The sequence below is a fragment of the Oryzibacter oryziterrae genome (genome assembly GCF_021864535.1).
In the GTDB taxonomy this organism is placed as follows: Bacteria; Pseudomonadota; Alphaproteobacteria; order Rhizobiales; family Pleomorphomonadaceae; genus Pleomorphomonas; species Pleomorphomonas oryziterrae.
Genome location: NZ_JAKJIC010000010.1, coordinates 1 through 115,343, shown reverse-complemented (window position 1 = coordinate 115,343; position 115,343 = coordinate 1). Strand labels below are relative to the sequence as shown.

The window sequence follows — 115,343 nt, the reverse complement described above, 5'->3', positions numbered from 1 at the left end:
GCGGGCATGACGATGCGAAAGACGATCTCGATCTCGCTCATGCCGTCGAGCCGGGCCGCCAGCAGGATCTCGTCCGGGAAGGACTTGATGAACTGGTGAAACAGGAAGATCGCAAAGCCGGAGGTCAGATAGGGCACCATCATCGAGAAGTAGGTGTCCAGCAGCCCGACCTTGACCAGAACGATGAAGATGGGCAACGCCGTCGCCTGCGCCGGGACTGCCAGGCTCAGCAAGACGAGGGCAAACAGGATCTTTCGACCCCTGAAGTCATATTTGGCCAGAGCAAAGGCGCAGATCACCGTGGTCAGGATCTGGGCGATCAGAATGCCGCCCGTCATGATCAGGCCGTTCAGCATGAAGCGCAGAAGCGGCGTCTCGAACAGGGCGCGCCCGTAGTTCTCGGATATCGCTTCCCAGATGGGCGGCGGATTGGAGACGGCGCCGAAGATCTCGCCGGCACTTCGGGAGGACGCCCGCCACATCCAGATGAAGGGATAGGCCATCAGGAAGGCGCCCAGCATCAGGAAAGCATGGACGGCGGCGGTTCGGGCCAGGTGGAGCAAGCGGAGGACCATCAGAAATGCACCTTCCTGTTGCTTGCCAGAATCTGGAAGATGCTGAAAAGGCCGATCAAGCTCAGATAGATGACCGTGAGGGCACTGCCGTAGCCCGCCTTGAGGCCGATGAAGCTGTCCTGGTTGATCTTGTAGAGCAACATCTCGGTCGCCCCGTATGGTCCGCCGTTGGTCAACACGGCGACGGTGTCAAAGGCCTGAAAGGCCTGAATGCAGCTGATGGCGACCACGACGATGGTTGTCGGTGCGATCAGCGGCCAGATGACGTAGCGAAGGCGATCCCAGAAGCTGTCGATGCCATCCAGTTGCGCCGCGTCCATCAGCTCCTTCGGGATGGTGGTGAACCCGGCCAGAAAGAGGATGAGGTTGAACCCGAGCAGGTGCCAGATGCCGATGACGGCAAGGCCGATGAGGGCGAGATCGCCATCGGCGAGGAAGTCGAAGGGCTTCATGCCCAGCGACGTCATCAGTTTCGCCAACGGGCCGATGTTCCCGTTCAGCAGGTAGCTCCAGACGATCGACATGGCCGTCAGCGTGCTGGTGACCGGCAGGAAGTAGATGACTTCATAGAAGCGGCGCGAGCGGGTTCTGTTGATGAGCAGAGCCGCGATGATCAGCGCCAGGCCGACCGATATGGGGACGACGATCGACGTATAGATCGCGCTGTTCTTGAGCGCGTTCCAGAAATAGGGATCTTGCAGGAGCCTGGCGTAGTTCCCCAGTCCGATGAAGGACAATGAGGCGTGACCCAGCTTGTAGTTGGTCAGGCTGACAATGAGGACGACGAAGACCGGGGCGATGACGGTGGCAAAGAGCAACAGGAAGGCCGGCGCCGAGAAGGCGTAGGCATGGACCCTGTAGCTGCCGCCGTCGGTCTGGCTGACGGGTGCCACAGCAGGGAGGGATGCAGCGGGAACCGCCATGGTGTCGGTCATCGGCCTGCCTCCGCCACCTTGAGGGGCGCCGGCATCAGCTGGCCCGAACTCGAGAACAGAAGCGCGTTTTGAGCGAGGATGCGCAGGGCAACCCTGTCATCGATGCCGCCGTCGCTGCGCAGGCGGTCAAACCGCTCCGCGCGCATCTGTATCCGGATGCGGTCGATGCCCAGAGCGGCCCCATCGCAGCGCAGTGTGACCTCCGAGCCTGAAAACTCGACGTGCAGGAGCGGCAATGTAAAATCAGCATCCCCGCCCTGCGGAACGGCATCCAGAGATTCCGGCCTCAGGCCCAGCGTATAGGAGCCGTCCGGGGCTTCGGGTGCCCGCAGATTGAGGGCGCGTTGGGCCAGAAGCACCTGACCGTTCACGACCGTTACCGGCAGCTCGTTGATCGCCACGGAGCCGACGAAGCGGGCAACGGCGAGTTCGGAAGGGCGGTTGTAGATTTCCTGCGGCCTTGCACATTGGACGATGCGACCGGACTGCATCAACGCAACCCGACTGGACATGGCCATGGCTTCCGTCTGGTCGTGGGTGACGTAGAGGAAGGTGATGCCGCTGCGCCGGTGAAGATCCGAGATCTCTTCCCGCAGTTGGGTTCTCAGCTTGGCGTCGAGGTTCGAAAGCGGTTCATCCATGAGAAAGACGGAGGGCTGGCGCACGATGGCGCGCCCGACGGCCACCCGCTGTCTCTGACCGCCGGAGAGTTGCGCCGGCTTGCGATCAAGCAGGTGCTTGAGGTCGAGCTGATCGGCCACTTTGGCAACAGTCTGCTCGATCTCCCGATAGGTTTGGCGAACATGGCGCGACAGCAATCGGCTGCCGGGAAGGCGCTGCCGAAAGGAAAGGCGGCTCATTTCCAGGGGGATGCCGATGTTCCTGGCGACAGTCATGTGCGGATAGAGCGCGTAGGACTGGAAAACCATGGCGACGTCGCGCTTCTTCGGCGGCAACTGCGTGATGTCGCGTCCACCGATGTGGATTGAGCCGGAGCTCAACTGATCGAAACCTGCGATCATGCGAAGCAGGGTCGACTTTCCGCATCCGGACGGGCCAAGCAGCGTCAGGAACTCTCCCGGCTGAATGTCAAGGTCAACGCCTTGGAGGATTTCAGATCCTCCAAAGTGCTTCCTGACATTGGCTATCTTGATTCCGCGACCGTGCATCACGTCGCTCCAAATCGCTTGAAATGGTCTCACCCAGACAGTGCCGGGTCGCCTTTGGTGAGGCTTCTATAGGTCCGTAAATTGACAGACAGATGACAGAATGAGAATGTTTTGAAAAATTTTACGCTTTAGTTTCAGCTAGTTGAAGTTGACAAATAACCAGTTGGTCACATATACCGAGCATTGAGAGCCAGCGAAGAGCTGGCAAGGCGAAGGGTCTCTTGGGCTCTTTGACTGAAGGATCGAAGCTCTTGGCTTCCGAAGATGCAGGTGGCTCACCTGGGGCCTGGAGCACCGGAAACTGACCCTCGGCAGGTGATCGCTGCGGCTGCTCCGTTAGCGGGTGGGGCAAGCGGGGCCGATCGATCAGGCGGGGCTTGAAACGGCTGCGCAGCTGGATGGGCCCGCGTGTGTGGCCGATGGAAATGGGACACGATGAAGAACGGCTCCGATACCTCCGATACGCCCGAAAAGGCCAAATCGCCTGCACCGCGCCATCCGAGGCGCCCGGATCGGTCCCGCAGCCGCATTCTGGAAGCAGCGGTCCTCGAGTTCTCTGAAAAGGGCTTTTCGGGGGGGAGGGTGGATGACATCGCAGAGCGCGCGGAAATCGGAAAACGCATGCTCTATCATTACTTTGGCAACAAGGAGAAGCTCTTCCTGGCTGTCATCGAGAAGGCCTATCTGGACCTCTGGGAGGCAGAGGCTGCGCTGCAGCTTGATCTGTTGCCGCCGCGCGAAGCGCTCGCGGAACTCGTGACTTTCGTCTGGCGTTACTATCTCGACCACCCCGAGTTCATAACGCTGCTGAATGAGGAAAATCTGCTCAAGGCGCAGAACTTCCGTCATTCCAAGATCCTTCGCGAAGGCGCCGCGCGATCGCAAGATCTTGTGAAGGAAGTGCTCGCGCGCGGTGTGGCGGAAGGCGTGTTCCGATCAGGCATCGATCCCGTTCAGCTGAGTCTGACCATTACCTCCGTCTGCTACTACTACCTGACCAATCAGGCCACCAGCTCCATCGTCTACGGTCGCCGGTTGATGACCAGGAAGGCGCAGGCCGAGCGACTGGCCTTCAACATCGAGTCGATACTGACCATCGTGCAGGCCGCGCCTCTCTGAGGCGGCTTGCGTTTCTTGCCCGCGCTGAGCGCCCTTCAAGTGTGTGACTGCAGAATAGGATAGCGGTTCCATGAAAGTTGCTGTTTTGGCTGACGCGCATGTCGGCACCGAGAAGCCGGTCTTTGTTGCCAACTGGGAGAAGGTTGCCGCCCATGTGAACGATCGATCCGACATCGATCTGGTCGTGGCGCTTGGCGATCTCACGCTTGATGGCGCCAATCTTGAGGCCGACCTGGCCTTCGGCCGGGGCGCTATCGAGGCCCTGCGTGCGCCGGTGCTGGTTCTGCCGGGCAACCACGACGTCGGCGACATTGCGCGCGACACCAGCCAGCCCGCCAACGATCAGAGATTGGCCCGGTGGGAGCGGCATTTTGGACCTTCGTATTGGCAGTCCGACGCGATCGATGGCTGGCGACTGCTCGGTATCAACAGCCAGGTTCTGGCAACCGGGCTCCCGCAAGAAGATGCACAGTGGGCCTTTCTGGACCGGGCGGCTGCGCAGTCCGGCGAGCGCAAACTGGCGCTCTTCAGTCACATGCCGCTCTTTCTGCAGCACTGGGATGAGCCTGACCGTCCCGCTTGGGCCATTCCGTCGCCCGCCCGTCCGCGCCTGAAGAGCCTCATTGAAGCGCATGACGTCAGAGCCGTGACCGTGGGGCACATGCACAGGATTCTGGATTTGCGCGTCGAGGGCGAACCCGCCTTCATCTGGGCTGCCGCCTCCAGCTTCCTGAGCCACGACGAGTCAATGCCGCCGCAACCGGGAAAGGAGTGGCTCGGCTACACTGTCCTCGACTTTCAACGCGATGAGGTCGTGCCCGAGTTTGTTGCCGTCGAAGGCCTGATGAGAAGCTACATCGAAGACTACAAGGGATCGATCTATCGCTCGCCGGCAAAGGACGCATGATACCGAGTGTCATTGAAAATGACTCTCGGTATTCCTTTTTCGAATTTCTCATGCCCTTGATGCAGATGAGAAATTCTAAACATCTTCAATGAGCCGATGCGTCAGCATCTTGGGCAGAATTGGTATGACAAGGCTCGCACCTCAATTGAGCGGGCGCGCTGCGAGGGAAATGGACAATGGTCTGGTTCAGCTATCACGGTGGGCATTCGGGAGAGTTCTGCGATCATGCCGCCTCGTCCCTGCAGGAGGTTGTGGAAGCGGCAATCGACAGAGGCTTTACCCACTATGGCCTGAGCGAACATTGCCCTCGCTATCGAGAGCAGGATCTTTACCCGGGTGAGGAAAGACTGGGCACTGAAGGTCTGATCAGGGCCTTCGACGGGTATGTGACCCGTGCCTTCGCGTTGCGCGACGCCTATGCCGGGCAGATCGAACTGTTGATCGGTTTCGAGACAGAGAAGTTGCCGCCAGAGCGCTGGCTCGAAGCGATGCGGCTGCTGAAGAGCGCGCATGCCTTCGATTATGTGGTGGGCAGTGTCCACGACATCGACGGCCGGTGGATCGACTACTCGCCGCAGGACACGCGCCGTCTGGCCGAAGATCTGGGGGGCACGGAGGCGATGCAGCTGGCCTATTTCCGGTCCGTAACCGACATGGTCGAACAGTTGCGACCAGACGTCGTTGCCCATCTGGATCTGGTGCGCAAGTTCGAGCCAGCCGGCTTTGCCTTCTCGGCGCGGGTCGCCAAGGAAATCGAACGGCTGCTGGAAGCCATCAAGGCCCACGACGGCGTCATTGACGTGAACTGCGCGGCCGCCCGCAACGGCTATGGCCCCGTCTATCCTCTGCCACAGATCCTGTCCCGCGCCAGAGAAATGGACATTCCGGTCACCTTCGGAGACGACAGCCATGGTGTGAAGACCGTTGGCGTCGGACTTGATCTGTCGCGCCAGGCCGTTTGCGCGGCCGGCTACACGCAGGTTTCCTATCTCACCCGAGACAAGGGCTGGCAGCGCGCCGATATCGCTGACGTCCAGCCCGGGCGGGTTGGGTGAGGAAATGGAGCGGTCGGGCGCCTTCGTGGAGAGCAGGTGGCACTGGTGGTGATGGAACGTCCAAGGCCCGCTAGATCCGAGCGCTCCTTGCCCTGACGCCATTCATGGGGCGATTGTGCCGGTCATTTTCAGAATTTGCGAAACAATCGCATGTGACATTTGTTTGAAATACAATAATTGCCTCGCTTGTAAATTTGAAAACGATCACCATCTGCACAGGTGGCACATCAAAAAGTCATGAAGCGACTTGATGGGCGCTGTTTCTTTTCGGTGCTTCAACTGAATATCCGGTTCGCGCCGGGCAAGTTCGAACGCTGAACGCCGCCGATCAGACAAGCAAGGCTGCTTTCATTTCCGTTCCCGCCTTCGACGTTCGCGCTGCCCGATGATGACACGCAACCCGTGTCGAACAGTGGCAAACGGATGCACCTGGGTTCAAGACGCGCCGCCACAACCCATCCACCAGAACCGAGGGCACGACCATGGCAAAAGCACAGAAGCGCGGCAACAAAGAGAACCGCAAGCCCAAGGGCGAGAAGAAGGCGGCAAAGGTGGACTCCACGCTTTCCAGTACTTCGGCGCTGATGGCAAAGAGTGCTCCGCTCGGCGGCTTCGGCAAGAAGAAGGCGTGACGAGGCGCAGCCATGGCCAATCGCAGCACCGAGTCGACGGTCACATTCCGACACCCGTTCCTGCTCAAGCCGCTGGACGACGTGCAGCCTGCGGGCACCTACAAGGTCGTCACAGATCTTGAGGATATCCCGGGGCTGTCCTTCGTTGCGTCCCGAGCTACGGCGTTTTGGTTCCACATTCCGTCCCTCGCCGAATCCGCCATGGCCACATCGGTCTTTCCGATCCGCCAGGAGGATCTCGACGCGGCGCTCGCACTCGACCTGCGCGGGGGCATCCCCAAGGGCCAGGTGCAGAGCCGCCCAACCCTGTGATACCAATTCGCCAGAATGCTGACGCATTGGCTCATTGAGAATAATACGAATTTCTTATTTGCGTCAAAGGCATGAGAAATTCGAATACGGAACACCAAGAGTCATTTTCAATGACACTTGGTGTGAGCCTGCCACCTCAGGCGGGGTCAACCGGGTTGGCAAGGCGCCAAAGGGTGTGTCGACATAAGGTCGGTCAATTCAAAGTCCCGAGCGCGCAGATCCTGTTCAGTCAGGTCTGCGGTCTCGGGACTTTTTTGCGTGGCATAGAGCCTGGGCGGCAAACGCAAACGTGCCCAGCGGCGACAGGGCCGCTGGGCACGGACGGATGCGTCAGGACGGTTTCCTTGATCGACACTTCATCACGACTTCGATGAGCGGCATGCGATCGGGAACGCCTGGTGGGTTGATGTGGCGAATTTGAAGAGTGGCGGTGCATCCGTGTGGTGAAGGCCTTGGGGTTGGCCTATGCGGCCGGGTCGAGACGTGTGGCGTTCGATCCGGCTGCAGGTGCAGGGAGACCTGTTACGGCTTGGCCGGAGCGGCCGGAGCGGTCGGAGTCGCCGGTGTGGTCGTAGAGGTGCTCGGTGCCGTCGTACTCGGGGCTGGCGGCAAGGTCGGCGTAGCGGCTGTCGACGGCGTGGTCGTCGAAGGGGCTGTGGTTGAAGGCGTCGTGGTTGAAGGCGTCGTCGCCGTCGTACTCGTCGAGTTCGGTGCCGGAACCTTGGTTCCGGTGGAGATGTCAGCCTTGGGGGGCAGTACAGGTGCTTTCGAACTCGGCCCGAAATAGATCCAGGCGAAGGACGCCACAACGACGACAACCACGACAAGCCAAATCTTGTTGGTGAAGGACATTCCGGCTTGGCGCTGCGAGTTTCGGAAATCGGTAGGCATTGGTAGTCTCCATTGCTTGGCGACCTGAAGGGCAGGTCGAGCACCTGAATGGACGCAGAGGCGCCCGCAGGGCATTCTTCTTGACGTGGCCGAAGCCGCAGTTGGTTCGGGCCGATCATGATCCTGTTCAGGGAAGTGTCATGAGGAGCCCTGCGGGCTTGTGGCAGCGGGTCCCGTCCTGTGCTTGGACAACGACGGACCGACCGGAGCTTTCCTGAAGTCCGACGCAACGGGGTGGTCGCGCGGCTCGGCTCACCTAGAGGTGAAATATACCGCAGCGCTACACGCGTGCGAGGCTCGGAATCTACTCAGAAGAGGCCGCTCGACGTAAAGAGGGGCGGTCACGAAAGAGGTTGTAGGTATATTCCGGTGCTGCCACTGGTGTGTACTGGCAGCTAACCTTGATTTTGAAGGTAGCGCAGGCGTAGCCGCGCGCCGACCGGTCGCAATGGCCCCGGACTCGGGGACAAGGCGCCCCATTCAGACGGGCTTTGCCCACGGGCGACGACGCCCGAACCATCGCTTTGTCCAAGCGCGACCCTTTCAAGCAAAGGGTCAGATCATCAGGAAATCCAGATGCCAGAAGTTTTCGCCGTCGGCGACACAGTCGTCTACAATGATTCAGTCATTGGCAGACCAGTCAAGTGCCGCATCACCAAGGTCATGCCGAGGGAACACGGCGCCTCATTTTACCACATACGCGACGTGACCGAGCGCCATGAGCGCTCAGTGCCGGGCAATACGCTGGCAAGGCGAGTCCCCGACGCGGACAGCAACTCCGTGTTCGCCGCAAACTAGCCTTGGCGGTCTTCGCGTGCCGGCTCTTCAACGGCACGCCGCCGGCAAGGCCGGTGTCCGAAGATCCCTCGGCTGAACAGAAACGCAATCATCAATCACCCCCGTCGCAGGCGCCGCACTTCGGCGACCTGCGGCTTACCATGCGGGAGCAATCATATGACGATCACAGGAAAAGTAGCGCTCGTGACCGGCGCCGGACAAGGGATCGGCAGGGGCATTGCCTTGCGACTGGCGCGTGAGGGGGCGGACGTTGCGCTTGTCGACATCAAGGAGGACAAGCTCGTCGCCGTCGCGCGGGAAATCGCCACGATCGGGCGCAAAGCCACGGTCTTCATGGCCGACGTCAGTTTGCGCGACAGCGTCTTTGCTGCCGTCAATCATGCCGAACGGGCACTCGGCGGCTTCGACATCATGGTCAACAATGCCGGCATCGCGCAGGTCAAGCCGATCTCCGACGTGACGGCAGACGAGCTCGACCAGATCATGAGGATCAACGTCGGCGGTGTCCTCTGGGGCATTCAGGCTGCGGCGCGGAAGTTCCTTGAACGCAGGCAGCCCGGCAAGATCATCAACGCATCCTCGATCGCCGGCCACGACGGCTTCGCGCTTTTGGGCGTCTACTCGGCTACCAAGTTTGCCGTGCGGGCCTTGACCCAGGCCGCAGCTCGCGAATTTGCCGCCGACGGCATCACGGTCAATGCCTATTGCCCCGGGGTGGTCGGAACGGACATGTGGGTCGAGATCGACAAGCGCATGTCGCTGTTGACCGGAGCCGGCATCGGCGAAACCTACAAGAAATACGTTGGCGGCATCGCATTGGGGCGGGCGGAGACACCGGAGGACGTTGCCGGGCTCGTTGCCTTCCTGGCAGGGCCGGATGCCGACTACATGACGGGCCAGGCACCCCTTATCGATGGCGGTCTCGTCTATCGGTGAGCCTCAGCAATGTCTGTCGGGACCGGTCAAGCAACAGTGCAGGCCGTGCCCGGCTGGACATTTGAAGTTCTGCGAGCGCCAGTCAGTTGTCGTGCACTAAGTAATTTTGTCAAAGTCTGAATTTTTCCAGCGGGAAATTCAATTACAAATACGCGAAGACAACTATCTATATGCCGCAGAAATTGAGTAGTTGCCGAACCTGTCTTCGGGTCTCCTAATTTTGTATTAATAAAAGTGTTGAGAAACACAATAAAAAGCAAAACAAAAAGGAGAGTTTCGATGTCCTCATCAAATGGTCAGAGCCCAGATCTCGCAATGTTGCAGTCTGATCTTGCTGCACTCCGCGACGATGTCGCCGGTATCATGAGCCATCTGAAGACTGGTGTCTCCAACGGTGCCGAGGCCGCTTCCAACCAGATCGACGTAGCCGCCCGCAAAGTGGTTTCCACGGTCACCGAGGAAGGCAAGCAGTCGCTGAAATGGATCGGCGATGAGATCGAGGCGCGTCCGGTGCTGTCGCTGCTGATCGCACTTGGCTTGGGATATGTTGGGGGGCGCCTGCTGGCCTCGCCGTCCCAGAACGCGCGATGAATGCCGCCATTCGGCAAGCGGCAAACGCCGCTTGCGCGTCGCTCGGACATGACCTCAGGAGCGGCGCCCGCCATGCCGGCTGGAGTCTGGCAATCGCCACGACGGTACTGCTTTGCAGTATCGCGGCGGCGGGCTGCGCTCTCGTCGCACTATGGATCGCGATGCTGCCACTTGTCGGTCCCTGGATCGCTCCGCTGATCGTCTCCTCAGCGCTCCTGTTGATAGCAGCCGCAGGCTTGCTGGTGCTGACCAAACGGGCTCTCAAGGCACCGGCGCCTGTCGCCACCAAGCGGCCGAACGATGAACTCCTGTCTTCGTTCCAGGACAACAAGGTCTTGTTCCTGCTGGCTGCCCTCCTGGCTGGTTTCACCAGCGCTCAGCGACAGGATCACCGAAAAGGATAAAGTCATGCACTCGACGCACAACACACTTTCCGAAAACATTCGCACGAAGTCCGTCGAGGTGCTCAACAAGCATCTGGCCGCCGCCATCGACCTGCACGGTCAGGTCAAGCAGGCGCACTGGAACGTTCGCGGTCCGGGTTTCATCGGGATTCATCAACTGTTCGACCGCGTTGCCGGTGAGGTCGACACCTATGCCGATCAGCTGGCCGAACGGGCCGGCGGACTGGGCGGAACGGCCAAGGGAACGGTTCAGGTTGCGGCGCAAGCCTCGTTCCTGGTGCCTTACTCCCTCGGCGTCGCCGATCAGAACGAACATGTCTTCATGGTTGCCGCGACGCTCGCCGCCTTCGGTCAGTCGACACGCGAAGCCATTCTCGACACTTCGAGCATCGGTGACGCGGAAACCGCAGATCTCTTCACCGAGATTTCCCGCGGCGTCGACCAGCAGATCTGGCTGGTGGAGTCGCATCTGGTGCCGAGATGATCGCGTCCATGCGCAAGCCGCGCGCAAACGGTAACCGCAAGGCGCGCAGCAAGCCGCCCAACCGACTGTACACGCAGTCTCCGACTGCTGCGGCGCCCGACGTACCGAGCAACACCATAGTCGATCGGATCGACATCTGGGCGAACGAAGGCGGTGCCGGTGGCGACGTCAAGCGTCAAAAGCCGGAGGACAAGAGCTGATCCCTGCGAACAAGGCAGGCCCGGGGCGTGTGACGCTCGAAATCCCAAGGAGGCAGACATGGCCAACATGGAACCGCACTTTGAAACAATCTTCAAGGAGCAGGATTTCGAGATCCGTGACTATCACGCTTCGGTTGCCGCCGACGTCACGCTGGCCGGCAGGCGCGTGCAAACGGCAAGACGTGCCATGAGCTTGCTCAGGCACTACCTCGCCGGGGGAAATGAACTCAAACGCCGCCTGACTGTCATCCCGCCCGTGTTGCAAGTCCGCAGTCAGGGCATCACCAATGGCGCGATCGCGCCGGTGGTCCAGAGCGACGATTTCGGCTTGTGGACCTTGCGGTTGACACTGTCGAACGTTGGCCAGCTCGGGTCATTGCCGCTCCCCGATGACCGGCGCGTCTGTCTCAGTGCCCAACCACCCAGCCGCGTCGCCGCGCTGCGGTTCTCCGGGCTCGGACAGGTGCCTGACATCAAGGCCAAGACCAGCATCGTGACCTGGATGGCTCTGGCCTGCCGAGAACTGGCCATCGGCCCGATCTGGGTCGCCCGCTACAGCTCGGCCTGGACCCCGTGGTTCCTGCGCCGCAACGAGCTTCTGCTGCCCCTGCGTTCGGCGGCTCCCATGCAAACGGCAAGAATTTCAAACTCCTCTCCGGTCGCCGACTGGGTGCTTGTCCCTTGCCCAAGCGGCTTGCCGACCTACCAAGAAAGGCTGTCATCATGAAAACGCTAGCAACATTGATCGCGCTCGGTCTGGGGCTTTCAGCCTGCGTAAGCCCCTACGGCAGCCGCATGGCGCCTGTCGCCGGGATCGGCGTGGTGATCTCCGAACCTCGCATGCCGATACGCGGACACAACCGCTGCCAGACTGCCAAGTGGCAGCGTTACGCGGAGTGCCGCGACTACCGTCCGATGCCCGGACCTCACATGGGCTACTGACGGCCTCCTCCGGCCATGAAGGTCGGGGGGGGCTACTCCAACAATCAGTCTGTGGCTTGCACGGGCTGTGCAACAGAAAGACCAAGGCCATGAACAAGGACCAGATCATCGGCACTGCCAAGCAGGCCGCCGGAACCGTCACGGCCAAGGCCGGTGAAGTTCTTCAGCTCAAGGAGCTGGAGACGAAGGGCAAGGTCGTGCAGATCAAGGGCAAGTTTCAGAAGAACGTCGGCAACATCAGGGACGTCCTGAAGGATTGACGGCGGCGGACTTGCTTTCATTCACATCAGCTTCCTGCCCTCAAGGCTGAACAATCAGTCTGACCGCAGAATACATGAGGATTTCAAAATGACATTTGCAAACCGTCTGCTCGCCGGTGCCGTGATCGGCACTATGATGATCGCCTCCACCCCGCTCATGGCACAGGGCGCGGCCCAAACCGTTGCCCTGACCAAGATCGATCCCTCGACGCTGGCAACGGGCTACCGCGCCTCCAAGGTGGTCGGTGCCACGGTTGTCAACGAGACCAATGAAACCGTCGGTACGATCGACGACCTGATCATCACCACCGACGGCAACGTGCCCTATGCGGTGATCTCGGTCGGCGGCTTCCTCGGCATGGGGACCAAGTATGTGGTGGTGAGTTCGGCCTCACTCGTCGTGCAGGACAAGAACATGTTGCTGCGCGGCGCCACCAAGGAAACCATGCAGTCCTTGCCTGATTACAAATACGCCAAGTAATCGGTTCGACAAGTCGGGCCTCGAAAATGCGAGGCCCCCTCTGCGCCAGGTTCAACTCAACGGAGGATGCCATGAACATCGGTACCATTCTCTTCATCATACTGGTACTCTTCTTGATCGGTGCATTGCCGACCTGGCCCCACAGCGCCAACTGGGGCTACTATCCCAGCGGTTGTATCGGCCTCATCCTGATCATCATCGTGCTGTATCTGCTCCTCGGGCGTCATTGATGCCCGTCGAGGCCGGCCCATCCTCAAACACGGGCGTTCCAGCGACTCTGTCGGGCTGGACTAGAAGCGGTGAACATCGCGAAGACCGCAGCCGTGAGTAGATTCCGTGGCTGTCTGCGACGCTACGATCCGGACAAACTGAACTTCCCTCACAGAACGTGTTGAGTGGACCCTTCCATCGGCTTCCCGTGCCGGGGCGCATAGCGCCGCAAGGATCTCCTGTCCGCGGAACACGCGCCAAGGAGCACGATAGTGAAAAAGCTCATCGTATCCCTTCTGGCCTGCAGTGGCGTGCTCGCCATCATAACCGCCAATGAGATCGGGGCAGCGGTCGCAATGTCCGCTTGGGCAAGTGGAGCTGGCCGATGCGTTCCTGCCGAAACCTGCCTTGAAGGCTCAGGGTCCGGCACCATCGAGGGGACGACGGCTGCAAGTGGCGCGGTTGCAACTGCCTACGCTGATTTCAACGGGATTGCCTCCAGGGCAACGCCCCTCTTCGGCTCCAGTCAAAGGATACTCCCATGATGAAGAAAAACGCAGTCGTCGCCGTGTTTCCCGGGCATCAGTCCGCTGAAGTGGCAATTCGAGATCTGGCCCAGGCCGGCTTCGACATGAAGTCGCTCAGCATCGTTGGCAAGGGCTACCACAGCGAAGAGAAAGCCACCGGCTTCTACAACATTGGCGAACGCGTCATGTTCTGGGGCAAGCAAGGAGCTTTCTGGGGCGGCCTCTGGGGGCTGTTCGTCGGTGGCATCTTCATCTCGATGCCATTGGTTGGCAACGTGATCGTGCTCGGCTATCTCGCCGCCACGCTGGTCTCCATGCTCGAGGGCGCGGTGGTGGTCGGCGGGTTGAGCGCGCTCGGCGCCGGCCTCTACAGCCTCGGCATCCCCAAGGACAGCATCGTCCTCTACGAGGCGGCGGTGAAGGCCGACAGCTTCCTGGTCATGGTCTATGGCGATACCAGCGACATGGAACGGGCCCACAGCGTGCTGGAGCGGACAAGCCCAACCAGCTTGCACGTGCACGCGGGCATCGAAACACCCGCACCTGGCATGGCCCAGGCGGTACCGACCGCGGCCTGATGGCGCTTTGGCACAACACCCCGCCTCAATGCGGCTTCGGGTGCCTGAAACAGGGGGCAGGCTATGACTGCCCCCGTCCGGCAAGAACAGTTCTTAGCCGCTTGCATCATCCTGACCCCGCTCTCAGGCCTGCAGGCCCGAGAGCGGGGCGCAGTGGCTAGAGATCGACCACTGTCCAGCATTGTTCAGTGGCGACAGACCGAACGCTCTCGCAGTCCAGTCGTTTCGCTTTTCATCCCCCTCGCATGGAGGCCAAGCTCATGACCATCACCATCCCCCGGATCAGACGCGTCGCCTTCATCGGCAACTCCTTGCCCCGCCGCTGTGGCATCGCGACCTTCACATCCGAGTTGCAACGGGCCGTTGCCGGCATTGAGCCGGCGCTCGAAACCTCGATTGTCGCCATGAACGATCGCAGCCAGGGCTATGACTATCCGGAAGCCGTCCGCATCGAGATCGCCGAGGATAGTCCTGAGGACTATCTCGCCGCTGCAACCCTGCTCAACACCGGACAGGTCGACGTCGTGTCGCTTCAGCACGAGTTCGGCATCTTTGGCGGCAAGGCTGGCAGGAACATCCTGCCGTTGCTTGATCGCCTCACCGCGCCGGTGGTGACGACCTTTCACACGGTGCTGGCGCGCCCCAACCAGGCCCAGCGCGAGGTCATGGATCGTGTGATCAAGGCCTCATCCAAGGTGGTGGTGATGGCCGAAAAGGGACGGGCGCTATTGCAGGATGTCTATGGTGTGGCGCCGGAGAAGATCGTCGTCATCTCCCATGGCGTTCCCGACGTGCCCTACTGCAGCCCCGAGGCGATCAAGCGCAGCGAAGGCTACGACAAGCGGCGGGTCATTCTTACCTTCGGACTCCTGTCTCCCAACAAGGGCATCGAGGTGATGATCGACGCCATGCCGGCGATCCTGAAGGCCTGTCCCAGTGCCGTCTATGTGGTGCTGGGCGCCACCCATCCCAATCTGATCCGCAAGGAGGGCGAAGCCTATCGCGAGAGCCTGGTGGCACGCGTCGCCGCCCTCGGCATCGAAGACCATGTGGTCTTCCTCGACCAGTTCGTCGATCAGGCGACGTTGCTGCGCCATATCGGCATGTGCGACGTCTACGTCACGCCCTATCTCAACGAAGAGCAGATGACCTCCGGCACGCTGGCCTACAGCCACGGGCTCGGCCGGGCTGTGGTTTCCACGCCCTATTGGCATGCCCAGGAGCTTCTGGCCGGTGGCGCGGGCGTGCTGGTGCCGTTTGGTGACAGCCCTGCCATCGGGCGGGCCGTCGCTGACCTGCTCACCCATGACGATCGGCGCATGGCACTTGCCTATGGGGCCTATGAACGCAGCCGGTCCAAGACCTGGGCGCACGCGGCCCGACGCTATCTCAAGGTGTTCGAAGAAGTGGCCGCCGTGCGGACGCCGGTGTTCCTGGCGACCAAGAGCCCGACGATCCTGCTGCACCCGGTCGGCATTCCGCCGGAGATCAGCATCGATCACCTCATGGCCATGTCTGACGACACCGGCTTGTTCCAGCATGCGGTTCACGCCGTTCCCGACAGGGCGCATGGCTATTGCATCGACGACAACGCCCGCGCCCTGCTGCTGGCGGTGTTGATGGAGAACTCCAGTTCCCCGGATCTGCCAAGCCAACTGGCCGGGCGGTTTTCCTCCTTCGTGCAGCATGCCTGGAACCCCGATATCGGACGCTTTCGCAACTTCATGAGTTTCGATCGACGATGGCTCGAGGACATGGGGTCGGAAGATAGCCACGGTCGCACCCTTTGGGCTCTCGGGATCTGCGCCAAAAGCGACATGGACGCCGCGCGAAGGACCTGGGCCAGTGGCCTCTTCCTGAAAGCCCTGGTCGTGACCGAGCAGTTCCATTCGCCGCGCGCCATCGCCGCAACCCTCCTTGGCCTTGACGCCTATTGCAAGGCCGAGCCGGAGGTGGCGGAAGCCGATCGCATGCGCCTGCTGCTTGCCGAACGGCTGATGGGCAACATCGCGGCGGCGGAGACTCCGGAGTGGATCTGGTTCGAGGACGTGCTGTCCTATGACAACGCCCGTCTGTCGGAGGCCCTCATCCTCACGGGGATGTCGACCGGCGTCAGCCGTTACCTCAGGGCCGGTCTCAGGACGCTGGAATGGCTCATGACACAGCAGACCACCAGCTCTGGTGTCTTCCGGCCCGTCGGTTCCCACAGTTTCGGCGCTTTGCGGCAACCACCGCAACCCTTCGACCAGCAGCCGCTGGAGGCAACCGCCACCATTTCCGCCTGCGCGGCGGCCTGGCGGGCCACCAACAGCGCCAAATGGCGCAATGACGCCGAGCGCGCGTTCGCCTGGTTCCTTGGCGTCAATGACCTCAACGTCCCGCTGGCCGATGTTCGGACCGGACGGTGCCGCGATGGGCTGCATCCCGACCGGGCCAACGAGAACTGCGGGGCGGAGTCCGTCGTCTGCTACCTGCTGAGCCTGCTGGAGATCCGCCGGATGCTGCGCACACGCGAAAGCCGGCCTGAGAGCGCCATGCTGCAAACGCCGCTGCCACGCATTGCCGCCATTGGACGGATGGAAAACGGCGCCGGCAAGCCGCGTCCGCGCTGATCCGAACGACGACCTCGCCGATGCAAACCGGCATCGTCGCCGCAAGGCTAGTCCCCAGCAAAGGGATGAACCTGATCGGCGAGGGGACTGGTGCGAAGGAATGGCGGCGAACGTTCCTTCAAACACCAATTGGATTTTCGCCGACGCAGTGAGGCTCAGGTGTCCATCTTGGGAAAATTCCAGCGCTTGCCGATCCGGCTCTACCCAGATCCCGCTCGTGTCATCGTACGCCCCTTCCGTCCAGCGACAGAACCACGCAATCTCACATCCATCGACAAGTCGAGGGTGAACCGCATCGTCGACCGCGTTCTGGCGATGTCGGCAGAAATGGAGGCGCAGCAGCTGGCCCACATCGTGGCCAACTTCGAGGGGCGCCATCGCAACTTCCTGGCCATCTGCCGGGCGCAGTCATTGGATCTGGAAGGGGCCTTTGTCGATCCGCCATCGCTCAGCGACGATCAACGTCAGTTGGTCGGCGCCTATTTCCTGCATGAATATTCCTTCGAGGCCTCGGCGCTGTTCAACCCGTCCATCGTCCCGCATCCAGACCAGAGCGATCTCTCCGAGGGCGACCTGCGGTTTGTGCTCAGCCTGCGCGCCGTGGGCGAGGGGCACATTTCCTCGCTGACCTTCCAGTCCGGCGTCATTCGCAAAGATGGCAACATTCAGATGGACATGAAGGCGCGCTACGCGTCGCTCCCGCTCGTGACCGAGCGCACCAACAGTTCCAAGGGCGAAGTGGTCGATCTCACCTTTGATGCCGAACAGCAGCTCGGCGAGAGGGTCATCTTTCCCGTGACCGAGGCGCAGGCCAACGGCATCGAGGACGCACGCTTTGTGGCCTTCGACGATGAGGGCACGCGCAGCTATCATGCGACCGTCACCGCCTACAGCGGGCGCGCCATCAGCTCGCAGCTGGTCTCTACCTGCGACTTTGTGTCCTTCCGCCTGCAACCGCTCTTCGGCAATGCGACCGGCAACAAGGGCATGGCTCTGTTTCCGCGGAAGATCGATGGCCTGTTTGCCATGATCGGCCGCCAGGACAACGAGAACCTCTACTACATGACGTCGACCGATCTGCGTGTCTGGAATGACGGTGTGGCTATCCTCAAGCCGCTCTTCCCCTGGGAGTTCATCCAGCTCGGCAATTGCGGCTCGCCGATCGAACTCGACGAGGGCTGGCTTGTCTTCACCCATGGCGTCGGTCCGGTACGCAAATATGTCATCGGCGCGGTGCTGCTGGACAAGGCCGACCCGACCCGTGTGCTCGGACGCACCGCAGAACCGTTGATCAGTCCTGAACCGTCCGAAAGGGAAGGCTATGTGCCAAACGTGGTCTACACCTGCGGCGGCCTCCGGCACGGCGACCGGATCGTGCTGCCCTATGCCGTCTCGGACACCTACACGAACTTTGCCATGATCCCGATCGTCGACTTGCTCGCGCTCCTGCAGGCCTGAGCGCCCGCGAGCTGTATTGGCCATCCGTTGTGTCTTGCAAGAGTGGGCGCGCGGATGGCGCCTGCGTGAACTATTCCCACGAGGAAATGCTGGCCAGCTGCAGCCCAGATGTCCCGAACATCATCGTCTGATGTCGCCGCAACCGGGCACCAAATCGCGTCTGTCAGGTGCGCGGCTTGCCGCTGTCTCCTGATCTTTACGCAAACTATATGCGCCCCAGACACCTCTATATGCCCCGCATACGGGGAAAGGCTTAGCTGAGTTGGCAGCTTCCAAGGAGGTTGCAATGTCCGTTGTCTATCTTGTGGGCGGCCTGGCCGTCTTCGTCCTGTTCGGCTGGTTCCTGAGCTTTGTCGACCGTCTGATGCGGAGCGGATCATGATCGCGCTCTATGGGGTGGCTGGAGCCATCGTCGTGCTGCTGCTCGCCTATCTGGTGGTGGCGCTCATACGCCCCGAACTCTTTCCCTGATTTGCGGAGACTATCATGACCGCCTCCCTGTTCGGCTGGGGTGGACTGCAGATTGCGGTCTATCTCGTCGTTCTCCTCGCATGCGTCGTTCCGTTGGGCACCTTCATGGCCCGCGTGTTTCAGGGCGAACGCAACCTACTCACGCCGGTGATTTCGCCGCTGGAACGTCTCGTCTACGCGGCAATCGGCACGGATGCGGACAAGGACATGTCCTTCCGCGACTATGCCATGGCCGTGATCGTCTTTTCCGGCGCCAGTTTCGCACTGCTGTTCCTGATGCTGGTGGGGCAGGGCCTGTTGCCGTTCAATCCGCAGGGTCTCCCCGGTCTGACGCCCGATCTTGCCTTCAACACTGCCGTCAGCTTCGTCACCAACACCAACTGGCAGTCCTATGCGGGTGAATCGACACTCAGCTATTTCAGCCAGATGGCTGGACTGACGGTGCAGAACTTCCTGTCGGCCGGTGTCGGCATGGCCGTGCTGGTCGCCATGGTCCGGGGCATGACGCGCCGCAAGGCGACGGGCATCGGCAACTTCTGGGTCGACCTGACGCGGGCCGTCCTCTACGTGCTGCTGCCGCTGTCGCTGTTGTTTGCCTTCGTGCTGGGGCCTATGGGCGTGGTGCAGACCTTTGCCGCCTATGTGGACGCCCACACGCTTGAAGGCGCCAAGCAGACCATCGCGCTTGGACCCGTGGCCAGCCAGGAAGCCATCAAGATGCTCGGCACCAACGGTGGCGGCTTCTTCAATACCAACTCGGCCCACCCCTTCGAAAATCCCACCCCGTTCAGCAACTTCCTGGAATGCCTGGCCATCCTGCTGATACCGGCGGCGCTCTGCCACAGCTTCGGCGTGATGGTCAAGGATCGGCGGCAGGGGCTGGCGCTGATCGCCGCCATGACGGTGGTCTTCGTGCCGCTGGTGCTGTTTGCCGCCTCGGCCGAACAGGCGGGCAACCCGCATCTCAACGCCCTTGGCATCGATCAGGTGGCCTCGACCGTGCAGCCCGGCGGCAACATGGAAGGCAAGGAAGTCCGCTTCGGCATTGCCAACTCCGCCCTCTGGGCTGCGGCGACCACTGCTGCGTCCAACGGCTCGGTCAACTCCATGCACGACAGCTACACGCCGCTCGGCGGTTTCGTACCGATGCTGCTGATGAAATTCGGCGAGGTGATCTATGGCGGCGTCGGCTCCGGCCTCTACGGCATGCTGGTCTTCGTCATCGTCACGGTGTTCATCGCCGGCCTGATGGTGGGACGCACGCCGGAATATCTCGGCAAGAAGATCCAGAGCTTCGAGATGAAGATGGCGTCGATCGCCATTCTCGCCCCCTGCGCCGTCGTGCTGATCGGCACAGCGATCGCGGTGGCGACGGACTCCGGCCGGGCCGGCATCCTCAATCCGGGCGCACAGGGCTTCTCCGAAGTACTCTATGCCTTCACCTCGGCGGGCAACAACAATGGCTCGGCCTTCGCCGGTCTCTCCGCCAACACGCCCTTCTACAACGTGGCGCTCGGCCTGTGCATGCTGATTGGCCGCTACATGGTGCTGATCCCGGCGCTCGCCATCGGTGCGTCGCTCGCCGCCAAGAACACCACGCCGGCCAGTGCCGGCACGCTCCCCACCCATACCCCGCTCTTCGTCGCCGTGCTGATCGGCGTGATCATCCTGGTCGGCGTGCTGACCTATGCGCCCTCGCTGGCGCTTGGACCGGTGATCGAGCATTTCGTGATGATCGGAGGCTGAAGCCATGTCCGGTAAACCCAAGTCACACCATCGCGCCGTAGGCGCAGCCCCGGCGCTCAATCCCTTTCGCGGCGCCGATGTCGGGCCGGCGATCCGGCTGTCGATCACGCGCCTGACGCCGCTCTATCAGGCGCGCAACCCCGTGATGTTCGTGGTCTTCGTCGGCTCCATCGTCACAACGGCGATCTTCGCGCTGACCCTGATCTGGCCGAACAGTCCGCTCGCCGGCGGGCAGGGCGCGGGCTTCGTCGGCTGGATTACCTTCTGGCTGTGGTTCACGCTGATCTTCGCCAACTTTGCCGAAGCCATTGCCGAGGGCAAGGGACGCGCTCAGGCGGACTCGCTCAAGAAGGCCCGCCGCGACGTGTCGGCCAAGCAGCTCACACGGGCTGACGACCGCAAGTCCTTCAAGACCGTTGCCGCCAACAGCCTGCGCAAGGGCGATCTGGTGCTGATCGAAGCCGGCGACTTCGTGCCGTCCGACGGCCAGGTGATCGAGGGCATCGCCTCAATCGACGAAAGCGCCGTGACGGGCGAGTCCGCGCCGGTGATCCGGGAGTCCGGCGGCGATCGTGACGCGGTGACCGGCGGTACGCGGGTGCTCAGCGACTGGGTGGTGGTGCGCGTCACCTCCGATCCCGGCGAGAGCTTCCTCGACCGCATGATTGGTCTCGTGGAGAGCGCCAAGCGGCAGAAGACACCCAACGAGATCGCCCTGTCGATCCTGCTGGCCGCCATGACCATCATCTTCCTGCTGGTGTCGGCGACGCTGCTGCCCTTTTCGGCCTTTTCGGTGACCCGCGCCGGTTCGGGAACGGTGATCACGGTGACCGTGCTGATCGCGCTCCTGGTCTGCCTGATCCCCACAACCATCGGCGGGCTTCTCTCCGCCATCGGTATCTCCGGCATGCAGCGGCTGATCGGCGCCAATGTCATTGCCACCTCGGGCCGCGCCGTCGAGGCGGCCGGCGACGTCAACGTGCTGCTGCTGGACAAGACCGGCACCATCACCTTCGGCAACCGTCAGGCCGTCGAGTTCTTCGCCGCGCCCGGTGTGACGCGCCAGCAACTGGCGGAAGCCGCCGAGCTGGCCTCGCTTGCCGACGAGACGCCGGAAGGACGCTCCATCGTCGTGCTAGCCCGGCGCCTGTTCGGACTGCCCGAACGCACGGCAAAGGATGTGGAAGCCAACTTCATCCCCTTCAGTGCAGAGCAGCGCATCAGCGGCGTGGTGATCCGCGAACGCCACATCATGAAGGGGGCCAGCGACGCCATCGCGCGCCTGGTCGCCATGAAGGGCGGCGCCTTCCCGCCAGATACGGCGCGCGAGATCGACGACATCGCCCGCAAGGGCGGCACGCCGCTGGTGGTGGCCGAGGGGCCGCAGGTGCTCGGCGTCGTCTATCTCAAGGATATCGTCAAGCCGGACATCAAGGCGCGCCTCGCCGACCTCAGGAAGATGGGCATCAAGTCGGTGATGATCACCGGCGACAACCCGCTCACCGCTGCGGCCATCGCCTCGGAAGCCGGCGTCGACGACTTCATCGCGGAAGCGACGCCGGAGACCAAGCTCAAGTATATCCGCCGCATGCAGGAAGGCGGCGAGCTGGTGGCCATGGTCGGCGACGGCACCAATGACGCGCCGGCGCTTGCCCAGTCGGACGTGGCGGTGGCCATGAACTCCGGCACCCAGGCCGCCAAGGAAGCCGGCAACATGGTCGACCTCGACAGCGATCCCACCAAGCTGATCGAGATCGTCGAGATCGGCAAACAGTTGCTGATGACGCGCGGTGCGCTGACGACCTTCTCGATCGCCAACGATCTGGCGAAGTATTTCGCCATCATCCCCGCCGCCTTCGCCGGCACCTATCCGGCCCTTGGTGCGCTCAATCTCATGGGGCTCGCCAGCCCGGAAAGCGCCATCCTGTCGGCGGTGATCTTCAACGCACTGGTCATCATCGCCTTGGTGCCGCTGGCGCTCAGGGGCGTGAAATACCGCGCCGAATCCGCCGAACGGCTGCTGACGCGCAATGTTCTCATCTATGGGCTGGGAGGTGTCGTCACGCCGTTCATCGGCATCAAGCTGATCGATCTCGCCCTGTCGGCCACGGGCCTCGCCTGAAAGGAATAGTCATGACACTGACATCCCAACTTCGCGCGAGCGCTGCGGCGCTCACCCTGTTCACGCTGCTTCTTGGTGGAGCCTATCCGGCGATAACCACCATCGGACTGCAGACCCTGTCCCCCGCAGCAGCCGGTGGAAACCTCGTCACCGGTGGCAACGGCGAAATCGTCGGCTCCCGTCTCCTTGGGCAGACCTTCACGGCGCCGCGCTATCTCTGGGGACGACCGTCGGCGACCGGCTCCAGCCCCTATGACGCTTCGGCCTCATCGGGCTCCAACCTCGGCGTCAACAATCCCACCCTGATCGATGCTGTGAAGGCGCGGGTTGCGGCTTTGAAGGCCGCCGATCCGGGCAACACGGCATCGGTTCCGGTCGACCTGGTGACTGCCTCGGCCTCCGGTCTCGACCCGGACATCAGCCCAGCCGCCGCCGACTATCAGGTCGGCCGCATTGCCAAGGCGCGCGGATTGGACGAAGCTCAGGTGCGGACCGCCATTGCGTCGGCGACATCCGGACGGACGCTGGGCCTGTTCGGCGATCCGCGTGTCAATGTGCTCGCCGCCAACATGGCGCTCGACAAGCTGGGTCAATGATGGAAACGGATCGTCCAGATCCCGACAAGCTGCTTGAACTGGTCAATGCCGACCGTGAGGTCAGCCGGCGCGGCCGCCTGAAGATCTTCTTCGGCGCCGCTGCCGGCGTCGGCAAGACCTACGCCATGCTGAGCGAAGCGCGCCGTCTGGCCTTCGACGACGGGCGCGACGTCGTCATCGGCGTCATCGAGCATCACGGCCGGGCCGAGACGCAGGCTCTGATCGACGGGCTGCCGCAACTGCCGCCGCTGGCGATCGATCATCGTGGCGTCACGCTCAGCGAGTTCGATCTCGACGCGGCGCTCGCCCGCAATCCGTCCCTGATACTCATCGATGAGCTGGCCCATTCCAATGCTCCGGGCACGCGCCATCCCAAGCGCTGGCTCGACGTGCGCACGCTCATCGATCACGGCATCGACGTCTTCACGACGCTCAACGTCCAGCATCTGGAAAGCGTCAACGACGTGGTGGCCAAGCTCACCGGCGTCTGGGTGCAGGAAACCTTGCCGGACTCCGTGTTCGACGAGGCCGACGAGGTGGCGCTGATCGACATTCCCTCCGACGACCTCTTGCAACGGCTCGCCGCCGGCAAGGTCTATGTGGGCGAGGGCGCCAACCGCCGTGCCGCGGAGAACTTCTTCCGCAAGTCCAATCTGACGGCCCTGCGCGAACTGGCCCTGCGCCGCACCGCCGACCGCGTCGACGCGGAAAGCGACGAGCTCAATCTCGCGCTCGGCCAGCGCGGCGGCCAGGTTGCCACCCGTGTGTTGGTGCTGGCCGGTGCCGATCTGAGTTCGGCGCGCCTGATCCGGCGCGCACGCCGCATGGCAGTGGCCGCCAAGGCACCATGGACGGTGCTCTATCTCTACACCCACCAGCATGAGCGGTTGAGCGAGCAGGGCAGGCTACGGCTGGAGAAGCACCTGCGGTTGGCCGAACAGCTAGGGGCGACGATCGTTCGCCTGCCCAGTGTCGACGCTGCCGCAACCGCGCTCGCCTTTGCCCGCCAGAACGGCTTTTCGCGCATCGTCGTCGGCTATAGCGCCAACCGCAACTGGTGGTTCTTCTGGCGCAAGTCGCTGTCGCAACGGCTGTTGGAAGGCGGGGCCGGATTGGAGATCGTCGCTGTTTCGGACGATCTGCCGGACGGCGAGCGGACCACCGAACCGCGCCCCACCCAGGCCTTTGGCGTGTCCAGCGGTCTGGCTCTCCTGTGGTCGGTCCCGGTGGTGGCGGCCGCCACGCTCTGCGGTTGGCCATTCCGGGGCATGGTGGATCCCGACAGCCTGTCCTTGCTCTATCTCGTCGCCGTCGTGGTCAGTGCCGTCCGCTTTGGTATCGGACCCGCTCTTGCCACCTCTATCCTGTCGGTAGCGGCCTTCAACTTCTTCTTCACCGAGCCCTATTTCTCCTTCCGCTTCGACAACCCGGGCTACTATTTCACCTTTGCCTTCATGCTGGTCACCTCGCTGATCGTCGGCTCCATGACGGCCCGGCTGCATAGCCACGCCCGCCAGGCCCGCAAGAGCGAGGAAGACACCCAGCTGCTCTATGGCCTCACCCGAGGCCTGTCGTCGGTACGCGGTACGGACGCCATCTGCGAGGTGGCGATCACCCGCATCCGCGTTCCCTATGGCGTGGCGCCGACCATTCACGTCGCCGGCGAGCATGGTCGCCTTGGTGTCTATCCCGCCGACGCGCCGGCGCTCGACGCCAAGGAGCAAGGCGTCATCCAGTGGGTGATGGAAAATGCCGAGATGGCCGGACGCGACACCGACACCATGCCGTCGGCACGCGGTCTCTATCTGCCGCTCAAGGTGGAGGACGAGATGCTCGGCGTGATGGGGCTGGTGCCGCTCGATCCGCGGCGGCGCTTTGCCAGCGTCGAGGTGATGCGCCTCGAGACCATCGCCGATCTGGTGGCAAGCGCCCTGCAGCGTGCCCGACGTGCCGACGAGGCGGAGCGGGCACGGGTGGACATCGAGAGTGAGCGGTTGCGCAACGTGTTGCTGGCCTCGGTCTCCCACGATCTCAGGACGCCGCTGACGGTGATGAACGGATCGCTCGGCAACCTCCTCAAGATGCGCAAGAAACTGCCGCGCGAGGCGGTCGAGGAGCTGACAGGCTTGTGGGGGCAGCTGGTGCGCCTGCAGAAGTTCGTCGGCAATCTCCTGAAGATGGCGGCGATCACTTCGGGCCGGCTGCAGCTCAACTTCCAGCCCTATCTCATTCAGGAGATCATCGGTGCGGCGATCTCCGAGGTGGACCCGCAGAAGGGCGCGCGCACCATCAACGCCACTCTGTCGGGCACCATGCCGCTGGTGATGATGGACGGGGCGCTGATCCAGCAGGTGCTGGTCAATCTCCTGGAAAACGCCATTTCCCACACCGACGAGCAGGGCATGATCTCGATCCAGGCTGAGCGCGATGCCGATGTGTTGCGCCTGCGCGTCTCCGACAACGGGCCGGGCATCAGGCCAGGGGAGGAGGAGCGCATCTTCGACAAGTTCCATCGCGACGCCGTTCGCCCCGACCAGCAGGGCGGCGGAGCCGGGCTGGGGCTGGCCATCTGCCGCGGCATCGTTGGCGCCCACGGCGGAATCATCTATGCCAAGAACAATCCGGCGGTTGCGCCGGGACAGCCGAACGGGGCCAGCGTGATCTTCACGCTGCCGATCGGCAAGGATGGGGAACATGGCTGAGACGCGCATTCTCGTCGTTGAGGACGATCCGGCCATCGCCAAGTTCCTCCGCCTGACGCTCGAGGCGCAGGAGTTCGCCGTCGACGTGGCCGGCACGGCCACCGCCGCCCAGGCGGAACTCCTGGCGCGCCGCCCGGACGTCATCCTGCTCGATCTCGGGCTGCCGGATGAGGACGGCCAGTCCTTCATCGCCCGCCTGCGCGAATGGACCCGCACGCCGATCATCGTCGTCTCGGCACGCGAACAGGAAGGCGAAAAGATCCAGGCTCTTGAAAACGGCGCCGACGACTATCTCACCAAGCCCTTCGCGGCCGGTGAGCTCGTCGCCCGCATTCGTGTGGCGCTGCGACACTCCCAGACCGGTGGCGACAGCGGTTCTGCGATCTACGAGGTTGACGGTCTGCGGGTTGATCTCGCCGCGCGTCAGGTCTCTGTCGATGGCGAAGAGGTTCATCTGACGCCGATCGAGTACAAGCTGCTGTCGCTCCTGGTCCGCCACGCCGGCAAGGTCCTGACGCATGGACAGTTGCTCAAGGAAGTCTGGGGGCAGCACAGCCTAGACAACACCCACTATCTGCGCATCCATACCCAGCATCTGCGCGAAAAGCTGAAGGACGATCCGCTCAGCCCTCGCTACATCTTCACAGAAGCTGGGATCGGCTATCGCCTGAGGGGGCGGCGGTGACGGAACCGCATATTTCGTCGTCATCGGGATGCCGGTCATTGCCGTGACGATTGCCTCACCAATGGGTCTCCGGGGCTCAAGCGGCTGCCAGACCTCTCGCCATCCGGCACCAAAGGGCTGGCCGTTGGCCAGGCGAACACAAAGACTTGCCGACCACCGGGACGACGTGTCAGAGTTGAATAGGTAAAAAGACGTAAGATCGCTGAACGAGGGTTGAGGAGCCGCCGTTCGGTGCGCCGTCCGCAGGAGGATCGGACGGTTGGCCAGGCTCGCAGCACCAAGGCCCCTGTTCCAGAACGATAAAAATCATGAGGAGGAGTGAACACCATGACCCTTGGCCATATCATTGGCGGTGAGACGAAACCGTCCGCATCGGGCAAGACCTATTCGCGCATCGATCCCGTCACGCAGGAGGTGGCCACGGTCTGCGCGGCCGCCGGGGTTGAGGAGGTCAACGCCGCCGTTGCCGCCGCCCATCAGGCTTTCGCCGCCTGGTCTGAGACCGGCCCCAACGCCCGGCGCACGCTGCTGCTGAAGGCGGCAGACCTCATGGAAGCGCGCACGCCCGACTTCATCGCTGCCATGACCGAAGAGACCGGTTCCACCGGCCCCTGGGGCGGCTTCAACTGCTATTTCGCCGCCAAGATCCTGCGTGAGGCAGCGGCGCTGACCAGCCACATCACCGGCACCGTCATACCGTCGGACAAACCCGGCTGCATGTCCATGGGCGTGCGACAGGCCGTTGGCGTCTGCGTCGGTCTGGCGCCGTGGAACGCGCCGGTCATTCTCGGCGTCCGCGCCATTGCCGCCGCGCTCGCCTGCGGCAACACGGTGATCCTGCGTTCGTCGGAAGCCTGCCCGCGCACCCACCATCTGATCGGCGAGGTGATGCTGGCGGCCGGCTTCCCGGCCGGTGTCGTCAACGTGCTGCACAACGCGCCCGAGGACGCACCGGTCGTGGTCGAGGCGCTGATCGCCCATCCTCTCGTCAAGCGCATCAACTTCACCGGCTCTTCGCGCGTCGGCAAGATCATCGCCAAGCTGGCGGCCGAACATCTGAAGCCCGTGCTGCTGGAGCTCGGGGGCAAGGCGCCCTTCATCGTACTCGAAGATGCCGATCTTGATCAGGCGGTCGCCGCCGCCGCCTTCGGCGCCTTCATGAACCAGGGCCAGATCTGCATGTCGACCGAGCGCTTCATCGTGGTGGACGCCATCGCCGATCAGTTCGTCGACAAGTTCGCCGCCAAGGCACGCAGCCTGCCGGCCGGCAATCCGCGCGACAAGGTGGTGCTGGGATCGCTGGTCGATCTCAAGTCGGCCGAAAAGATGGACCAGTTGATCGCCGACGCGGTGGCCAAGGGCGCCAAGGTGGTGGCCGGCGGCAAGCGCACCGGCGCCATCGTCGAGGCGACGCTGATCGATCAGGTGCGCCAGGACATGCGGATCTACCGCGAGGAATCCTTCGGCCCGGTCAAGTCGATCATCCGCGTCAAGGATGAGGCGGAAGCCATCGCGGTGGCCAACGACACCGAGTACGGCCTGTCCTCCGCCGTCTTCACCAGGGATATCGCCCGTGGCCTTGCGGCGGCCAAGAAGATCCAGTCGGGCATTTGCCACGTCAACGGCCCGACGGTGGGCGACGAGGCGCAGGCACCCTTCGGTGGCGTGAAGGACTCCGGCTACGGCCGCTTCGGCGGCACTGCGGTGATCGCCGAGTTCACCGAGTTGCGCTGGGTGACCATCGAGGGGCCGCAGCATTACCCCTTCTGATCAATCGTGGGGATTATCCCGGCGGACGGCAACAGCCCGTCCGCCGGGAACAGGTTTGATCATTTGCTTCGGCCTGACTTCGCCTCGAGGAAACCGCGACCGCCGCCATCAAAATGATGCTGCGACCTGAGCAGCGATGCCCTGTCCGATCAGACGGCGATCCAATCACCAAGCAACTGAAGCCGCTCCGGGAGACGGCCGATGGTGGTCGCGTCGGCGTTGGCAAAGGCAAAGCGAAGGTAGTTTTCCTGGCCAGGCCCGAAATAGCTGCCGGGGAGCGTGACGACACCAGCCCGCCGTGCAAGCTGTTCGGAGACGCGCGCTGAAGTCACTCCCGCAAACGGGTGCCTGACAAAGGCGAAGTAGGCGCCTACCGCCCCGATTTCCCAGCCTTTGACACCGGCGATGGCCGCCTTGAGCGCGTCGGCGCGCCGGGTGATTTCGGCTCGATTGGCTTCGCGCCAGGCACCTAGCGTCGGCAAGGCTTGCGCAATGGCGATCTGGCCGACGCGCGGCGCGCAGATCTGCAGGTTGTCCATGATCTTGGCGATCTCGGTAACCACCCTGGGGCTGGCCGTGACTGCGCCCAAGCGATAGCCGGGCACGCAGAAGCTCTTGGAAAAGGAATAGAGCGAGATCAACCCTTCGCCCCAGCCGGGCGCGAGGAAGAGGCCGTGCGGTTGCTTGGCGTCCGCCGGCAGGAAGTCGCGATAGGTCTCGTCGAGAATGAGCCAGATGCCACGCCGCCGGCACAGTGCGAGCAGGTCCGCGAGCAGCGACGGCGGATAGACGGCACCGGTCGGATTGTTGGGAGAGACAATTGCAAACGCCCGAACGTCGGGCGTGATGGCGGCGTCCAGCGCCTCCAGACTGGGCAGGAAGTGGTTGGAGGCAGGGCAGTCGACGAGACCGATCCCGATGCCGAACATCCGCAGTGACGTCTCGTGATTGAAGTAGAACGGATTGGAAAGCAGCACCCGGCTGCCTGGCTCGGCAACGGCGAGAGCGGCGCAAATGAACGCCTGATTGCACCCTGCGGTGATGTGAATGTTGTCGGCGGTTATGGCGGCACCGTAAAGGGCGCTCTCGTCGGCCGCGAGGGCCTCGCGCAAGGCGCGATCGCCTTCGATCGGCCCATAGGCCGCCGTCGCCGGATCGGACGCCGCAGCCATCAGCCCGGCAATCAGCTCCGGATGCGGCGGATATCCTGGCACCGCCTGAGACAGGTCGATGGTCGCACCGACGGAGCCGTCATAGGCCCGCGCCCACGCCTGAACCGACGGGATTGGGGGCGGGGCGAGATCGGCGATGAGCGGATTGAGGCGCGGCATGTGGAGCATCCTGTGGCGGCATGGGGCGAGTAACGCGGACAGCTTGGGCAAGCCCTTTTACTCATTCCGCCGCCTCACCATTTGCAACAGTCGGCATAGCACGCAGCCATCTCAACTCGATAGTGCTCGGGAAGCACTCTATGATGCGACTCACAAGGTGCTGCGCGTGTTCGCCCCACATACCGAGGCTTCGGCAAAACTGTCAGGAACAGCCCAAGGCTTGCAATGCGAGCCGACATGGCGCCGCAGCAAAGCAAGGCAAAGCCTCTCCGGGCGTCATCGCCGAGAGCACCAAGTGGCGGCAAACCAATTTCATCGGCGCGTCATGGCAGCATGTCATTGAAATGCCATTCACTCACTGATTGGAGACTAGCCCATGAAGAATGAAACCCTTGGCCCCGGACCAAAGTCTTGGCTCGAAGCAGAACTCGAGGACGACTTTGACGAGGAACTGGAACAGGAAATCGATGATATCCGCATTCCTGAGGAGTTGAGGGGACGGCTGGCGCAACACAAATCCAATTCGATCGACCGGAAGGTCTATTTCAACGAGTTGATCCGTCTGCAGGCCGAGCTGGTCAAGATGCAGGACTGGGTGGCCCACAAGGGGCTGAAGGTCGTCGTCCTGTTCGAGGGACGCGACGCGGCCGGCAAGGGTGGTGTCATCAAGCGCATCATGCAGCGTGTCAATCCGCGCACCTGCCGCGCTGTTGCCCTGCCGGCACCGTCGGATCGCGAGAAGGCGCAATGGTATTTCCAGCGCTATGTGCCGCATCTGCCCGCCGCTGGCGAGATCGTCCTGTTTGACCGCAGCTGGTACAATCGCGCCGGTGTCGAGCGTGTCATGGGCTTTGCCTCGGACACTCAGGTCGAGGAGTTTTTCCACGACGTGCCGGAGTTTGAACGCATGCTGGTGCGCTCGGGCATCATTCTCGTGAAATACTGGTTCTCGATCACCGACGAGGAGCAGCAGCTGCGCTTCCTGATGCGCATTCACGATCCGATCAAGCAGTGGAAGCTGTCGCCGATGGATCTGCAGTCGCGCGTCCGTTGGGAGCAGTATACCAAGGCCAAGGAGGAGATGTTCGCCCGGACCAACATTCCCGAGGCTCCCTGGCACATCGTTGAGGGCAATGACAAGAAGCGCGCGCGCCTCAACTGCATGGCGCATCTCCTGTCGCTCGTGCCCTATGAGGAAATCCCGCACGAACCGATCGCGCTGCCCGAACGCGTGTTCAACCCCAACTATGAGCGTCGCGTGCTGCCGCCCGAACTCTATGTGCCGGAGCGCTATTGAGCACGGTCTGCAGTCTCGAACCTGGCGCCTCTGACCAAGAGAATGCCGGGGGGCATACCTGAACCTCTGGCAGATACGTCACGCTCATCCAAGGCGACCCGGACGGTGATCCGGAGCGGTGTCCTGGCGCGCGTCATCGAGCGTCTTCGCCAAAAAAAGGTGGACCGGGGGAGGGATCCCGGTCCACAGGAACCGGCCATTGGAACTCTGCGGGGCGCTTCACCTTTCGGTACGCAGGGTTCCAGACCGCCAGCGCCCTTGGGAGGCGGTGCTGGCGAGGGCTACAGGCCGGAACCGTTGCTGGCGATCACGTCGCGATACCAGCCGAAGGACTTCTTGCGGAAGCGGTTCATGGTGCCCTGGCCGTCATCGTCGCAATCGACATAGATGAAGCCGTAGCGCTTGCTCATCTGGCTGGTCGACAGCGACACGCTGTCGATGCAGCCCCAGGCCGTATAGCCCATGACCTCGACGCCCTCGTCGAGCGCGTCGCCGATGGCGCGGATATGGCCGTCAAGATAGGCGATGCGATAGTCGTCCTCGACAGTGCCGCCTTCCAGCCTGTCGCGGGCGCCAAGGCCGTTTTCGACGATGAACAGCGGCTTGCGATAGCGGTCGTACATTTCCACGAGTGCGATCGTCAGGCCGGTCGGGTCGATCTGCCAGCCCCAGTCGGACACCGGCAGATAGGGGTTCTTGACGCCCGAGGTGACATTGCCGCCGACCTTCTCGCGCTCGGCCGCGTTGATCGACGACACCATCGACATGTAATAGCTGAAGGAGACGAAATCGACCGGATAGGTCTTGAGGATTTCCTCATCGCCCTCGACCATCCGGACATGGATGTTGCGCTTCTTCCAGGCGCTCTTTGCCGACGGCGGATAGGTGCCGAACACCTGCACGTCGGAAATGGTCATGTTGTCGCGATTGTCGCGCATGGCCTTGAGGCAGTTCTGTGGGTGGCAGGTCTCGGGATAGGAGAGCAGGCTCGTCACCATGCAGCCCATCTGGGCACCCGGGATGATGGCATGCAGCTGCTTGGTCGCCAGCGCGCTCGCCACCAGCTGGTGATGCAGACCCTGCCAGATGATCTCCTCGAGCTTCTCCTTGGGGTAGCGGTCCTCGCAGATGCCCATTGTGGAGAAGGGATGGCGGAAGGCGCTGTCGATCTCGTTGAAGGACAGCCAGTATTTCACGAGATGGGAATAGCGGCGGAACACCGTCTCGGTGAAGCGCAGGAAGAAGTCCACCACCTCGCGGCGATACCAGGCGTCGTAGTGGTTCACGAGGTAAAGCGGCATCTCATAGTGGTGCAGCGTCACCAGCGGCTCGATGCCGCGCGCCCGCATCTCGGTGAACAGGCTCTCGTAGAAGGCAAGGCCCGCTTCATTGGGCTCGGTCTCGATGCCCTTGGGGAAGATGCGCGTCCACTGGATCGATACGCGCAGCACCTTGAAACCCATCTCGGCCAGCAGATCGAGATCCTCACGATAGCGATGATAGAAGTCGATGCCGCGCCGCTTGGGATAGGGGCCGACCTCGGGGCAGGCCTCTGCTGCGGCGATGGCGGCGCTGGTCATGTGGTGCAGCGCCTTGTAGTCCTTGGGGTCCATGTTGGACTTGTAGATGGCGCAATCGGCCACCGACAAGCCCTTGCCGCCCTCGTTCCAGCCGCCTTCGCACTGGTTGGCGGCCAGAGCGCCACCCCAGAGGAAGCCATCGGGGAAACGGGTGTTACTCATGGTCTAACTCCTTGACAAATAGGGGATCAGGCGGTCAGGGCGAGCGCGCGTACCGCGTCCGGTCCGTCGGCCAGCAGCGCCTTGTCGGCCAGTGCCTTGCACTGGGCGAAGGACAGGGCGGAAATGGTCGCCTTGATCTCGGGAATGGCGGCCGGCGCGGCGGACAGCTCCGTCACGCCGAGGCCGACGAGGATCGGCGCGGCCAGCGGGTCCGACGCCGCGCCACCGCACACCGCCACCATGCGCCCGCGCGCCGCCGCGCCTTCGCAGGCGATGCGGATCAGGCCGAGCACGCCGGGATGCAGGGCGTCGACGCCGGCGGCGACGGCCGGATTGCCGCGGTCCATGGCCAGCGCATATTGGGTGAGGTCGTTGGTGCCGACCGAGAAGAAGTCGCAGACTTCGGCCAGCTGCCGGGCGGCAACGGCGGCGGCGGGGATCTCGATCATCGCCCCGACCTCGATCGGCTCGGACCGGCCAATCGCCTGTCGCTCCTGTTCGACCATCGCCCGGACTGCCACCATTTCGGAGACGGAGGCGACCATGGGCACCATGATGCGCGTGACGCCATAGGGCTTGACGCGCAGGATCGCACGGATCTGCGTGCGCAGCATGTCAGGCTGGGCGAGGCCGACACGCACACCGCGCAGACCGAGGAAGGGGTTCTCTTCCTTGGGCAGGGACAGGTAGGCGAGCGGCTTGTCGCCGCCCACATCGAGCGTGCGGATGATCAGCGGCCGACCGCCGAGCTCGTCGGCGATGGCCTGGTACTCGGCCAGTTGTTCGTCTTCCGTCGGCGCGGCGGCCCGGTCCTGGAACAGGAACTCGGAGCGCAAGAGGCCGCAGCCTTCGGCCCCCTCGGCAACGGCCCCCTTGCCTTCGCCGACCCGACCGAGATTGCCGAACACCTCGATGCGCTTGCCGTCGCTCAGGCGGCACTCGCTGGAGGCGGCGGCACGCTGGGCGGCCTTGCGTTCGACACGCTCGGCAATGCGACCACGGACGGCGTCCACTTCGCCTTCGGTCGGGAAGACGGTGACATTGCCGAGACCGGCGTCGACGATCACCTCGGCGCCGTCGGGGATGCGGTCGGCCTCGGGACCGAGCGCCACGATGGTGGGAATGCCGAGACCTGCGGCGATGATCGCCGCATGGGACGTCGGCCCGCCATCGCGCATGAGGATGGCGGCGAGATGGCCGGCAACGAGGCCGGCGGTTTCCGACGGCAGGATTTCGTCCGCCAGCACCACCGAACCCGCTGGCAGACTGGCGAGGGTGGCGGTGTTCTCCTTGCCCGTGAGCACGGCGATCACCTGGGCAGAGACGTCGCGCATGTCGGCAGCCCGTTCGGCAAGGCGGGCATCGGCAAGACCGGCCAGCACTTCGGCCTGACGCGCGCAAGCCTTGGCCCAGGCCCATTCGGCCGAGCGGCCGGCGGCAATGTCGGCCTCGGCCGTCTCGGCAAGCTCGGGATCGTCAAGGATCTCGCGATGGGCTTCGGCCACGCCGGCCCGCGCGCCCGAGGCGCCATCGCCAATGCGAGCAGCAACGACGGTCAGCGCATTGCGCAGGCGCTGCCGCTCGACTTCGATGCCCTGACCATTCGGCGGCAGCTCGACCTCGGCGCGGCCATGACGGACGATCGGTCCAAGTGCCACGCCGGCAACCGCCGAGCGGCCGCGTATGACAGCGTTGGCACCAGGCACAAACGGCTCACCCAACGGTGAAGGCAGAGGAGCCGAGGCAGGAGAGGGTGTCTCCGACGCCAACTCGTCGCCCGGTCCGTCGGAGATCGTGTCGCCAAGTCCGCCGACGATGAGATCCAGCAGCATGTCCGCAGCCGCCTCCGCTCCGGCCCCGTCAACGCGAACGTCCAGCGTGTCGCCGAAGCGCGTGCCGAGGCTCATCAGCGCGACGACGCTCTTGCCGTTGACGCTCTTGCCATGGGCGGAGACGGTGACCGAGCCGCCATGGGTCTTGGCAGCATTGGCGAGCTGCGCCGCCGGGCGGGCGTGCAGTCCGTGGGGAATGCGCAGCGCCACAGAGAGCGAAACGCTGTCGCTGACGTCATCTGCGCCCGCTGCCGCCGTGCCGGTGGACACCAGCGTCAAGGCCGCATCGCCGAAACTCAGCGTGCCGGAGGTGGTAGCCGCCAGGATCTTGAAGGCGTCGCCATTGGTGATGATCACCATGGAGATCAGCGAAGGAACCTTGGGGCGGACGGCGGCGATGTCGAATGACACCAGGAGGTCGCCCTTGGTCACCCGCTGGCCTTCCGCCACATGGGCCGTGAAGCCGGCCCCGGCGAGGGTGACGGTGTCGACGCCCACATGCATCAGCACTTCCGGTCCCTCGTCCGCACGCACGGTGACGGCGTGTCCGGAGGCATGGGTGGCGATGACGGTGCCGGTGCAGGGCGAGCGTAACTCGCCCACGTCGGGATCGATGGCCAACCCGTCGCCCACCATACCGCCGGCGAAGACGGGATCGGGGGAAGCTGCCAGCGGAAGTGCGCGACCGGAAAGGGGCGAGAAGACATACAGACTGGACACGGTCGGACCTTTCTCAAGCAGCGGAGGGATCAGCCCCATTCGGGGCACCGGATCGGTTGGCGAAGCGGTAGATGTGCAGGGCGATGTAGAGCGTTTCGTCTTCGTGGATGGTCCAGTTCATCTCGCGTGCCATCAGCTCCACGATGGAGCGCGCACAGTCGTAGATGCGGGCATCCTGGGTCTTGAAGGTGGTGGCGAGGTCGCCGACGGGCAGGGTGCGGCGGCCGCCACGGGCATGGTCGAGGAAGAGGTAGCGCAGGTGCGCGGCAAGCCGTGCCAGTTCGATGGAATCTTCGGGGATGGTGAGCCCGAGATTGGTCTGGATGGTGCTGACCACCACGCGCAGCATTTCGGTCATGCGCACCATCTCGCCCATCGGGCGGACACCCACCTGGGCGTTGACGAAATGCATGGCGAGCGGCACCGCCTCCAGCGCGGGAAGACGGATGCCAGACCGGCTCTCGATCAGGTCGAGCACGGCTGAGCCGAGCGACACTTCACGCGGATAGAGCAGGCGGACTTCAGAGGCGAGGGGATAGTCGATCGGCTCACCCTGCCGCTGCAAGGCAAAGGAAATATGGTCGGCCAGCGCGATGAGGGCGCGATCGTCGAGCGGCGCCGACAGGCGAGCGCGGGCAAGCCGCAGAACGTCTTCGGCAATCACGATATGCTCGATGGGGATTTCGGCCACGAGCCCGGCGAGCTGGGCGGTGGACGTCGTGGCTGCCGGCAGAAAGCGGCGCTCGATCTTTGCGGGATCAAGATCATCGCCCGTGCGACGGTTGTAGCCGAGACCCTTGCCCTGAACGACGACTTCCTTGCCGTCGCCGTCCCGGGCCAAGACAACATTGTGATTGAAGACCTTGATGACTTTCATTCCGCCCTCCCCATGCGCCCCGTCGCCAGGGGATCCCTGGTCGCGGATACGTCAACTTGTCTCTCGCCCCGGCGCCGCTCTCACGATGTGCAGGCACGCTCCTCGGGTGTCCCTGCAATCTTGATGCGATCGTCCTCCCACCAGGGCGATACTGGCGGCTGGACATGCCAGCCGCCAGCGTGTTCTTCACGCCCTGATCAGGCGGTTGCCGGCTGCAGCTGGCCGACTTGCAACAGCCGCTCGCCAGCAGCCACGGCCGACTTTGCGACAGCCTGCAGCGTGTAGCTTGCCGAGTTGCGGACGATGACCGGGGTCGTCGTGTCGAAGCCGGCCTTGGCGATGCCGACAAGATCGGCTTCCAGTAGCAGCTGGCCGACCTTCACCTTGTCCCCCACCTTCACATGCGACCGGAACAGGCCCGGCTGGGCATTGACGGTGTCGATACCGACGTGGATCAGCAGCTCCACGCCATCGTCGGTCATCAGAGTGACTGCGTGACCGGCGATCGCGCTGACGACGCCGTTTGCGGGCGACTGGACATGGCCGTCCTGCGGGCGGATGGCGATGCCGTCGCCCAGCATGCGGGCGGAGAAGGCGGCGTCGGCAACGTCCGACAGGGGGATGACCAAACCGGTCATCGGGGCGGCCAGATCCTGGATCGGCGCACCGGCAACGCGAGCCGGAGCGGCAACCAGCGGCGCACCAGCCGTCACGGCTTCGGGTTCCACGGCGTCGAATTCCCCTTCCGTGACCGGATCGCGCCACAGGGCAAGCGACAGGGCCAGCGATACGACGAAGGCGACACCCATGCCGACAAAGGCATTGACGATGTTCGACGGATTGTCCGGCGCCATGAACACGGCCATGGTGGCAAGGCCGGGGCCGGCGGCCACATGGCCGGTCACCTGGGTCAGGCCAAGATAGGTGCCGGCGGCGAGAGCGCCACCGAGCACGCTCCACAGAACGCGCTTGTTCTGCAGCGTCAGGCCATAGAGCGCCGGTTCGGTGATGCCGAACAGGGCCGAGGTGCCGACCGAGAAGCCGGTCGCGCGGATCTCGGGGTTCTTGGTGCGGATGGCCACGCCGAAGGCCGCGCCGGCTTCGGCGATGTTATGGGCCAGATGGGCGGCATTGTAGAACGGGTCCGGCTTGCCGGCGCCGAGCTGCGAGACCACGTAGGGCAGGAAGGGCTTGTGCATGCCGAGCGCCACCAGGAAGGGCAGGGCCATGGCCATGCCGGCGGTCGCCGCCCAGCCGATATGCTCGTGGGTCCAGAGCACGGCGGTGGTCAGATAGGTACCGACGGTGAAGCCCGCGGGGCCGAGGATGGTCAGCGACACCGGCACGGTCACCAGCAGGCTGAGCATGGGAACGGCGAAGATGCGGACCACCTTGGGCACATAGCGCGTCCAGAAGCGCCAGTTTAGCGACAGGAAGACCACCGTCAGGATCGACGGGAAGACCTGCGCGTTATAGGACACGTTGGCGATCGGCATGCCGAACACCGTGATGCCCTTGCCGACCAGCGTGGCAAGCGCCGGCAGCAGCAGCGGCGCCACAGCAGCGATGGCGACGATGCGGTCGACGTTGAGCTTGTTCGCCGTGGTGACGGCCACCATGAAGCCGAGGAAGAAGAACACGCCGTTCGGGACGGCCATCAGCACCTGGTAGGTGTCGGAGGCCGGATCGACCCAGCCGGCGAAGGATAACAGCGTCAGCATGGCCTTCAGCATGCCGGCGCCGGCGATGGCCGGAACGAGCGGCTGGAACACACCGATCACGAAGTCGATCAGCGTGGCGCCGACGCCTGTCTTCTTGGCCGCGCCGCCGGTGAAGCCCGTGCCGAGCTTGGGGAAGGCGCGCTGGATGGCGCGGAAGACTTCGACGACCTCATTGCCGATGATGACCTGGGTCTGCGCGGCCGTGACGACACCGAGGATGCCCTTGGTGCCCTTGAGCTTGTCGACCTTGGTTTTGGACGGATCGACCAGAGAAAAGCGCAGGCGGGTGGAGCAATGCTCAAGCGCCTTGACGTTGCCAGGGCCGCCGATGCCGTCGATGATGGCTGCGGCCAGACGGTCAAAGCGACCGGCGGCGTCTGCAGCCGGGGCGCTTGGCGCCACCGGCGCAGCAGCAACCTTGCTGCCTTCGACCAGCGTCTTGACCTCGGCGCTCACCGGGGCGACGACCGGGCCAAGAACTATCTGGAACTGCCCACCGCGGGCAAGCGTGCCGAGCACGCCCGGAATGGCCTGAATGCGCTGCGCATCGGCCTTGGCGATGTCGGTCAGGGTGAGGCGAAGCCGCGTCATGCAGTGATCGATCTCGGCGATGTTGGCAACACCGCCAACACCGTCGACGATCTGGCGCGCCGTACTCGTGTGGTCCATGAAAACCTCCCTAGGTTTTGTTCGCACGTCGGTCGGATTGGGTCGTGGGCAAAATCTGGGCAATAAAAAAGGCCTGAGGGCCACCAGGTCTCCCTGGAAGCACTCAGGCCTTGCCCGCAATTGCGGTCACAATCCTGTATCGAACGACGGAGTCGTTAACTCGATTATTATCGTAACAGCGCTGCCTTATTTTTGTCAATAAGCACAGATTCTGATCATCGGGCCTTTGCTTTGCCTCCAACGAAAGATTGCTGCTACCGGCAGACGAGTTGCGAGGCTGCGGAGTAGACGCAAGGTTTCGGTGGACGCCTTTGTTGGGCCGTTGTCACCGAATGACGAGGCCATCGCTTTCCCCTTCGATCAACTCGCTCGGCCAGACCTGACGGACGACACCCGACGGATAGGACTTTGCAAAGCGGGGCATGGAGGCCAGCAAGGCTTGGCCAAGCGCGATACCAAGGCTGTCGAGATCCTCGCGAAAATAGGTCAGCCGCGGCGACAGAAACGGCGACTGCGGACTATCGCGGCCAATCACGGCAATGTCCTTGCCGGGTTCGACGCCCGCTTCGATCAGGCGGCGATAGAGGCCGATGGTCAAGCCGGGGTTGAGCAGGATGATGGCCGTTGGCCTGTCGGGGAGCGCCAGGAGGCGGCTCGCGATGTCGTAGCCGCTGGCTTCGTTGGGTACGAAGCCGAAGATCAGCTCAGGATCGAGGGCAAGACCTTGCGCGTGCAAGGCGGATCGAGCAGCTTCCGTGAACACGAAGCCAAGGTTGGTCTCGTCGTTGGGCACGGTGATGGCAATCCGCCGATGCCCCTTGCTTGCGAGACGCGCGATCGAAACCTCGGCGATGCCGGCGAAATCGGTATCGATCCAGGGCTGACCGGCGTCGCTGCTCGACCGGCCCAGCGTGACGAAGGGGACGCCACGCTCGGCAAGGAAATCGATACGGCGATCGACGTGCTGGGTCGAGGACAGGATGAAACCATCGGCAAAGCCGCGCGACACCATGCGCTTGAGATAGTCCTCTGCGTCTTCGTCAGACGGGCAGAGCAGGGCGACCAGGTCGAGACGGTGTTTGGCCAATGCGGTCTGGATGCCGCTGAACACACCCATGATGAAGGTGTCGCCGTGGCCGGTGATCTCATGGCCCGTCTGCATCACGAAGGCGACGACACCGGTCTGTCCTGCCCGGAGGCTGCGTCCGGATTGGTTGGGAACATAGCCGAGCCGCAGAGCCGCTTCCTTGACGCGCTGGCGCGTGGCGTCGTTGACATCGGGTCTATTGTTGAGGGCGCGCGATACCGTGCCGATCGATAGGCCCAGTTCGTCAGCCAGTCTCTTGATGCCAATCATCGTCCCGCGAATGCCTCCCGCTGCCACCCATAAAGCAAAGTGATGCATTGGCCAATTGACTCACGACCACATTGAGACATAATACCGTAAACGTTTACGGAAACGATTGCCATGTTGGAGTGCGTCGTTTTCGTACCGAGAAGGAGGTTCCCGGTCGGTGTGCCGCCGGGTTCGGTTTGCACCGCGAACCAAATGCTTGAGACCTGATCGTGCAGCGCTCCGGCGCCGTGTCCGCACACTGGGGGAGGGAGCCCCTGGTCGGCGGCAACTTGGCACGATCCCGTCATCGGAAATCCGCGCAGCGGTTTCCGCAAAGAGTTGTTTCAGGGAGGAGACCCACATGAAAAAGCTTTCGAAACTCGCGTTGGTGCTGGCTGCCGTGACCGCATTGGGTGCGGTGTCGGCTGAAGCGAAGACCTTCAAGGTCTGGTGGTACGAGCCGGCAGACGGTGCACTCGGCATTGCCTGGCAGGCAGCGCTCGACAGCTTCAAGAAGAGCCATCCCGACGTTGACGTGAAGTTCGAGCTCAAGACCTTCGACCAGATCAACCAGGCTGGTTCGATGATCCTGAACTCAAGCGAAGCCCCAGACGTCCTCGAATACAACAAGGGCAACGGCACCGCCGGTCTTGCCGCCTCGCAGGGGCTGCTGCAGGCGATGGACGACGAGTACAAGGCACGCGGCTGGGACAAGCTGGTGCCGGAATCGGCACTGGCGCTCGGGCGCTATGACGAGAACGGCGTCTTCGGCACCGGGCCGCTGGTCGGCATGCCCAACTATGGCGAGTTCGTCTCGGTCTTCTACAATGAGGACATGCTCAAGGCGCGCGGCCTCGAGGTTCCCAAGACCTTCGAAGAGTTCGAGACGGTTCTTGGCAAATTCGCCGCCGAAGGCATCACCCCGATCGCCGAGGCCGCCAACGACTATCCGGCCCAGCACCTGATGTACATGCTGGCGCTCAAGAATGCGGATGCGAACTGGATCAGCAACTTCGAGGGTCTCAAGGCGCCGCTCGATACCGCTCCCTTCGTTGCCGCCGGCAAGACGATACAGGATTGGGTCGCCAAGGGGTATATCTCCAAGGATTCGACCGGCATGACTGCCGACGACATGACCAACCAGTTCATGGCCGGCAAGAGCCCGTTCGTCGTGGGTGGAACCTGGCTGTCGACCAGCTACGGCAACATCAAGACCTTCCACGCCGGACAGTTCCTGTTCCCGGGGCAGCAATACGCGCCCGGTTCGACCGGCAACATGTGGGTCGTTCCGGCCAATGCCCAGAACAAGGACCTTGCCTATGACTTCATCGGCATCACCCTGTCCAGCGACATCCAGACCCTGATGGGCAACAAGGGTGGCCTGCCGATCGCCGCCGATACCGCCGCGATCACCGATCCGGTCGGCAAGCTGACCACCAGCCTGTTCAAGGATCTGGTGGCGCGCAACGGTCTTGGCTTCTACCCGGACTGGCCGGTTGCCGGCTTCTACAATGAAGTCCTGCAGGCGACCCAGGCTCTGGTCGGTGGCACCGCAACCCCGGAAGAGTTCGCTGCCCGCCTCAAGACTTTCTATGACGAAGGTCTGAACAAGTAAGCCGCCTGACACTTCACGCGAGGCGGTTCGCCGCCTCGCTCCATCTTGCGGGCAAGCGACTTCATGGCAATGCAAACGACCCTACGTCGGCGCTCATCCTCGGCCTATTGGCTCTATCTGTTTCCCGGCCTCTTCGGTTTTCTCATCGTGGTCGGGATTCCCTTTCTCATGAATATCGGCGTCAGCTTCACCAGCTGGCGCGGCATCGGTATGCCGAAGTTCGTCGGGCTGGCCAACTACGCACGCCTGATCGCCGACAGCGCTTTCTGGATGTCGCTGGAGCATACCCTGTTTTTTGTCGTCGCCATGGCCGTGGTACCGACCCTCATCAGTCTGCTGGTTGCTTCGGTGCTGTTCGACTACATCAGCGTGCGCTTCGGACAGGGCCTGTCGAGCTTTTTCCGCGCTGGATATTACCTGCCGCAGATCCTGCCGATCTCGGTGGCCGGCGTCCTCTGGGGCTGGATTCTCAACCCGCATGGCGTGCTCAACATGATCCTCGAGGCCACCGGCCTCGGCGGCCTTGTCGGCAACTGGCTCGGCGATCCGGATCTCGCCATCCTCTCGGTCGGCTTCGTCATGGTCTGGCTGCAGATCGGCTATTCGCTGGTCGTCTTCATGGCCGGTCTCGCCCGGGTCGATCCCTCGCTCTACGAGGCTTCCGAACTGGACGGCGCCGGCTTTCTCCAGCGCTTCTGGTACATCACCATCCCCATGCTCAAGCCGGAAATCTTCGTCATCGGCCTGACCACCACCATCGCCGCCCTCAAGGTATTCGCGCCGGTCTATGTCATGACCAATGGTGGACCGAACAACGCCACGCTCGTTCCGTCCTTCTTCTCCTTCTACCACTTCTTCTCGACTGTCCGGGTCGGCTACGGCGCCGCCGTCGCCACAGCGCAGACGGCCATCACCATCGTGCTCGCCGCCGTCTTCCTGTGGGTGCAATCGCGTCAGACCGAGGAGGGCGACCATGACTGACACGTCCGTTCCTGCGGCTCCGGGCCCAACCGATCGCAACATTCCGCGCGGCAAGCGGGGCGCGCTGCGCTGGTGGGTGCTGGCATTCCTCTTCGCCTTCCTCGCCTTCATGCTGGCGCCGATCTTCCTGGCGCTCAACAATGCGATCAAGACCGCGACCGATTACGCCACCAACGGACCGCTGGCTTTGCCGCAAAGCTTCACCGTCGAGGGGCTGCTCGGCTTCTGGTCCTACGTGGACTTCACCTCGAAGATCTGGAACAGCCTGCTGCTGAGTGCCGCGGTGGCGCTCTTCGGCGTGATCCTCAGCCTGCTCAATGCCTATGCCATCGGTGTCGGCCGCATCAGAGGCGGCAGAGCCACGCTGGTGATCCTGCTGCTCGGCATCATGATCCCGCAGGAATCGCTGGTTTACCCGCTCTATTATCTGGCGAAATCGAGCGGCCTTTACGACTCCCTCTGGGCGCCCATCATCATCTTCACCGTGCTGCAATCGGCCTTCGGCACCTATCTCCTGTCGGCGGTGATGACCACATTCCCGCATGAGATCCTCGAGGCAGCGCGGGTGGATGGCGCCAACCGGTGGCAGATCCTGTGGTATGTGGTAACGCCGATCCTGAGGCCGACGCTGGCGGTGCTCGCCACCTTCTTCTTCATCTGGACCTGGAACGAGTTTCTCATTCCGCTGGTCCTGCTGGTCTCCAACGCCAACCAGACCGTTTCGGTCGCCATGGGCGCGCTCAGCGGACAATATGTCTCGCAGCCGACCATCACCGCCGCAGCCGCGCTGCTCGGCATCACCCCGACCATCATCTTCTTCCTGATCTTCCAGCGCACGCTGACCAAAGGCGTCGTGGTGGGAGCGGTGAAGTGACGGCCGTGGCGCCGCGCGAGAACGTGCCGTCTCGTCGGCCAATCCATAGGGAGGGATGAGTTCGTGGGTGCCGTCTCGATCAATAGTGTCCGCAAGAGCTTTGGCCATGTGGATGTGTTGCACAACATTTCCGTCGACATCGCCGAGGGCGAGTTCGTGGTTCTCGTCGGCCCGTCAGGCTGCGGCAAGTCCACGCTGCTGCGCATGATCGCGGGGCTGGAGGACATCAGCGCCGGCGACATCTCCATCGACGGCCGCATCGTCAACGCGCTTGAGCCCAAGGACCGCGACATCGCCATGGTGTTCCAGTCCTACGCGCTCTATCCGCACATGACGGTGGCCGACAACATGGGCTTCTCGTTGAAGCTAGCCGGTGTGCCCAAGGCCGATCGACGCAAGCGCGTCGAGGAGGCGGCAGCCATTCTTGGTCTCACCGATTATCTCGACCGCCTGCCGCGCCAGCTGTCCGGCGGCCAGCGCCAACGCGTCGCCATGGGGCGCGCCATCGTTCGCAAGCCGGCGGTATTCCTGTTCGACGAGCCGCTCTCCAATCTCGACGCCAAGCTCAGGGTGCACATGCGCTCGGAGATCAAGCAGAACCATCAGCGCTTCAGGACCACCACCGTCTATGTGACGCACGACCAGATCGAGGCCATGACCATGGCCGACCGTATCGTGGTGATGAACGCGGGGCGGGTCGAGCAGATCGGCTCGCCGCTCGAACTCTACGACCGGCCGGCCAATCTCTTCGTCGCCGGCTTCATCGGCTCGCCTGCCATGAACATGCTGTCGGGCAGGCTGGAAGCCGACGCCTTTGTCGCCGCCGACGGCACGCGCATCGCCCTTGCCGAGCACCGGGCTGCTGGTGCCGGTCGCGCTGTTACGCTCGGTATCCGCGCGGAGCATTTTGCGCTCGATGGTGAGGGACTGGCAGCCGAGGTCCTGACCGTCGAACCGACTGGCTCGGAAACACAGGTTCTGATGCGCCTTGCCGGGCAGGACGTGGTGGCTTCCTTCCGCGAGCGCGTCACGGCGCTGCCGGGCCAAACACTTGGTGTCCGGCCGATGGCCGAGGCCTTCCACCTCTTCGACTCCGAGACCGGTGTCCGGATCTAACTCACGATGGGCCGGCAACTTGCCGCCCCGTACAGGATGCTTTGCGAGATGAAATTCAGCGATGGCAATTGGCTGGTTCCCAAGGAACTATCCCTTCTTCATCCGGTCTTCGTGCACGAGGTGCGCATCGAGGGCGACGAACTGATGGCGCTCGTCGCCTCGCGCCCGCTCAAGACGCTGGGCGACCAGCTCAACCTGCCGGTCTTCACCTTGCGCCTGTCGGCCCCGGCCGAAGGCGTCATCTGCGTCAGCCTCCAGCATTTCGCCGGAGGCCTGCCGCAGAAACCTCAGTTTGCCCTCAACCGACAGACCGGCGTCGGCCGCATCGAGGAGACCGAGAGCACTGTCTCGCTGCACTCTGGAAGCCTCGCTGTCCGCCTGCCGCGCTCGGGTCCCTACGCCCTCGACTTCCTGCGTGGCGACGAACGGCTGACCGGTTCGCGCCTGAAGGCCAGCGGACACGCGGTCGACGAGCGGGATGGCAGCGCACACGTGTTCGAGCGCCTTGACCTCTCGGTCGCTGAAAATGTCTATGGCCTCGGCGAGCGCTTCGGCGCCTTCGTCAAGAACGGCCAGACGGTGGACATCTGGAACCGCGACGGCGGCACCGGCACCGAACAGGCCTACAAGAACATCCCCTTCTTCCTGACCAACCGTGGTTGGGGCTTGTTCGTCGACAATCCGGGCCGCGTCGAATTCGAGATCGCCTCGGAAAAGGTGTCCAAGGCCCAGTTCTCGGTGGCGGGCGAAAGCCTCGACTATTACGTCATCGACGGACCCAGCCCCAAGGAGGTGCTCACCCGCTACACCGGGCTGACCGGACGCCCGGCACTGCCGCCGGCCTGGTCCTTCGGCCTTTGGCTCTCCACCTCGTTCACCACCCGCTATGACGAGGAAACCGTCACGGGCTTCGTCGAAGGCATGCGCCAGCGCGGCATTCCCCTGCGGGTCTTCCATTTCGACGCCTACTGGATGCGCGGTCTGCACTGGTGCGACTTCGAGTGGGATCCCAAGATCTTCCCCGATCCGGTCGGTCAGATGGCGCGGATGAAGGAAGGCGGCGTCAACGTCTGCGTCTGGATCAATCCCTACATCAGCCAGTTCTCGCGCCTGTTCAAGGAAGGCAAGGAGAAGGGCTACTTCCTCAAGCGCCCCGACGGCAGCGTCTGGCAATGGGACCTGTGGCAGCCCGGCCAGGCCATCGTCGACTTTACCAATCCCGAAGCCGGCGCCTGGTTCTGCAGCCATCTCAAGCGCCTGATGGACATGGGCGTCGACGCCTTCAAGACCGATTTCGGCGAGCGCATCCCCACCGACGTGATCTGGCATGACGGCTCCGACCCGGAGCGCATGCACAATTACTACGCCTATCTCTACAACAAGGTGGTCTTCGACTTCCTGACCGCCGAGAAGGGCGGCGACGCCATCGTGTTCGCCCGGTCGGCCTCGGTCGGCAGCCAGCAGTTCCCGGTGCACTGGGGCGGCGACTGCGATTCCAACTATGAATCCATGGCTGAATCCTTGCGCGGTGGCCTGTCGCTCGGCCTGTGCGGCTTCGGCTTCTGGAGCCACGACATTGGCGGCTTCGAGGGCACGGCGACGCCCGACGTCTACAAGCGCTGGTGCGCCTTCGGTCTGATGTCGAGCCACAGCCGGCTGCACGGTTCGGACAGCTACCGCGTCCCCTGGGCATTCGACGAGGAGGCCGTCGATGTGCTCCGGCATTTCTCCAAGCTGAAATACGGCCTGATGCCCTATCTCTGGGCCGTCGCGCGGGAAGCTCGAGACGCCGGCGTTCCGATGATGCGGGCCATGGTGCTCGAATTCCCGGACGATCCCGGCGCGGTGCTGCTCGACCGTCAGTATATGCTCGGCGGTTCCCTGCTTGTCGCACCGGTCTTCGCCAAGTCGGGCGTGGTCGATGTCTATATGCCCGCGGGCACCTGGACCCATTACCTCACCGGCGAGAAAAAGTCGGGCGGCTGGCACCGCGAGACCCACGACGTCTTCTCGCTGCCTCTCTACGTGCGGGAGGACAGCCTGCTGGCTGTCGGCGCGCGCGACGACACGGTGGACTACGACTATGCCGGCGAGGTTGTGCTCGAACTCTACGCCTTGGGTGACGGTCGCACGGCGCGGTGCGTCGTGACGAGCGGCGGGGAGCAGGGTGGTCGGGTGTCGGTCGTCGCGACCCGCACAGGCGACGAGATCGTCATCTCCGCTGAGGCGAACCGTCCTTGGCAGTTGCTGCTGGTAGGCTATAAGGCACGCTCGTCCACGGGCGACGCTGCGGAGACCAGCCGCGGCACGCTTGTTGCCGGCAGCGACGGCCTGCGTCTGACGCTGCTCTAAAGGGGCGGCGGCCGCTCCCGGCATTGCGCGGGAGTGGTGCACTTGACTGGTATCAGCGCTCCATCGGTGGAACGTCTCGTGTTGAAATACCGGGCCTCCCACCGATGGAAAGGCGCGAAGGCCAGAGCCGGGCGACGACGTGCGGAGTGCGGCGCGTCGAGGCCTCGCAATCGGCTTGCCTGAGGCCGCCCGCCCGCAGTGTATTTTCGCTCAAGGGAACAACGTTCCATTCCCCGCCCCCAAAAGCGGAATGGAGTTTCCGCTGATCGAAAAATTATAAAATCTATCGACCTAATAGTTTATTGGCGACTTGGTTATCTTGGACTGGAGATCTTGCGAGGCAGGACATCCGGGCTCTGGTAGCTCAGTTTGCTCGGCTTCGCTCCGGTATCCACGGCTATTCCAACGGGGTGATCATGGTCGACCGCAACGACGAACTCCAGTGGAGCTTCTTTCGCAATCGCCGCAGTCTCTTGAAGACCGCTGCAGCGGCAGCCGCCTTGCCCTTTGGCGCCCGGCTCGCCGCCGCGCAGGAACATTCGGACAAGACCATCCATCCGCAGTTCATTCAGCAGCACGTGGTCACCGGCAAGAAGCTGGCATCCGACTTCGATGCGCTAACCGGTGCGAAGGTGCCGGAGCAGGCGATTGCCGACTCCCACACCAAGTGGACCGAGATCATCGAGGGTTGATTGTCCCTCAACGCTCTGTGCCCCGGCCCAACCAGCGGCCGGGGTACTCCTTTTCCTTTCGGAGATCCCGCCATGCCAACCTCATCGCTTCCTACGCGCCCGCTCGGGCGAACCGGTTTTGACATCACGCCGGTTGGTTTGGGTGCTTGGGCGATCGGCGGCGCCGACTGGACCTTCGGATGGGGGCCGCAGGACGACGCCCAGTCCATCGCCACCATCCGCCATGCGGTGGAACGCGGCGTCAACTGGATCGACACGGCACCCATCTACGGGCTCGGTCATTCGGAAGAAATCGTCCGGCGGGCGCTCGCGGAGATTCCGCAGGCGGAGCGGCCATATGTCTTCACCAAGGCCGGTCTGGAGTGGGATGGCCGCAGCCGCAAGGCCTATCCCAAGTTCATCGCCTCGCCACGCCGGTTGAAGAAACAGGTGGAAGCCTCGCTGACGCGTCTGGGTGTCGAGACCATCGATCTTCTGCAGATTCACTGGCCGCCGCGCGACGGAACGGAGATCGAGGAATATTGGGCCGCGCTCGTGGACCTCAAGCAGGCCGGCAAGCTGCGAGCCATCGGGCTTTCCAACCATGACGTGGGAGCGCTGGAGCGCGCCGAACGCGTTGGTCACGTGGATACGTTGCAGCCACCGTTCTCGGCTCTGACCCGGGGCGTGGCCGCCGCCGAGTTGCCCTGGTGCCAGAACAACGAAACCGGCGTCATCGTCTACAGCCCGCTGCAGAATGGCCTTTTGACCGGCGCCTTCTCCGCCGATCGCGTGGCCGCGCTGCCAGCTGACGACTGGCGCAAGCAAGGTGCCGACTTCGTCAGCCCGGCCCTCGAGCGCAATCTCGCCTTCGTCGAGGCGTTGAAGCCGATCGCCCGACGCCGCGACAGTTCGGTGGCCGCCGTGGCCATCGCCTGGGTCTTGGCCTGGCCCGGCGTCAGCGGAGCCATCGTTGGCGCGCGCCGGCCGGAGCAGATCGACGGCTGGCTTGATGGCGCCACCCTGTCCCTCACGGTGCGGGACTTCTTCGATATCTCCAAGGCGTTGGACGACACGGGCGCAGGCACCGGCCCAACCCATCCTCATCGCCTGCAGGTGGCCGCGTGATCCTGGTTCTCGACCCGAGTGAGGCTGGAACAGCTGCCTATGGCTGGCTCGCGATGCGCGCTGCCATGCGGCGTCTGACTCGTTTGGTGACCCGCGGGATCTGCGTTGCGCCGCTCGCGTGGTTCTCATTGGGCATTGCCGCCACCACCTTCACCTTCGGCGACGCTTCGCACGCGCTGACGGTGGGAATCTCGCTGTTCCAGGGCGGTTTTCTGGTCGATTTCGGCCAGATGGCCGCCGCCTCGCTGACCGGTATCGCGCTGGTTGACCTGATCGCGCTGTTCGCCCAGCGCCACCTCGTCCGTGGGGTGGCCCATGGCGGCGTGAACTGAATGCCTCGCGGGTGACGGGGCAAATTTGCGGCCCTCGTTTCTCGCGTTCCTCGATTTGAGACCTGTTGGAAACATGGAGCCCGCGCAGCCATGAGTGAATTACGCAAGCCCGCAAGGTCCGTGCTGGACCTGATCGGATCGACGCCGCTCGTCGAACTCACCACCTTCGACACCGGCCCTTGCCGGTTGTTCGTCAAGCTCGAGAGCAACAATCCCGGCGGCTCCATCAAGGATCGGGTGGCCCGGTCGATGATCGCCGCCGCCGAGGCCGACGGACGGCTGAAGCCGGGCGGCACCATCATCGAGGCGACGGCCGGCAATACCGGCCTCGGCCTCGCGCAGGTCGGCCTGCCGCGCGGCTATCGCGTGATCCTGGTGGTGCCTGACAAGATGTCACGCGAGAAGGTCGGCCATCTCCGCGCCATGGGCGCCGAGGTACGCACGACCCGCTCCGACGTCGGCAAGGGGCACCCTGACTACTACCAGGACATGGCCGAGCGGCTGGCCGCCGAGATCCCTGGCGCCTTCTACGCCAACCAGTTCGCCAATCCCGCCAATCCGCGGGCGCATCAGACGACCACCGGTCCGGAACTGTTCGAGCAGCTCGACGGCGACATCGATGCGGTGGTGGTCGGTGTTGGTTCGGGCGGCACCCTCACCGGGCTCGGTCGCTATTTCCGCGAGGTCTCGCCCAAGACCAAGATGATCCTCGCCGATCCGGCCGGGTCGGTGCTGGCACCGCTCGTCAAGACCGGTGAACTGATCGAGGCCGGCTCTTGGGCCGTCGAGGGCATCGGCGAGGACTTCGTGCCGCCCAACTGCGATCTGTCGCTGGTGGCCGACGCCTATACCATCACCGATGGCGAGGCCATCAGCACGGCGCGGCAGTTGCTGACGCGCGAGGGCATCCTGGCCGGATCGTCGTCCGGCACGCTGCTCGCCGCCGCTCTGCGCTATTGCCGCGCCCAGACCACGCCGCAGCGGGTGGTGACACTCGTCTGCGATACCGGGTCAAAATATCTTTCCAAGGTCTATGACGACGGTTGGCTGGCAGAGCAGGGCCTTGCGGGGCGCGAACTCAACGGTGACCTGAGCGACCTGATCCTGCGTTCGCACAGTTCTGGCATGACGGTCACCGTGCGCCCCGACGATACGCTCGCCACGGCCTACAAGCGCATGCGCACCGCCGACGTCAGTCAGGTGCCGGTGGTGGACGGTGAGCGCCTCGTCGGCATCGTCGATGAGAGCGACATCCTCGGTGGGCTGGACGCGGGCGGCAAAGGCTTCCGCGACACCGTGGCCTCGGTGATGGTGCGCGACCTGCACACGCTCGACGTGACCGAAAAACTGGACGCCCTGCTGCCGATCTTCGATCGTGGCGAAGTGGCGCTCATCCTGTCCGAGGGGGAGTTCCTCGGCCTCATCACCCGCGTCGATCTGATCAATCACCTGAGGCTGCATTCGTGACCAACTCGCTTGCCAACCATCGCCTGGCCTTTTCCACCCGCACCGTGCACGGTGGCCAGAGCCATGATCCCACCACCGGCGCGGTGATGGTGCCGATCTACGCCACATCCACCTTCGCGCAGGAAAGCCCCGGCGTGCACAAGGGCTGGGAATATGCCCGTTCGCAGAACCCCACGCGGCAGGCCTTCGAGCGCTGCATCGCGGATCTGGAAAGCGGCACCGCCGGCTTTGCCTTCGCCTCGGGCCTTGCGGCCATTTCGACCGTTCTCGAACTGCTCGACCATGGCGGTCATGTGGTGGCGTCCAACGATCTCTACGGCGGCACCTTCCGCCTGTTCGACAAGGTGCGGGCGCGCACGGCTGGGCTCAGCTACACGCTGGTGGATTTTGCCGACCTTGCCGCCGTCGAAGCGGCGATCCGGCCGGAAACCAGGCTGATCTGGATCGAGACGCCCACCAACCCGACCCTGCGCATCGCCGATCTCTCCGCGCTTGCCGGTATCGCCCGGCGGCACGGGCTGATCTCGGTCGCCGACAACACCTTTGCCAGCCCCTACAACCAGCGGCCGCTGGAACACGGCATCGACATCGTCGTGCATTCGACCACCAAATATCTCAACGGCCACTCGGACATGGTCGGCGGCTCGGTGGTGGTGGGCGCCAATGCGGAGCTGCGCCAGAAGCTCGGCTTCCTGCAAAATGCCATCGGTGGCATTTCCGGCCCCTTCGACAGCTTCCTGGCACTGCGCGGCTTGAAGACGCTGGCGCTGCGCATGCAGCGGCATTCGGAAAACGGGCTGGCCATCGCCCGCTATCTCGAAACGCGGCCGGATGTGAAGCAGGTGATCTATCCCGGCCTCGAAAGCCATCCGCAGCATGCGCTGGCCAAGGCACAGATGAAAGCCTTTGGTGGCATCGTCACCTTCGTGCTCGACCGCGATCTTGCGGGGACAAAGCGCTTCCTCGAGAACACCCAGCTGTTCACGCTGGCCGAGAGCCTTGGCGGCGTTGAAAGCCTGATCGAGCATCCGGCGATCATGACGCACGCCTCGATCCCGCCGGAGCAGCGGGCGGCGCTGGGCATTTCCGATGGTCTGGTGCGCATCTCCGCCGGCATCGAGGACGGTGACGACCTCATCGCCGACCTCAAGGCGGCGCTGGACGCGTGATTTGAAAAGGCCGATGGCCGGGCAGGGGATCACACACAACCTTCCGACCATCGGCAAAACCATTCTCCTGCGGCAGCTCGCAGCGAACCGTTTTTTCTCTCCCGCAAACAAATCGGCATCACGATGCCTCAAGGTCACAAGGCGAACCGGCTAGATTTACGACATAAAGAATATGGAGTTTATCGACTATGTCGGTTTTGGCGCGTGAAGTCGCTCTCCCCGGAAGTGCGGAGGCCGTTGCCCAGGTGATCGAGGCCGGCCGTGCCGCGTCCGCCCGCGGCTGGGTCCCGGCCACCTCCGGCAATTTCTCTGTTCGCATCGACGCCGAGCATATCGCCGTCACCCGCTCAGGCGTCGACAAGGGTGCCCTGACGCCCAAGGACGTGCTGATCCAGAATATCACCGAGCCTTTGGTACCCCGTTCGTCGGCCGAAGCCGGCTTGCACACACGCCTCTATGCCGACAATCCCGGCATCGGCGCCATCTTCCACGCCCATGCGCCGGCTGCGTCCGTCCTGGGCCGCCGTCACGAGGCTGCCGGGCGCGTTCTGATCGAGGGCTGGGAGCTGCAGAAGGCTCTGAAGGGCGTGACCTCGCATGAGACCGTCGTCGAAGTGCCGGTCTTCGCCAACGATCAGGATATCGCCGCACTGGCCGACCGCGTTGCAACGCGCCTGGCGGTGCCGGCGGAGGCAGCCCGTTTCGCGGCGCCCGGATATCTCCTGGCCGGCCACGGGCTCTACGCCTGGGGTGCCGGTGCCGACGACGCTTTCCGTCACCTCGAAGCCCTCGAAGTTCTCTTCAACCAGTTGATCCTGTTCAGGAGCTACCAGCCATGACCCAGTTGATCGTCTACGAGGCCGGCAATCCGGCCAATGTCCTGCTCGACACCCGCGACTTCCAGGTGATTGCCGAGGCAGTCTCGAGCCTAGGGGCCCGCATCGAGCGTTGGGAAGCCTCCCACCCGCTCAAGACTGACGCCTCCAGCGAAGAGATTCTGACCGCCTACGCTCCGGAGATCGATCGCCTGAAGTCCGAGCGCGGCTACACCAATGCCGACGTGGTCCACATCAAGCCGGGCAATCCCAACTGGCCGGCGCTGCGCCAGAAGTTCCTCGGTGAGCACATCCACGACGAGGACGAAGTGCGCTTCTTCGTCGAGGGCTCCGGCGCCTTCTATCTCCACATCGGCGACAAGGTCTACGAAGTGGTCGGCGAGGCCGGTGATCTCCTCTCCGTCCCGCATGGCGTCAAGCACTGGTTCGACGGCGGCCCGGTCGGAAACTTCACGGTGATCCGCCTGTTCACCAACCAGGAAGGCTGGATCGCCCATTTCACCGGCGACGATATCTCGGCGACCGTTCCCTATTACAACGAAGCGGCCTGAGGACGATCTTGCTCGACGCTCCCAACAGCCAATACCGGATCCTGTCCGCGGCCACCGTGCCGGCTTATCTTCAGACGCTGCCGGCGGTCGTAGACCGGCTCGGCGGCGCTCCGTCTGATTGGACCGTACGCGACGTGGCGGATGGCAACATCAATTCGGTGTTCCTGGTTGACGGCCCCAAGGGCGGCGTCTGCGTCAAGCAGGCGCTTCCCTATGCCCGCATCCACGGTGAAGGCTGGCCGCTCGACATCAACCGCGCCATCTACGAGGATGCCTACATGGCGCGCCTCGCCCCGCATGTGGGGCAGCTGGCACCGGAGGTCTACAGTTTCGATGCCGAGCAGTTCGTCATCGTCATGGAGAAGCTGGAGCCGCACATCATCCTGCGCCGGGCTCTGATCGCCGGCAATCATTATCCTGCTGTGCCGGGTGCCGTGGCCGAATATATCGCCCAGGCGAGCTTCCATACCTCGGACCTTGCTGCGCCCTTCGAACGCAAGGCCACCGACGTCAGCCTGTTTTCAAAGAACCTGTCGCTGCAGCGCATCTCTGCCGACCTGATCTTCTCTGACCCCTATACGGTGGTCTGGCGCAACAAGCTGATCGAACCCTATCTCACCGCCTGGGGTGCTGCCTTCCGCAGCGACGTCGACCTCAAGTCGGAAGTCGCCCGCCTGCGCGCGCTCTATTTCGGCAAGGCGCAGTCGCTGATCCACGGGGACCTGCATTCGGGCTCGGTGATGGTGACGGCGGAGGATACGCGCGTCATCGACGGCGAATTCGCCTGGATCGGGCCGAGCGGCTTCGATGTGGGCAACTTCATCGCCCATTACATCATGGCCTGGTACGCCAAGGACGAACAGCCGGGTGATGAGACCGAACGCGAGGCCTACCGCCGGCTGATCGAGACGGATATCGCCGCCTTCTGGTCCACGTTCCGCCAGCGCTTCCTTGAAATATGGCGCGCCGAGGCCGGTGCGGGGGACGCCTATTTCGGCGACCATTTCAACGATCCCGCGGGGGCAAGCCGGCTCGAAAGCCTGCGACAGGCCTACGTTGACGACATCTTTGCCGATGCCCGCGGTTTTCTGGCGCTGAAGGTGATCCGTCGCATCATCGGCTATGCCCAGATCGCCGACTTCCACGTGATCGAGGGTGCCGAGGCCCAAGCGCGCGCCAAGGCAGGTGCCCTGGCGCTCGCCCGGTCGCTGCTGCTCCATCCGGATCGCTATCCCGATATCGCTTCGGTGATCGCCGCACTGCCGCGCTTTGAAGCGGTCGGCTTCGATCCGCATCCCTCGCGCAACTGGTGAGAACTTCATGTCATCTCAGATCAAGATCGACGCCGATCTCGTGCTTCTCGATATCGAGGGCACGCTGTCGTCTCAGTCCTATGTCATCCGCGTGCTCTATGCCTTTTCACGGGCACGCATTCCCGACTATGTCGCGGCACGCAGGGGCGAGCCGGAGATCGAGGCCATCCTCAGCGAAGCCTCGCGTCTGGTGGACGGCGGCGATCCGCTGGAGGCGCTGATCGGCTGGCAGGACAAGGACCTGAAGGTGCCGCCGCTCAAGAAGCTGCAGGGGCTGATCTGGGAGCATGGCTATCGCGAGGGAGCGTTCAAGGGGCACATCTACCCCGACGCCCACGCTGCGCTCGTGGCCTGGAAGGCGGCGGGCCTGCCGCTCTACATCTTCTCGTCCGGATCGGTTCAGGCGCAGATCCAGTTCTTCCAGTTCTCCGAAGCCGGTGATCTCCGAAGCCTGTTCAACGGCCATTTCGACACCGATATCGGCGCCAAGGTGGAGGCCGCGTCCTATCAGGCGATCGCTGCCCGTGTCGGCGTACCGACGCAGCGCATCGTCTTCCTGACCGACAATCCGCGCGAGCTGGTGGCGGCGGACGCTGCGGGCGTGCAGGTGATTCAGGTGCTGCGCGAAGACACCGCTCCCGACCCGCGCTACCGCCAGATCACGTCCTTCGCCGAGGTTGACATCGTCAGCCGCAAGGTGGCCTGACCCCATGGCACCTCGCCTCAATCGCGCCGAGCAACTGGCCGATCTCGCCGCAGATCCTCGCTTCGATGCTGTGGTGATCGGCGGCGGCATCGCCGGTGCGGCGACCTTTCGCGATCTCGCCCTGCAGGGCCTGCGCGTGGCGCTGATCGAACGCAACGACTTCGCATCCGGTGCCAGCGGCGCCCTCACACGGGTGGCGCAGGGCGGCTTCCGCTATCTCGAACGCGGTGATGTCAAGCTGGTGCGCAAGGCAGTGCGCGACCGCAATCTGTTCATCGGAAACGCGCCGCATCAGGTGCGGCCGGTGCGGGTGGTGATCCCCACCGAAAGCTGGCTTTCCGGCGCCATAGCTGCCCCCTTGCGCTTTCTGAAGCTGATCGGCGGCAAGACGCAGCCCGGGGCGGCGGTGCTGCTTCTAGGCGTCAAGCTTTACGAGTTTCTCTCCCGCCGGACCACGCCGGCCAATCCCAGCTCGCCACTGCCCTCCGGCGGTGTTTTCGGCAAGGCGGTCCTGCAACGGCGCTATCCCGGCATAGCCACCAGTTTCGTCGGCGCCGCCCATGAGTTCGAGGGGCTGATCGCCGCGCCCGAGCGCATCGCCATCGAGCTGATCGAGGATGGCCTCACAGCCAGCCCGCGCTCGGTCGCACTCAACTATGTGGAAGCGGAACGGGTGGAAGCCGGGCGCATTGTTGCCCGCGACCGCAAGACAGACGCCGATCGACTGGACCTCGAGGCACCGCTCGCCATCAATGCCGCCGGAGCACTGGTGGATCGCGTGCACGGGCTCTTCGGCCTCGACACCCGTCTGGTGGATGGAGTAGCAGGAACCCACCTGCTGCTGGAAGCCCCCGACCTTGCGCGCGCACTCGGGCCGGACATCCTGTTCTTCGAGGATGCCGAACCGGTCAAGTCCAAGCGCCGGCTTTGCGTGACCTATGCGATCGGAGAAAATGTCCTCCTGGGGGCAACCGAAGTGCCCGTCGCCGATCCGGACAGTGCCCGCACGGCACCGGCGGAGGAAGCCTACCTTCTATCTGCCATCAACCGCCTGTTTCCGTCGTTGCTCGTGACCGACCGGCAGATCGTTCGGCGGCTCAACGGCGTCCGCCCATTGCTGCATTCCGACGCCGACGTGAATGGACGCAGTCGCGATCATGCCATCGGGGAGCACCAGTCTGCCTCCTTCGGTGGCCCGGTCATCTCGATCCTCGGCGGCAAGTGGACCACCTTCCGCACCATCGCCGCCGACGCCACAGACGCGGCATTGCACCATCTCCGCCGCCGCCGGCTTGTCGCCACCGACCATGTCTCCATCGGCGGTGCCCAGGGGCTGCCGGCTGACGAGACAGGGAGAGCTTTGTTCATCCAGGAGATCGCGGCGAAGTTCGGTCTGCGCGACAGTCTGGTGGCCTCGCTGGTGGTCCGCTACGGCGCCCGTGCTGCGCGCGTCGCCGCCTACGTGGCCAGGGAGCCTGGGGTATCCCATATCCGGGGTATCTCGCTGGGCGAACAGCGTTTCCTGACCGAGGAGGAAATGGCGACCGGCGCGGAGGACATCCTGTTTCGCCGTACCGATCTTTTCCTGCGCACCGGCCTTGACTGAGCGAGCGGACGCCATGGCGCAGGACATTCTGATCGGCCTCGACGCCGGAACCTCGGTCGTCAAGGCCGTCGCCTTTTCACTGGCCGGCCGGCAGCTCGCGGTCGGCGCCGTTGCCAACCAGTATCGGACCTTCGCCGGAGGCGGCGCCGAACAGGACATGGCGGCAACCTGGGTGCATGCCGTGGAGGCGATCCGGCAACTTGGCGCGCAACTGCCGGACCTCGCGACGCGAACGCTGGCAATCGGCGTCACGGGGCAGGGGGACGGGACCTGGCTGATCGACGGCAAGGGCAATCCGGTCGGCCCCGCGCGCATCTGGCTCGACAGTCGCGCCGCCGCGCGCGTCGATGCCTTCCGGGCCGATGCCGAACGGGACGAGCCGCGCTACCGGGCAACCGGCACCGGCCTCAATGCCTGCCAGCAAGGCGCGCAGCTTCTCGACATGAGCGCAACCGAACCCGAGCGGCTCGCCGCCGCAGCGACAGTGTTTCACTGCAAGGACTGGCTCTATTTCCGACTGACCGGGGAAAGGGTGACCGATCCCTCTGAGGGATTGAGCGCCTTCGGAGACATCTACACAGAAGCCTATTCGGACACGGTCCTCGATGCGCTCGGCTTTGCCGCGCCCTTGCGCGCCCTCCTGCCACCGATCCTCGACGGGCTTCGCCATGCCGACAGGTTGACCAGTGCCGCAGCCGTCGCAACCGGCTTGTCTGTCGGGACACCGGTGGTGCTGGGGGCGGGCGACGTGATCTGCGCAGCTCTCGGCAGCGGTCTCCACGATCCCGATGGGCGCGATATCGGCTGCACGATCCTTGGCTCGACAGGCATCCACATGCGCCTTGCCGCCGACGCGGACGCCGTTCGCTTCAACACCGAACGGACTGGCTATACCATGCGGTTCCCGGTCGCCGGCGCTTACGCTCAGATCCAGACCAACATGTCCGGCACGCTGAACCTGGACTGGCTAGTTGATCTGGTGCTTTCGGTGCTGTCGATTGACGGATCGGGTCGCGACCGGGACGACATTCTGGCCTTTCTCGACCGCAAGGCGTCGGAAGCTTCGCCCGGTGGCCTGATCTACCATCCCTTCGCTTCCACCGCTGGCGAGCGCGGCCCGTTTGTCGACGCCTCGGCGCGAGCTGCGGTGATCGGTCTGGCGACCGGCAAGGCGATAGGCGACATAACCCTGTCGGTCTACGAGGCACTCGGCCACGCGGCCCGTCATTGCTACGAGGCCATGGGCGAGATTCCCCAGGAAATCAGGGTCACTGGCGGAGCCAGCCGCAGTGCCGTGATCCGGCGATCCCTTGGCGCCATTCTCGGGCGTCCTCTGCGGCAGGCGCCGCAGAATGAAGCCGGAGCCCTTGGCGCGGCGATGATGGCAGCGGTTTCAGTGGGTGTCTTTCAGTCTATGCCGGACTGCGTGAAAGCTTGGGTCTCAGGTGGAGTCGGCGACGCCGAGCCCTTCGATCCGATACTTGCGGCCAAGCTGGACGTGTCCCATGCAGCCTATCGCGCCAGCATCAATGCCTTGCGGCCGAACTGGAAGCTTCTGGCTGGGACGAACGCCACGGCCACTTGCTCTGTTGGCTAAGACACCGAACCAGAGCGCGTTGCCGTCTGCGATGGCAGTTCGCCGAACAGATCGGCGTAGTAGCGGGAGAAGCGCCCGAGGTGCCAGAAGCCCCAGCGAACAGCGACTTCGGACACAGAGGCGCGGTCTTGCTGGTTGAGCAAGTCGCGGCGCGCGCCATTGAGGCGCTGGTCCCGCATCCAGCTCCCGGGGCCACGCCCAACCGTGTTGATGAAAGCCTGCCGGACCACCGGCTCGGGCAGGTCGATCCGCCGGCAGACATCCGCGACGGACAGGGGATCACTCCCGGCACCGTCGAGATGATCGCGGACGAGACGAAACACGGCCCAGTCGGTCTGGGAGGCAGACGTGCGCTGTCGCAGACCGCGCGTGGCCAGATCCCGCAGATAGGAAAGCCTGTCGGTGATCATGCCCGGCACCAGGGAAGCCATCTCCAGCGTGTCGCCGCCGACCTCGGGAAAGGCCATCAGCAACGACAACAGCCAGCTGGCAAAGGCGGCCGCTTCGGCTCCCGCATTCACCGTGCTGACCGGCCATGGGCTGGACTTGGCATCTGAGGGAGCATCGTATTCGACAAAGACGATGTCGCAGCCTTCCGGCATGGCGGCGTGGTACTCCTCGCCACCGGCGACAAAGCAGGAGCTCTCCGGCGCAATCGCTTCCGCATTCATGCGAAAGCCGGCATTGTGCCGCAGTGACTGCACAAAGACCGAGCGACCGACCGGCGGCGAGGTGCGCTGCTCGGTGGCCACGTTGATGCTTTCGCGTGTCACCTTGATACCGCCAAGACACAAGCGCCGAACCTCGCCCAGATACTGACCAGGACCCATTTGCACGTAGCGTTGGGTCCAGCCGTCGAGCGCGCCTTCCTGTTCGGAGCCGTCGAAAAACTGCCGGTGGATTACGTCGTGGCGTCCGTCTGCCATGTTGCCCCCTGAGCAAAAGGACTTACGTAAGAGTGCCATGTGAGCGCATATGGAGCACGGTTAATTTTTAGGCAATTGGTGTTTTGAAATCGGATAGCCGGCGAGGTCTGCACAGTTCTACGGTTAGGTATTCCCACTATGGAGACCTGCCGTGTTGAAACTGACGCATGTCACTCTTGGCGCACTCCTCGCCGCCGCAACCGCCCCGGCTGCCCTTGCAGAAGAGGCCTTCAAACCGGAACAGGTGTCGGTGAAGGAGGCGATCGATCCCGGTCCGAATGTCTTCGTCTACCAGGAGGAATGGAAGGGTGCCGGCTCGATCGCCGTCTTCGCCCAGGACACCCTGAAGCTGAAGGGACTGATGCCGACCGGCTCCATGGGACAGATGCTGATCTCGCCCGATGGCAAGACCGCCTGGTCCCAGTCGTCCTTCCTGAAGCGCATCGTCTACGGCCCGAATGAACAGGTGCTGCAGACCTACGAAGTGGACAAGCTCACACTCAAGAGCGAAGCGATCCTGCCCCCGAAGGCAGCCATGGCGCTCGGCTACTCGGCGCTCCTGCGCCTGTCGAGCGACGGCAAGCTGGTCTTCGTGCAGAACGCAACGCCCGCCGCCTCGGTGTCGGTGATCGACGTCGCCACCGGTACCACCCTGCAGGAAATTCCGACGCCGGGCTGCTGGGGCATCTACCCGCTGCCGGCCAAGACCGGCTTTTCCACCATCTGCGGTGACGGCACCTTCTCGACCGTGACGATTTCCGACGACGGCAAGACGGCCGCGGCGGAGGCGTCAGCCCCCATCTTCGATCCGGATGCCGATCCGATCTTCATCGAAGACGAGAGCTATGACGGTGCGCTCTATTTCGTTTCCTACAAGGGCGTCCTCTACAAGCTCGACCCCAGCGGCAAGACGGTCGCCAAGCTTGACACCAGCGAGATCGCCGCTGGCGTCGAAGGCGGTTGGGCCCCCGGCGGCTACCAGCTGATGAGCATCGATCCCAAGATCGGCGTGCTGTTCATCCAGATGCATCCGGACGCCAAGGACGGCAGCCACAAGTTCCCCGCCGAGGAAATCTGGGCTTATGACCTCAAGGCCAAGAAGGTGCTGTCGCGCTCAAAGGTGTCCGACGTCGCTTCGCTGGTGGTGTCGCGTTCCGACAAGCCGGTGATCTTCGGCTCCACCGAGGTGGGCAAGCTCTATCGCTTCGAGACGGATCCCGCTGCGGGCTATGCCCTCAAGCCCGCAGGCGAGGCAACGCTGACCGGCTTCCCGCTCACCCTTGATCTGGTGGAATGATGGACAGCACCTGGCCCTCTCTCGTCGCCGGCGTGGCGACCGCCTTCACGGCGATCCTCTACGCCCGCGCCAGCTTGCACAAGCTGTTCGATCTCACGGCCTTTTCCGGCTTCGTCGAGGATTATCAACTGGCCCCGCGTGCCTGGTCGAAGAGTATCGCTCTGGCTCTGGCCATCCTGGAAACGGCCATCGCCGCCGCGCTCATCGCGCCTTTCACGCGGCCCTTCGGCCTTGTCGCCGGTGCCGGTCTGCTGATCGTCTACGCCGGTGCCATGGCGATCAACATCAATCGCGGTCGCAGCCATATCGAATGCGGCTGTGGCGGCCCGGTGCAACCCATCAACAGCGCCACGCTTCTGCGCAACGCGGCGCTGGCGCTGATCGCCTTGCTCGGCCTCGTCGGCCCCGGTGAGGGGCTGGGCGCGGCGGAAGCCTTCACTGTGATCGCCGGCGGCGCCACGCTGTTCATCGGCTTCCTGCTCGCCGAGCAGATGATCTCCAACGCATCCCATCTCAAAACCCGACACTGACAAGGACACGAACCCGCATGAACGCTCTCATCTTTGCCGTCGCGCTTCTTTGGGTGGTCGTCGTCGCCCTGATCGTCGCGCTGTTTGCTCTCGCCCGTCAGGTCGGCGTCCTGTTTGAACGCATCGCCCCCATGGGCGCCCTGGTCAACGACTCCGGCCCGCAGGTCGGACAGGCATCCCCTCTGTTCCAGTTGCCCAGCCTCAACGGCGGCGAGGTTTCCATCGGTCCGCGCCAGGGCAAGGCCACGCTGGTCTTCTTCCTGTCGTCCACGTGCCCGATCTGCAAGAAGCTGCTGCCCATGCTGAAATCCGTCCGCCAGTCGGAGTCGTCGGTGGACGTGGTGCTGGCTTCCGACAGCGAGGAAGCCAAACTGCGCCGCTTCATCGACAGTGCCGAGCTCAAGGCCTTCCCCTTCGTCAACTCCACCGAACTCGGACTGGCCTATCGCGTTTCCCGTCTGCCCTTCGCCGTGCTGATCGGACCGGACGGCGTGATCCGCTCCAAGGGACTGATCAACAGCCGCGAACAGCTGGAAAGCCTGTTCAACGCCCATGAACTCGGCGTGTCCTCGATCCAGTCCTACCTCGACCAGCCTGCCGCCGCGCGCGGATGACCCGAAAGGAGCCATGAAGTGTTCAACCTCATCGACAAACTCACCGGCTGGATGGACAAGATGGCCGAGGGCAGTGCGCGCCGCATGGCCATGAGCACCGGCCGCCGCTCCTTCCTTGCCCGCACTGGTGCTGTGATCGTCGGCGGTGCCGTTCTGCCGGTACTGCCCTTCGACCGTACCTTCGGAGCCCTGCCGGCCAAGGCCGCGGAAGTGGACGAGCTTTCCTGCGACTACTGGCGCTACTGCGCCCTCGACGGAAACCTCTGCAACTCCTGCGGCGGCACGCTGACCCAGTGTCCGCCCGGCTCCGAGGCCTCCAAGGTCTCCTGGGTCGGCACCTGCAAGAACCCGGTGGACGGCAAGGACTATCTGGTGTCCTACAACGACTGCTGTGGCCGCACCGAATGCGACAACGCGCCCTTCTGCAACACCAACCAGGGCGAACGCCCCGGCTATCGTATGGGCCTGCACAACGACGTCAACTGGTGCATGGCCAATGCATCGGTCGGCTATCATTGCACCGTCGCCGTTCTGGTGGGTCTCGCCGAATGATGCGCAAGATGCTGCTCGCCACCGCGTTCGTCGCGGTGGCCCTTCCTGCCCTGGCGGCCGACGGGACCAAGGTGTTCGAAAGCGTCTGCGCCGCCTGCCACCAATCGGGTGGCAAGGGCACGCCCGGTCTGGCACCGCCCCTGATCGACCCAGCGCTGTGGCAGCGGCTTGGTGACAAGGCGCCTTACTACGTCGCCAACGTGATGATCGGCGGTCTGTCTGGCACCATAACGGCGGGAGGGCAGGGCTATTATGGCTTGGCCATGCCGAGCCAGGCACACCTCTCCGATGACGAGTTGATGGCTGCCGCAAATCATGTGCTGCAGGACCTCAACGGCTCCAAGATCGCAGTGACGCCCGATCTGATCGCCGGCGCCCGCGCCGCGCCGCTCGGCCACAAGGCCCTGCTCGCCTTGCGCAAAGGAGTTGCCCCATGAAGCTCCATCCAGTCTCTGCACTTCTCGGTGCCGCTGCACTTGCAGCCGGTGTGATCGCCGGCGGAACAGTGCTCGCCGAGACACCGCATCGCACGCCGAGGACCAACTTCATCCTGCGCTGTGTCGGTTGCCATGGCATGGATGGATCGGGCAGCGAAAAGGGCGGCATCCCGGATTTCCGCAACTATGTCGGGGCCTTCAGTCGCGATGAGGCTGGCCGCACCTACGTGATGCACGTGCCGGGAGTGGTGAACGCCAACCTGTCCAACGCTGAGATCGCCGAGGTGATGAACTATCTGATGAAGACCTTCGGCGGCACTTCGCTCCCCAAGGACTATCACCCCTTCGACACGGCGGAGGTCGACAAGCTGCGCGCCGTCCCGGTGAAGGACATCGTCGGCCTGCGCCGAGACATTTCCGCATCCCTCGCCAAGCAGGGGATCACTACGGCCGGATATCCCTGGCCCTAGACCGATCATCAGTCCGGTCGTTTGGGCGTGGCATCCGAGAGGATGTCACGCCGTCTTTGTCGCTAGGACCAAGGCTTGGGACATCTGCCCGGCCGGCCACGTTCACCGCTGCCGCGAGGTCCATCGCGTTCCAAGTGGAACACTCAAAGACGTCAGGCGTCAGACATTTCCACCAGCCGACCAGCCTGCATCGCAACGACGCGGTCACACATATGTGCCACGACACCGGGATCGTGACTGACCAGGATGTAGGTCAGGGGGCGCCGGGCCTTGAGGTCGGTAAGCAGATTGAGAATGTCGGCCTGAACCGACATGTCCAGCGCCGAGGTCGGCTCATCCAGGAGCAACAGGTCCGGCTCGACGATCAGCGCCCGGGCAATGGCGATGCGTTGCCGCTGGCCGCCGGACAGTTGGTGCGGATAGCGCTCGGCCACGTCAGGTTCGAAGCCGACCTGTGCCAAGGTTTCCCGCAGACGCGTTTCGACATCGGGCAGCCCGGCCACCAGCAACGGTTCGGTCAGGGTGCGGCGAACCCGATGGCGCGGATGCAGCGAACCATAGGGATCCTGAAACACCATCTGCACGCCGCGGCGCCGGGTGCCTGAGATGCGCTGGCCGGGCGCAAGGGGGGCGCCCAACAGATCGATGTCGCCGCGCCATTGCCTGTTGATGCCGGCGAGCACGCGCAGGATTGTCGACTTGCCGCAGCCCGAAGGACCGATCAGCCCGAAGACTTCACCGCGCTGCACGTCCAGCGACACGCCGTTGACAACCGGGGTGACGCGCCCCTCACGCTCGAAGGACACATGCAGATTGCGAATGGAGACCGCGGTCATGGCTGGATCTCCAGTTGCGTTCGGTCGAAGGTGGGCAGCGGCCGGCCGCGCGTGGCGGCTGAAGGCCGGCAGGACCAGAGCGCGCTGGTATAGGGATGGGTGGAATGAGGCAGGTCGCGCGCCGCGCCACGATCAACCACTTGCCCCTGATACATCACCAGCGCCTCGTCGCAATACCGGGCTACCTGCTCGAGATCATGGCTGATCAGCACAAGGCCCATGGACCGGCTTTCGGTTAGGCTGACGATGAGGTCGAGGATCTGGTCGCGCAGACCCTGGTCGAGAGCCGACGTTGGCTCGTCGGCAATCAGCAGCCGCGGCTCGGCCACCAGCACTGAGGCGATCATCACCCGTTGCCCCATGCCACCCGAGAGCTCATGTGGAAAGGACATCATCACGCGTCTAGGATCAGGCAGTCCGACCGCCTCGAGGATTGTCTCCACCCGCTCCCGCCGCTCGGCCTTGCCGAGATTGAGGTGCAGCTTCAGCGTTTCCTCCACCTGACGACCAATCCGCATCACCGGGTCGAGGGCAAACTTGGGATCCTGAAGTACAAGGCCGGCACTCCGGCCGCGAAAGGCTGCCCAGTCGCGCGGGGAGAAGCCGAGCAGGGACTGCCCCTCGAAGTCGAGGCGATCTGCAGTCAGCTTTGCCGCGGACGGTAACAGGCCCATGAGGGCCTTGGCCGTCATGGACTTTCCGGAGCCGGATTCGCCGACCAGTCCGAGCCGCCCTCGGCCGAGGGAGAAGGACACGTTGGCAACGGCTGGGCGACGGCCCGAACCGAAGCGAACCGTCAGATTTTCGACGGAAACGAGCGGGGCGTCAGTCATGGCGAGGGTCCAGAATGTCGCGCAGTCCGTCGGCGATCAGGTTGAAGGACAGGGACGCCAGCAGAATGGCGCAACCCGGCGCGGCGGCGATCCACCACTGATCGAAGATCACCTTCGTACCATCGGCCACCATGCCGCCCCAGTCCGGCGTCGGCGGCTGCACGCCGAGACCGATGAAGCCGAGACCGGCCGTGGCGAGAATGATGCCGGCCATATCGAGCGCCATGCGAACCAGCGCACTCGGCAGAACCAGTGGCAAAATGTGACCGAACAGCAGGCGCCAGCCGCGGATGCCCCCCATTTCGGCGGCGGCGATGAAGTCGGCATGGCGGATCACGCTGGCTTCCGTGCGCGCCAGCCGGGCATAGGCGGGCCAGCCCGTGATGGCGAGTGCGACGGCGCCGTTCACCATGCCCGGTCCGAACACGGCCACGAAGGCGAGGGCAAGCGCAAGGCGGGGAAAGGCCATGCCGATGTCGGTCAAACGCATCAGAATGCGCTCAATCCAGCCGCCGAAGGCGCCCGCCACCACACCGATTAGCAGGCCGAAGGGCAACGATGCCAGCGTCACCAGCACGATCAGGCCAAGGGTCGGCCGGGTGCCAAAGATGAGACGGGACAGGAGGTCGCGCCCGAAACCGTCGGTTCCAAGCCAATGGCTCCAACTGGGCGCGGCCAGGCGATTGGCCATGTCCTGAGCAATCGGGTCGTAGGGCGCGATCAGCGGGGCAAGAGCCGCCGCTCCAAGGAAAATCGCAAGCAGGATGACGCCGACGAGGGCGGTGGGCGAGCGCCGCAATCCTTCGAGGACGCCGGTGCGCGACTGGATGACGGCATCCGCAGCAAGGTCGAGGCTCATGTCCGCACCCGTGGATCAAGGCGGCGAACCAGCAGGTCGGCCAAGGCGTTGACGATGACGAAGGCGGCGCCGATCACAACCGTGCCGCCCAGGATGGCGGGCATGTCGGCCGCAAACACCGCCGTCGACATGTAGCGACCGATACCGGGCCAGGCAAAGACGGTCTCGGTGAAGATCGCCCCCTCCAGCAAGGTGGTGTAGCCAAGCGCGATCACCGTGACGGCAATGCCCGAAACATTGGGCAGCGCATGCAGCAGCAAGACACGCAAGCGCCCGGCGCCACGCGCCTGGGCGGCAAGGACATATTCCTTCGACAGCTCGGTGATGAGTGCGGCTCGCACCAGCCGGGAGATGCCGGCGAGGATGTGGAAGGCGAGCACGAAGGCGGGCAGGATCATATGGCCGACGGCATCGGCGAAAGCGCCGGGTTCGCCGGAAATCCAGGTATCCACCAGAGCAAGGCCGGTCGGGCGCTCGATGACATACTGGATCATGTCGCTGAGCTGGCCAGGACCCGGCGTCCAGTTGAGGCGGGCGTAGAACAGCAGCAGCATCAACAGGCCGAGCCAGAAGATCGGTACCGAATAGCCCAGCAGCGAGACGATCCGCACCACCGCATCCACCGCGCCGCCCGGCTTGTAGGCAGCTGCGACGGCCAGCGTAAGGCCCAGCGAGGCACCGATCACCAGCGCGACGGTCGAGATTTCCAGCGTCGCGGGAAAGACTTGCGACAGTTCCTGCGCAACCGGCAGAGCCGAGGACCAGGAGGTTCCAAGGTCGCCATGGGCAAGGCGCACGACATAGTCGCCGAAACGCTCTGTCACCGGCTTGTCGAGGCCGAGCGAGCGGCGCGCCGCCTGATAGGCGTCTTCCGTCGCATGGTCGCCGACCAGATGCAGGGCCGGGTCGGCCGGGGAGGTTTCGCCCAGCGCGAAGGTGAAGATGACGAGCCCGGCCAGCGTGACCGCAAGGGTCAGCGACCAGGAGATCAGGGACGCCAGATAGCGCCCGCCCCGCCGGAATCCAATCCGGCGGGGCGGTGCCAAAGGCGTTTCAGGTAGTCTTGCAACCTCGGTCAAGTTACTTGGTCACCCCGGCATAATAGACCTGATCGGCGTTGAGGCCCTGAACGAAACCCTTCACGCTGTCGCGCAGGACCAGCTGGTTCTTGGCCTGCAGGAGTACCACGAAGGGCGACTTGGCCTGAACCTCTTTCTGGATCTCGATATAGTCGGCGTTGCGCTTGGCCGGATCGGTTTCCTCAACGGCAGCCTGGGTCTTGTCGCTGAGTTCCGGGATCACCCAGCCCTGGCGCCAGGCGACGGTCTTGGTGCCGTCATCGCGATTGAGGGCGAAGGCGCTGGCGTTCGAATGGGCGTCGAAATAGTCCGGGATCCAGAAGAGCAGGGCGGCTTCATGTTCGCGGCCGCGGATCTTGCCGTAGAACTGGCTGGCCACGGCAGGCTGGACTTCCAGCTTGATGCCGGCTTCGCCAAAGGAGGCCTGAAGAGCCTGGGCGATGTCGGTATAGGGCGGCTGGTTGATGACGTCGAGCTTGATGGTCAGCCCCTTGTCGAGACCGGCCTTGGCAAGGATTTCCTTTGCCTTGGCAACGTCCTTCTTGAAGGGATTCTCGTTATAGGCACCGGGGAAGCCTGCCGGCAGGAAGGCCTGGTGAACGTCAAACTGCCCCTTCAGCAAGTCCTTGGAAATGCTGTCGTAATCGACCAACCAACGGGCCGCTTCCCACAGGGCGGGGTTCTTGGTGTCCGAATTGGTCGGGCTCACCGAGTTGAAGGCGAGATAGTCGATCTCTGCGGACGGAACCGACAGCACGTTGAGGCCGGCCTTGCCGGTCAGCGCAGCGACCTGGTCGGCGCCGAGATCGCGGGCCACGTCGGCGTCGCCCTTTTCGACGAGCAGGCGGCGGGCAGCGGCGTCGGCCACGTTCTTGAAGATGATGCCCTTGAGCTTGGGCGCACCGCCAATAGCTTTGTCATTGGCGTCGAATACCAGGGCTTCGTGCGGCTTGTAGGCCTTGATCTTGAAGGGACCGGAGCCGGCGGAGGCGTTGTGCAGCCAGCCGTTGCCGAAGTCGCCATTGGCCACATGCGTGCTGGCTTCCTTCTCGTCGACGATCGAGGCGACGGGGGCGGACAGGATCGACAGGGCAAAGGACGGGCCGACCTTGGCGGGCCAGGAAACCTTGACGTGGCTGTCGTCGACCTTGGTCACGAACTGCTCGACGGTCTCGGCGTTCCAGCCCAGTTCCTTGAGGATGAACACCGGCGACTTGTCCAGTTTCACGGCGCGAACCAGTGAGAAAACAACGTCTTCCGGCCGAACCGGGTTGCCGGAGGCAAAGGTCGCGCCGTCGCGCAGCTTGAAGACGATCGAGCGGCCATCGGCGCCGGCTTCGTAGCTTTCGGCAACAACCGGCTCCAGCTTGACCGGATCGGCGGGGTCGGATTCCACGAGGCGCTGGTAGAGGCTGTTGAAGGATTGGACCGTGGTCAGCTCGAAACCTTCGGCGGGGTCGAGGCTGACGATGTCGTCGATCGACTGGGCGACGATCAGAATGCCGGGCGGCGTTGCAGCCTGCGCACCGGTGGTCAGAAAGGCGGCGCCGGACAGGAGCAGTCCGGTGAACGCCAAGGAAGCGCGGGTCAATTTCATGAGAAGCCTCATAGGGTTAGCTTGGAATTGTCGAGGTGTTCGAAGCGGGAAAACGCAAAAGCGGTGGCTGATTTGGAAGGCGCCAAGTCCTTATGCTAGGACGCCGCAACGACCGGGGGTAAGAAGCTTCATTTCAAAAAATCGGTCCAAATCGGAAATTTGTTCCTTCCATGCGTTTTAAGCTATGAATACTCAGGAATGCAAATCACTTGGGAGAAAATAAATATGGCCGAAGTCCGAATCCGTCAGCGCGGCGCCAAAGCCTTCCTGCCCAAGCAGGGCAAGGCCACGGTGACGGCCTTGTCGGGCGCCGAGGCGCAACTGGCCGGATCGCCGTCGCAGCCTGGCCTTAACCCGTTGGAATTGCTGGACGCATCTCTGGCGGGATGCCTGGCGCTCAGCATCCGGATCGCCGCCGGCAACCTCGGAGTGAGCGACCGGCTGGGCGATGTTGCCGTCGAATCGATCGGCGAGAAGGCACCCGACGCGCCGTCCAGGATTGCGAGGATTGTCAATAAATACAAGATTTCCGGCAATCTGACACAAGAAGAACGACTGCAGCTTGTTGCTGAAGCTCACAAGATTTGCACTATCGGAAACTCGATCGCCGGATCTATTGCCATTGTCGATGAAGAAATCGGCTGATTTTTCTTTGGCCCGGCGAGGCTGAAACCGCCGGGCCTCTCGGCATTCTCACCGAAGTGACAGCGGCGGAAACGTCGCAAAAGACCGAGGTGCATGTCACAAATCCTCGAAGGCGTCGTCTCCCTTATGTCGCAACGGCAAACGACACAGGACCGTCGTAATCGGCGACTAGCCATGCGAGCCAGACAGCCACGAGGATAAGCCATGTCGATCGAAGAGATCTCGCCCCTGCTCGCCACCCTGACCACGATCGCCCGCCAAGGCGGAGCGATCGCGCGCCACCATTTCAAGGCCGCCGGTCTCAACGAGGTGAACGAGAAGGCCGCGCGGGACTATGTGACCGCCGGCGATGTCGCGGTGGAAACAGCCATAGCCGCAGCCCTGGCCAAGGCCTTTCCGGACTGGTCCATCGAAGGCGAGGAGAGTGCCGGCGACCGTGACTGCGGCGAAGACGCGCCGCGCTTCCTGATCGACCCGATCGACGGCACAACCAACTTCGCCTGGGGCATTCCCTATTTCGGTGTCGTCATCTGCCTGACGCGTGCGGGGCGGGTCGACGCCGGCGTGGTCTACGACCCCATGCGCGACGAGATGTTCGCCGCAGAGCGGGGCAAGGGGGCCTATCTCAATGGCGAACGCCTGAAGGTGCGGGCCGGTCGGGATATCGAACACGCCGTGATCGGCGCCAGTCTGCCGATCCCCGGACAGGTGAAATCGGTGACGCCGGATCGCTACCGTCAGGTGCTGCTGGATGTGATGGATAACGCGGCGGGCATGCGGCGCATGGGCTCGGCCGCGCTATCGATCGCCTATGTGGCGGCGAGCCGGCATGACGCCTTTTTCGAAGACGGCCTGTCGCCGCATGACTATGCGGCGTCGACCCTGATCGTCGAAGAGGCCGGCGGCATCATCTCCGGTTTCGACGGCGGCATCATTCCGCCGTCGGGTGCCGTGCTGGCCGCCAGCCCTGCCGTTCACGGCTGGCTGGTCGACCGCTTCAAGGGGTGACAGACGCCAGTCCCAGCTCAACGGCCCGGGCGGCAATGCTGTCCGGGGCGTTGGTGGTGATCTGATCGGCCTTGAGCCCCAGAAGCCGAGCGAGGCTGTCCTCGGCAAAGGGATGCTCGAGATCGAGGGTATAGGCGTCGATCCGGCGACCCTCGCGATGGAAGGCGCCGATCAGGTCATAGCCACGATCGGCCGCAGCAAGCACCGCCTGATAGTCGAGATAGATGAGTCGCGCTTCGGGCAGGGCTGCGATGGCATCGGCGACGAACGCGTCGAGGTTCATGCCGGCAGCGACCTCGGACACGGTGTCGTAACCGCAGGGATCAAAGCCCACGGCGATGCCCGGCGTGGCGCGCCCGAGCCTGGCAATGGCGTCCCGGTCCATGCCCGAAACAATGAAATACTGCGCAACGCCGGTGAGCGTCTCGGCGAAGGCGCTGACGGTGTCGGCGTCGATATCCGACCCACGGGACTTCATGTCGAGCTGGATCAAGGTGTCGGGATGCATGCCGCCGCTGCGGGCAACAGCTGCGAGATCGTCCAGCAGCTGAACCTTGTCGGCGGTGACTTCGCCCGAGTCCCGACGCAGGTTGAGGCGCCGGATCTCCGCCACGCTCATCTGGGCCAGCGGACCGCTGCCATTGGTTTCCCGATCCACGGTTTCATCATGCAGAACGGCAAAGCCGCGCTCGGCATGCAGGTTGAGATCGACTTCAAAGCTGGCGCCGAGTGCCATGGCCTCACGCATGCGGGCGGGTGTGAAGGGGACATCATCGCGCAGACGACGTCCCATGTGCCACTTGAGGCGGGTGCGGTGGCCGTCGCGATAGAGATCGAGGCCGGGCGCGGTATCGTGGACGAGGGTTTCAGGCATAGTTGAGTTCCATGTTCGGGAGCATGTCGACACCAGCTCCACGATAGCGGATGGGGTCCCGCAAGGCTTCGGCGAAGACCATGTAGTGCCGGACTCGCACACCCAGGCGCTCGCCTTCGCCGACGCGAACGCCCTTGGTCGTCTGAAGGCGCAAGTGAGAACCATCCGCCAGAGACGAGTCAATGACCACGTGCGAGCCGAAGTCGATCATCCGGCGCACGGTCACATGACCGTCTTCGCCGCTGTCGGTGATCTCGATATCTTCCGGGCGGATGGCCAGATGCGCCGGGCCGCTGCCGGCGGCCGCAAGATGCAGCCCGCCCGCGAGAATGCGCCCGTCCGTGATCGCCCCTTCCAGCATGTTCATGGCGCCGATGAAGCCGGCGACGAAGGCTGTGCGCGGCGCGGCGTAGATATCGCCGGGCTGGCCGACCTGCTCGATGCGTCCGTCGCGCATGACGACAATGCGATCGGCAAGCGCAAGCGCCTCGTCCTGACCATGGGTGACGAACAGGGCGGTGATGCCGAGACGCTTCTGGATGTCGCGCACTTCATCGCGCAGACGCTCGCGCAAATGCTGGTCGAGGCTGGCGAAGGGCTCGTCGAGCAAGAGGATCTTGGGTTCGAGCACCAGCGAACGGGCCAGGGCCACGCGCTGCTGCTGGCCGCCGGAAAGCTGGTTGGGCAGGCGCTCGCCATAGCCGGCGAGGCCGACAAGCTCCAGCGTCGCTTCCACGCGCTTGGCGATCTCCTCACGCGGCACGCGACGCAGGCGCAGGCCGAAGGAGACATTGCCGAACACGGTCATATGGCTCCAGAGCGCGTGGCTCTGGAACACCATGCCGGTCGGTCGACGTTCGGGCGGAACATGGGTGACATCGACGCCATCGATCAGGACGCGGCCTGACGAGGGGCGCTCGAAGCCGCCGATCATGCGCAAGACAGTGGATTTGCCGGAGCCGGACGGACCGAGCAGCGACACCAGTTCGCCGTCGCCAACATTCAGGCTGACGCCGGCAACCGCGGTCGTGTCGCCGAAGCTCTTGCCGAGCAGATCGAGGTCAAGACGGGCCATTTTTGTTTTCCTCTTTGCGTCAGCCACCGAGGCCGCGAGCGATCGCATCCCCACCCAAGACGCGCCGGGCGAACATCAGGGCGACGAATGAGGGGACCCAGAGCATGAGCGACAGCACCGCGCCATATTGGATGACGAGTTGGTTGTTGATGAAGGAGATCATCAGGATCGGCATGGTGGTGACCGTGGGGGCGCCGATCAGCCAGGCCCCCTCGGTTTCATAGAAGGTGCCGACGAAGGTGAGGATCACCGCCGCCGCGATGGTCGGCAGCGATTGCGGCAGGGTCACGTGCCAGAACACCTGCAGGGGTGTGGCGCCGGCATCCTGCGCCGCCTCTTCAAGCCTCCGGTCGACCGACTGGAAGGCTGCAGCGGGAATCCACACCATGTACATGAGCGTGTCGACCAGCTGGATCAGCACCACACCGGCAAAGGTTCCGACAAGACCGAGGTTGAGGAAGATCGTGGCGATCACGATCAGCAGCCCGAACTTCGGAAAGGCTCGCAGGGTGAGGAAGGACAGGAAGAGGGTGTTGCGGAACGGAAATTCCATGCGGCCGAAGGCATAGGCAGCCGGCAGGCAGATGAGCATGGAAAGCGCCGTCACCGTGAAGGAGAGCTCGAGCGACGTGGTGAGCGCAGCCCACACATCGCGCCGCGCCAGCATCTCGCCCCAGAAGCCGAGACCGAAGCGCTGCGGCAGTACGGCGGGATAGCGCCAGACTTCGGCAAAGGCCCAGATGCCCACCACGACGAGCGGCAGGATGATGGTGCTGGCCAGAAAGATGAAGGCCAGGAGGCCGAACCAATCGGCGCCGCCGGTGCGCCGCAGCAGGCGCGTCAACAGGCTGGGAGTGGGAGGGGAGATGGACAACAGGCTCACGATTTGCCTCCCGCGGCGGACTTGGTGCGCCCCTTGGCGATCGACCAGACATAGAGAGCGCCGAACAGCAGACAGACCGCGAAGGTGATGACGGCTTGCGTGCGCGCCATCCCCACGTCCTGCAGGTCGCCAAAGGTGCGCTGCATGAACGGCCCCATCATCTCCGGCGCGGCCGGGCCGAGGAGGTAGGGCAGGGTGAAGGACGAGAAGATGCCCAGCACGTTGAACGACAGCGTGACCAGCAGCGACGAGCGCATGCGCGGCAGAATGATGTAGACGAGGATGGCCAGCCAGCCGGCGCCCACATCCCGGGCTGCATCGACCGCCGGTCGCGTCACATTGCCGAGGCCGGACAGCAACAGCAGGACCGTCAGCGGCAGGCCGTCCCAGACGAGGCCGATCACCGGTCCCCAGGGGGTGAGATAGGGGGTGCGCATGCGCGGCAGGCCGACGGCATGCAGGAAGATGTCCACGGTGCCGTTGGGGCCGAGCGTGCGGATGAAGGCATAGGCCACGATGATCGACGGCACGAACATCGGGAACATGACGAGGCTCTGCACCGTTGCGGGCAGCTGCCCCTTGGCAAAGCGCAGGTAGATGGCAAGCGGCAGCCCGATGACCAGCAGGATCGTCGTGGTGACGGCCGTGGTCCACAGCGTGTTCGTGAAGTTGTTCACGCTGTAGGAGTCACCGAAGAACCGCGCATAATTGGCGGTTGACCAGACCTCCGTTCCGCCCTCGCCGGGGACAAGGAAGGTGAGGATGACGGCCTCTGCGGCCGGCCAGATGACCAGCCAGAGGGCGAGCAAGACCGGAGTGGCAACGAGGAGCAGGGGAAGAACCCTGCTCCTCGCCGACACAGCAGGCGTGCGCGAAAGCGGCGACGCAGCTTCATGCATTTTCAGCAAAGACCTTCATCAGCTCCGCGAAAGCGACGGGGCAACGGTGCGATACCAGCCGTCGTTGATCGCCGCGTCCCAGTCGCCGCCCGGGAAGGTGGGGATCGAGGCCGGGATCACGTCGGCATACTTGGCCTGCAGGTCGGCCGGCAGCTCCGACCAGTTGACCGCCGGGAAGCCGCCGAGATCGGTGATGATCTTGGTCTGGATGTCGGCGCTGAGCAGGAAATCGGCCAGCTTGACGGCAACGGCGTGGTTGGCGGCATTGACCGGCACCACAGCGGCAGAGAAACCACCGCACAGGGCGAGGTCGCTGAGCTGGACGAGGCCGGTGGTCTCGGGCAGAACGCCCTTGGCAATCGCCTGCAGGGCCATGTCCGACCACAGCGGGATCATGGTGACGGCACCCTGGGCCAGGAGCTGCAGCGATGCGGAGTTGCCGGCGGTGTAGGAGCCCTTGTCGTAGAGCGAGGGAGCGATGTCGTTGAGGATGGCGAAACCCTTGGCCAGGAGTTCGTCGCTCTCGCCCTTCTTGTAATTGTCGATCTTGAAGACGCCGGGGTCGCGGCCGTTGGCCTCGTGAATGGCGCGGCGGACGAAGTTGCCACCCGAACCGCCCTTGTCGGGACGATTGTAGATGAACTCGCCGGGGTTGGCCTTGATCCAGGCAACGAGGTCGGCAAAGGTCTTGGGCACCTTGTCCTTGGGCAGCTTGGTGGTGTCGTAGGCCAGCAACACCTGCGAACCACGGTAGGGCAGCGACCAGACGGTCTGAATCGCGTCCTTGTTGAGCTTGCCGTAGTTCTGCAAGCCGGCCTTCGACAGGTCGGTCCAGAGACCGGCTTCGACCGCGCCCTTGACGGACAGCGGGTCGAACTCCTCGATGAAGTCAAGCTGCGGGTCGGTCTTGCTGGCGAGAGCGGCGAGGGCGCGCTCGACCACGGTGGTGGTGCCGCCGCCGGTGCGGGCGATGACGACATTGAGGTCGACGTCGGCATTGCTGGCCTCGAAGGCCGGCTTGATCACGTTGCTCCAGAAGTCGGAGATGTTGGCGTCGGAGTCGGTGTACATGTCAAAGCGCACAGCGGCGGAGGCAAGGCGCGTCGAAGCAGCAAGGCCGGCGATGGCGCCGGCGACGAGAAATTCACGGCGGTTCATGAAACGCTCCGGAAGAATGAGGAGAGACAGCGGTAGATCGGGGAAGGTCAAGACCGCTTCGGCGCCATAGCTAGGATCGCTCTTTTGCGCTTCGATGAATGATCTGTTTCAGTTTCATGACAAGATGAGGCGCGAGGATACATGAAAAGCGGCGCTGCAATCTGGGGCATATAGTGTACGCAGCGCCTTGTTGAGTGTGTCCATTGGAACAATAAACACGCAAGACTTGTTCCCGGTGTCGCATCGGTTGATTTGCACTTTCTCGAAAGAAGAAGTCGGGGGGCATCGAGCTTGTGGCGCATCCGGCGGGCCCCTTGATGCGTGCAGGGTGAAGGGCTGGAAACTGTGATTTGTGACCGGGTTCCTGCGGAGAGTTCCTGCGAAGCCTTTGAAATCCAAGCGCACAGGACTATGCATGACGGGTCAAGGCTCCGAAGACCGGTAGATCCGTGAAGCAACGAACGACCATCCGCGACGTCGCCCAGAAGGCCGGTGTTTCCATCGGGACGGTATCGCGCGTCGTCAACGGACATCCCTCCGTCACCGAGGCCAGGAAGCGGGCGGTGCTGGAGGTGATCGCCGAGCTGGGGTTCCAGCCGGACGCGGCGGCGCAAAGTCTCCGGCGCGGCACCAATCACACCATCGGCGTCATCATTCCGGACCTGCGCAATCCCTATTTCGCCGAGCTGATGCAGCGCATCGAGTTGCGGGCCAAGACGAGGGGCTACAGCGTGCTGTTCGCCAGCTCGGACGAGCAGGCCGACAGCGAAGTGGCGCTGATCACCGATCTGGTCCGGCGCAAGGTGGAAGGCGTTGTCCTGGTGCCCAGCAATCGGGCGGTGACGATCCGCAACCCCGAAGGCGTGCGCCTCGTGGTGGTCGATCGCCAGATCGCCGGCCATCCCTTCGTGGCCGCCGATCATCGCGCCGGCGCGAGGGCCGCGGTGGAACATCTCGTGTCGCTCGGACATCGGCATATCGCCTGCATCGCCGGACCGGAGAACTCCTACGTCGCCGCCGAACGCCTGCGCGGCTATGTCGACGTGATGACCGAGCACTTCCCCGACATGGATATCGCGGACTACGTGGTCTACACGCCGTTCAATTATGATGGGGGCAGGGAGGCTGCGGCGGGATTGCTGGACGGCCGCGGGCCGATGCCGACGGCGGTCTTCGCCAGTTCGGATACCCAGGCGATCGGTGTGTTGCGGGCCGCTTTCGACCGGAAGATCGCCGTGCCGCAGCAGCTGTCCGTGATCGGCTTTGACGGCATTCCCATGTCCGGACTGGTGACGCCGGGCCTGACGACGATGGCGCAACCTGTCGCTCAGATCGCCGATTGCGCGACCGATCTACTGATCGGCAAGGACGGCGTAGACGCAAGAGAACCCTTCATTTTTCCCTGCACCCTGGTGCTGCGCGAGAGCTGCGCGCCGCCGTCTCGTGCGTGAAGACGGACGTCCGGCAAAAGTATTACGCCAGGCCGAACCAACCCATTACTTGCACGTGGTACAATTATCCTGAGTTGCGAAGGTCCATGGAAATCTTCGCATCTGTCTTGATGACGTGGTCCGATTCTGATATTCAGATTTGGAAACGTTTCATCGGGCCGGCACATTGGGTCCGGCACAAAGAAGACGTTCGCTTGGGAGGAAAAAATGACTTCATCTTCATTTAACGCTCGGACTCTGTCTGGACTGAACCGCCGCCAGATCCTGCTGGCTGGTGCTGCGGGCTCGCTCGTTCTGGCTTCGGGCGTGGCGCCGGTGTTTGCCGCCGGCAGCAAGCCCAAGGTCGGCCTCGTCATGAAGTCCCTGGCCAACGAATTCTTCAAGCAGATGCAGGCCGGCGCCGAGAAGTACGCCTCCGAGAACACCGACAAGTTCGACTTCAAGGCCGTTGGCATGAAGGACGAGCGCGACTTCGCCGCTCAGGTGGACGCCGTCGAGAACTTCGTCACACAGAAGTATGACATCATCGTCGTCGCTCCGGCCGACTCCAAGGCCATGGTGACGCCGCTTGCCAAGGCGCTGAAGGCCGGCGTCAAGGTCATCAACATCGACGTGGAGCTGGATGCCGGCGCCAAGAAGAAGGCCGGGATCGATCTCGCCTTCTTCGGCCCCGACAACCGCGGCGGCGCCAAGATGGCCGGTGACGCGCTGGCCAAGGCGCTCGGCGAGGGTGGCAAGGTGGTGATCCTCGAAGGCAATCCGGAAGCCGACAACGCCCAGCAGCGCAAGGCGGGCTTCGACGACGCCATCGCCGCCGGAAAGCTCGTGCTGCTCGACAGCAAGACGGCCCACTGGGAAACCGAAGAAGCCAACACGCTGATGACCAACTTCCTGACCCAGCATCAGGACATCCAGGGCGTCATGGCCGCCAACGACTCCATGGCCCTCGGCGTGGTCAAGGCGCTGGACGCCGCCGGTCTCTCCGGCAAGATCCAGGTGGTCGGCTTCGACAACATCCCGGCCGTGCAGCCCCTGATCAAGGGCGGCAAGATGCTGGCGACCGTCGAGCAATATGGCGCGCAGATGGCCGCCATGGGCATCGACTACGGCCTGCGTGAAATGGCCGGCGAGACCTTCACCGGTTGGGTCAAGACCGACATCAAGCTGATCACGGCCGCCGATCTCTGATCGACCGCTGATCGTCAACCGATCCGGCGCGAGGCAACTCGCGCCGGACCCAGAGCGCCTTCCGACCTGATGAGATAATCAGGTCGACTGGAAATCGCTCCAGATTACAGAGTTTGAGCAGCCGCCTTTCGATCATGTTGTTTCAACATGATCGGCGGGTGCTCCAGCCCGATGTGGCCTTTGCCGCCCCAACCGGATTGCTACCGCATGACCGTAGATCACAGCGACGCGCCGTCGGCCGGCGGGCCGATCCTGAAGTTTCAGGGGGTCGGCAAGCGTTTCCCCGGCGTCATCGCGCTCAATGACGTCTCCTTCGAGATCGGCCGTGGCGAAGGCCACGTGCTTCTGGGCGAAAACGGCGCCGGCAAATCGACGCTGATCAATCTGCTGGGCGGCGTGTTCCAGCCGGACTCCGGCAGCATCTGGTTCGACGGTGCACCGTACAAGCCGGCGTCGCCGCTGGAAGCCTTCGCCAAGGGCATCCGCGTCGTCCACCAGGAACTCAACCTGCTGTCCAACCTGACGGTGGCCGAGAACCTGCTGTTCGAGCAACTGCCGAGCCGGCGCGGCCTTGTGAACTTCCGCGAGATGAACCGTCGCGCCGCCGAGCTCCTGGCGGAGGTCGGCCTCGATATCGCCCCCTCGACGCTGGTGAGCCGCCTGGGCGTGGCGCAGATGCAGCTCATCGAGATCGCCAAGGCGCTGGCGCACGAAAGCAAGCTCCTGGTGCTGGACGAACCGACCGCGACGCTGACCAACCGCGAAGTCGATCGCCTGTTCGAGATCCTGCACCGGCTGAAGGGTCGCGGCGTCACCACGCTCTACATTTCCCATCGCCTACAGGAAATCTATGAAGTCGGCGACAGCGTCACCGTGCTGCGCGACGGCCAGCATGTGACGACGCGCCCCCTGAAGGGGCTCGGCATTCCCGACATCGTGCGCCTGATGGTTGGCCGCACGGTCGAGGACCAGGGCGTGTTCCGCGACGATATCCACCCGACCGGTGAGGCGCTGGCCGTTTCCGGCCTCAAGCTCACCGCCGACTGCGCCCCCATCGATTTTGCGGTGGCCAAGGGCGAGATCGTCGGCATCGCCGGCCTGGTGGGCAGTGGCCGCACCGAGGCGGTTCGCGCCATCTTCGGCGCCGATCCCAAGGCAGCCGGCAGCATTCGCGTCAACGGCAAGGCCGTCGAGATCTCCTCGCCCAAGGAGGCGGTCGCCGCCGGCATCTGCCTGATGACGGAAGACCGCAAGCAGCAAGGCCTGCTGCTCGAGATGAGCTGCGCCGAGAACATCACCGTCACCGATCTGAAGCGCCTGTCACGCCATGGTCTGCTCGATCGCGGGGCGGAGAATGCCGCTGCCACGGATCTGGTGGCCAGCCTGCGCGTCAAGACGCCGACCATCTTCCAGAAGGTCGGCACCTTCTCTGGCGGCAACCAGCAGAAGATCGTGATCGCCAAGTGGCTCTATCGCGGCTCGGAGGCGCTGATCTGCGACGAGCCGACCCGCGGCATCGACGTGGGCGCCAAGGCTGAAATCTATGAGCTGCTCGGCCGGCTCGCCGCCGACGGCAAGGGCATTCTCGTGGTGTCCTCCGACCTGCCGGAGCTGATGGCCATCTGCCACCGCATCCTGGTCTTCTCCGGCGGACGCATTGCCGGCGAAGTCACACGCGCCGAATTCGACCAGAACCGTATCCTGTCGCTTGCCTATGAGGAGTATGGACGTGCCCGAGGGAACTGAACGCGCCGAAGAGCGCAAGGCAACCAGCTCGGTGTGGGACAATCTCCTGCGCATTTCCATGCGCGAGGCAGGGGTTGCCATCGCCCTGGTGATCATCGTGCTGTTCTTCTCGGCGACCGCACCCTATTTCGCGACGCCTGAGAACTTCCTGAAGATCTTCGTGCAGATCGCCATCAACACGGTGCTGGCAGCCGGCATGACCTTCGTGATCCTGACCGGCGGCATCGACCTCTCGGTCGGCTCGGTGCTGGCACTGTGCACGGTGGTGGGTGCCACCATCATGGTCAACGAGGACATGTCGCCCTGGTTGTCGATCCCGCTGGCCTTCGTGGCCTGCACGGCAACCGGCGCCATCTGCGGTGCCATCAACGGCTGGGTCTGCGAGAAGTGGAAGGTGCCATCCTTCATCGTCACGCTGGGCATGCTGAATGTGGCGAGCGGTCTGGCGCGTGTCGTCTCGGACAACTCCACCATCACCGGCCTGCCGCAGTCCTTCGTCGACTTCGGCAACGAGATCTATTTCGGCGTCTTCCCGTCGATCTTCCTGATCGCCATCCTCGTGATCCTGATCGGCTGGTTCGTCCTGCGCTTCACGGTGTTCGGCCGCTTCGTCTTCGCCATCGGCACCAATGAGGAGGCGGTGCGCCTGTCCGGCCACAATCCGCGCGTCTTCAAGATCGCCGTCTTCACCATCTCCGGACTGACCGCCGGCATTGCCGCCATGGTCTATCTGCTCCGCCTCAATGTCGGCAGCCCGATCGCCGGCATCGGCTATGAGCTCAACGCCATCGCTGCGGTGATCATCGGCGGCACGTCGCTGTCGGGCGGCAAGGGCTCGATCGTCGGCACGCTGGTGGGCGCCTGCATCCTGCAAGTGCTGTCGACGGGGCTGCAGCTGCTCGGCGCCGAAGACAATGTCAAGCCCATCGTCATCGGCACGGTGATCGTGCTGGCCGTGGTGCTGGACACCTACCGCAACCGCCTGCTGCGCATCCTCGAGACCAAGTGATCGGCCTCAGCCGCGCCGCAGGGGCGACCGCTCCGCTGAGGAGGTCGACCCAGCGGTGCGACCGTTGCGCGACGCGCTGTTGGCTGATACCTCAGAGGCCAGCATGTGATGTGAGGTGAGACGTCGATGAAGCCCGTTTTCGTTCAGCTGCAATGCGCGCCCGGCAAGACCTATGAGGTGGCCGAGGCCATCTACGAGGCCGAGATCGTCTCCGAGCTCTACTCGACCAGCGGCGAATATGACCTGCTGCTGAAGTTCTATATCGACGCCGAGCAGCACGAGGACATCGGCCGCTTCATCAACGAGAAGATCTCGTCCATCCCCGGCATCGTGCGCTCGCTGACCACGCTGACCTTCAAGGCCTTCTGACGGCGAACCTCTGTCGGTGAGAGCAGAAAAAAGGCGGGAGCCCGTGAGCCCCCGCCTTGTTGTCATGCCCGAAGCGCACTGCCGTCAGACGGCAAACAGGCCGGCGCTGCGGATTTCCAAGGCGGCGCGACTGCCGACGCGCGGGGCATCGCGATCGGCCGAGGTGACCGCTTCGATGATGGTGTCGGTGTGGTCGGCCCGGAAGCCGATGCGGCGCGACGAACCGGACCGGTGTTGCGACACCACCGTGGCCCAGAGGCCGTCGCCATCGGGGCGATAGGCGACATTTTCCGGCCGCACATAGAGATGGCCGAGGCCATCCCTGGCCTGGCCATACAAGGTGGCCGCGACCACTTCCTGTCCGCCGAGATAGGGCTTGCCGCCGGAGATCTCCACCGGCAGGCGGGCGGATTCGCCGATGAACTCGAAGACGAAGGGCGTCTGCGGCGCATCATAGATGGACTCGGGCGTGCCCACCTGTTCGATGCGGCCCTTGGACATCACCACCACGCGGTCGGCGAGATCCAGCGCCTCTTCCTGGTCATGGGTGACGAACAGCGTGGTATGGCCGGTGCGATCGTGGAACTCGCGCAGCCAGACGCGCAGCTCCTTGCGCACCTTGGCGTCGAGCGCTCCGAAGGGCTCGTCCAGCAGCAACAGGCGCGGCTCGACGGCGAGCGCGCGGGCGAGCGCCACGCGCTGGCGCTGGCCGCCCGACAGCTGGCTGGGATAGCGGCCGCCATGGCCGGGCAGCTGGATGAGGGCGAGCAGCTCCTCGACCTTGTCCTTGATCGCCTTCTCGTCGGGACGCAGCGCGCGCGGCCGCACCCGCAGGCCATAGGCGATGTTGTCGGCCACCGTCAGGTGCTTGAACAGGGCGTAATGCTGGAACACGAAACCGATGTTGCGCTCCTGCACGGTCTTGTCCACCGCATCCTCGCCACCGATGAACAGGTGGCCGGTGGTGGGAAAGTCGAGGCCGGCGATCAGGCGCAGCAGCGTGGTCTTGCCCGAGCCCGAGGGGCCGAGCAGGGCGACCAGCTCGCCCGAGGCGACCGACAGGTCGATGCCGTCGAGCGCGGCGTTGGTGCCGAACTGGCGGGTCAATCCGGTAATGATCAGATCCATGGGGCGGGTCCTCAGTGGCGATGACCGGCGGCCAGTTCGCCGGCGTATTTGTGTTCGAGATAGGATTTGATGCCGAGCGTCACCAGCGCCAGGCTGGCCAGCAGCGAGGCGACCGCGAAGGCGGCGGTGAACTGATATTCGTTGTAGAGGATCTCGATATGCAGCGGCATGGTGGTGGTGAGGCCGCGGATATGACCCGACACCACGGAAACGGCGCCGAACTCGCCCATGGCGCGGGCGTTGCAGAGCAGCACGCCATAGAGCAGGGCCCATTTGGTGTTGGGCAGCGTCACGGTCCAGAAGATGCGCCAAGGGGAAGCACCGAGCGTCAGCGCCGCCTCTTCATCGGTGTTGCCGAGCTCTTCCATCAGCGGGATGAGCTCGCGGGCGATGAAGGGGAAGGTGACGAAGATGGTGGCCATCACCACGCCGGGAATGGCGAAGATGACGCGGATATGGGCCTCTTTCAGCAAGGGGCCGAACAAGCCGTGATCGGCATAGAGCAACACATAGATGAGGCCGGCCACCACCGGGGAGACCGAGAAGGGCAGGTCGATCAGCGTGATCAGGAAGGCCTTGCCGCGGAACTCGAACTTGGCGATGGCCCAGGCGGCGGCGACGCCGAAGACGAGATTGCAGGGCACCGCGATGGCGGCGACCAGCAGCGTCAGGCGGATGGCAGCCCAGCCGTCCGGATCGGCGAAGGCTTCGAGGAAGGCGCCGAGGCCGTGACGGAGCGCTTCGCTGAACACGGTGATCAGCGGCGCCAGCAGGAACAACAGCAGGAACCCAACGGCGACGCCGATCAGCGTGCGCCGGACGGCCGGGCTCTCTTCGGTGGGCAGGCGCGGCTTGCGACCGCCAAGGGTCAGCTGGCCCGTGGCGGACGGGGCCGCCGGCTTTTCTGGCGCCTCAAGGGCGAAACTGGCGTCAGACACGTCCGTATCTCCGGCGGGCAAAGGCTTGGATCAGGTTGATCGCCAGCAGCATGGCGAAGGAGATGGCCAGCATGAGCGCAGCCACCGCAGTGGCGCCGGCATAGTCATACTCCTCGAGCTTGATGACGATCAGCAGCGGCGCGATCTCCGACACATAGGGAATATTGCCGGCGATGAAGATCACCGAGCCATATTCGCCGATGGCGCGGGCGAGCGAGAGTGCGTAGCCCGTCAGCAGCGACGGCACCAGGATCGGCAACACCACCGAGATCACGGCGCGCAGGCGACCGGCCCCGAGCGTGGCGGCTGCTTCCTCAATCTCGCGATCCACCTCGGCCAGCACCGGCTGCACCGTGCGCACGATGAAGGGCATGCCGACGAAGACCAGGGCGACGAAGACACCGAAGGGCGTGAAGGCGATCTTGATGCCGGCCTTGGCGGCGAGGGCGCCGATATAGCCGTTTGGCGCATAGAGCGCGGTGAGGGCGATGCCGGCCACGGCGGTGGGTAGCGCGAAGGGCAGGTCGATCATGGCATCGAGCAGCTTGCGGCCCGGAAAGTCATAGCGCACCAGCACCCAGGCCACGAGAAGCCCGAAGGGCACGTTGAAGGCGGCCGCCGCCATGCTGGTGAGGAAGGACAGGCGCAGCGCGGCGAGCGTGCGCGGGTCACCGGCCAGCGTCACGAACTCGGAGAAGCCGAGCGAAGAGGCCTTCACCACCAGCGCCCCGATGGGGAGCAGCACGATGGCAAACAGATAGGCCAGCGTGAAGGCCATCGTTATCCGAAAACCCGGTATGACCGAGGGGGTAACCAATCTCATATTGCGGGGCGCCTCCACTCCGAGCGTCGGAGCTTAACACGACAAAAGCAAGGACGGGGCGTTTTTCGCTCCGTCCTTGCGGGCTTGCATCAGCGGCGGCCGTTACTGGCCGGGCTTGTAGAGCTGGTCGAAGATGCCGCCATCGCCGAAATGCTCGGGCTGAACCTTCTTCCAGCCACCGAAGATCGGGTCGTCGATCGACACCAGCTTCAGCTTCGGGAAGGCGTTGACCAGCTCGGCCGGCACCAGCTCCGGCTTGGCCGGGCGATAGTGGAACTTGGCGGCCAGCGTCTGGCCTTCGGCGGAATAGAGGTAGTCGAGATAGGCCTTGGCCACCTTTTCGGTGCCGTTGGCCTTGGCGTTCTCGGTCACCACGGCCACCGGCGGCTCGGCCAGGATCGACTGCGGCGGCACGACGATGTCGAACTTGTCGGCGCCGAACTCGTCAAGGGCGAGATAGGCCTCGTTTTCCCAGGCAAGCAGCACGTCACCGATCTCGCGCTGGGCGAAAGTCACGGTCGAACCGCGGGCACCGGTGTCGAGCACGGGCACGTGCTTGTAGAGCGTGGCGATATAGTCCTTGATCTTGGCGTCGTCGCCGCCGAACTGACCGGACGCCCAGGCCCAGGCGGCCAGATAGTTCCAGCGGGCGCCGCCCGAGGTCTTGGGATTGGGGGTGATGACGGAGATGTCGTCCTTGATCAGGTCGCCCCAGTCATGAATGCCCTTGGGATTGCCCTTGCGCACCAGGAACACGATGGTTGAGGTGTAGGGCGACGAGTTGTTGGGGAAGGCGGAACGCCAGTCCTCGGGGATCTTGCCGGTCTTCTTGGCGATGGAGTTGATGTCGCCCTCGAGCGCCAGCGTCACCACGTCGGCCGGCAGGCCGTCGATCACGGCGCGGGCCTGGGCGCCGGAGCCACCATGGGTCGTCTGGATATTGACCGTCTCGCCGGTGTCCTTCAGCCACTTGGCTGCGAAGGCGGCGTCATAGGCCTTGTAGAACTCGCGGGTCGGGTCATAGGACACGTTGGTTAGCGACACATCCGCAAAGGACGGCGTCGCGCCGGCGATCATCGGCAAAGCCAATGCGGCAATCATCAGTCGTCGCGTGAAACTAAAGGTCGTCATGGGCGGCCTCCTTCGCCTGCTTTCGATCCGGCATCGCCCCCTGTCGGGTGCCTTGCTCTCGATGCCAAAATCCTAGTTTTTTTATAGAGATTATCAAGAAAACCTAGCCACATGCGTCGACGCTTCGTGCAATCTAGTTCCAAATATCCACCCTATGCAGGAATGAATTACCATCAAGCGAAAATTTGAGTGTCGAGGACAGAATAGAATGATCGCGGGCAACCATCGACGAATCCGGGAAGAGCGACCGCCGGCCAGGTCCTGAGGGCCTCAGCAATTTTCGAGGCCGCCCAAAGAGGGCCGCCGATTGCCGTTCATATGCATGGCACGCATCGAAATGCATCGAAATTTAGCATTGGACGCATGGACCGTCGCTTTATACGTTTTTTATCCTATTTTCCGTCGATGACCCGGGGCCCCCATGAAATCCGTGTTCCGCCAGGGAATGCTGACACAGGAACGCATCGTGCTCGTGTTCGCACTGGTGCTGTTCGCGCTTTATGCCGTGTTCCTGAAGGGCTTTCTGGCGCCGAACAACCTGGTGGCCATCCTGCGGTCGATCGCGGTGCTGGGGATTCTCTCGGTGGGCATGGGCATCGTGGTGATCGGCCGGGGCATCGATCTGTCCATGGTGGCCGTGATGGCCATGGCGACTGCCTGGCAGCTGACCATGATGAACAGCGGCACGCCCGCGCTGACGGCGACGGCCATCACCTTCGGCTTCGTGGTGCTGGTGGGCGTGGCCAACGGCGTGCTGATCGCCTATGCCGACGTGCCCGCCGTCTTTGCAACACTCGCTTCCGGCAACTTCGTCTTCGGGCTGATCCGCTCCCGCTTCATCGTGCAGGACGCCGTTCCGGTGCCGCAGGACGCGACCTTGCTCATGGACTTCGGGCAGGCACGGCTCGTGGGCATGCCGATCGAAGTGATCATGTTCGCCGCCGCCGCGCTGTTTGCCTTCCTGGGGCTGCGCTACTCCAAATATGGCCGTTACGTCTATTATCAGGGCGACAACTATCAGGCCGCGCGCAGCATGGGCCTGCCGGTGCGACCGGTGGTGATCCTGCAATATGTGCTGAGCGCGCTGGTGGCCTGGCTGGCCGGACTGGTGACGGCGGCCGGCCTGCAGTCGATCAACACGCGCGTCGTCAACTCGACGCTGCTCTATGACGTGATCCTGGTGGTGGTGATCGGCGGCATCGGCCTGTCCGGCGGCAAGGGCGGCATGCGCAACGTGGTGGTGGGCGCGCTGCTCATCGGCATCATGCTGAACGGCATGACCATTCTGGACCTGCCCAACATCTACCAGAACCTCATCAAGGCCAGCATCCTGCTGGTGGCGCTGATCATCGACAGCCGGCTCAATCCCCGCGACGAGCAGGTGGGCCAGCAGGGCGATATTTGATCCGCATTCCGGGCCATACGGGGCAAGGAATGCTCCGCAGACGGATCAATTGGCACTTTTGTCGCTGGCTCGGGGCTGGGCCGGCATGTGTACTTCCAGAGCGAACAACACGCATAAGCGAGGGAAAACATGAAACTTGCCAAATGGATACTCGGTGCCGCAGCCATTCTCGGCCTGTCCGCCACCACGCTTCAGGCGCAGGAGACCGGCGATCCAGGCCCGGCCTATGTGCAGCAGTCGCTGGCCGGCAAGAAGGTGGTTCTGATCCCGCTGGCGCTGGGCTTCGACCTGGCGCAGGGCTGGAACCACTATATCGGTCGCGAAGTCCGCGGCTTCGGCGGCGTGTGGGAAACCCGCGACCCCAACTGGGACACCGCTGCCGGCGCCCAGGCCATCACCGACCTGATCTCGTCGGCCGACAAGCCGGCTGTGCTGATCGTGCACACGCCCGACCTGACGTCCTATTCCAAGCTGTTCAAGCGCGCGCAGGATGCCGGCATCTTCGTCATCCAGATCGACAACCGCTCGAACTTCGCCTCCGACGCCTTCGTGGGCTCCAACTGGGAGACGCTGGGTGAACTGGAAGCCAAGGCGGCGGTCGAAGGCTGCGGCGAAGGCTCGTCCAAGAAGATCGGCCTGATCCAGGGCGATCAGGTGAACTCGTCGTCGCTTGATCAATATGCCGGCATCGCCAAGGTGCTGAAGGATCATCCCGACTTCGAGATCGTCGGCGCTCCTGACAGCAACTGGGACGTGACCACGGCCCGCACCGTTGCCACCACGCTGCTGCAGCAGCATCCTGAAGTCTGCGCCGTCATCGACTTCTGGGACAACACTGCCGCCGGTACCGCCGCGGCGATCCGCGACGCCGGCCTGCAGGGCAAGGTGAAGCTCGTCACCACCGGTGGCGGCGAGGAACTGGACTGCAAGGCGCTGGAAGACGGCACCTTCCACGCCGTGGTGATGACCGACGTGGTCGGCCAGTCGCGCGACGTGTCCGCTCTGATCAAGTTCTTCCTGCAGAGCGGTCTGACCGCCGGTCAGGCCAAGAGCTGGATCTACACGCTGGAGACGGCCACCACCAAGGCCGACCTGAAGCCCGGCACCTGCTGGTCGCTGAAGGATGTGCAGGCGGCTGAGGCTGCCTCCAAGTAAGTGCATGCCGGCGAGGGCGTGGGTGCGAGGCATCGATCATGCCCATGCATCCGCGCCATTCGGTCCGGCTCACTGCCTTGCCAGCGACCTGCGGTCGCCCCGCTCCCCACGGGGCGGCCGCCTTTCCAAAGTGATGATGTTCCCAGTCTGAGCGGTTGGTGCCATGCGCGTTCCCGAGAGCCTGTCCCGGCTCCGCTACAATTACGTTCCCGACCATCTGATCGGCGAAATCCTGACCAAGCGCTGGGCCGACAATCTCGTGCCCTTTCTGCTGCTGGCCATCGTGGTGACGGTCTTTGGTAGCGCCATCAACGGCTTCTTCTCGCCGGCAAGCCTGATCGACACCACCCGGCAACTGGGCGAGTTCCTGATAGTGGTGATCGGGCTGACCATCGTCATGCTCGGCGGCGGCATCGACCTGTCGGTCGGCTCGATCTACGCGCTGTCGGTGTTCTCCACCGTCGTGTCCATCTACATGTGGGACCTGCCAGTTGGTCTCGCCTTCGTGGTGTCGCTGCTGACGGGAGCGATCTGCGGCGCCTTCAACGGCTTTCTCATCGGCGTCCTGCGCCTGCGCGCCTTCCTGACCACGCTGGTGACGCTGATCATGGGCCGTTCGGCCTATGACATCCTGATCATCGCCTTCGGCAAGCAGCTGCAGATGTCGCCGGTGATGAACGACAATTTCGATTTCATCGGCACGGGCTCCTTCCTGGGTCTGCCCATCAGCTTCCTGATCGCGGCGATCTTTGCCATCCTCGCCCATGTGGTGATCAGCCGCTCGCGCATGGGCTGGCACATCAGTGCCGTGGGTGGCTCGCGCCGGTCGGCTTACAACGCCGGCATCAACGTGCGCCGGACGGTGTTTCTCACCTATGTGATCTCGGGCCTGTCCTGCGGCGTGGCCGGCTTCCTGTTCGGCGCGCGCCTGTCGGGCGCTGGCCCCGGCACCGGGGCAGGGCTGGAACTGGCAGCGATCACGGCCGCCGTTGTCGGCGGCAACAGCCTCGGCGGCGGGCGCGGCTCCATCGCCAAGGGCCTGATGGGGGCCATCGCCGTGCTGGTGATGACCAACGGCCTGATCCGCCTCGGCTATGGCACGGGATCGAACCAGCTGGTGCTCGGCTTCATGCTGGCGCTGGCCGTGGTGCTGGACATCCGCTGGGCCAAGAACCGGCACAAGGTGCTGGCGGAGATCTATGTGGCGCCGGTGCATCACCGCATGAGCGAGGGCGAATCCGCGCTACCCAACTCCGGCGGCCCCTATGCCCTGAATGACCGCCTGTCCGCCGCCGCCGCCATCGCGCGGGGCGAGGTGGAAGGGCCGGAGGACGTGATCCTCGACGAGGACGGCAACCTTTATGCCGGCACGCGCCATGGCGAGATCGTGCGCTGGTTCGCGCCCGATTACACGCGCCAGGAGGTGTTCGCCCATATCGGCGGTTTCCCGCTCGGCCTTGCCATGGATCGAGACGGCTCGATCAAGACGTGCGTCGGCGCCATGGGGCTCTATTCCATCGCACGCGACGGCACCGTCACCCAGCTGTCGACCGAGACCAACCGGTCGCTGGTGTCGGTGGTGGACGACGCGCGCCTGCGCGATCCCAACGACTGCGACATAGGCCCGGACGGTCGCATCTGGTTCACCGACTCCACCACGCGCTACGATGCCCACGACTGGGCGCTGGACTCCATCGAGAGCCGGCCGACCGGTCGCCTGCTGGTCTACGATCCGAGAACCGGCAAGACACGCACGGTGCAGGACGGCTTGCGCTATGCCAACGGCGTCTGTCTCGCCCATGACGGCAAGTCGATCTTCATCGCCGAAAGCTGGGCCTGCTCGGTGCATCGCTACTGGATCGAGGGGCCGAAGGCGGGACGCATGGAATGCGTGATCGCCGACATGCCCGGCTATCCCGACAACATCAACCGCGCTTCGGACGGCACCTACTGGATGGCCTGGCTCGGCATGCGCACGCCCAGCTTCGACCTCGGCTTGCGCCACCCCGGTTTCCGCAAGCGCATGACGCGTCGCCTGCCGCAGGACGATTGGCTGTTCCCCAACATCAACACCGGCGGTGTGGTGAAGTTCGACGAGACCGGCCGCATCGTCGCGACCCTCGGCGATCTCACCGGCCAGAGCCACCCGATGGTCACCTCCATGCGCGAGCACAAGGGCGAACTGTTCATCGGCGGCATCCTCAACAACCGCATCGGTCGCTTCCCGATCCCGGGGGCGGATCCCGACTGGACCAGTTGGAAATCCTATTGGGGCACGGCGGCCACGACTGAGGAGGCACGCTGATGTGGTGGGATCGCTTCCTCGACCCGTTCCGCGGCAAGGCCGTGACCATTCCGCCACTCGATGGTGCCCTGCGCCCCAACAGCGCGCTGGAGACGGCCATCGCTTTCGCCGAGGTGGATCGTCCGGCCGCCATCGTCGCCCAGGCGGACCGGCTGGTGGTCGCCTCCCATGAGGACTTGCTGGCCATCAGACTTGACGGTAGCGCGCCCCGGTCCATCCGCCGCTTCGACGGCCGGATCACCGCGCTGGCGGCCTTTGCAGACGGCGGTCTGGTGGTCGCGCTGGAGAGCGGCGAACTCCATTGCCTCGGCGGGCGGCAGGACGGCCGGGTGATCACCAGGCTCGGCGATCACAAGCTGATCTGCCCGACGGCGCTCGCCACAGCCGGCGACCACATGCTGTTCGTGGCCGAGGGGTCGACCAGTGCGAGCGCGACCGACTGGATCGGCGACCTGATGCGCAAGGGGGCGAGCGGCAGCTTGTGGCGGCTCGACCTGTCCGATGGGGAGGCGACCGAACTGGCCCACGGGCTCGCCTGGCCGGCGGGCATTCTTGTCGAGCCGGATCACTCGCTGATCGTCGCGGAGGCCTCGCGCCACTGCCTGACGCGGGTAGCCGCAGACGGGCGCGGGCGGCGGGCCGTCATTCTTGCGGACATCGCCGGCTATCCCGCCAATCTCAGCCGCGCCGCCGACGGGGGCGCCTGGCTCGCGGTGATGGCACCGCGCAATCGCCTCGTCGAGTTCGTGCTGCAGGAAGACGCTTACCGCGCCGAGATGATCGAGACCATCGATCGGGAGTTCTGGATCGCGCCGCAGATGACCTCGGCAAACTCCTTCCTCGAACCGCTGCAATGCGGCGGCGTGGTGGTGATGGGCGTGCGCAAGCCCTGGGCTCCGGCCCGGTCCTATGGCTTGGTCGTCAAGCTGGACGGCCTGATGCGTCCGCAGTCGAGCCTGCACAGCCGGGCAGACGGCCGCCGCCATGGCGTCCGCCAGGTGGTCGAAGCGGGCGGCGCGCTCTATGTCGCCAGCAACGGCGGCAATCTGATCCTCAAGGTGGAGGGGGACGCATGATGGCGCCGCTCATCCAAACCCGCGCGCTGGCCAAGAGCTATCGCGGCAACCTGGCGGTCAACGCCGTGGACTTCGACATTGCCGAAGGCGAGGTGCACGCGCTGCTGGGCGAGAATGGCGCCGGCAAGTCGACGCTCACCAAGATGATCGCCGGCGTGGTGGAACCCACCTCGGGCGAACTGCTGCTCGACGGCGCGCCGGTACGCTATGACGGCCCCGCCGATGCGCTGAAGCGCGGCATCGCCATGGTGTTCCAGGAGACCTCGCTGGTGCCGTCGATGACGGTGGCGCAGAACCTGTACCTCGGCGAGGAGAAAGCGTTCAACCGCCTGCGCGGCGTCGCCATTGCCGCCCAGCAGTTCCTGCAGTCGCTCAACTTCACCGTCGATCCCACCGCGCTGGTGGCAACCCTCGGCGCGGCCAAGCGGCAGATGGTGGAGATCGCCCGCGCTGTGCGCCTGAAGGCGCGGGTGATCATCTTCGACGAGCCGACCGCGACGCTGACGCCGGAGGAGAAGCGGCATTTCTTCGCGCTGATCCGCCGGCTGAAGGAGCGCAAGGTGTCGGTGATCTTCATCAGCCACGCCATCGAGGAGGCGTTGCAGATTTCCGACCGCATCACCGTGATGCGCGACGGCGAGAAGGTGATAACCGACGTCACCGCCAACTTCACGCGCGAAAGCATCGTCCAGGCGATGGTCGGCCGCTCCGTCGGCGGCGGCACCACCGGCCGCAAGAGCGCGGTGCGCGAGGCGGGCGAAAAGGTGCTGTCCGTGCAGGACCTGTCCATGGGCGCCATCGTCAAGAACACGTCCTTCTCGGTCTATGCCGGCCAGATCACCGGCCTGTTCGGCCTGGTGGGATCGGGACGCACCGAGACGGCCAAGGTCATCGCCGGCGTGATGAAACGCGACTTCAATCGCGGCGGCGAAGTGCGGCTCGACGGCAAGCCCGTGCGCTACAACACCCCGCGCCCGGCCGTGCAGGACGGCATCGTCTACGTGACGGAAGACCGCAAGGTCGAGGGCTTCTTCGAGACCATGTCGATCGCCGAAAACCTCTATTCGTCGCTGCTGTCGGTGGGAGCGGAGCGGCTGCCGATCGTCAGCCGGTCGGAAATGGCGCGGCTGGCGGAGAGCTGGAGCAAGACGCTGGCGATCCGCGCCATCAACCCCGATGCGCGGGTGATCGAACTGTCCGGCGGCAACCAGCAGAAGGTGGTGATCGGCAAGGGGCTGATCCAGAAGCCGCGCCTCGTCATCTTCGATGAGCCGACGCGCGGCGTCGACGTGGCGGCCATCGCCGAGATCCATCACCTGATCGAGAAACTGGCGGATGAGGGTTTGGCCGTGATGGTCATTTCCTCCTATCTGCCGGAGATATTGAAACTGTCCGACCGCATTCTCGTCTGTCGCCAGGGCCGCGTCGTGGAGGAATTCACGCCCACCGACGCGACGGAGAAGAAGATCATGTATGCGGCGGTGCACTGAGACCGAAGACGACGCGTGGCCGCGCACACCTGCCGGCCACCAGGCATGGGACTGGGAGTTCAAGCAATGGCAACCGTGAAACTGTGGACCGACGCCGAGGCGGAGGCCGATCCGCGCGTCAAGGCGGTGTTCGACGACATCCGCGCCGTGCGCAAATCGGATTTCGTCAACAACTTCTGGCGGGCGCTTGCCAACCAGCCGACCTTGCTGGCGCGCACCTGGGCGAGCCTCAAGGAAGTGATGGTCGCGCCCGGCGAGCTCGACCCGATCACCAAGGAGATGATCTACATCGCCGTCTCCACCGTGAACGGCTGCTCCTATTGCATCCACTCGCACACGGCGCAGGCCAAGGCCAAGGGCATGACCGACGGCCAGCATGCCGAACTTCTGTCGGTGATCGGCATGGCGAGCGAGACCAACGCCATCGTGCAGGCGCTGCAGGTGCCGGTTGATCCCGAGTTCCAGATCTGAACGGACGGCGATCATGTCAAAAGCCATGCTGGCCGCGGCGCCGGGCGGACCGGAGGTTCTCGTTTGGACCGACGTTGCCGTGGCGGCGCCGGGTCCGGGTGAAGCCCTGGTGCGGCAGACGGCCGTCGGGGTCAACTTCATCGACACCTATTTCCGCTCCGGTCTGTACGCCTGGCCGGACAGCCAGATCATCGTCGGCGCCGAAGCGGCCGGCGTGGTCGAGGCACTGGGCAGCGGGGTCTCGCACCTGAAGGTCGGCGACCGCGTCGGCTATACGACGCCGCTTGGCGCCTATTGCCAGGCGCGCACGCTTGCCGCCGATCGCCTGGTGCGCCTGCCGGACGGCATCGCCGACGACGTGGCCGCGACCATCATGCTGAAGGGCCTGACGGTCCAGTATCTCGTCACCTCCACGTTCCGCGTCGAGCCGGGCATGACGGTTCTGGTTCACGCCGCCGCCGGCGGTGTCGGGCTGCTGATGGGCCAATGGCTGAACGCGATCGGTGCGAAGGCGATCGGCACCGCCGGTTCGCCGGAGAAGGTGGCCCTGGCAAAGGCGCATGGCTATCAGGAGGTGATCGACTATCGCACCGAAGACTTCGTCGCCCGGGTGACGGAGATCACCGGCGGCAAGGGCTGCGACGTGGTCTATGACAGCGTCGGTCGCGACACCTGGGCCGGGTCGCTGAAATGCCTGCGCCGCCGCGGCATGTTCGTCTCCTTCGGCCAGTCCTCCGGCCCGATCGAGGGCTTTGCGCTGCCGCTCCTGGCGCAAGGCGGCTCGCTCAGCGCCTGCCGGCCCATGCTGTTCCACTATATCGAGGAACGCGCGGAGCTCGAGGCGCGTGCGGCCGATCTGTTCGGGCGGATCACTTCGGGTCAGATCCGGGCCGAAGTGCACCAGCGCTTCACCCTGTCGGATGCGGCGGCCGCGCATCGGGCTCTGGAAAGCCGCGGTACCATAGGGGCGACTGTCTTGACGGTCTGAGGCGGCTGAAGACACACTGTCCCTGACGGTGGGCGTCCGTGCCAAGCGGGCTTGCCATCGTGAGCGCTGGCGCCTACCGATCATCCGGTTTGCATCGATCGCGCAGGTAGGGAGAGGTCGCAATGGCCGCAGTGGCACGCAAGGTCTGGCTCGGGCTCCTGAGCTTGAGCCTCACGATCGCTCTGTCCGCCTGCGGATCGCGGCCAGGATCGGAGGTCCTGAAGCCGCAGGCGCTGACGGCGCCCGGCGCCAAGGTGGTGACGGTCTATGTCGCCACCACGCGCGCCGAAGCGGGCACGCCGGAGCTCTCCTACTCCAACGATCCCGCCAACGCGATCAACTACGCATCCTTCGACATTTCCATCCCGCCCGCCCACAAGGCGGGGGCCATCGAATGGCCGAAGGCGGTGCCGGTGGCGGCCACCGATTTTGTCACCGTGGCTGCCCACCGTCTGGACAAGACGAGCTTCGACCGGGCTGTGTCCGCCGACCTCAGCCGCGCCAGGCTGACCGGTCCCGGTGTCTATGTGCACGGCTTCAACAACAATTTTCAGGAAGCCCTGTTCCGCCTGGCGCAGATGAAGGTGGATGCCGGCGTCGACGGCCCTGCCGTGCTGTTCGCCTGGCCTTCGGCGGCGGAGGTCACCGACTATGTGGCCGACAAGGATGCGGCCACCTATTCGCGCGACCAGCTTGTGGAACTGTTGACGTCGCTGGCGCGCTTGCGGGCACCAAAGCTGCCGGACGACCACATTCTGCTGCTCGGCCACAGCATGGGGGGCTGGCTGACCATGGAAGCGGTCAGGCAGTTGCGCCTCACCGGCAAGGACGACGTGATCAAGCGGCTGAACGTGGTGCTCGCCGCGCCCGATGTGGACGTGGATGTGTTCCGCTCGCAGCTCGAAGTGATCGGGCCGATGGATCCGCCCATGACGGTTCTGGTCTCCCCGGACGACAAGGCGCTGGCGGTGTCGCAGTTCATTGCCGGCGAACGGCAGCGCGTCGGCGCGGTGGATGTGACCGATCCGGAGGTGCAGGCCGCCGCGACCAAGGCGCATCTGCAGATCGTCGACATCTCCAAAGTGGAGGCGTCGGACTCGCTCGGCCACGACCGCTTTGCCAACATCGCCGCCTTTTACCCCAAGCTGATCAAGCCAGGCGCCGCCGTGGGGCTGCGCCAGGCAGGGGGCTTTGTGTTCGACGCCATTGGCGCGACCCTGTCCAGTCCGTTCACCCTCGTCGGTCATGTGCTCTCGGGCCGTTGACTTGCAAGCCGTCAGCGCCAAACATGGGCCGGAGCTGCCGGACGATCTTCGGTCCAGCCGAGTGAGGGCCCCATGGACGACAGGTTGCTGCAGAGTTTCATGACGGTTGTCGAATGTGGCTCGGTGACGGTGGCTGCCGAGAAACTGCGCATCACCCAGTCGGCCCTGTCTCGCCAGATCCAGAGCATCGAGCAGACGCTGGGCGTGTCGCTGTTCGACCGCATCGGCAAGAAGATCCGCGTGTCGCCGGAGGGCGAGGCGCTGCGGGCGCGTATCAACGACGTGCTGATCGCCACGCGCAAGCTGCGCGCCAGTGCCGACGGCCTGCGCAAGGGCGACGCCGGCGTGTTGCGCGTCGGCGCCTGCTCACAGCTGATCGAACGCTATTTTCCGCTGTTCCTGCGCCGCTGGCGCGAGGACTATCCGGCCGTGGAGATCCGCCTCGAAGAGGGCGGCGGGGCCGAACTCAATGCCCGGCTCAGCGAAGGCATCGTGCATCTGACCATCAATGCCAGCAGCTACGCCCAGTCGGCCGAAGTGGACGCCGTGCCACTGGGGCGGCTTGAAGTGCAGGCGGTAGGCAGCCGGGAGTTTCTCGATCCGTCAAGCGAGCCGATCAGCGTCGAGGACGTGTGCGTCCACCCGCTGCTGCTGCTGAACCGCCGACATGTCAGCCGCTCCATGCTGGACGCAGCCTGCCGCCAATATGGCCTCGAGCCGCGCGTGGCGTTGGAAAGCGGGTCGGCGCACACACTGTTTTCCATGGCCGAGGGCGGTGTCGGCGTGGCGGTGCTGCCATCCTCCATCCGCCCCTACGAGTCCGATCTGGTGGTGCGACCGATCGCCGTGGACGGCCGGTCGCTGGACTTCGAGATTTCCGCCATCTGGTCGCGCAGCGCGCCTCTGCCGGCCTACGGCCACAAGTTCGTCGACATGCTCAGTGCGCATGTGGCCGACGAGCAGACTAGAACCGGCGCGCCTGAACTGGCGGTCTGACGGGGAACCGTCAGACCCTGAGCTTGCCGGCCATTTCGCAGATATGCTCCGGCCCGATGCCGCAGCACCCGCCCACCATGGTGGCGCCGGCGGCGATCCAGGCAGCGGCGAAGCGGCCATATTTCTCCGGCGTCAGGTCGGCGCGGATCGGCGTGATGCCGTCGTTGGCCGTCTCTTCTTCGCCCTGCGGCGGGAAGCCGTTGGCATAGACGCCGATGGGGAAGGTGGCGTCGCCCAGCGCGGCGCGGGCGGCCTTGACGGCGGCTTCCATCACCTCGGGCTGGCTGCAGTTGAACAGCACGGCAGACACGCCGAGATCGCGGGCGACCGTGACCGCTTCCGCCACCGTCTCGCCGGAGCGCAGCTGCGGGATGCGCTGGTCGGCCGGCAGGTCGGCGGGATAGTCGTCCTTGAGGGTGAAGGAAGTCCAGAAGGGCTTGGCGGTGTGGGCCGTCGCCTGACGGGCGGCGCGGATCTCGGCAAGCGAGCTCTGCGTTTCGGCAAGCCAGAGGTCCACATGCGGTGCGAGACCTTCGACAAGCACGCCGAGCAGGCTGCCGGCGCGGGCCTGTTCGAAGAGGTCCGGCCGATAGGAGCCGAACACCGGCGGCAGCGACCCGGCGACCTTGACCGGTCGTCCGGCCGCATCGGCGGCCTCGCGCGCCAGTCGGCCGGAGAGGGCGACGAGTTCAAGCCCGCGCTCGGCAAAGCGCTGCTCGCCGATGTGGAACGGCACCACGGCATAGGAGTTGGTGGTGATCACTTCCGAGCCGGCGTCGATATAGGCGCGGTGGACGCGGGACACATGTTCCGGCGCTTCGATCAGCGCCAGCGCCGACCATTCCGGCTGCTGGAAGGGCGCGCCGCTGCGCTGGAGTTCACGGCCCATGCCGCCGTCGAGGATGGTGATGGTCATGTGTCAGCCTTCTGCGTTCAATACTGCGTCGAGGTCTTCCATCAGATCGGCGGGATCTTCAAGCCCAATCGACGTCCGGAACACGCCATCGCCGGCAAATTGCCGGTAGCGGGTAAGGCGGGTTGCATCGGCGCGGAAGGTGGACGCCATGATGTCGTCAGTCTTGAGGAAGACGACGATGGAGCGGGAATGGCCGAGCGAATAGGCGTAGTGGAACACCTTGAGCTTTTCGGCCATGCGGGCGGCCAGCCGCTCGGGATCATGGGTCTGGAAGGTCAGCATGGCGCCGGGCAGGGCCATTTGCCGGGCGATCAGCTCCTGTTGCGGATGGCTCGGCAGGCCCGGATAGGTCACGGCCTTGACCTTGGGATGCGCTTCCAGGAAGCGGGCCACTTCACCGGCATTCTCGGTCGCCATGCGGATGCGGGCATGCAACGTCTCGATGCCGCGCATGATGGCCCACGCCGCCTGGGCGCCAAGGGTTGCGCCCAGATAGACGCCGGCGCGCGAACGCAGGCGGGCAATCAGCTCGGTGCGCCCGGAGACGATGCCACCCAATGCGTCTCCATGGCCGTTCATGAACTTGGTCAGCGAATGCAGGACCAGGTCCGCGCCGAGGTCGAGCGGGCGCGTGATCACCGGGGTCGCCATGGTGCTGTCGACGGACAGAAGGGCGCCCGCCTTGTGGGCGATGGCCGCCAGACCGGCGATGTCGCTGAGGCGCAGGATCGGATTGCAGGGCGTCTCGGCATGGATGAGGCGGGTGTTGGGGCGGACGGCCGCGCTGACGTCGTCGAGATTGGAGAGATCGACGGCGCTGACCTCGATGCCATAGTCAGGCAGGATGTTGCGGGCGAGTTCGTGCACGCCGGCATAGCAGACGTCGCTGACGATCAGGTGGTCGCCGGATTTCAGGAAGGTGAAGAAGATCGCGGCAGCGGCGGCCACGCCGGAGGCCGTGGCGAGCGCGTCGTCGGCATGCTCGAGCGCCGCGACGCGCTGTTCCAGCTGGCGGACGGTGGGATTGGTCCAGCGCGCATAGAGGAAGGGCAGGGCGGCCAGATCGTCGACGCCTTCGGCGGAGAAGGCGCCGTCGCCCGGATGCATGGCATTGTTGACCGAGGTTGAAATGTTCGGCGCGATGGCGCCCGTGGTGGGGTCGACACTCAGACCGCCGTCGACGGCGGCTGTACGCGGGCGCATAGGGTGCTCCTGAAAAATTGGTCAGAGACCGAGTTCCGGCTTCGGGCAGGTGCCGTCGGCATAGCGTGAGAAGCGGAAATGGAAGGGATCGGTGATCGGCTTGGCGCCGGTGGCAAGGTCGGCGACCAAATGGCCGGCGCCGGGACCTATGCCGAAGCCATGGCCGGAGAAGCCGGTGGCGACGATGAGGCCGGCAAGACTGTCGACGGGCGAGATCACCGGCACCAGATCGGGCATCACGTCGATCATGCCGGCCCAGCGCTGCACGAAGCGCGCGTCGGCGAGGGCCGGGAAGCGGCGCTTCACCTCGGCCAGAGCGGCGTCGACGACGCGGACATCCGGCGCCGGATCGAGCACGCGGCAGGCCTCATAGGGGGACGGACGGTCGAGCGGAACGGTACCCCACTCGCGCACCTCGGCGAAGAATCGCTCGCCGAAGCGCAGGCTGACATGCCTCCATTCCGGCAGGAAGATGCCGATGAAATCGAAGAAGAAGCGGAAGCTGTCCGGCGTGATCGGCGCTACGTTGGCCAGACCGTTGGCAACGGAATAGCCGCCGTCCGCCCGCTTGCGCAGACCGATAACGCCGTCGTGGATGGCGCATTCGGGGCCGCCCTCGACCGGATTGGTCCGCGCGACGGTGGACCGCACCTTGAGCTGCGGCAGGGTGAGGTCGAGGTCCTTCAGGAATCGCCGCGTCCAGGCGCCGCCGGCAACCACCGCCGTGGTGCAGGCGATGGTGCCGCGTTCGGTGACGACGCTGACGACCCGGCCGCCGGCCGTCTCGATGCCGCGGGCGGCACAGTCGGTGAAGATCTTGGCCCCGGCCTTGCGCGCGCCGACGGCAATGGCCGGCGCGGCCTTCTGCGGTTCGGCCCGACCGTCGCTGGCGCAATAAAGCCCGATCGGCGCCGGGTTGCGATCGCCGGGAAACAGCCGGTCGATGGCGGTCCGCTCGATCATCTCGCTTTCGATTCCGGCGTCGGCGGCGTTGCGCACCCAGTCGCGGAAGGAGGTGACGGTGGACTCGTCGCGGGCGGCGAAGAAGATGCCGGTGGTCTTGAAGCCCGTGTCGCCACCGACGCGCTCGTCCATGGTCTTCCACAGCTTGAGGCTTTCGCGGATCAGGCCGAACTCGCGCGATTCCCGGCGAGCCTGCCGGCACCAGCCCCAATTGCGGCTCGACTGCTCGCCGGCGATATGCCCCTTTTCCACAAGCACCACGTCGACGCCCCGTTCGGCGAGAAACAGCGCGGCGGAGGTGCCGATGATGCCGCCGCCGATGATCACGACGTCGGCGCGCGACGGCAGATCAAGATCGGACGGTACGGGATCGACCTGGGGGCCCATGCTGGTCTCCTTGGGTGTTGGGGCAGTGCGTTCAATTTCGATCATCCCGGCGGAGGGAAGGCAATAAGCAAATGTCGTGGTGCCGAAAAAAAGGGCAACAAGCTCCATTGCCAAGCGCGGGTTGTGAAATCAAAGCCTTGAACTCGGGTGTTTTTTCGATAGGTTGGCCGACAACGCCGGATGAAGTGACGCACCAGGGAGCCGTCACGACCGAGCCTGAGGAACGGAAGGACTTGCCATGAAGTTGAGCCAGATCTTTTTTGCCGGTGCCCTGTCGCTGGCAGCGATCGTGACGCCCGCTGCCGCCAAGGAGTGGAAGACGGTCACCATCGCCATGGAAGGCGGCTATGCACCGTGGAACCTCACCAATGCCGACGGCACGCTCGGCGGCTTCGAGCCGGAACTGGCCAAGCACCTGTGCGAGCTCGCCAAGGTGGAATGCAAGCTGATCGCCCTCGATTGGGACGGCATGATCACCGCGCTCAACGCCGGCAAGTATGACGTGATGATGGACGCCGTCTCGATCACCGACGAGCGCAAGCAGGTCATCGACTTCACCGTTCCCTATGCGGCGACGCCGGCCATCTTCGCCGCCGTCAAGGATGGCGGCTTCGACAAGCTGCCGGGCACCGGCACGGTGATCAAGCTCGACAGCTCCAAGGCCGATCCCGCCGCCCTTGAGCCGCTGCGCAAGGCGCTCGCCGGCAAGACCATCGGCGTGCAGACCGCCACCACCTTCGCCAACTTCCTCTATGACAACTTCAAGGACGTGGCGACGATCCAGGAATACAAGACCTCGGCCGAGCGCGACCTCGATCTCGCCGCCGGTCGCATCGACGTCGGCTTCGACGACGAGACCTATTTCAACGCCGCCTTCGAAAGCGCCGACAATGCCACGCTGACCCTGTCCGGCCCGAGCATCGGCGGCAAGGTCTGGGGCGAGGGCATGGGCCTCGGCATCCGCAAGACCGATCCGGAACTGAAGGCGCTGCTCGACGAGGCCATCAAGGCCGCCATCGCTGACGGCACCGTCAAGACGCTGGCGCTGAAGTGGTTCAAGGCCGACGTCTCGCCCTGATCTGACGCCCTGCTGGCACGGCTGGTAACCCCGGCCGTGCCGCTTGCCGGAGACCCTGCATGACCTGGATCGACTATATCGGCTTCGGCGAACATGGCCGAGGCGTGCTGTTGATCTACGCGGCCCTGATGACGCTTGGCGTGACGCTGGCCGCCATGGTCGTGGGAGCCATCTTCGGCGCCCTGGTCGCCTGGGGCAAGCTTTCCCAGTCCCGCATCGGCCGGATCGCAGGGGACGCCTATACGACGGTGTTCCGCGGCGTGCCCGAACTGCTGGTGATCTATCTCGTCTATTTCGGCGGCTCGCAGGCCGTGACCGCCATCGGCGGCTGGCTGGGCTCGGAAGGCTTTCTCGGCCTGCCGTCCTTCATCGCCGGTGCTCTCGCCGTCGGCATCATCTGCGGATCCTATCAGGCGGAAGTGTTCCGCGGCGCCTATCTCGCCATCCTGCCGGGCGAACTGGACGCGGCCCGCTCCATCGGCATGTCGAAGATGCTGCGCTTCCGCCGCATCATCATTCCCCAGGTGATGCGCTTCTCGCTGCCAGGCCTCGGCAATGTCTGGCAGCTGAGCCTCAAGGACTCGGCGCTGGTGTCGGTGACCGGCCTTGCCGAGATCATGCGCGTGTCGCAGACCTCCGCCGGCTCGACCAAGCAATTCTTCCTGTTCTTCATCGTCGGCGGGGTGCTCTATCTCGTGCTGACCACACTGTCGGATCGCGTTCTCGGCTTCTTTGAACGGCGGGTGGCCAAGAGCTTCCGCGGCTCGATCGGCCGGGCTTGAGGAGGGCCAAGCACATGGATATCGCCTTCCTCACCGATACCTTCCTGAAGCTGATCGCGGCGCTGCCGATGACGCTGATCCTGTTCGTCTCCTCTGTGGCCATCGGCGCGGTGATCGCGACGGGCCTGACGGCGATGCGCGTCAGCGGTAATCCGGTGCTGGCGGCCATTTCGCGCGCCTATGTCTTCGTGTTCCGCGGCTCGCCGCTGCTGATCCAGATGTTCCTGATCTACTACGGGCTCGGACAGTTTCCAGCGGTGCGCCAGAGCTTTGCCTGGCCGCTGCTGCGCGACGCGCTGTTCTGCGCCATCATGGCGCTGGCCATGTGCACGGCCGCCTATCAGGCCGAGGTGATCCGCGGCGGCTTGCAGGCGGTGCCGGCACGCGAGATCGAGGCGGCCCGCGCCTGCGGCATGTCCGGCTTCCTGCTGCTGCGCCGGATCATCGCGCCGATCGCGCTGAGACAGGCCCTGCCTGCCTATTCCACCGAGATCGTGCTGATGGTGAAGACCACCTCGCTCGCCAGCCTGGTGTCCGTGTGGGAGATCACCGGAACGGCCCAGAAGATCAACGCCCAGACCTATCGCACCATGGAGATCTTCCTGGTGGCGGCCCTGATCTATCTGGTGATCAACTTCGTGATCATCCGCCTGCTCGGCTATGTCGAATATCTTCTCTCGCCGCATCTGCGGGGCCGCCCCGCGCCGGCCTCAACCTGACACGAACGGACTTCAATGTCGGATCTTCCGCCGCTCGCGCTTTCCGTCCGCAACATCCACAAGTCCTTCGGTCCGATCGAAGTGCTGAAGGGCATCTCGCTCGACGCCCACGAGGGCGACGTGATCTCCATCCTGGGCGCGTCCGGCTCGGGCAAGAGCACCTTCCTGCGCTGCATCAACCTGCTTGAAACGCCGGATGAAGGCGAGATCACGGTGGCGGGCGAGGACGTCAAGCTGAGGCGCCGCCGCGACGGACGGCTGGAGCCGGGCGATCGCCGGCAGGTGGACCGCATCCGGTCGGAACTGGCGATGGTGTTCCAGAGCTTCAACCTCTGGAGCCACATGACCATCCTGCAGAACCTGATCGAAGGGCCGGTCCACGTTCTGAAACGCAACCGCGCCGAATGCATCGAGGAGGCCGAGGCGCTGCTCGACAAGGTCGGCATTGCCGACAAGCGCAATTTCTATCCCTCGCATCTCTCCGGCGGCCAGCAGCAGCGCGCCGCCATTGCCCGTTCCCTGGCCATGCGGCCCAAGGCGCTGCTGTTCGACGAACCGACCTCGGCCCTCGATCCCGAACTGGTGGGCGAGGTGCTGAAGGTGATGCGCGCGCTCGCCGAGGAAGGGCGGACCATGCTGGTGGTGACCCACGAAATGGGCTTTGCCCGCAACGTGTCCAACCGCGTCCTGTTCCTGCACCAGGGGCGGGTGGAAGCCGACGGATCGCCGCAGGAACTGTTCACCGCCTCGTCATCCGATCGCTTCCGGCAGTTCATCGCCAATTTTCAGGGTTGATCGGCAGATCGGGCAAACATATGCAGAATGCATGAATGCCCGGCATGCACCATTTGCCGCGATATCGCTGCTATTGTGCTATAGTCCTGTGTTTTCGGCGATTTTCCGCGCCGTGATGGCTGTTGATACCCCATGCCGGACGTGGCCTATGGGGGCGAAATCGGCTAGAACACTAGGTATCTGTCGAATCAGGAAATCGAAGTCCCTTGGCTGACGAAATCAAGACTCCGGGCGGTGAACCGCCTACCGACATCAAGCCCGTATCGATCATCGAGGAGATGAAGCGCAGCTATCTCGATTACGCCATGAGCGTGATCGTGAGCCGCGCGCTGCCCGACGTTCGCGACGGCCTGAAGCCTGTGCATCGGCGCATTCTCTACTCGATGCACGAAAACAGCTACGAGTGGAACAAGCCCTATCGCAAGTCGGCCCGCGTGGTCGGTGACGTGATCGGTAAGTACCACCCGCACGGTGACCAGTCGATCTATGACGCGCTGGTGCGCATGGCGCAGCCTTTCTCCATGCGCTTGCCGCTGGTAGACGGGCAGGGCAACTTCGGCTCGATCGACGGCGACAGCGCGGCGGCCATGCGTTACACCGAGGTGCGCCTCGAGCGCGTCTCGTCCAGCCTGACCGACGATCTCGACAAGGACACGGTCGACTTCCAGGCCAACTATGACGGTTCCGAGCAGGAACCGATGGTGCTGCCGGCCAAGTTCCCGAACCTGCTGGTCAACGGTGCCGGTGGCATCGCGGTCGGCATGGCGACCAACATTCCCTCGCACAATCTCGGCGAGGTGGTCGACGCCACGCTGAAGGTAATCGACAATCCCGAAATCGACATCGAAGAGCTGATGGAGGTGATCCCCGGTCCGGATTTCCCGACCGGCGGCCTGATCCTTGGTCGCTCGGGCATCCGCCAGGCCTTCATGACCGGGCGCGGCTCGGTGATCATGCGCGGACGGGTGAACATCGAGCAGATCCGCAAGGATCGCGAAGCGATCATCATCACCGAGATCCCCTATCAGATCAACAAGTCGACCATGGTCGAGAAGATCGCCGAACTGGTACGCGAGAAGCGCATCGAAGGCATCTCCGACCTGCGTGACGAGTCCTCGCGCGACGGCATCCGCGTGGTGGTCGAGCTCAAGCGCGACGCCGTGGCCGACGTGGTGCTGAACCAGCTCTACCGCTTCAGCCAGCTGCAGACCTCCTTCGGCGTCAACATGGTGGCGCTGAACGGCGGCCGGCCGCAGCTGATGAACCTCAAGGACGTGCTGACGGCCTTCGTCGCCTTCCGCGAGACGGTGGTGACGCGGCGCACCCGCTTCCTGCTGGGCAAGGCGCGCGATCGTGCGCATGTGTTGGTGGGTCTGGCCATCGCCGTCGCCAACATCGACGAAGTGATCGCCGTCATCCGCAACGCGCCCGACCCGGCGTCGGCGCGCGAAAGCCTGATGACCCGCCGCTGGCCGGCCAAGGACGTCGAGGCGCTGATCCGCCTCATCGACGATCCGCGCCACACGGTCAACGAGGACGGCACCTACAATCTGTCGGAAGAGCAGGCCCGCGCCATTCTCGACCTGCGCCTGCAGCGCCTGACGGCTCTCGGTCGCGACGAAATCGCCGACGAGCTGAACAAGCTGGCCGACGAGATCCGGGAATATCTGGATATCCTGGGCTCGCGCGAGCGCGTGCTGGACATCATCCGCACCGAACTCACCGACATCAAGACCGCCTATGCCACGCCGCGCCGGACGGAGATCACCGAATCCGACGCCGACATGGAAGACGAGGACCTGATCGCCCGCGAGGACATGGTCGTGACCGTGAGCCACGAGGGCTACATCAAGCGCGTGCCGCTGTCGCTCTACCGGGCGCAGAACCGCGGCGGCAAGGGTCGTTCGGGCATGGCGACCAAGGACGAGGATTTCGTCACGCGGTTGTTCATCGCCAATACCCATACGCCGGTGCTGTTCTTCTCCTCGCGCGGCATCGCCTACAAGCTCAAGGTCTGGCGGCTGCCGCTCGGCAATCCGCAGTCGCGCGGCAAGTTCATCAAGAACATCCTGCCGCTGCAGGACGGCGAACGCATCACCTCCATCCTGGCGCTGCCGGAGGACGAAACGAGCTGGGCCGAGCTGGACGTGGTGTTCGCCACCCGCTTCGGCACGGTGCGCCGCAACAAGCTGAGCGACTTCACCCAGGTGAACCGCAACGGCAAGATCGCCATGAAGTTCGACGACGAGGCGGACGGCATCGTCGGCGTCGAGACTTGCACCGAACAGGATGACTTCCTGCTGGTGTCGGCGCTCGGCCAGTGCATCCGTTTCCCCGTGGACGACGTGCGCGTCTTCAAGGGCCGCGACTCCACCGGCGTGCGCGGCATCTCGCTGGGCGAGGGCGATCAGTTGATCTCGATGACCATCGTGCATCATTTCGACGCCAGCCCCGCCGAGCGCACCGCCTTCCAGAAGCGTTGGGCCGCCGAACAGCGCGCGCTCACCGGCGAGGAAGCGGACATCGAAGAGGTGGCTGTCGACGAGGCTGAAGACGGCGAGGCCAATGGCTCGGTCGAGCTCGACGATGCGCGCTATGAGGCCATGAAGGCCGCGCAGCAGTTCGTCCTGACGGTCAACCAGCTCGGCTACGGCAAGCGGTCCTCGACCTACGAGTTCCGCACCTCGGGCCGCGGCGGCAAGGGCATCAAGGCGACCGACCAGAGCAAGCTCGACGAGATCGGCAAGCTGATCGCGGCCTTCCCGGTGCAGCCGGCCGATCAGATCATGCTGGTCTCGGATGGCGGCCAGCTGATCCGCGTGCCGGTCGGCCAGATCCGCATCGTCTCCCGCGCCTCCAAGGGCGTGCGCATCTTCCACACCGCCGAAGGCGAAAAGGTGGTGTCGGTGGAGCATATCACCGACATCGGCGAAGCCGAGGGCGAGGGCAGCGAAGGCTGACGCTGACGCAAGGTGCCGAAGGGCCAAGCCCTTCGGCTTTCACGCGAATCGCGCAACAAATAAAGAGGGCGCCGGGACATTCTGTCCGGCGCCCTTTTTGTGCCTGGGGTAGCTCAGTCTTGATCAGTCGACAATCGTCAGGCCCGGTGCAACGGTGATCACGGTCACGCCTGCGCTTCCTTTGGCCTCTGAAACGCAAACGCGGATCTGATCGACGACGGTCTGCTCGCAGTTCTGGTGGGTGGCGATCTGGTCGCCTTTGCCGGTGTCGGGATAGTCAGGCGTCGTTGCGCCGACCGAAAGTGCCGCAATCCCGAGTCCCGCCAGAACGAGGACGATCTTGCTTATTTTTGAAGGAACCAGCTTCGTCATGTCGGGCCGCCCTCCTATTGTTCGATCGCCCCTGACTGCGAGTGTCGGGGCTGGCGGTTACTCAAACCTTAATGCAGTTCATCCATTTTAGTTTGAATTGCACCAAGATTAACGAAAGGTTGATAAGCATCCCGCATCCGTGCGGTGGCTGTCGAATGAAGATTACGGGACGTTTTCTCCCGTTGTCGGCGCCGTCCGAACAAGGTATTTCAGATGCCCATGAAAACAGCGCTCTACTCCGGATCCTTCGATCCGCCCACCTTCGGCCATCAGGACGTGATCGCTCGCGCGGCGCGCAGCTTTGACCGGCTGGTGGTGGCGCTCGGCGTGCACCACGCCAAGAAGCCGCTGTTCTCCGCCGACGACCGTCTTGCCATGCTCGCCGAACTCACCACACCGATCGCCGCCGAAACCGGCTGCCGCATCGAGACCACCGTCTATGACGGGCTGATCGTTGACGCGGCCCGCAAGGTAGGCGCACAGGTGATCGTACGGGGGCTGCGCAACGTCACCGATTTCGACTATGAAGCGCAGATGTCCGGCATGAACGGCGCGCTTGCGCCGGAGGTCGACACCGTGCTGTTTCTGACGCGACCGGGCCTTGGCCACATCACCTCCACTTTCGTGCGGCAGATTGCGGCGATGGGTGGCGACGTGAGCGCTTTCGTTCCGCCTGCGGTCGCCGACCGACTGCGGTTGCTTTACGCGTCGACCTGAGACGCCCGACAGACAGACTAGATGGAGATTTGATCTTGATCCGTAGGACTTTCATCGCGGCGATCGCCGCCGCCACCATGCTGGTCGGGCCCCTTGGCGCCGCGCGCGCGGCCAATCCCGAGGACATCCTGATCATGCAGACCACGAAGGGCACGGTGAAGATCGCCCTGCGTCCGGAACTGGCGCCCAAGCATGTGGCGCAGATCAAGGCCCTGGTCGCCAAGCACTTCTACGACGGCATCATCTTCCATCGCGTCATCGACGGCTTCATGGCCCAGACGGGCGACCCCACCGGTACCGGCATGGGCGGTTCCGATCTGCCTGACATTCCCGCCGAATTCTCCGGCGCCCATTTCGGCCGCGGCACCGTGGGCATGGCTCGCGCCGAGGATCCGAACAGCGCCAATTCGCAGTTCTTCATCATGTTCGCCGACGGCGGCTTCCTCGACCACCAGTATACCATCTGGGGTCAGGTCACCGAAGGCATGGACATCATCGACCAGATCGAACGCGGCGAGCCGCCGGCCAACCCGGACAAGATCGTCAAGATGCGTCTCGCCTCTGATCCCAACTGATTTCAACGCTTTGCAACACGAAAGGAGGCCCCGCGTGGCCGATATCAAGGATCCCGAAAACACCCTGCTCATGGAAACCACCAAGGGTGCCGTCGTCATCGAAATGCGCCCCGACCTGGCGCCCAACCACGTGGCCCACATCAAGAAGCTGGTCCGCGAAGGCTTCTATGACGGCATCGTCTTCCACCGCGTGATCGAGGGCTTCATGGCCCAGACCGGCTGCCCGCACGGCACCGGCACCGGCGGTTCGAAGTACCCGGACCTGAAGCAGGAGTTCAACGCCGAGCCGCATGTGCGCGGCATCTGCTCCATGGCCCGCGCCATGAACCCGAACTCGGCCAACTCGCAGTTCTTCATCGTCTTCGATGACGCCCGCTTCCTCGACAAGCAGTATACCGTCTGGGGCAAGGTGATCGAAGGCATGGAAAACGTCGACAAGATCAAGCGCGGCGAGCCCGTGCGCGATCCCGACAAGATCGTGTCGATCAAGGTTGCGGCCGACGCCGCCTGATTTCCGTCCGATCCGGACCGTATTCTTGCCGCGCCGAGGGGACACCTTCGGCGCGGTTTTCATTGATGGATTGACGGAAGTTCCTTTGCCCTTTCAACACGCCACCGGCCCGTTCCTCGAGCCGCTCCGCGTCGCCATTCATCTCGCGCTGAACCGCTTGCCCGGGCCGCTGGCGGCCTTTGTGCTGTTCGGATTGAAGCAGGCCTGGGCCTGCCTGTTCGGCGGGGCCATGCTCGGGCTGCTGATCACGACGAAATACCTGTGGTCACCCGACTGGCCCGTGCACCGCTACGACGCCCTGTTTGCAGCGGCCATCCTGATCCAGGCGGCCATGCTTGTCTTCCGCCTGGAAACGCTGGAGGAAGTGAAGGTCATCTTCGTCTATCATGTGGTGGGCACGCTCATGGAGGTCTTCAAGGTCCATGTGGGATCATGGGCCTATCCGGAGGCCAGTATCGTCCAGATCGCCGGCGTTCCGCTGTTTTCCGGCTTCATGTATGGCAGCGTCGGCAGCTACATGGCGCGCGTGATCCGCGTCTTCGACATGCGCTTTGCGCGCTTCCCGGCGCCGCTTTGGACCTTCCTGCTGGCCACGGCCATCTACCTCAACTTCTTCCTGCACCACTTCACCTATGACACCCGCATCCTGCTGTTCGTCGCCACGGTGCTGGTCTATGGACGGGTGCGCATCCATTTCACGGTCGGCCACTCGGTCTACTGGATGCCGCTGGTGCTGGCCGCCTTCCTGACCAGCTTCTTCATGTGGGTGGCCGAGAACGTCGGCACCTTCACCGGCACCTGGGTCTATCCTGGCCAGGAAGTCTGGCACCTGGTATCGCTGCAGAAGATGGGCTCCTGGTACCTGCTGCTGTTCATCAGCTTCACGCTGGTGACGCTGGTGGTGCCGATCCGGGGACCGGATGTTCAAGCACCCTCGAATTGATCGACGACCGGTGACAAGCGCATTGCCAGGGCGGTCTGTCTTGCCGTATCTGCCTTGCCATGCACGTCTCACTCTTCGATTTCGACCTTCCGCCCGAAAACATCGCCCTGCGCCCCGCCGAACCGCGGGATGCCTCGCGGCTGCTGCTGGTGCGGCCGGGGCGGCAGCTTGAACATTTTCAGGCGCGCGACCTGCCGGACTTGCTGCAGCCCGGCGATGCCCTGGTGTTCAACGACACGCGCGTCATTCCCGCCCAGCTCGAGGGTGTCCGCCATCGCGAAGGGGCCGAAGCCGCACGCTTTTCGGCCACGCTGCACATGCGTGTCGCCGACGACCGCTGGAAGGCCTTCGTCAAGGGCGCCAAGAAGCTGAAGGCCGGGGACCACGTGCGCTTCGGCAGCGATAACCCCGCCTGCGACGCCGACAAGCTCGACGCCACCGTGGCCGAGAAGGGCGAGGATGGCGAGATCACCTTCGCCTTCGAGTTTTCCGGGCCGATGCTCGATCAGGCCATCGCCACCGTCGGCCACATTCCGCTGCCGCCCTATATCGCGGCGAAGCGGCCGGAAGACGCGCGAGACCGCGCCGACTATCAGACGGTCTACGCCCGCGAGGACGGCGCCGTGGCCGCGCCGACCGCCGGCCTGCATTTCACGCCGGATCTTCTTGATCGCCTCGCAGCCCGTGGCATCGACCGCCACTTCGTGACGCTGCACGTGGGCGCCGGCACCTTCTTGCCGATGAAGGTCGACACCACCGAAGAGCACAAGATGCATTCGGAAGTCGGCTATGTAACCCCTCAAACCGCCGAAGCGCTCAATGCCGTGCGGGCGCGTGGGGGCAGGGTGGTGGCAGTGGGAACGACCTCGCTGCGGCTGCTGGAAAGCGCCACCGGCGACGACAAGGTGATCCGCCCCTTTGCCGGCCCGACCGACATCTTCATCACGCCGGGCTACCGCTTCAAGGCGGTCGACCTGCTGATGACCAATTTCCATCTGCCCAAGTCGACGCTGTTCATGCTGGTCTCGGCCTTCTCCGGGCTGGAGACCATGCGCGCTGCCTATGCCATGGCGATCGAGAGCGGTTATCGCTTCTATTCCTATGGCGACACGTCGCTGCTATATCCGGCGGCTGAACAGGTGTGACCGGCAGCGAGCCGGTTGAAATGGAATGTACCCCTCTCTCCAACTCCCCCCCCCTTGCGGGGAAGAGTTGGAGAGAGGGGTAAGACGACAGAAAACACAAGTTGAGACGCGCGAAGTTGATGCGTCTACGGAAAGCCGAACGCCCCCATGTCCCAGCCATTCTCCTTCCGCCTCCTTGCAACTGACGGCGCTGCCCGGCGCGGCGAGATCACGACGCCGCATGGCGTGGTGCGCACGCCGGCCTTCATGCCGGTGGGCACGCAAGGCACGGTGAAGGCCATGTTCATGGACGACGTGCGGTCGACCGGGGCCGACGTGATCCTCGGCAACACCTATCACCTGATGCTGCGTCCCGGCGCCGAACGGGTGGCGGCGCTGGGCGGCCTGCACACCTTCTCAACCTGGGACAAGACCATCCTGACCGATTCCGGCGGCTTCCAGGTGATGTCGCTGGCGCAGCTGCGCAAGATGACCGAGCAGGGCGTCACCTTCCAGAGCCATATCGACGGCTCGCGCCATGAGCTGACGCCGGAGCGCTCCATCGAGATCCAGGGCCTGCTGGGCTCGGACATTCAGATGCAGCTCGACGAATGCGTGCGGCTTCCCGCCGATGCCAAGACCATCGAAGCGTCCATGCAGCTGTCGCTGCGCTGGGCCGCCCGCTCGCGCGCCAAGTTCGAGGCCATGGGCGGACCGCAGAAGGGACAGGGGCTCTATGGCATCGTGCAGGGCGGCGATGTGCCGGCCCTGCGCATCGAGAGCGCCAGCCGGCTCACCGAAATGCCCTTCGAGGGCTACTCGGTCGGCGGTCTCGCGGTGGGCGAGCCGCAGGACGTGATGCTGGCCATGCTGGACACCGTCTGCCCGATCCTGCCGACCGACAAGCCGCGCTATCTGATGGGCGTCGGCACGCCGGACGACATCATCGAGAGCGTGGCGCGCGGCATCGACCAGTTCGATTGCGTGATGCCGACCCGCGCCGGACGCCACGGTCTGGCCTATACCCGCTTCGGCAAGGTCAACTTCAAGAACGCCCGCCACATGGACGATCCGCGCCCGATCGATCCGGAATCGTCCTGCCCGGCGGCCCGCGACTATTCACGCGCCTATATCCACCATCTGGTCCGCACCGGCGAAGCCCTGGGCGCCATGCTGCTCACCTGGGTCAACGTCGCCTATTACCAGTCGCTGATGCAGGGCATCCGCGATGCCATCGAAGCCGGACGATTCGAGGACTTCAAGGCGGAGACCAAGGCCAACTGGGCGCGCGGCGACGTGTGAGGCCAAGAGCCTGATCTGAACTTCTGCTGGCCTGGGCATATGGCTCCGATCCTTGTGCGTCCGGTGAATCAAGAACATCGCCATCAGCCGCACGCCAGCGAACTTCAGATCAAGGCCCCAAGCCGGTTTCAAAAGACGGGTCAGCAAAAGGCCAAGACGCGATAAGCGATTTCACTTAATATGATGGAAGACGGGGGATGACCCGGCACGTGTCTTGCGATTTCGCCTTTGCGAGACAACCCGAGTCATGCCAATTTCGCGGGATTGCACAAAAAGGCGGCGCGTGAGTGGTCGCCATGGACGCCGTCCGACTTCGAGCGAGGCAATCGGTCCTGCGGCCGGTGCCGTCTCGAAGCCCGAAGGCGAGCAAGGGAAAGCGTAGCGTGGGACACGGTCGGCTGACAACGCATGTATTGGACACCGCCCTCGGCAAGCCGGCGGCGGGGCTCGTCATTGACCTCTTCGAGTTGCCGGATGGAACCGGTCGGATCTTCCTCAAGACGGCCACGACCAACGCCGATGGTCGCGTCGACCAGCCGCTGCTGGCGGGGGATGAGTTCCGGACCGGCCAGTTCGAACTGGTATTCCACGCGGGCGATTATCTGCGCAAGCAGGGCACCCTGCTGCCGCAGCCGCCGTTCCTGGACATCATCCCGATCCGCTTCGGGATCGCAGATGCCGAGGGGCACTATCACGTGCCGCTGCTGCTGTCGCCGTTCAGCTATTCCACCTATCGCGGGAGCTGAGACATGCGCGACTCCATTCGCATCATCCGTCAGGGGCGGATCGTCGAGATCGATCATTTCTCGCCCACCGAAACGCTGCTCGACTATCTTCGCCTGCGCGAAGGCGCCAAGGGCACCAAGGAAGGCTGCAACGAGGGCGACTGCGGCGCCTGCACCGTTGTGGTCGGCGAACTTGTGGGCGATCGCATCCGCTACCGCCCGGTCAACGCCTGCATCCAGTTCCTGGGCGCCATGGACGGCCGCGAAATCATCACCGTCGACGACCTGATGCAGGCCGACGGGACGCTGCATCCGGTGCAGAAGGCCATGGTGGAAGCGCATGGCTCGCAATGCGGCTTCTGCACGCCGGGCATCGTGATGAGTCTGTTCGCGCTCTATCACGAGGAAGATCGGGATCAGCCGCCGGGGCGGCAGGTGATCACCGATGCACTGGCCGGCAATCTGTGCCGCTGCACCGGTTACCGCCCGATCGTCGACGCCGCCACGGCGGTGATGTCCGGCCCGGCGGAGGACCAGTTCGTCACGGCCATGGGGCCGACGCTGGCTCTGCTGCAGTTCCTCAATGACAAGCAGGACGTTTTCGTCGGCAACAACCAGAGCTTCTTTGCCGCCCCGCGCAGCATCGCCGCGCTGGCGCAGCTTTATGTGAAGCATCCCGACGCCACGCTGGTGGCCGGCGGCACCGACGTGGGCCTGTGGATCACCAAGCAGTTCCGGCCTGTGTCCAAGCTCATCCATGTGGGCAAGGTGACGGGCCTGTCGCATGTGGAGGACGTGGGCGACGCGCTGATCATCGGCGCCGCCGCGACCTATGAAGATGTGGCGCCGCATATCGCCACCATCGATCCCGACCTCGGCGAACTTCTGCGGCGCATCGGCTCCAGGCAGGTGCGATCCGCCGGCACCATCGGCGGCAATGTGGCGAACGGCTCGCCCATCGGCGACACGCCGCCGGCGCTGATCGCGCTTGGCGCGGCGGTGGAGCTCGTGAAGGGCGAGGACGGCCGGGCCATCCCGCTCGAGGATTTCTTCATCGGTTATGGCAAGCAGGACCGCCAGCCGGGCGAGTTTGTCGCCGGCCTTCTGGTGCCCAAGCTGGCGCCTGATCAGGTGTTCCGCTGCTACAAGGTGTCCAAGCGCTTCGACAGCGACATCTCCGCGGTCATGGGCGCCTTCCGCTTCACACTGAAGGACGGGGTGATCACCGAGGCGCGCGTTGCCTTCGGCGGCATGGCGGCGACGCCCAAGCGCGCGGCCCAGGCCGAAGCGCGCCTCATCGGCGCAGAGCCGGCCAAGGCGGCCAGCTGGGGCGCGGCGATCGAGGCCCTGACCGAGGATTATGCGCCGATCAGCGACATGCGCGCCAGCGCCGCCTATCGCATGGAGACCGCCAAGGCCTTGCTCGCCAAGGCGCTGGTGGAAACCGCCGGCGCCCCGTCGAGCCGAACCCGCATCGTCGGCCGGCGTGAATCGGAGGTGGTGTGATGAACGCTCCGGAGACCATCGGCGAGCCCGAAACCAAGACCACTACCGTCCACAAGTCCGTCCACCACGACAGTGCTGAACTGCATGTCAGCGGCCGGGCGGTCTATATCGACGACATGCGCGAGCCGGTGGGCACGCTGCACCTGGCGCCGGGCTTCTGCCCGGACATGGCGCGTGGCCGCATCCGCGACATCGACCTGAGCCGCGTGCGCGCCGCGCCCGGCGTCGTTGCCGTGCTGACGGCGGCCGACGTGCCGGGCGTCAACGACTGCTCGCCCTCCATCGGCGGCGATCCCGTGCTGGCGGCCGGCGAGGTGGAGTTCTGGGGACAGGTGCTGTTCTGCGTGGTGGCGGAGACGCGCGAGCAGGCGCGCCGGGCCACCCGTCTCGCCCTGTTCGAGGGCGAGGCTGAAACGCCGATCATCGACGTGCTGGACGCCAAGGCGCAGAACAGTCACGTCCTGCCGGAGTACCGCTTCGGACGCGGCGACCTGCCGCGCGCCTTCTCGGAAGCGCAGCGGCATTTCGAGGGCACGATCCGCGTCGGCGGACAGGAGCATTTCTACCTCGAAGGACAGATCGCCCTGGCCTTGCCGGGCGAGCAGGGCGAGATGCATGTCTACACCTCGACCCAGCATCCCACCGAAGTGCAGCATATCGTCGCCAAGGTGCTCGGGCTGCCCGACGCGCTGGTGACGACGGAAGTGCGGCGCATGGGTGGCGGTTTCGGCGGCAAGGAAAGCCAGGCGACGCAGTGGGCCTGTCTTGCGGCACTAGCGGCGGTGAAGACCGGTCGTCCCTGCAAGATCCGCCTCGATCGCGACGACGACATGGTGATGACCGGCAAGCGGCACGACGATGTGGTGAACTTCCGCATCGCCTATGACAGCTCCGGCAAGGTGATGGGCGCGGACCTGCATTTCCTCGCCCGCTGCGGCTACTCCGCCGACCTGTCGCTCGGCGTCAACGACCGCACCATGTTCCACGCCGACAACGCCTATTTCTATCCGTCGGTGAACATCCGCTCGGAGCGGCTCAAGACCAACACGACGTCGAACACCGCCTATCGCGGCTTCGGTGGCCCGCAAGGCGTGATGGCGGCCGAGCGCATCATGGACACGCTGGCGGTGATCACCGGCATCGATCCGCTGGAAGTGCGCAAGCGGAACTTCTACGGCCCCGGCCGCGACGTGACGCCTTATGGCCAGAAGGTGGAGGACAACATCCTCCCCGAGCTGATCGCCGAGCTGGAAAAGCAGTCGGATTACTTCAAGCGCCGGCAGGAAGTCCGCTCCTTCAACGCGAAGAACCGCATCCTGCGCAAGGGTCTGGCGCTGACGCCGGTGAAGTTCGGCATTTCCTTCACGCTGATCCACCTCAACCAGGCCGGCGCGCTGGTGCATGTCTATTCCGACGGTTCGGTGCATCTCAACCACGGCGGCACCGAGATGGGGCAGGGCCTCTTCGTCAAGGTGCAGCAGGTGGTGGCCGAGGAGTTCGGCATCGGCCTCGATCGCGTCCGCATCACCGCGACGACGACGGGCAAGGTGCCCAACACCTCGCCGACGGCAGCCTCGTCGGGCTCCGACCTCAACGGCATGGCGGCGCAGGTGGCCTGCCGCGAGATCAAGGACCGCATCGCCGCCCATCTCGCCGAAGTGAAGGGCGTGCCGGTGGAAAGCATCGTCTTTGCCGGCGGACGCGTGATGCTCGGTTCGAGTTCCATGAGCTTCGCCGAGGCGGCCAAGACCTGCTATCTCGCCCGCATCCAGCTGTCGGCGGCCGGCTATTATTCCACGCCGAAGATCACCTGGAACCGCGACAAGGCCGAGGGTCGGCCCTTCCTCTACTTCGCCTACGGCGCCTGCTGCACGGAAGTGACCATCGACACCATGACCGGCGAAATGCGGGTTGACCGGGTCGACATCGTGCATGACTGCGGCAAGTCGCTCAATCCGGCCATCGACATCGGCCAGATCGAAGGCGCCTTCGTGCAGGGCATGGGCTGGGTGACCACCGAAGAGCTCGTCTGGGACGACAAGGGGCGACTGCGCACCCATGCGCCGTCCACCTACAAGATCCCCTGCGCCTCCGACGTGCCGGCCGAGTTCAACGTCACGCTGTTCGAGAACAGCAACCGCGAGGAGACGATCTACTCGTCCAAGGCGGTCGGCGAGCCGCCGTTCATGCATGGATGCGCGGTGTTCTCGGCGATCTTCGACGCCGTCGCCAGCCTGCGTCCCGGTGTAGTG

At 64.2% G+C, this 115,343-nt stretch carries 106 protein-coding genes (1 of these 106 running past the window's edge); 78 read left to right on the top strand and 28 right to left on the bottom strand.

Features of this window, described 5'->3' with window-relative positions:
- The 3 genes in view from L2I41_RS12450 to L2I41_RS12440 are tightly spaced (each overlapping or abutting the next) and all read right to left on the bottom strand, a layout consistent with a single transcriptional unit that may run on beyond the window.
- Positions 1 to 575: the 5' portion of a carbohydrate ABC transporter permease gene (locus L2I41_RS12450; RefSeq protein WP_237153885.1), read on the bottom strand. Its footprint begins 265 nt before the window's first position; 575 of the gene's 840 nt are visible here — the first part of the coding sequence; it begins with the start codon at positions 573 to 575; its stop codon lies beyond the left edge, outside the window.
- Positions 575 to 1,510, bottom strand: coding sequence for a carbohydrate ABC transporter permease (locus L2I41_RS12445; protein WP_237153884.1), 936 nt, complete (start codon positions 1,508 to 1,510; stop codon positions 575 to 577). The genes L2I41_RS12450 and L2I41_RS12445 overlap by 1 nt, the downstream gene beginning before the upstream one ends.
- A complete protein-coding gene (locus L2I41_RS12440; protein ID WP_237153883.1) occupies positions 1,507 to 2,679 on the bottom strand; it encodes an ABC transporter ATP-binding protein in 1,173 nt (390 codons plus the stop codon). Before L2I41_RS12440 ends, L2I41_RS12445 begins: the two co-directional genes overlap by 4 nt.
- A gap of 435 nt (positions 2,680 to 3,114) precedes the next feature.
- Here L2I41_RS12440 and L2I41_RS12430 point away from each other — a divergent pair, with 435 nt between their 5' ends.
- The 25 genes from L2I41_RS12430 to L2I41_RS12310 all read left to right on the top strand — a co-directional run bounded on the left by L2I41_RS12430 (position 3,115) and on the right by L2I41_RS12310 (position 28,168).
- Positions 3,115 to 3,798, top strand: a complete 684-nt coding sequence (locus L2I41_RS12430) for a TetR/AcrR family transcriptional regulator (RefSeq protein WP_255720188.1) — start codon at positions 3,115 to 3,117, stop codon at positions 3,796 to 3,798.
- A gap of 70 nt (positions 3,799 to 3,868) precedes the next feature.
- The gene (locus L2I41_RS12425; protein WP_237153882.1) at positions 3,869 to 4,705 is read left to right on the top strand and encodes a metallophosphoesterase family protein; all 837 of its coding nucleotides are present in this window, start codon (positions 3,869 to 3,871) and stop codon (positions 4,703 to 4,705) included.
- A 176-nt stretch (positions 4,706 to 4,881) separates the two neighbouring features.
- The gene (locus tag L2I41_RS12420; protein WP_237153881.1) at positions 4,882 to 5,760 is read left to right on the top strand and encodes a histidinol-phosphatase; all 879 of its coding nucleotides are present in this window, start codon (positions 4,882 to 4,884) and stop codon (positions 5,758 to 5,760) included.
- Between the two features lie 482 nt (positions 5,761 to 6,242).
- Positions 6,243 to 6,392 (top strand): hypothetical protein, encoded by a 150-nt coding sequence (locus L2I41_RS12415; protein ID WP_237153880.1) that lies wholly within the window; start codon positions 6,243 to 6,245, stop codon positions 6,390 to 6,392.
- 12 nt (positions 6,393 to 6,404) lie between these two features.
- Entirely contained in the window at positions 6,405 to 6,704 is a 300-nt protein-coding gene (locus L2I41_RS12410; protein WP_237153879.1) for a hypothetical protein, read from the top strand.
- Positions 6,705 to 7,269: 565 nt separating this feature from the next.
- Positions 7,270 to 7,491, top strand: coding sequence for a hypothetical protein (locus L2I41_RS12405; RefSeq protein ID WP_237153878.1), 222 nt, complete (start codon positions 7,270 to 7,272; stop codon positions 7,489 to 7,491).
- A 1,058-nt stretch (positions 7,492 to 8,549) separates the two neighbouring features.
- The gene (locus L2I41_RS12400; protein WP_237153877.1) at positions 8,550 to 9,329 is read left to right on the top strand and encodes an acetoin reductase; all 780 of its coding nucleotides are present in this window, start codon (positions 8,550 to 8,552) and stop codon (positions 9,327 to 9,329) included.
- 363 nt (positions 9,330 to 9,692) lie between these two features.
- Complete coding sequence (locus L2I41_RS12395; RefSeq protein ID WP_237153876.1) at positions 9,693 to 9,920, top strand: hypothetical protein; 228 nt, start codon at positions 9,693 to 9,695, stop codon at positions 9,918 to 9,920.
- Complete coding sequence (locus L2I41_RS12390; protein ID WP_237153875.1) at positions 9,917 to 10,324, top strand: phage holin family protein; 408 nt, start codon at positions 9,917 to 9,919, stop codon at positions 10,322 to 10,324. The genes L2I41_RS12395 and L2I41_RS12390 overlap by 4 nt, the downstream gene beginning before the upstream one ends.
- Before the next feature lie 4 nt (positions 10,325 to 10,328).
- Positions 10,329 to 10,808 carry a DNA starvation/stationary phase protection protein Dps gene (gene dps / locus L2I41_RS12385; protein WP_237153874.1) on the top strand — a complete coding sequence of 160 codons (480 nt, stop codon included), beginning with the start codon at positions 10,329 to 10,331 and terminating at the stop codon, positions 10,806 to 10,808.
- A gap of 8 nt (positions 10,809 to 10,816) precedes the next feature.
- Positions 10,817 to 11,008 carry a hypothetical protein gene (locus tag L2I41_RS12380; protein ID WP_237153873.1) on the top strand — a complete coding sequence of 64 codons (192 nt, stop codon included), beginning with the start codon at positions 10,817 to 10,819 and terminating at the stop codon, positions 11,006 to 11,008.
- Positions 11,009 to 11,066: 58 nt separating this feature from the next.
- Positions 11,067 to 11,735, top strand: coding sequence for an SOUL family heme-binding protein (locus L2I41_RS12375; RefSeq protein ID WP_237153872.1), 669 nt, complete (start codon positions 11,067 to 11,069; stop codon positions 11,733 to 11,735).
- 304 nt (positions 11,736 to 12,039) lie between these two features.
- Entirely contained in the window at positions 12,040 to 12,210 is a 171-nt protein-coding gene (locus tag L2I41_RS12370) for a CsbD family protein (RefSeq protein WP_237153871.1), read from the top strand.
- A gap of 88 nt (positions 12,211 to 12,298) precedes the next feature.
- Positions 12,299 to 12,691, top strand: a complete 393-nt coding sequence (locus tag L2I41_RS12365; protein ID WP_237153870.1) for a PRC-barrel domain-containing protein — start codon at positions 12,299 to 12,301, stop codon at positions 12,689 to 12,691.
- 71 nt (positions 12,692 to 12,762) lie between these two features.
- Positions 12,763 to 12,921, top strand: a complete 159-nt coding sequence (locus L2I41_RS12360) for a DUF3309 domain-containing protein (RefSeq protein ID WP_237153869.1) — start codon at positions 12,763 to 12,765, stop codon at positions 12,919 to 12,921.
- A 521-nt stretch (positions 12,922 to 13,442) separates the two neighbouring features.
- A complete protein-coding gene (locus L2I41_RS12355) occupies positions 13,443 to 14,006 on the top strand; it encodes a general stress protein (RefSeq protein WP_237153868.1) in 564 nt (187 codons plus the stop codon).
- A gap of 272 nt (positions 14,007 to 14,278) precedes the next feature.
- Entirely contained in the window at positions 14,279 to 16,618 is a 2,340-nt protein-coding gene (locus L2I41_RS12350) for a glycosyltransferase family 4 protein (RefSeq protein ID WP_237153947.1), read from the top strand.
- A gap of 159 nt (positions 16,619 to 16,777) precedes the next feature.
- The gene (locus tag L2I41_RS12345) at positions 16,778 to 18,076 is read left to right on the top strand and encodes a glycoside hydrolase family 130 protein (RefSeq protein ID WP_237153867.1); all 1,299 of its coding nucleotides are present in this window, start codon (positions 16,778 to 16,780) and stop codon (positions 18,074 to 18,076) included.
- A 378-nt stretch (positions 18,077 to 18,454) separates the two neighbouring features.
- Positions 18,455 to 18,547, top strand: coding sequence for a K(+)-transporting ATPase subunit F (gene kdpF / locus L2I41_RS12340; RefSeq protein WP_237153866.1), 93 nt, complete (start codon positions 18,455 to 18,457; stop codon positions 18,545 to 18,547).
- 15 nt (positions 18,548 to 18,562) lie between these two features.
- Complete coding sequence (kdpA, locus tag L2I41_RS12335) at positions 18,563 to 20,293, top strand: potassium-transporting ATPase subunit KdpA (protein ID WP_237153865.1); 1,731 nt, start codon at positions 18,563 to 18,565, stop codon at positions 20,291 to 20,293.
- A 4-nt stretch (positions 20,294 to 20,297) separates the two neighbouring features.
- Positions 20,298 to 22,415: a potassium-transporting ATPase subunit KdpB gene (gene kdpB, locus L2I41_RS12330; protein ID WP_237153864.1), complete on the top strand. Its 2,118-nt coding sequence runs from the start codon at positions 20,298 to 20,300 to the stop codon at positions 22,413 to 22,415.
- An 11-nt stretch (positions 22,416 to 22,426) separates the two neighbouring features.
- Positions 22,427 to 23,011 (top strand): potassium-transporting ATPase subunit KdpC, encoded by a 585-nt coding sequence (gene kdpC, locus L2I41_RS12325; protein WP_237153863.1) that lies wholly within the window; start codon positions 22,427 to 22,429, stop codon positions 23,009 to 23,011.
- Positions 23,008 to 25,713 carry a DUF4118 domain-containing protein gene (locus tag L2I41_RS12320; RefSeq protein WP_237153862.1) on the top strand — a complete coding sequence of 902 codons (2,706 nt, stop codon included), beginning with the start codon at positions 23,008 to 23,010 and terminating at the stop codon, positions 25,711 to 25,713. The genes kdpC and L2I41_RS12320 overlap by 4 nt, the downstream gene beginning before the upstream one ends.
- Positions 25,706 to 26,398: a response regulator gene (locus L2I41_RS12315; RefSeq protein WP_237153861.1), complete on the top strand. Its 693-nt coding sequence runs from the start codon at positions 25,706 to 25,708 to the stop codon at positions 26,396 to 26,398. Before L2I41_RS12320 ends, L2I41_RS12315 begins: the two co-directional genes overlap by 8 nt.
- A gap of 327 nt (positions 26,399 to 26,725) precedes the next feature.
- Positions 26,726 to 28,168, top strand: a complete 1,443-nt coding sequence (locus tag L2I41_RS12310; protein ID WP_237153860.1) for an aldehyde dehydrogenase — start codon at positions 26,726 to 26,728, stop codon at positions 28,166 to 28,168.
- A 149-nt stretch (positions 28,169 to 28,317) separates the two neighbouring features.
- Here L2I41_RS12310 and L2I41_RS12305 read toward each other — a convergent pair whose 3' ends face one another.
- A complete protein-coding gene (locus L2I41_RS12305; RefSeq protein WP_237153859.1) occupies positions 28,318 to 29,499 on the bottom strand; it encodes an aminotransferase in 1,182 nt (393 codons plus the stop codon).
- Between the two features lie 376 nt (positions 29,500 to 29,875).
- Here L2I41_RS12305 and ppk2 point away from each other — a divergent pair, with 376 nt between their 5' ends.
- A complete protein-coding gene (gene ppk2 / locus L2I41_RS12300; protein ID WP_237153858.1) occupies positions 29,876 to 30,796 on the top strand; it encodes a polyphosphate kinase 2 in 921 nt (306 codons plus the stop codon).
- A gap of 281 nt (positions 30,797 to 31,077) precedes the next feature.
- Here ppk2 and L2I41_RS12295 read toward each other — a convergent pair whose 3' ends face one another.
- From L2I41_RS12295 to L2I41_RS12275, 5 genes are all read right to left on the bottom strand, one after another.
- Positions 31,078 to 32,538, bottom strand: a complete 1,461-nt coding sequence (locus tag L2I41_RS12295; protein ID WP_237153857.1) for a glycoside hydrolase family 1 protein — start codon at positions 32,536 to 32,538, stop codon at positions 31,078 to 31,080.
- A gap of 26 nt (positions 32,539 to 32,564) precedes the next feature.
- Entirely contained in the window at positions 32,565 to 35,090 is a 2,526-nt protein-coding gene (ptsP, locus tag L2I41_RS12290; RefSeq protein ID WP_237153856.1) for a phosphoenolpyruvate--protein phosphotransferase, read from the bottom strand.
- A gap of 13 nt (positions 35,091 to 35,103) precedes the next feature.
- Entirely contained in the window at positions 35,104 to 35,967 is an 864-nt protein-coding gene (locus L2I41_RS12285; RefSeq protein ID WP_237153855.1) for a PRD domain-containing protein, read from the bottom strand.
- Between the two features lie 197 nt (positions 35,968 to 36,164).
- Positions 36,165 to 38,357 (bottom strand): glucose PTS transporter subunit IIA, encoded by a 2,193-nt coding sequence (locus L2I41_RS12280; RefSeq protein WP_237153854.1) that lies wholly within the window; start codon positions 38,355 to 38,357, stop codon positions 36,165 to 36,167.
- 325 nt (positions 38,358 to 38,682) lie between these two features.
- The gene (locus L2I41_RS12275; protein ID WP_237153853.1) at positions 38,683 to 39,714 is read right to left on the bottom strand and encodes a LacI family DNA-binding transcriptional regulator; all 1,032 of its coding nucleotides are present in this window, start codon (positions 39,712 to 39,714) and stop codon (positions 38,683 to 38,685) included.
- A gap of 340 nt (positions 39,715 to 40,054) precedes the next feature.
- Between L2I41_RS12275 and L2I41_RS12270 the strand changes: the two genes are divergently transcribed.
- From L2I41_RS12270 to L2I41_RS12195, 16 genes are all read left to right on the top strand, one after another.
- Positions 40,055 to 41,308 carry an ABC transporter substrate-binding protein gene (locus tag L2I41_RS12270; RefSeq protein WP_237153852.1) on the top strand — a complete coding sequence of 418 codons (1,254 nt, stop codon included), beginning with the start codon at positions 40,055 to 40,057 and terminating at the stop codon, positions 41,306 to 41,308.
- Positions 41,309 to 41,371: 63 nt separating this feature from the next.
- On the top strand, positions 41,372 to 42,289 hold the full coding sequence (locus tag L2I41_RS12265) for a carbohydrate ABC transporter permease (RefSeq protein WP_390634160.1): 918 nt from the start codon (positions 41,372 to 41,374) through the stop codon (positions 42,287 to 42,289).
- A complete protein-coding gene (locus L2I41_RS12260; protein ID WP_237153850.1) occupies positions 42,282 to 43,163 on the top strand; it encodes a carbohydrate ABC transporter permease in 882 nt (293 codons plus the stop codon). The genes L2I41_RS12265 and L2I41_RS12260 overlap by 8 nt, the downstream gene beginning before the upstream one ends.
- 63 nt (positions 43,164 to 43,226) lie before the next feature.
- The gene (locus L2I41_RS12255) at positions 43,227 to 44,279 is read left to right on the top strand and encodes an ABC transporter ATP-binding protein (RefSeq protein ID WP_237153849.1); all 1,053 of its coding nucleotides are present in this window, start codon (positions 43,227 to 43,229) and stop codon (positions 44,277 to 44,279) included.
- 48 nt (positions 44,280 to 44,327) lie between these two features.
- A complete protein-coding gene (gene yicI, locus L2I41_RS12250; protein ID WP_237153848.1) occupies positions 44,328 to 46,631 on the top strand; it encodes an alpha-xylosidase in 2,304 nt (767 codons plus the stop codon).
- A 416-nt stretch (positions 46,632 to 47,047) separates the two neighbouring features.
- A complete protein-coding gene (locus L2I41_RS12245; protein ID WP_237153847.1) occupies positions 47,048 to 47,323 on the top strand; it encodes a hypothetical protein in 276 nt (91 codons plus the stop codon).
- 72 nt (positions 47,324 to 47,395) lie between these two features.
- The gene (locus L2I41_RS12240; protein WP_237153846.1) at positions 47,396 to 48,430 is read left to right on the top strand and encodes an aldo/keto reductase; all 1,035 of its coding nucleotides are present in this window, start codon (positions 47,396 to 47,398) and stop codon (positions 48,428 to 48,430) included.
- Positions 48,427 to 48,762, top strand: a complete 336-nt coding sequence (locus tag L2I41_RS12235; protein WP_237153845.1) for an ABC transporter permease family protein — start codon at positions 48,427 to 48,429, stop codon at positions 48,760 to 48,762. Before L2I41_RS12240 ends, L2I41_RS12235 begins: the two co-directional genes overlap by 4 nt.
- Positions 48,763 to 48,852: 90 nt before the next feature.
- On the top strand, positions 48,853 to 50,229 hold the full coding sequence (locus L2I41_RS12230) for a pyridoxal-phosphate dependent enzyme (protein WP_237153844.1): 1,377 nt from the start codon (positions 48,853 to 48,855) through the stop codon (positions 50,227 to 50,229).
- Positions 50,226 to 51,398, top strand: coding sequence for a trans-sulfuration enzyme family protein (locus L2I41_RS12225; protein WP_237153843.1), 1,173 nt, complete (start codon positions 50,226 to 50,228; stop codon positions 51,396 to 51,398). The genes L2I41_RS12230 and L2I41_RS12225 overlap by 4 nt, the downstream gene beginning before the upstream one ends.
- Before the next feature lie 188 nt (positions 51,399 to 51,586).
- Complete coding sequence (gene mtnB / locus L2I41_RS12220; RefSeq protein WP_237153842.1) at positions 51,587 to 52,237, top strand: methylthioribulose 1-phosphate dehydratase; 651 nt, start codon at positions 51,587 to 51,589, stop codon at positions 52,235 to 52,237.
- Positions 52,234 to 52,785: a 1,2-dihydroxy-3-keto-5-methylthiopentene dioxygenase gene (locus L2I41_RS12215; protein WP_237153841.1), complete on the top strand. Its 552-nt coding sequence runs from the start codon at positions 52,234 to 52,236 to the stop codon at positions 52,783 to 52,785. Before mtnB ends, L2I41_RS12215 begins: the two co-directional genes overlap by 4 nt.
- Positions 52,786 to 52,793: 8 nt before the next feature.
- A complete protein-coding gene (gene mtnK / locus L2I41_RS12210; RefSeq protein ID WP_237153840.1) occupies positions 52,794 to 54,098 on the top strand; it encodes an S-methyl-5-thioribose kinase in 1,305 nt (434 codons plus the stop codon).
- Positions 54,099 to 54,105: 7 nt separating this feature from the next.
- Positions 54,106 to 54,804: an acireductone synthase gene (gene mtnC, locus L2I41_RS12205; protein ID WP_237153839.1), complete on the top strand. Its 699-nt coding sequence runs from the start codon at positions 54,106 to 54,108 to the stop codon at positions 54,802 to 54,804.
- 4 nt (positions 54,805 to 54,808) lie between these two features.
- On the top strand, positions 54,809 to 56,410 hold the full coding sequence (locus L2I41_RS12200) for an FAD-dependent oxidoreductase (protein WP_237153838.1): 1,602 nt from the start codon (positions 54,809 to 54,811) through the stop codon (positions 56,408 to 56,410).
- A gap of 13 nt (positions 56,411 to 56,423) precedes the next feature.
- Entirely contained in the window at positions 56,424 to 58,007 is a 1,584-nt protein-coding gene (locus L2I41_RS12195; protein ID WP_237153837.1) for an FGGY-family carbohydrate kinase, read from the top strand.
- Here the strand turns inward: L2I41_RS12195 and L2I41_RS21540 are convergent.
- Positions 58,004 to 58,933: a helix-turn-helix domain-containing protein gene (locus L2I41_RS21540; RefSeq protein ID WP_304610556.1), complete on the bottom strand. Its 930-nt coding sequence runs from the start codon at positions 58,931 to 58,933 to the stop codon at positions 58,004 to 58,006. The two genes, L2I41_RS12195 and L2I41_RS21540, sit on opposite strands and share 4 nt — an antisense overlap.
- 151 nt (positions 58,934 to 59,084) lie before the next feature.
- Here L2I41_RS21540 and L2I41_RS12185 point away from each other — a divergent pair, with 151 nt between their 5' ends.
- From L2I41_RS12185 to L2I41_RS12160, 6 genes are read left to right on the top strand one after another with little or no spacing between them, the layout of a single operon-like run.
- Entirely contained in the window at positions 59,085 to 60,230 is a 1,146-nt protein-coding gene (locus L2I41_RS12185) for an amine dehydrogenase large subunit (RefSeq protein ID WP_237153836.1), read from the top strand.
- Entirely contained in the window at positions 60,227 to 60,760 is a 534-nt protein-coding gene (locus L2I41_RS12180) for a MauE/DoxX family redox-associated membrane protein (protein WP_237153835.1), read from the top strand. The genes L2I41_RS12185 and L2I41_RS12180 overlap by 4 nt, the downstream gene beginning before the upstream one ends.
- Positions 60,761 to 60,777: 17 nt before the next feature.
- The gene (mauD, locus tag L2I41_RS12175; RefSeq protein WP_237153834.1) at positions 60,778 to 61,374 is read left to right on the top strand and encodes a methylamine dehydrogenase accessory protein MauD; all 597 of its coding nucleotides are present in this window, start codon (positions 60,778 to 60,780) and stop codon (positions 61,372 to 61,374) included.
- Between the two features lie 18 nt (positions 61,375 to 61,392).
- Positions 61,393 to 61,926: a methylamine dehydrogenase light chain gene (locus L2I41_RS12170; protein WP_237153833.1), complete on the top strand. Its 534-nt coding sequence runs from the start codon at positions 61,393 to 61,395 to the stop codon at positions 61,924 to 61,926.
- Positions 61,923 to 62,363: a c-type cytochrome gene (locus tag L2I41_RS12165; RefSeq protein ID WP_237153832.1), complete on the top strand. Its 441-nt coding sequence runs from the start codon at positions 61,923 to 61,925 to the stop codon at positions 62,361 to 62,363. The genes L2I41_RS12170 and L2I41_RS12165 overlap by 4 nt, the downstream gene beginning before the upstream one ends.
- Positions 62,360 to 62,833: a c-type cytochrome gene (locus L2I41_RS12160; protein WP_237153831.1), complete on the top strand. Its 474-nt coding sequence runs from the start codon at positions 62,360 to 62,362 to the stop codon at positions 62,831 to 62,833. Before L2I41_RS12165 ends, L2I41_RS12160 begins: the two co-directional genes overlap by 4 nt.
- A gap of 152 nt (positions 62,834 to 62,985) precedes the next feature.
- Here L2I41_RS12160 and L2I41_RS12155 read toward each other — a convergent pair whose 3' ends face one another.
- Genes L2I41_RS12155 through L2I41_RS12135 form a run of 5 tightly spaced genes read right to left on the bottom strand, consistent with a single transcriptional unit; the run spans position 62,986 to position 68,037 of the window.
- Positions 62,986 to 63,669 (bottom strand): ABC transporter ATP-binding protein, encoded by a 684-nt coding sequence (locus L2I41_RS12155; protein WP_237153830.1) that lies wholly within the window; start codon positions 63,667 to 63,669, stop codon positions 62,986 to 62,988.
- On the bottom strand, positions 63,666 to 64,502 hold the full coding sequence (locus tag L2I41_RS12150) for an ABC transporter ATP-binding protein (RefSeq protein WP_237153829.1): 837 nt from the start codon (positions 64,500 to 64,502) through the stop codon (positions 63,666 to 63,668). The genes L2I41_RS12155 and L2I41_RS12150 overlap by 4 nt, the downstream gene beginning before the upstream one ends.
- Positions 64,495 to 65,361, bottom strand: a complete 867-nt coding sequence (locus L2I41_RS12145) for an ABC transporter permease (protein WP_237153828.1) — start codon at positions 65,359 to 65,361, stop codon at positions 64,495 to 64,497. The genes L2I41_RS12150 and L2I41_RS12145 overlap by 8 nt, the downstream gene beginning before the upstream one ends.
- Entirely contained in the window at positions 65,358 to 66,407 is a 1,050-nt protein-coding gene (locus L2I41_RS12140) for an ABC transporter permease (RefSeq protein WP_237153827.1), read from the bottom strand. The genes L2I41_RS12145 and L2I41_RS12140 overlap by 4 nt, the downstream gene beginning before the upstream one ends.
- Before the next feature lie 34 nt (positions 66,408 to 66,441).
- On the bottom strand, positions 66,442 to 68,037 hold the full coding sequence (locus tag L2I41_RS12135) for an ABC transporter substrate-binding protein (protein WP_237153826.1): 1,596 nt from the start codon (positions 68,035 to 68,037) through the stop codon (positions 66,442 to 66,444).
- A 225-nt stretch (positions 68,038 to 68,262) separates the two neighbouring features.
- Here L2I41_RS12135 and L2I41_RS12130 point away from each other — a divergent pair, with 225 nt between their 5' ends.
- Together L2I41_RS12130 and L2I41_RS12125 are read left to right on the top strand one after the other, a co-directional pair.
- Positions 68,263 to 68,682, top strand: a complete 420-nt coding sequence (locus L2I41_RS12130) for an OsmC family protein (RefSeq protein ID WP_237153825.1) — start codon at positions 68,263 to 68,265, stop codon at positions 68,680 to 68,682.
- Between the two features lie 204 nt (positions 68,683 to 68,886).
- Positions 68,887 to 69,690 (top strand): inositol monophosphatase family protein, encoded by an 804-nt coding sequence (locus L2I41_RS12125; protein ID WP_237153824.1) that lies wholly within the window; start codon positions 68,887 to 68,889, stop codon positions 69,688 to 69,690.
- On the opposite strand, the gene L2I41_RS12120 is transcribed toward L2I41_RS12125, so the two are convergent.
- The 5 genes from L2I41_RS12120 to L2I41_RS12100 are packed head-to-tail and all read right to left on the bottom strand — an operon-like array spanning position 69,680 to position 74,579.
- Positions 69,680 to 70,564: a glycerophosphodiester phosphodiesterase gene (locus L2I41_RS12120; RefSeq protein WP_237153823.1), complete on the bottom strand. Its 885-nt coding sequence runs from the start codon at positions 70,562 to 70,564 to the stop codon at positions 69,680 to 69,682. The two genes, L2I41_RS12125 and L2I41_RS12120, sit on opposite strands and share 11 nt — an antisense overlap.
- Complete coding sequence (locus tag L2I41_RS12115; RefSeq protein ID WP_237153822.1) at positions 70,557 to 71,639, bottom strand: ABC transporter ATP-binding protein; 1,083 nt, start codon at positions 71,637 to 71,639, stop codon at positions 70,557 to 70,559. Before L2I41_RS12115 ends, L2I41_RS12120 begins: the two co-directional genes overlap by 8 nt.
- Before the next feature lie 19 nt (positions 71,640 to 71,658).
- Entirely contained in the window at positions 71,659 to 72,483 is an 825-nt protein-coding gene (locus L2I41_RS12110; protein ID WP_390634182.1) for an ABC transporter permease, read from the bottom strand.
- A 35-nt stretch (positions 72,484 to 72,518) separates the two neighbouring features.
- Positions 72,519 to 73,421 carry an ABC transporter permease gene (locus L2I41_RS12105; protein ID WP_237153821.1) on the bottom strand — a complete coding sequence of 301 codons (903 nt, stop codon included), beginning with the start codon at positions 73,419 to 73,421 and terminating at the stop codon, positions 72,519 to 72,521.
- Positions 73,422 to 73,439: 18 nt separating this feature from the next.
- Positions 73,440 to 74,579 (bottom strand): extracellular solute-binding protein, encoded by a 1,140-nt coding sequence (locus tag L2I41_RS12100; RefSeq protein WP_237153820.1) that lies wholly within the window; start codon positions 74,577 to 74,579, stop codon positions 73,440 to 73,442.
- A gap of 449 nt (positions 74,580 to 75,028) precedes the next feature.
- Between L2I41_RS12100 and L2I41_RS12095 the strand changes: the two genes are divergently transcribed.
- The 5 genes from L2I41_RS12095 to L2I41_RS12075 all read left to right on the top strand — a co-directional run bounded on the left by L2I41_RS12095 (position 75,029) and on the right by L2I41_RS12075 (position 80,342).
- Positions 75,029 to 76,030, top strand: a complete 1,002-nt coding sequence (locus tag L2I41_RS12095; protein ID WP_237153819.1) for a LacI family DNA-binding transcriptional regulator — start codon at positions 75,029 to 75,031, stop codon at positions 76,028 to 76,030.
- A gap of 207 nt (positions 76,031 to 76,237) precedes the next feature.
- Entirely contained in the window at positions 76,238 to 77,218 is a 981-nt protein-coding gene (locus tag L2I41_RS12090; RefSeq protein WP_237153818.1) for a sugar ABC transporter substrate-binding protein, read from the top strand.
- 207 nt (positions 77,219 to 77,425) lie between these two features.
- Positions 77,426 to 78,964, top strand: coding sequence for a sugar ABC transporter ATP-binding protein (locus L2I41_RS12085; protein WP_237153817.1), 1,539 nt, complete (start codon positions 77,426 to 77,428; stop codon positions 78,962 to 78,964).
- A 58-nt stretch (positions 78,965 to 79,022) separates the two neighbouring features.
- Positions 79,023 to 79,973 (top strand): ABC transporter permease, encoded by a 951-nt coding sequence (locus L2I41_RS12080; RefSeq protein ID WP_237153944.1) that lies wholly within the window; start codon positions 79,023 to 79,025, stop codon positions 79,971 to 79,973.
- 126 nt (positions 79,974 to 80,099) lie between these two features.
- Positions 80,100 to 80,342, top strand: coding sequence for an Lrp/AsnC ligand binding domain-containing protein (locus L2I41_RS12075; protein WP_237153816.1), 243 nt, complete (start codon positions 80,100 to 80,102; stop codon positions 80,340 to 80,342).
- Between the two features lie 84 nt (positions 80,343 to 80,426).
- Here the strand turns inward: L2I41_RS12075 and L2I41_RS12070 are convergent, their stop codons facing one another.
- The 4 genes from L2I41_RS12070 to L2I41_RS12055 form a co-directional block, all read right to left on the bottom strand.
- Positions 80,427 to 81,470 (bottom strand): sulfate/molybdate ABC transporter ATP-binding protein, encoded by a 1,044-nt coding sequence (locus tag L2I41_RS12070; RefSeq protein WP_237153815.1) that lies wholly within the window; start codon positions 81,468 to 81,470, stop codon positions 80,427 to 80,429.
- Between the two features lie 11 nt (positions 81,471 to 81,481).
- Positions 81,482 to 82,342 (bottom strand): sulfate ABC transporter permease subunit CysW, encoded by an 861-nt coding sequence (gene cysW / locus L2I41_RS12065; RefSeq protein WP_237153943.1) that lies wholly within the window; start codon positions 82,340 to 82,342, stop codon positions 81,482 to 81,484.
- Positions 82,343 to 82,400: 58 nt separating this feature from the next.
- Entirely contained in the window at positions 82,401 to 83,231 is an 831-nt protein-coding gene (cysT, locus tag L2I41_RS12060) for a sulfate ABC transporter permease subunit CysT (RefSeq protein ID WP_237153814.1), read from the bottom strand.
- A gap of 102 nt (positions 83,232 to 83,333) precedes the next feature.
- Positions 83,334 to 84,332 carry a sulfate ABC transporter substrate-binding protein gene (locus L2I41_RS12055; protein ID WP_237153942.1) on the bottom strand — a complete coding sequence of 333 codons (999 nt, stop codon included), beginning with the start codon at positions 84,330 to 84,332 and terminating at the stop codon, positions 83,334 to 83,336.
- Between the two features lie 451 nt (positions 84,333 to 84,783).
- Here L2I41_RS12055 and L2I41_RS12050 point away from each other — a divergent pair, with 451 nt between their 5' ends.
- The 9 genes from L2I41_RS12050 (at position 84,784) to L2I41_RS12010 (ending at position 95,513) form a co-directional block, all read left to right on the top strand.
- Positions 84,784 to 85,767 (top strand): ABC transporter permease, encoded by a 984-nt coding sequence (locus L2I41_RS12050; RefSeq protein ID WP_237153813.1) that lies wholly within the window; start codon positions 84,784 to 84,786, stop codon positions 85,765 to 85,767.
- A 129-nt stretch (positions 85,768 to 85,896) separates the two neighbouring features.
- Complete coding sequence (locus tag L2I41_RS12045) at positions 85,897 to 86,922, top strand: sugar ABC transporter substrate-binding protein (RefSeq protein ID WP_237153812.1); 1,026 nt, start codon at positions 85,897 to 85,899, stop codon at positions 86,920 to 86,922.
- Between the two features lie 163 nt (positions 86,923 to 87,085).
- Entirely contained in the window at positions 87,086 to 89,227 is a 2,142-nt protein-coding gene (locus L2I41_RS12040) for an ABC transporter permease (RefSeq protein ID WP_237153811.1), read from the top strand.
- On the top strand, positions 89,227 to 90,303 hold the full coding sequence (locus tag L2I41_RS12035) for an SMP-30/gluconolactonase/LRE family protein (RefSeq protein WP_237153810.1): 1,077 nt from the start codon (positions 89,227 to 89,229) through the stop codon (positions 90,301 to 90,303). Before L2I41_RS12040 ends, L2I41_RS12035 begins: the two co-directional genes overlap by 1 nt.
- The gene (locus tag L2I41_RS12030; protein ID WP_237153941.1) at positions 90,303 to 91,793 is read left to right on the top strand and encodes a sugar ABC transporter ATP-binding protein; all 1,491 of its coding nucleotides are present in this window, start codon (positions 90,303 to 90,305) and stop codon (positions 91,791 to 91,793) included. Before L2I41_RS12035 ends, L2I41_RS12030 begins: the two co-directional genes overlap by 1 nt.
- A gap of 66 nt (positions 91,794 to 91,859) precedes the next feature.
- Entirely contained in the window at positions 91,860 to 92,264 is a 405-nt protein-coding gene (locus tag L2I41_RS12025; RefSeq protein WP_237153809.1) for a carboxymuconolactone decarboxylase family protein, read from the top strand.
- A 13-nt stretch (positions 92,265 to 92,277) separates the two neighbouring features.
- A complete protein-coding gene (locus L2I41_RS12020) occupies positions 92,278 to 93,252 on the top strand; it encodes a quinone oxidoreductase family protein (RefSeq protein WP_237153808.1) in 975 nt (324 codons plus the stop codon).
- A gap of 122 nt (positions 93,253 to 93,374) precedes the next feature.
- The gene (locus tag L2I41_RS12015; protein WP_237153807.1) at positions 93,375 to 94,517 is read left to right on the top strand and encodes an alpha/beta hydrolase; all 1,143 of its coding nucleotides are present in this window, start codon (positions 93,375 to 93,377) and stop codon (positions 94,515 to 94,517) included.
- A 72-nt stretch (positions 94,518 to 94,589) separates the two neighbouring features.
- Positions 94,590 to 95,513, top strand: coding sequence for a LysR family transcriptional regulator (locus L2I41_RS12010; RefSeq protein WP_237153806.1), 924 nt, complete (start codon positions 94,590 to 94,592; stop codon positions 95,511 to 95,513).
- Positions 95,514 to 95,523: 10 nt separating this feature from the next.
- Here the strand turns inward: L2I41_RS12010 and L2I41_RS12005 are convergent, their stop codons facing one another.
- Genes L2I41_RS12005 through L2I41_RS11995 form a run of 3 tightly spaced genes read right to left on the bottom strand, consistent with a single transcriptional unit; the run spans position 95,524 to position 98,982 of the window.
- Positions 95,524 to 96,429, bottom strand: coding sequence for a homocysteine S-methyltransferase family protein (locus L2I41_RS12005; protein WP_237153805.1), 906 nt, complete (start codon positions 96,427 to 96,429; stop codon positions 95,524 to 95,526).
- A gap of 3 nt (positions 96,430 to 96,432) precedes the next feature.
- Entirely contained in the window at positions 96,433 to 97,632 is a 1,200-nt protein-coding gene (locus L2I41_RS12000; RefSeq protein ID WP_237153804.1) for a trans-sulfuration enzyme family protein, read from the bottom strand.
- A 21-nt stretch (positions 97,633 to 97,653) separates the two neighbouring features.
- A complete protein-coding gene (locus L2I41_RS11995) occupies positions 97,654 to 98,982 on the bottom strand; it encodes an NAD(P)/FAD-dependent oxidoreductase (protein ID WP_237153803.1) in 1,329 nt (442 codons plus the stop codon).
- Between the two features lie 238 nt (positions 98,983 to 99,220).
- Here L2I41_RS11995 and L2I41_RS11990 point away from each other — a divergent pair, with 238 nt between their 5' ends.
- From L2I41_RS11990 to gyrA, 5 genes are all read left to right on the top strand, one after another.
- Positions 99,221 to 100,060 carry a transporter substrate-binding domain-containing protein gene (locus tag L2I41_RS11990; protein ID WP_237153802.1) on the top strand — a complete coding sequence of 280 codons (840 nt, stop codon included), beginning with the start codon at positions 99,221 to 99,223 and terminating at the stop codon, positions 100,058 to 100,060.
- A gap of 59 nt (positions 100,061 to 100,119) precedes the next feature.
- Positions 100,120 to 100,842, top strand: a complete 723-nt coding sequence (locus tag L2I41_RS11985; RefSeq protein WP_237153801.1) for an ABC transporter permease — start codon at positions 100,120 to 100,122, stop codon at positions 100,840 to 100,842.
- 14 nt (positions 100,843 to 100,856) lie between these two features.
- A complete protein-coding gene (locus L2I41_RS11980; protein ID WP_237153800.1) occupies positions 100,857 to 101,561 on the top strand; it encodes an ABC transporter permease in 705 nt (234 codons plus the stop codon).
- A gap of 15 nt (positions 101,562 to 101,576) precedes the next feature.
- Positions 101,577 to 102,356 (top strand): ABC transporter ATP-binding protein, encoded by a 780-nt coding sequence (locus L2I41_RS11975; RefSeq protein WP_237153799.1) that lies wholly within the window; start codon positions 101,577 to 101,579, stop codon positions 102,354 to 102,356.
- 206 nt (positions 102,357 to 102,562) lie between these two features.
- Positions 102,563 to 105,316 carry a DNA gyrase subunit A gene (gene gyrA / locus L2I41_RS11970; RefSeq protein WP_390634150.1) on the top strand — a complete coding sequence of 918 codons (2,754 nt, stop codon included), beginning with the start codon at positions 102,563 to 102,565 and terminating at the stop codon, positions 105,314 to 105,316.
- A 123-nt stretch (positions 105,317 to 105,439) separates the two neighbouring features.
- Here the strand turns inward: gyrA and L2I41_RS11965 are convergent, their stop codons facing one another.
- Entirely contained in the window at positions 105,440 to 105,688 is a 249-nt protein-coding gene (locus L2I41_RS11965) for a hypothetical protein (RefSeq protein ID WP_237153798.1), read from the bottom strand.
- Between the two features lie 213 nt (positions 105,689 to 105,901).
- Here L2I41_RS11965 and coaD point away from each other — a divergent pair, with 213 nt between their 5' ends.
- From coaD to xdhB, 9 genes are all read left to right on the top strand, one after another.
- The gene (gene coaD, locus L2I41_RS11960) at positions 105,902 to 106,405 is read left to right on the top strand and encodes a pantetheine-phosphate adenylyltransferase (RefSeq protein WP_237153797.1); all 504 of its coding nucleotides are present in this window, start codon (positions 105,902 to 105,904) and stop codon (positions 106,403 to 106,405) included.
- 77 nt (positions 106,406 to 106,482) lie between these two features.
- Positions 106,483 to 106,980, top strand: coding sequence for a peptidylprolyl isomerase (locus L2I41_RS11955; RefSeq protein WP_237153939.1), 498 nt, complete (start codon positions 106,483 to 106,485; stop codon positions 106,978 to 106,980).
- Between the two features lie 70 nt (positions 106,981 to 107,050).
- Positions 107,051 to 107,491, top strand: coding sequence for a peptidylprolyl isomerase (locus L2I41_RS11950; RefSeq protein ID WP_390634179.1), 441 nt, complete (start codon positions 107,051 to 107,053; stop codon positions 107,489 to 107,491).
- An 85-nt stretch (positions 107,492 to 107,576) separates the two neighbouring features.
- A complete protein-coding gene (locus L2I41_RS11945; protein WP_237153796.1) occupies positions 107,577 to 108,434 on the top strand; it encodes a DUF817 domain-containing protein in 858 nt (285 codons plus the stop codon).
- Between the two features lie 59 nt (positions 108,435 to 108,493).
- Complete coding sequence (queA, locus tag L2I41_RS11940; protein ID WP_237153795.1) at positions 108,494 to 109,579, top strand: tRNA preQ1(34) S-adenosylmethionine ribosyltransferase-isomerase QueA; 1,086 nt, start codon at positions 108,494 to 108,496, stop codon at positions 109,577 to 109,579.
- 147 nt (positions 109,580 to 109,726) lie between these two features.
- Positions 109,727 to 110,860: a tRNA guanosine(34) transglycosylase Tgt gene (gene tgt / locus L2I41_RS11935; RefSeq protein WP_237153794.1), complete on the top strand. Its 1,134-nt coding sequence runs from the start codon at positions 109,727 to 109,729 to the stop codon at positions 110,858 to 110,860.
- A 383-nt stretch (positions 110,861 to 111,243) separates the two neighbouring features.
- Positions 111,244 to 111,606 carry a hydroxyisourate hydrolase gene (uraH, locus tag L2I41_RS11930; RefSeq protein WP_390634148.1) on the top strand — a complete coding sequence of 121 codons (363 nt, stop codon included), beginning with the start codon at positions 111,244 to 111,246 and terminating at the stop codon, positions 111,604 to 111,606.
- Between the two features lie 3 nt (positions 111,607 to 111,609).
- The gene (gene xdhA, locus L2I41_RS11925; RefSeq protein WP_237153793.1) at positions 111,610 to 113,091 is read left to right on the top strand and encodes a xanthine dehydrogenase small subunit; all 1,482 of its coding nucleotides are present in this window, start codon (positions 111,610 to 111,612) and stop codon (positions 113,089 to 113,091) included.
- The coding region (gene xdhB, locus L2I41_RS11920) for a xanthine dehydrogenase molybdopterin binding subunit (RefSeq protein ID WP_237153792.1) at positions 113,091 to 115,343 on the top strand (2,253 nt) is incomplete at its 3' end. The genes xdhA and xdhB, both read left to right, overlap by 1 nt.

Coding starts and splice junctions, on each gene's coding strand:
- L2I41_RS12320 (WP_237153862.1), top strand. CDS start 23,008: ATGATGGAAACGGATCGTCCAGATCCCGACAAGCTGCTTGAACTGGTC.
- kdpB (WP_237153864.1), top strand. CDS start 20,298: ATGTCCGGTAAACCCAAGTCACACCATCGCGCCGTAGGCGCAGCCCCG.
- L2I41_RS12400 (WP_237153877.1), top strand. CDS start 8,550: ATGACGATCACAGGAAAAGTAGCGCTCGTGACCGGCGCCGGACAAGGG.
- L2I41_RS11995 (WP_237153803.1), bottom strand. CDS start 98,982: ATGGGCCCCCAGGTCGATCCCGTACCGTCCGATCTTGATCTGCCGTCG.
- L2I41_RS11990 (WP_237153802.1), top strand. CDS start 99,221: ATGAAGTTGAGCCAGATCTTTTTTGCCGGTGCCCTGTCGCTGGCAGCG.
- L2I41_RS12165 (WP_237153832.1), top strand. CDS start 61,923: ATGATGCGCAAGATGCTGCTCGCCACCGCGTTCGTCGCGGTGGCCCTT.
- L2I41_RS12355 (WP_237153868.1), top strand. CDS start 13,443: ATGATGAAGAAAAACGCAGTCGTCGCCGTGTTTCCCGGGCATCAGTCC.
- L2I41_RS12100 (WP_237153820.1), bottom strand. CDS start 74,579: ATGAACCGCCGTGAATTTCTCGTCGCCGGCGCCATCGCCGGCCTTGCT.
- kdpA (WP_237153865.1), top strand. CDS start 18,563: ATGACCGCCTCCCTGTTCGGCTGGGGTGGACTGCAGATTGCGGTCTAT.
- L2I41_RS12085 (WP_237153817.1), top strand. CDS start 77,426: ATGACCGTAGATCACAGCGACGCGCCGTCGGCCGGCGGGCCGATCCTG.
- L2I41_RS21540 (WP_304610556.1), bottom strand. CDS start 58,933: ATGGCAGACGGACGCCACGACGTAATCCACCGGCAGTTTTTCGACGGC.
- ppk2 (WP_237153858.1), top strand. CDS start 29,876: ATGAAGAATGAAACCCTTGGCCCCGGACCAAAGTCTTGGCTCGAAGCA.
- L2I41_RS12375 (WP_237153872.1), top strand. CDS start 11,067: ATGGCCAACATGGAACCGCACTTTGAAACAATCTTCAAGGAGCAGGAT.
- L2I41_RS12045 (WP_237153812.1), top strand. CDS start 85,897: ATGAAACTTGCCAAATGGATACTCGGTGCCGCAGCCATTCTCGGCCTG.
- L2I41_RS12150 (WP_237153829.1), bottom strand. CDS start 64,502: ATGACTGACGCCCCGCTCGTTTCCGTCGAAAATCTGACGGTTCGCTTC.
- mtnC (WP_237153839.1), top strand. CDS start 54,106: ATGTCATCTCAGATCAAGATCGACGCCGATCTCGTGCTTCTCGATATC.
- L2I41_RS12070 (WP_237153815.1), bottom strand. CDS start 81,470: ATGGATCTGATCATTACCGGATTGACCCGCCAGTTCGGCACCAACGCC.
- L2I41_RS12395 (WP_237153876.1), top strand. CDS start 9,693: ATGAGCCATCTGAAGACTGGTGTCTCCAACGGTGCCGAGGCCGCTTCC.
- L2I41_RS12215 (WP_237153841.1), top strand. CDS start 52,234: ATGACCCAGTTGATCGTCTACGAGGCCGGCAATCCGGCCAATGTCCTG.
- L2I41_RS12025 (WP_237153809.1), top strand. CDS start 91,860: ATGGCAACCGTGAAACTGTGGACCGACGCCGAGGCGGAGGCCGATCCG.
- L2I41_RS12130 (WP_237153825.1), top strand. CDS start 68,263: ATGGCCGAAGTCCGAATCCGTCAGCGCGGCGCCAAAGCCTTCCTGCCC.
- dps (WP_237153874.1), top strand. CDS start 10,329: ATGCACTCGACGCACAACACACTTTCCGAAAACATTCGCACGAAGTCC.
- L2I41_RS12120 (WP_237153823.1), bottom strand. CDS start 70,564: ATGCCTGAAACCCTCGTCCACGATACCGCGCCCGGCCTCGATCTCTAT.
- L2I41_RS12115 (WP_237153822.1), bottom strand. CDS start 71,639: ATGGCCCGTCTTGACCTCGATCTGCTCGGCAAGAGCTTCGGCGACACG.
- L2I41_RS12155 (WP_237153830.1), bottom strand. CDS start 63,669: ATGACCGCGGTCTCCATTCGCAATCTGCATGTGTCCTTCGAGCGTGAG.
- mauD (WP_237153834.1), top strand. CDS start 60,778: ATGAACGCTCTCATCTTTGCCGTCGCGCTTCTTTGGGTGGTCGTCGTC.
- L2I41_RS12295 (WP_237153857.1), bottom strand. CDS start 32,538: ATGAGTAACACCCGTTTCCCCGATGGCTTCCTCTGGGGTGGCGCTCTG.
- L2I41_RS12005 (WP_237153805.1), bottom strand. CDS start 96,429: ATGACCATCACCATCCTCGACGGCGGCATGGGCCGTGAACTCCAGCGC.
- L2I41_RS11975 (WP_237153799.1), top strand. CDS start 101,577: ATGTCGGATCTTCCGCCGCTCGCGCTTTCCGTCCGCAACATCCACAAG.
- L2I41_RS12245 (WP_237153847.1), top strand. CDS start 47,048: ATGGTCGACCGCAACGACGAACTCCAGTGGAGCTTCTTTCGCAATCGC.
- L2I41_RS12415 (WP_237153880.1), top strand. CDS start 6,243: ATGGCAAAAGCACAGAAGCGCGGCAACAAAGAGAACCGCAAGCCCAAG.
- L2I41_RS12040 (WP_237153811.1), top strand. CDS start 87,086: ATGCGCGTTCCCGAGAGCCTGTCCCGGCTCCGCTACAATTACGTTCCC.
- queA (WP_237153795.1), top strand. CDS start 108,494: ATGCACGTCTCACTCTTCGATTTCGACCTTCCGCCCGAAAACATCGCC.
- L2I41_RS12270 (WP_237153852.1), top strand. CDS start 40,055: ATGAAAAAGCTTTCGAAACTCGCGTTGGTGCTGGCTGCCGTGACCGCA.
- L2I41_RS11965 (WP_237153798.1), bottom strand. CDS start 105,688: ATGACGAAGCTGGTTCCTTCAAAAATAAGCAAGATCGTCCTCGTTCTG.
- L2I41_RS12195 (WP_237153837.1), top strand. CDS start 56,424: ATGGCGCAGGACATTCTGATCGGCCTCGACGCCGGAACCTCGGTCGTC.
- L2I41_RS12000 (WP_237153804.1), bottom strand. CDS start 97,632: ATGCGCCCGCGTACAGCCGCCGTCGACGGCGGTCTGAGTGTCGACCCC.
- L2I41_RS12035 (WP_237153810.1), top strand. CDS start 89,227: ATGTGGTGGGATCGCTTCCTCGACCCGTTCCGCGGCAAGGCCGTGACC.
- L2I41_RS12445 (WP_237153884.1), bottom strand. CDS start 1,510: ATGACCGACACCATGGCGGTTCCCGCTGCATCCCTCCCTGCTGTGGCA.
- L2I41_RS12105 (WP_237153821.1), bottom strand. CDS start 73,421: ATGCATGAAGCTGCGTCGCCGCTTTCGCGCACGCCTGCTGTGTCGGCG.
- L2I41_RS12030 (WP_237153941.1), top strand. CDS start 90,303: ATGGCGCCGCTCATCCAAACCCGCGCGCTGGCCAAGAGCTATCGCGGC.
- L2I41_RS12200 (WP_237153838.1), top strand. CDS start 54,809: ATGGCACCTCGCCTCAATCGCGCCGAGCAACTGGCCGATCTCGCCGCA.
- xdhA (WP_237153793.1), top strand. CDS start 111,610: ATGCGCGACTCCATTCGCATCATCCGTCAGGGGCGGATCGTCGAGATC.
- kdpF (WP_237153866.1), top strand. CDS start 18,455: ATGATCGCGCTCTATGGGGTGGCTGGAGCCATCGTCGTGCTGCTGCTC.
- L2I41_RS12135 (WP_237153826.1), bottom strand. CDS start 68,037: ATGAAATTGACCCGCGCTTCCTTGGCGTTCACCGGACTGCTCCTGTCC.
- L2I41_RS11985 (WP_237153801.1), top strand. CDS start 100,120: ATGACCTGGATCGACTATATCGGCTTCGGCGAACATGGCCGAGGCGTG.
- L2I41_RS12305 (WP_237153859.1), bottom strand. CDS start 29,499: ATGCCGCGCCTCAATCCGCTCATCGCCGATCTCGCCCCGCCCCCAATC.
- L2I41_RS12080 (WP_237153944.1), top strand. CDS start 79,023: ATGCGCGAGGCAGGGGTTGCCATCGCCCTGGTGATCATCGTGCTGTTC.
- L2I41_RS12050 (WP_237153813.1), top strand. CDS start 84,784: ATGAAATCCGTGTTCCGCCAGGGAATGCTGACACAGGAACGCATCGTG.
- L2I41_RS12160 (WP_237153831.1), top strand. CDS start 62,360: ATGAAGCTCCATCCAGTCTCTGCACTTCTCGGTGCCGCTGCACTTGCA.
- L2I41_RS12285 (WP_237153855.1), bottom strand. CDS start 35,967: ATGAAAGTCATCAAGGTCTTCAATCACAATGTTGTCTTGGCCCGGGAC.
- L2I41_RS12410 (WP_237153879.1), top strand. CDS start 6,405: ATGGCCAATCGCAGCACCGAGTCGACGGTCACATTCCGACACCCGTTC.
- L2I41_RS12430 (WP_255720188.1), top strand. CDS start 3,115: ATGAAGAACGGCTCCGATACCTCCGATACGCCCGAAAAGGCCAAATCG.
- L2I41_RS12280 (WP_237153854.1), bottom strand. CDS start 38,357: ATGGACCACACGAGTACGGCGCGCCAGATCGTCGACGGTGTTGGCGGT.
- coaD (WP_237153797.1), top strand. CDS start 105,902: ATGCCCATGAAAACAGCGCTCTACTCCGGATCCTTCGATCCGCCCACC.
- L2I41_RS12020 (WP_237153808.1), top strand. CDS start 92,278: ATGTCAAAAGCCATGCTGGCCGCGGCGCCGGGCGGACCGGAGGTTCTC.
- L2I41_RS12310 (WP_237153860.1), top strand. CDS start 26,726: ATGACCCTTGGCCATATCATTGGCGGTGAGACGAAACCGTCCGCATCG.
- L2I41_RS11950 (WP_390634179.1), top strand. CDS start 107,051: ATGGAAACCACCAAGGGTGCCGTCGTCATCGAAATGCGCCCCGACCTG.
- L2I41_RS12010 (WP_237153806.1), top strand. CDS start 94,590: ATGGACGACAGGTTGCTGCAGAGTTTCATGACGGTTGTCGAATGTGGC.
- L2I41_RS11980 (WP_237153800.1), top strand. CDS start 100,857: ATGGATATCGCCTTCCTCACCGATACCTTCCTGAAGCTGATCGCGGCG.
- L2I41_RS12365 (WP_237153870.1), top strand. CDS start 12,299: ATGACATTTGCAAACCGTCTGCTCGCCGGTGCCGTGATCGGCACTATG.
- L2I41_RS12370 (WP_237153871.1), top strand. CDS start 12,040: ATGAACAAGGACCAGATCATCGGCACTGCCAAGCAGGCCGCCGGAACC.
- L2I41_RS12145 (WP_237153828.1), bottom strand. CDS start 65,361: ATGAGCCTCGACCTTGCTGCGGATGCCGTCATCCAGTCGCGCACCGGC.
- L2I41_RS12180 (WP_237153835.1), top strand. CDS start 60,227: ATGATGGACAGCACCTGGCCCTCTCTCGTCGCCGGCGTGGCGACCGCC.
- L2I41_RS12015 (WP_237153807.1), top strand. CDS start 93,375: ATGGCCGCAGTGGCACGCAAGGTCTGGCTCGGGCTCCTGAGCTTGAGC.
- L2I41_RS12240 (WP_237153846.1), top strand. CDS start 47,396: ATGCCAACCTCATCGCTTCCTACGCGCCCGCTCGGGCGAACCGGTTTT.
- kdpC (WP_237153863.1), top strand. CDS start 22,427: ATGACACTGACATCCCAACTTCGCGCGAGCGCTGCGGCGCTCACCCTG.
- L2I41_RS12360 (WP_237153869.1), top strand. CDS start 12,763: ATGAACATCGGTACCATTCTCTTCATCATACTGGTACTCTTCTTGATC.
- L2I41_RS12075 (WP_237153816.1), top strand. CDS start 80,100: ATGAAGCCCGTTTTCGTTCAGCTGCAATGCGCGCCCGGCAAGACCTAT.
- L2I41_RS12230 (WP_237153844.1), top strand. CDS start 48,853: ATGAGTGAATTACGCAAGCCCGCAAGGTCCGTGCTGGACCTGATCGGA.
- L2I41_RS12420 (WP_237153881.1), top strand. CDS start 4,882: ATGGTCTGGTTCAGCTATCACGGTGGGCATTCGGGAGAGTTCTGCGAT.
- mtnB (WP_237153842.1), top strand. CDS start 51,587: ATGTCGGTTTTGGCGCGTGAAGTCGCTCTCCCCGGAAGTGCGGAGGCC.
- cysT (WP_237153814.1), bottom strand. CDS start 83,231: ATGAGATTGGTTACCCCCTCGGTCATACCGGGTTTTCGGATAACGATG.
- L2I41_RS12090 (WP_237153818.1), top strand. CDS start 76,238: ATGACTTCATCTTCATTTAACGCTCGGACTCTGTCTGGACTGAACCGC.
- L2I41_RS12275 (WP_237153853.1), bottom strand. CDS start 39,714: ATGATTGGCATCAAGAGACTGGCTGACGAACTGGGCCTATCGATCGGC.
- L2I41_RS12055 (WP_237153942.1), bottom strand. CDS start 84,332: ATGATTGCCGCATTGGCTTTGCCGATGATCGCCGGCGCGACGCCGTCC.
- L2I41_RS12315 (WP_237153861.1), top strand. CDS start 25,706: ATGGCTGAGACGCGCATTCTCGTCGTTGAGGACGATCCGGCCATCGCC.
- L2I41_RS12440 (WP_237153883.1), bottom strand. CDS start 2,679: ATGCACGGTCGCGGAATCAAGATAGCCAATGTCAGGAAGCACTTTGGA.
- L2I41_RS12425 (WP_237153882.1), top strand. CDS start 3,869: ATGAAAGTTGCTGTTTTGGCTGACGCGCATGTCGGCACCGAGAAGCCG.
- L2I41_RS12390 (WP_237153875.1), top strand. CDS start 9,917: ATGAATGCCGCCATTCGGCAAGCGGCAAACGCCGCTTGCGCGTCGCTC.
- L2I41_RS12265 (WP_390634160.1), top strand. CDS start 41,372: ATGGCAATGCAAACGACCCTACGTCGGCGCTCATCCTCGGCCTATTGG.
- tgt (WP_237153794.1), top strand. CDS start 109,727: ATGTCCCAGCCATTCTCCTTCCGCCTCCTTGCAACTGACGGCGCTGCC.
- yicI (WP_237153848.1), top strand. CDS start 44,328: ATGAAATTCAGCGATGGCAATTGGCTGGTTCCCAAGGAACTATCCCTT.
- L2I41_RS12125 (WP_237153824.1), top strand. CDS start 68,887: ATGTCGATCGAAGAGATCTCGCCCCTGCTCGCCACCCTGACCACGATC.
- L2I41_RS12260 (WP_237153850.1), top strand. CDS start 42,282: ATGACTGACACGTCCGTTCCTGCGGCTCCGGGCCCAACCGATCGCAAC.
- L2I41_RS11955 (WP_237153939.1), top strand. CDS start 106,483: ATGCTGGTCGGGCCCCTTGGCGCCGCGCGCGCGGCCAATCCCGAGGAC.
- L2I41_RS12380 (WP_237153873.1), top strand. CDS start 10,817: ATGCGCAAGCCGCGCGCAAACGGTAACCGCAAGGCGCGCAGCAAGCCG.